The 81,354-nt window shown below is 69.8% G+C and carries 89 protein-coding genes, 1 rRNA gene and 3 pseudogenes; 41 read left to right on the forward strand and 52 right to left on the reverse strand.

From position 1 onward, the window contains the following. Nucleotides 1-87 (forward strand): 5S ribosomal RNA (gene rrf / locus ACWD2L_RS34995); the annotation flags it as partial. 102 nt (nucleotides 88-189) lie between these two features. Here the strand turns inward: rrf and ACWD2L_RS35000 are convergent. The 3 genes and pseudogenes from ACWD2L_RS35000 to ACWD2L_RS35010 form a co-directional block, all read right to left on the reverse strand. Beyond that, nucleotides 190-648, reverse strand: a pseudogene (locus tag ACWD2L_RS35000) (response regulator); the annotation flags it as partial. Continuing rightward, on the reverse strand, nucleotides 645-1,607 hold the full coding sequence (locus ACWD2L_RS35005) for a sensor histidine kinase (RefSeq protein WP_451193118.1): 963 nt from the start codon (nucleotides 1,605-1,607) through the stop codon (nucleotides 645-647). The pseudogene ACWD2L_RS35000 and the gene ACWD2L_RS35005, both read right to left, overlap by 4 nt. After that, nucleotides 1,607-2,452: an ATP-binding cassette domain-containing protein gene (locus tag ACWD2L_RS35010; protein ID WP_351343234.1), complete on the reverse strand. Its 846-nt coding sequence runs from the start codon at nucleotides 2,450-2,452 to the stop codon at nucleotides 1,607-1,609. The genes ACWD2L_RS35005 and ACWD2L_RS35010 overlap by 1 nt, the downstream gene beginning before the upstream one ends. Before the next feature lie 105 nt (nucleotides 2,453-2,557). Between ACWD2L_RS35010 and ACWD2L_RS35015 the strand changes: the two genes are divergently transcribed. Next, nucleotides 2,558-3,121: a GNAT family N-acetyltransferase gene (locus ACWD2L_RS35015; protein WP_351343232.1), complete on the forward strand. Its 564-nt coding sequence runs from the start codon at nucleotides 2,558-2,560 to the stop codon at nucleotides 3,119-3,121. On the opposite strand, the gene ACWD2L_RS35020 is transcribed toward ACWD2L_RS35015, so the two are convergent. Beyond that, nucleotides 3,118-3,723, reverse strand: a complete 606-nt coding sequence (locus ACWD2L_RS35020) for an NADPH-dependent FMN reductase (protein WP_351343230.1) — start codon at nucleotides 3,721-3,723, stop codon at nucleotides 3,118-3,120. The genes ACWD2L_RS35015 and ACWD2L_RS35020 overlap by 4 nt on opposite strands. 97 nt (nucleotides 3,724-3,820) lie before the next feature. Here ACWD2L_RS35020 and ACWD2L_RS35025 point away from each other — a divergent pair, with 97 nt between their 5' ends. Then, complete coding sequence (locus ACWD2L_RS35025; RefSeq protein WP_351343228.1) at nucleotides 3,821-4,468, forward strand: TetR/AcrR family transcriptional regulator; 648 nt, start codon at nucleotides 3,821-3,823, stop codon at nucleotides 4,466-4,468. 3 nt (nucleotides 4,469-4,471) lie between these two features. Here ACWD2L_RS35025 and ACWD2L_RS35030 read toward each other — a convergent pair whose 3' ends face one another. The 6 genes from ACWD2L_RS35030 to ACWD2L_RS35055 all read right to left on the reverse strand — a co-directional run bounded on the left by ACWD2L_RS35030 (nucleotide 4,472) and on the right by ACWD2L_RS35055 (nucleotide 11,675). Beyond that, nucleotides 4,472-6,004: a type IV secretory system conjugative DNA transfer family protein gene (locus ACWD2L_RS35030; RefSeq protein ID WP_351343235.1), complete on the reverse strand. Its 1,533-nt coding sequence runs from the start codon at nucleotides 6,002-6,004 to the stop codon at nucleotides 4,472-4,474. A gap of 41 nt (nucleotides 6,005-6,045) precedes the next feature. After that, on the reverse strand, nucleotides 6,046-7,464 hold the full coding sequence (locus tag ACWD2L_RS35035) for an ATP-binding protein (RefSeq protein ID WP_351343226.1): 1,419 nt from the start codon (nucleotides 7,462-7,464) through the stop codon (nucleotides 6,046-6,048). Nucleotides 7,465-7,530: 66 nt separating this feature from the next. Further along, the gene (locus ACWD2L_RS35040; protein WP_351343225.1) at nucleotides 7,531-9,090 is read right to left on the reverse strand and encodes an SCO6880 family protein; all 1,560 of its coding nucleotides are present in this window, start codon (nucleotides 9,088-9,090) and stop codon (nucleotides 7,531-7,533) included. After that, the gene (locus tag ACWD2L_RS35045; RefSeq protein WP_351343223.1) at nucleotides 9,087-10,448 is read right to left on the reverse strand and encodes a hypothetical protein; all 1,362 of its coding nucleotides are present in this window, start codon (nucleotides 10,446-10,448) and stop codon (nucleotides 9,087-9,089) included. The genes ACWD2L_RS35040 and ACWD2L_RS35045 overlap by 4 nt, the downstream gene beginning before the upstream one ends. Then, nucleotides 10,438-11,232 (reverse strand): hypothetical protein, encoded by a 795-nt coding sequence (locus ACWD2L_RS35050; protein ID WP_351343221.1) that lies wholly within the window; start codon nucleotides 11,230-11,232, stop codon nucleotides 10,438-10,440. The genes ACWD2L_RS35045 and ACWD2L_RS35050 overlap by 11 nt, the downstream gene beginning before the upstream one ends. Nucleotides 11,233-11,366: 134 nt before the next feature. Further along, nucleotides 11,367-11,675, reverse strand: coding sequence for a hypothetical protein (locus ACWD2L_RS35055; RefSeq protein ID WP_351343219.1), 309 nt, complete (start codon nucleotides 11,673-11,675; stop codon nucleotides 11,367-11,369). Nucleotides 11,676-11,980: 305 nt separating this feature from the next. On the opposite strand from ACWD2L_RS35055, the gene ACWD2L_RS35060 reads away from it, so the two are divergent. Together ACWD2L_RS35060 and ACWD2L_RS35065 are read left to right on the forward strand one after the other, a co-directional pair. Further along, on the forward strand, nucleotides 11,981-12,997 hold the full coding sequence (locus ACWD2L_RS35060) for a C40 family peptidase (protein WP_351343217.1): 1,017 nt from the start codon (nucleotides 11,981-11,983) through the stop codon (nucleotides 12,995-12,997). 198 nt (nucleotides 12,998-13,195) lie between these two features. Then, entirely contained in the window at nucleotides 13,196-13,921 is a 726-nt protein-coding gene (locus tag ACWD2L_RS35065; RefSeq protein ID WP_351343216.1) for a phosphatase PAP2 family protein, read from the forward strand. 288 nt (nucleotides 13,922-14,209) lie between these two features. On the opposite strand, the gene ACWD2L_RS35070 is transcribed toward ACWD2L_RS35065, so the two are convergent. After that, nucleotides 14,210-15,805: an FAD-binding oxidoreductase gene (locus ACWD2L_RS35070; RefSeq protein ID WP_351343215.1), complete on the reverse strand. Its 1,596-nt coding sequence runs from the start codon at nucleotides 15,803-15,805 to the stop codon at nucleotides 14,210-14,212. Between the two features lie 335 nt (nucleotides 15,806-16,140). Between ACWD2L_RS35070 and ACWD2L_RS35075 the strand changes: the two genes are divergently transcribed. Beyond that, a complete protein-coding gene (locus ACWD2L_RS35075) occupies nucleotides 16,141-17,007 on the forward strand; it encodes a hypothetical protein (RefSeq protein WP_351343213.1) in 867 nt (288 codons plus the stop codon). A 172-nt stretch (nucleotides 17,008-17,179) separates the two neighbouring features. Then, a complete protein-coding gene (locus ACWD2L_RS35080; RefSeq protein WP_351343211.1) occupies nucleotides 17,180-17,368 on the forward strand; it encodes a hypothetical protein in 189 nt (62 codons plus the stop codon). Nucleotides 17,369-17,462: 94 nt separating this feature from the next. Here ACWD2L_RS35080 and ACWD2L_RS35085 read toward each other — a convergent pair whose 3' ends face one another. Continuing rightward, a complete protein-coding gene (locus tag ACWD2L_RS35085; RefSeq protein WP_351343210.1) occupies nucleotides 17,463-17,822 on the reverse strand; it encodes a metal-sensitive transcriptional regulator in 360 nt (119 codons plus the stop codon). 209 nt (nucleotides 17,823-18,031) lie between these two features. On the opposite strand from ACWD2L_RS35085, the gene ACWD2L_RS35090 reads away from it, so the two are divergent. Further along, a complete protein-coding gene (locus ACWD2L_RS35090) occupies nucleotides 18,032-18,652 on the forward strand; it encodes a DUF47 domain-containing protein (protein ID WP_351343208.1) in 621 nt (206 codons plus the stop codon). Between the two features lie 7 nt (nucleotides 18,653-18,659). Further along, nucleotides 18,660-19,658, forward strand: coding sequence for an inorganic phosphate transporter (locus ACWD2L_RS35095; RefSeq protein ID WP_351343207.1), 999 nt, complete (start codon nucleotides 18,660-18,662; stop codon nucleotides 19,656-19,658). 195 nt (nucleotides 19,659-19,853) lie between these two features. Here ACWD2L_RS35095 and pstB read toward each other — a convergent pair whose 3' ends face one another. The 12 genes from pstB to mshD all read right to left on the reverse strand — a co-directional run bounded on the left by pstB (nucleotide 19,854) and on the right by mshD (nucleotide 32,691). Next, nucleotides 19,854-20,630: a phosphate ABC transporter ATP-binding protein PstB gene (gene pstB / locus ACWD2L_RS35100; protein ID WP_351337848.1), complete on the reverse strand. Its 777-nt coding sequence runs from the start codon at nucleotides 20,628-20,630 to the stop codon at nucleotides 19,854-19,856. Nucleotides 20,631-20,683: 53 nt separating this feature from the next. After that, a complete protein-coding gene (gene pstA, locus ACWD2L_RS35105) occupies nucleotides 20,684-21,766 on the reverse strand; it encodes a phosphate ABC transporter permease PstA (RefSeq protein WP_351337845.1) in 1,083 nt (360 codons plus the stop codon). Then, nucleotides 21,763-22,773, reverse strand: a complete 1,011-nt coding sequence (gene pstC / locus ACWD2L_RS35110; RefSeq protein ID WP_351337842.1) for a phosphate ABC transporter permease subunit PstC — start codon at nucleotides 22,771-22,773, stop codon at nucleotides 21,763-21,765. Before pstC ends, pstA begins: the two co-directional genes overlap by 4 nt. A 119-nt stretch (nucleotides 22,774-22,892) precedes the next feature. Beyond that, complete coding sequence (gene pstS, locus ACWD2L_RS35115; protein WP_351337839.1) at nucleotides 22,893-24,020, reverse strand: phosphate ABC transporter substrate-binding protein PstS; 1,128 nt, start codon at nucleotides 24,018-24,020, stop codon at nucleotides 22,893-22,895. A 228-nt stretch (nucleotides 24,021-24,248) separates the two neighbouring features. Then, entirely contained in the window at nucleotides 24,249-24,710 is a 462-nt protein-coding gene (locus ACWD2L_RS35120; RefSeq protein WP_351337836.1) for an NUDIX hydrolase, read from the reverse strand. After that, nucleotides 24,707-25,783: a CHAD domain-containing protein gene (locus tag ACWD2L_RS35125; RefSeq protein WP_351337834.1), complete on the reverse strand. Its 1,077-nt coding sequence runs from the start codon at nucleotides 25,781-25,783 to the stop codon at nucleotides 24,707-24,709. The genes ACWD2L_RS35120 and ACWD2L_RS35125 overlap by 4 nt, the downstream gene beginning before the upstream one ends. Then, a complete protein-coding gene (locus ACWD2L_RS35130) occupies nucleotides 25,764-28,181 on the reverse strand; it encodes an RNA degradosome polyphosphate kinase (RefSeq protein ID WP_351337832.1) in 2,418 nt (805 codons plus the stop codon). The genes ACWD2L_RS35125 and ACWD2L_RS35130 overlap by 20 nt, the downstream gene beginning before the upstream one ends. A gap of 212 nt (nucleotides 28,182-28,393) precedes the next feature. After that, nucleotides 28,394-29,332: an ABC transporter permease gene (locus tag ACWD2L_RS35135; protein ID WP_351337829.1), complete on the reverse strand. Its 939-nt coding sequence runs from the start codon at nucleotides 29,330-29,332 to the stop codon at nucleotides 28,394-28,396. Continuing rightward, nucleotides 29,329-30,345, reverse strand: a complete 1,017-nt coding sequence (locus tag ACWD2L_RS35140) for a hypothetical protein (RefSeq protein WP_351337827.1) — start codon at nucleotides 30,343-30,345, stop codon at nucleotides 29,329-29,331. The genes ACWD2L_RS35135 and ACWD2L_RS35140 overlap by 4 nt, the downstream gene beginning before the upstream one ends. Further along, nucleotides 30,342-31,238, reverse strand: a complete 897-nt coding sequence (locus ACWD2L_RS35145; RefSeq protein WP_351337824.1) for an ABC transporter ATP-binding protein — start codon at nucleotides 31,236-31,238, stop codon at nucleotides 30,342-30,344. The genes ACWD2L_RS35140 and ACWD2L_RS35145 overlap by 4 nt, the downstream gene beginning before the upstream one ends. After that, nucleotides 31,235-31,657, reverse strand: coding sequence for a GntR family transcriptional regulator (locus ACWD2L_RS35150; RefSeq protein WP_351337822.1), 423 nt, complete (start codon nucleotides 31,655-31,657; stop codon nucleotides 31,235-31,237). Before ACWD2L_RS35150 ends, ACWD2L_RS35145 begins: the two co-directional genes overlap by 4 nt. Before the next feature lie 107 nt (nucleotides 31,658-31,764). Further along, a complete protein-coding gene (gene mshD, locus ACWD2L_RS35155; protein ID WP_351337820.1) occupies nucleotides 31,765-32,691 on the reverse strand; it encodes a mycothiol synthase in 927 nt (308 codons plus the stop codon). A 217-nt stretch (nucleotides 32,692-32,908) separates the two neighbouring features. Here mshD and ACWD2L_RS35160 point away from each other — a divergent pair, with 217 nt between their 5' ends. Further along, nucleotides 32,909-34,729, forward strand: coding sequence for a bifunctional metallophosphatase/5'-nucleotidase (locus ACWD2L_RS35160; protein ID WP_351337818.1), 1,821 nt, complete (start codon nucleotides 32,909-32,911; stop codon nucleotides 34,727-34,729). A 106-nt stretch (nucleotides 34,730-34,835) separates the two neighbouring features. Further along, nucleotides 34,836-36,035, forward strand: coding sequence for an LmeA family phospholipid-binding protein (locus tag ACWD2L_RS35165; RefSeq protein WP_351337817.1), 1,200 nt, complete (start codon nucleotides 34,836-34,838; stop codon nucleotides 36,033-36,035). 29 nt (nucleotides 36,036-36,064) lie between these two features. Here the strand turns inward: ACWD2L_RS35165 and ACWD2L_RS35170 are convergent, their stop codons facing one another. The 5 genes from ACWD2L_RS35170 to ACWD2L_RS35190 all read right to left on the reverse strand — a co-directional run bounded on the left by ACWD2L_RS35170 (nucleotide 36,065) and on the right by ACWD2L_RS35190 (nucleotide 41,413). Next, nucleotides 36,065-37,486: a HAMP domain-containing sensor histidine kinase gene (locus tag ACWD2L_RS35170; RefSeq protein ID WP_351337815.1), complete on the reverse strand. Its 1,422-nt coding sequence runs from the start codon at nucleotides 37,484-37,486 to the stop codon at nucleotides 36,065-36,067. Continuing rightward, nucleotides 37,483-38,211 carry a response regulator transcription factor gene (locus ACWD2L_RS35175; RefSeq protein WP_351337812.1) on the reverse strand — a complete coding sequence of 243 codons (729 nt, stop codon included), beginning with the start codon at nucleotides 38,209-38,211 and terminating at the stop codon, nucleotides 37,483-37,485. Before ACWD2L_RS35175 ends, ACWD2L_RS35170 begins: the two co-directional genes overlap by 4 nt. 159 nt (nucleotides 38,212-38,370) lie before the next feature. Further along, on the reverse strand, nucleotides 38,371-39,387 hold the full coding sequence (locus ACWD2L_RS35180; protein ID WP_351337810.1) for a S1C family serine protease: 1,017 nt from the start codon (nucleotides 39,385-39,387) through the stop codon (nucleotides 38,371-38,373). 122 nt (nucleotides 39,388-39,509) lie between these two features. After that, nucleotides 39,510-40,532, reverse strand: coding sequence for a LacI family DNA-binding transcriptional regulator (locus ACWD2L_RS35185; protein WP_351337808.1), 1,023 nt, complete (start codon nucleotides 40,530-40,532; stop codon nucleotides 39,510-39,512). Between the two features lie 53 nt (nucleotides 40,533-40,585). Continuing rightward, entirely contained in the window at nucleotides 40,586-41,413 is an 828-nt protein-coding gene (locus ACWD2L_RS35190; protein ID WP_351337805.1) for a response regulator transcription factor, read from the reverse strand. Nucleotides 41,414-41,663: 250 nt separating this feature from the next. Between ACWD2L_RS35190 and ACWD2L_RS35195 the strand changes: the two genes are divergently transcribed. The 11 genes from ACWD2L_RS35195 (at nucleotide 41,664) to ygfZ (ending at nucleotide 48,790) form a co-directional block, all read left to right on the forward strand. Beyond that, entirely contained in the window at nucleotides 41,664-42,491 is an 828-nt protein-coding gene (locus tag ACWD2L_RS35195; RefSeq protein WP_351337802.1) for an alpha/beta hydrolase, read from the forward strand. Between the two features lie 57 nt (nucleotides 42,492-42,548). Next, a complete protein-coding gene (locus ACWD2L_RS35200; protein WP_351337800.1) occupies nucleotides 42,549-42,803 on the forward strand; it encodes a MoaD/ThiS family protein in 255 nt (84 codons plus the stop codon). Beyond that, nucleotides 42,739-43,704, forward strand: a complete 966-nt coding sequence (locus ACWD2L_RS35205) for a hypothetical protein (RefSeq protein WP_351337798.1) — start codon at nucleotides 42,739-42,741, stop codon at nucleotides 43,702-43,704. Before ACWD2L_RS35200 ends, ACWD2L_RS35205 begins: the two co-directional genes overlap by 65 nt. Before the next feature lie 75 nt (nucleotides 43,705-43,779). Continuing rightward, nucleotides 43,780-44,517: an LmeA family phospholipid-binding protein gene (locus tag ACWD2L_RS35210; RefSeq protein ID WP_351337795.1), complete on the forward strand. Its 738-nt coding sequence runs from the start codon at nucleotides 43,780-43,782 to the stop codon at nucleotides 44,515-44,517. A 212-nt stretch (nucleotides 44,518-44,729) separates the two neighbouring features. After that, entirely contained in the window at nucleotides 44,730-44,810 is an 81-nt protein-coding gene (locus ACWD2L_RS35215) for a putative leader peptide (protein WP_351337858.1), read from the forward strand. A 117-nt stretch (nucleotides 44,811-44,927) separates the two neighbouring features. Next, entirely contained in the window at nucleotides 44,928-45,773 is an 846-nt protein-coding gene (locus ACWD2L_RS35220) for a sulfurtransferase (protein WP_351337792.1), read from the forward strand. Nucleotides 45,774-45,805: 32 nt separating this feature from the next. After that, nucleotides 45,806-46,093 carry a DUF1416 domain-containing protein gene (locus tag ACWD2L_RS35225; protein ID WP_351337789.1) on the forward strand — a complete coding sequence of 96 codons (288 nt, stop codon included), beginning with the start codon at nucleotides 45,806-45,808 and terminating at the stop codon, nucleotides 46,091-46,093. Between the two features lie 122 nt (nucleotides 46,094-46,215). Further along, on the forward strand, nucleotides 46,216-46,476 hold the full coding sequence (locus tag ACWD2L_RS35230) for a DUF3099 domain-containing protein (RefSeq protein WP_351337787.1): 261 nt from the start codon (nucleotides 46,216-46,218) through the stop codon (nucleotides 46,474-46,476). A gap of 222 nt (nucleotides 46,477-46,698) precedes the next feature. Continuing rightward, nucleotides 46,699-47,292, forward strand: a complete 594-nt coding sequence (locus tag ACWD2L_RS35235) for an FABP family protein (RefSeq protein ID WP_351337784.1) — start codon at nucleotides 46,699-46,701, stop codon at nucleotides 47,290-47,292. Between the two features lie 16 nt (nucleotides 47,293-47,308). Further along, a complete protein-coding gene (locus ACWD2L_RS35240) occupies nucleotides 47,309-47,755 on the forward strand; it encodes a Fur family transcriptional regulator (RefSeq protein WP_351337781.1) in 447 nt (148 codons plus the stop codon). A 54-nt stretch (nucleotides 47,756-47,809) separates the two neighbouring features. Further along, nucleotides 47,810-48,790, forward strand: a complete 981-nt coding sequence (gene ygfZ / locus ACWD2L_RS35245; protein ID WP_351337779.1) for a CAF17-like 4Fe-4S cluster assembly/insertion protein YgfZ — start codon at nucleotides 47,810-47,812, stop codon at nucleotides 48,788-48,790. A gap of 19 nt (nucleotides 48,791-48,809) precedes the next feature. On the opposite strand, the gene dtd is transcribed toward ygfZ, so the two are convergent. Beyond that, a complete protein-coding gene (gene dtd / locus ACWD2L_RS35250) occupies nucleotides 48,810-49,235 on the reverse strand; it encodes a D-aminoacyl-tRNA deacylase (RefSeq protein ID WP_351337777.1) in 426 nt (141 codons plus the stop codon). A gap of 272 nt (nucleotides 49,236-49,507) precedes the next feature. Here dtd and ACWD2L_RS35255 point away from each other — a divergent pair. From ACWD2L_RS35255 to ACWD2L_RS35265, 3 genes and pseudogenes are all read left to right on the forward strand, one after another. After that, a pseudogene (locus ACWD2L_RS35255) lies at nucleotides 49,508-50,081 on the forward strand (IS200/IS605 family accessory protein TnpB-related protein); the annotation flags it as partial. A 161-nt stretch (nucleotides 50,082-50,242) separates the two neighbouring features. Further along, nucleotides 50,243-50,860, forward strand: coding sequence for an RsiG family protein (locus ACWD2L_RS35260; protein ID WP_451193136.1), 618 nt, complete (start codon nucleotides 50,243-50,245; stop codon nucleotides 50,858-50,860). A gap of 226 nt (nucleotides 50,861-51,086) precedes the next feature. Continuing rightward, nucleotides 51,087-52,379 carry a GNAT family N-acetyltransferase gene (locus ACWD2L_RS35265; protein WP_451193138.1) on the forward strand — a complete coding sequence of 431 codons (1,293 nt, stop codon included), beginning with the start codon at nucleotides 51,087-51,089 and terminating at the stop codon, nucleotides 52,377-52,379. Between the two features lie 85 nt (nucleotides 52,380-52,464). Here the strand turns inward: ACWD2L_RS35265 and ACWD2L_RS35270 are convergent, their stop codons facing one another. After that, nucleotides 52,465-52,650: a hypothetical protein gene (locus tag ACWD2L_RS35270; protein WP_351337772.1), complete on the reverse strand. Its 186-nt coding sequence runs from the start codon at nucleotides 52,648-52,650 to the stop codon at nucleotides 52,465-52,467. Between the two features lie 165 nt (nucleotides 52,651-52,815). Here ACWD2L_RS35270 and ACWD2L_RS35275 point away from each other — a divergent pair, with 165 nt between their 5' ends. After that, nucleotides 52,816-53,808 (forward strand): winged helix-turn-helix domain-containing protein, encoded by a 993-nt coding sequence (locus tag ACWD2L_RS35275; protein WP_351337769.1) that lies wholly within the window; start codon nucleotides 52,816-52,818, stop codon nucleotides 53,806-53,808. A gap of 35 nt (nucleotides 53,809-53,843) precedes the next feature. Here ACWD2L_RS35275 and ACWD2L_RS35280 read toward each other — a convergent pair whose 3' ends face one another. Next, a complete protein-coding gene (locus ACWD2L_RS35280) occupies nucleotides 53,844-54,035 on the reverse strand; it encodes a hypothetical protein (RefSeq protein WP_351337767.1) in 192 nt (63 codons plus the stop codon). A gap of 214 nt (nucleotides 54,036-54,249) precedes the next feature. On the opposite strand from ACWD2L_RS35280, the gene ACWD2L_RS35285 reads away from it, so the two are divergent. From ACWD2L_RS35285 to ACWD2L_RS35300, 4 genes are all read left to right on the forward strand, one after another. Next, nucleotides 54,250-55,137: a GntR family transcriptional regulator gene (locus tag ACWD2L_RS35285; protein ID WP_351337854.1), complete on the forward strand. Its 888-nt coding sequence runs from the start codon at nucleotides 54,250-54,252 to the stop codon at nucleotides 55,135-55,137. Between the two features lie 32 nt (nucleotides 55,138-55,169). Next, nucleotides 55,170-55,922 carry an HAD family hydrolase gene (locus tag ACWD2L_RS35290; RefSeq protein ID WP_351337764.1) on the forward strand — a complete coding sequence of 251 codons (753 nt, stop codon included), beginning with the start codon at nucleotides 55,170-55,172 and terminating at the stop codon, nucleotides 55,920-55,922. Nucleotides 55,923-56,020: 98 nt separating this feature from the next. Continuing rightward, nucleotides 56,021-56,920, forward strand: coding sequence for a winged helix-turn-helix domain-containing protein (locus ACWD2L_RS35295; protein ID WP_351337761.1), 900 nt, complete (start codon nucleotides 56,021-56,023; stop codon nucleotides 56,918-56,920). Nucleotides 56,921-56,952: 32 nt separating this feature from the next. Continuing rightward, nucleotides 56,953-57,834, forward strand: a complete 882-nt coding sequence (locus ACWD2L_RS35300; protein ID WP_351337758.1) for a GntR family transcriptional regulator — start codon at nucleotides 56,953-56,955, stop codon at nucleotides 57,832-57,834. Here the strand turns inward: ACWD2L_RS35300 and ACWD2L_RS35305 are convergent. Continuing rightward, nucleotides 57,779-58,543: an HAD family hydrolase gene (locus ACWD2L_RS35305; RefSeq protein ID WP_351337755.1), complete on the reverse strand. Its 765-nt coding sequence runs from the start codon at nucleotides 58,541-58,543 to the stop codon at nucleotides 57,779-57,781. The genes ACWD2L_RS35300 and ACWD2L_RS35305 overlap by 56 nt on opposite strands. Nucleotides 58,544-58,706: 163 nt before the next feature. Here ACWD2L_RS35305 and ACWD2L_RS35310 point away from each other — a divergent pair, with 163 nt between their 5' ends. The 6 genes from ACWD2L_RS35310 to ACWD2L_RS35335 all read left to right on the forward strand — a co-directional run bounded on the left by ACWD2L_RS35310 (nucleotide 58,707) and on the right by ACWD2L_RS35335 (nucleotide 63,031). Further along, a complete protein-coding gene (locus tag ACWD2L_RS35310; RefSeq protein WP_351337752.1) occupies nucleotides 58,707-59,786 on the forward strand; it encodes a phosphotransferase in 1,080 nt (359 codons plus the stop codon). A gap of 124 nt (nucleotides 59,787-59,910) precedes the next feature. Continuing rightward, on the forward strand, nucleotides 59,911-60,732 hold the full coding sequence (locus ACWD2L_RS35315) for a hypothetical protein (RefSeq protein ID WP_351337750.1): 822 nt from the start codon (nucleotides 59,911-59,913) through the stop codon (nucleotides 60,730-60,732). A gap of 36 nt (nucleotides 60,733-60,768) precedes the next feature. After that, nucleotides 60,769-61,395, forward strand: a complete 627-nt coding sequence (locus tag ACWD2L_RS35320; RefSeq protein WP_351337746.1) for a TetR/AcrR family transcriptional regulator — start codon at nucleotides 60,769-60,771, stop codon at nucleotides 61,393-61,395. Nucleotides 61,396-61,503: 108 nt separating this feature from the next. Further along, on the forward strand, nucleotides 61,504-61,929 hold the full coding sequence (locus ACWD2L_RS35325) for a helix-turn-helix domain-containing protein (protein WP_351337743.1): 426 nt from the start codon (nucleotides 61,504-61,506) through the stop codon (nucleotides 61,927-61,929). A gap of 22 nt (nucleotides 61,930-61,951) precedes the next feature. Further along, nucleotides 61,952-62,575: a hypothetical protein gene (locus ACWD2L_RS35330; RefSeq protein WP_351337740.1), complete on the forward strand. Its 624-nt coding sequence runs from the start codon at nucleotides 61,952-61,954 to the stop codon at nucleotides 62,573-62,575. Nucleotides 62,576-62,692: 117 nt separating this feature from the next. Further along, nucleotides 62,693-63,031 (forward strand): DUF2516 family protein, encoded by a 339-nt coding sequence (locus ACWD2L_RS35335; protein ID WP_351337737.1) that lies wholly within the window; start codon nucleotides 62,693-62,695, stop codon nucleotides 63,029-63,031. A 34-nt stretch (nucleotides 63,032-63,065) separates the two neighbouring features. Here ACWD2L_RS35335 and ACWD2L_RS35340 read toward each other — a convergent pair whose 3' ends face one another. The 3 genes from ACWD2L_RS35340 to ACWD2L_RS35350 form a co-directional block, all read right to left on the reverse strand. After that, nucleotides 63,066-64,517: a PP2C family protein-serine/threonine phosphatase gene (locus tag ACWD2L_RS35340; protein WP_351337735.1), complete on the reverse strand. Its 1,452-nt coding sequence runs from the start codon at nucleotides 64,515-64,517 to the stop codon at nucleotides 63,066-63,068. A 288-nt stretch (nucleotides 64,518-64,805) separates the two neighbouring features. Continuing rightward, the gene (locus ACWD2L_RS35345; RefSeq protein WP_351337732.1) at nucleotides 64,806-65,876 is read right to left on the reverse strand and encodes a C40 family peptidase; all 1,071 of its coding nucleotides are present in this window, start codon (nucleotides 65,874-65,876) and stop codon (nucleotides 64,806-64,808) included. A gap of 173 nt (nucleotides 65,877-66,049) precedes the next feature. Continuing rightward, complete coding sequence (locus ACWD2L_RS35350; RefSeq protein ID WP_451193144.1) at nucleotides 66,050-66,859, reverse strand: class I SAM-dependent methyltransferase; 810 nt, start codon at nucleotides 66,857-66,859, stop codon at nucleotides 66,050-66,052. A 169-nt stretch (nucleotides 66,860-67,028) separates the two neighbouring features. Between ACWD2L_RS35350 and mshA the strand changes: the two genes are divergently transcribed. Together mshA and ACWD2L_RS35360 are read left to right on the forward strand one after the other, a co-directional pair. After that, nucleotides 67,029-68,372 (forward strand): D-inositol-3-phosphate glycosyltransferase, encoded by a 1,344-nt coding sequence (gene mshA / locus ACWD2L_RS35355; RefSeq protein ID WP_351337726.1) that lies wholly within the window; start codon nucleotides 67,029-67,031, stop codon nucleotides 68,370-68,372. After that, the gene (locus tag ACWD2L_RS35360; protein ID WP_351337724.1) at nucleotides 68,365-68,874 is read left to right on the forward strand and encodes a type III secretion system chaperone family protein; all 510 of its coding nucleotides are present in this window, start codon (nucleotides 68,365-68,367) and stop codon (nucleotides 68,872-68,874) included. The genes mshA and ACWD2L_RS35360 overlap by 8 nt, the downstream gene beginning before the upstream one ends. 46 nt (nucleotides 68,875-68,920) lie before the next feature. Here ACWD2L_RS35360 and ACWD2L_RS35365 read toward each other — a convergent pair whose 3' ends face one another. From ACWD2L_RS35365 to ACWD2L_RS35375, 3 genes are all read right to left on the reverse strand, one after another. Then, entirely contained in the window at nucleotides 68,921-69,112 is a 192-nt protein-coding gene (locus ACWD2L_RS35365; RefSeq protein ID WP_351337851.1) for a hypothetical protein, read from the reverse strand. A 68-nt stretch (nucleotides 69,113-69,180) separates the two neighbouring features. Beyond that, nucleotides 69,181-69,459 carry a hypothetical protein gene (locus tag ACWD2L_RS35370; protein WP_351337721.1) on the reverse strand — a complete coding sequence of 93 codons (279 nt, stop codon included), beginning with the start codon at nucleotides 69,457-69,459 and terminating at the stop codon, nucleotides 69,181-69,183. Nucleotides 69,460-69,489: 30 nt separating this feature from the next. After that, on the reverse strand, nucleotides 69,490-70,764 hold the full coding sequence (locus ACWD2L_RS35375; protein WP_351337719.1) for an MDR family MFS transporter: 1,275 nt from the start codon (nucleotides 70,762-70,764) through the stop codon (nucleotides 69,490-69,492). 135 nt (nucleotides 70,765-70,899) lie between these two features. Between ACWD2L_RS35375 and ACWD2L_RS35380 the strand changes: the two genes are divergently transcribed. Continuing rightward, nucleotides 70,900-71,661: a phosphoglyceromutase gene (locus tag ACWD2L_RS35380; protein ID WP_351337716.1), complete on the forward strand. Its 762-nt coding sequence runs from the start codon at nucleotides 70,900-70,902 to the stop codon at nucleotides 71,659-71,661. Between the two features lie 94 nt (nucleotides 71,662-71,755). Here ACWD2L_RS35380 and ACWD2L_RS35385 read toward each other — a convergent pair whose 3' ends face one another. The 13 genes from ACWD2L_RS35385 to ACWD2L_RS35445 form a co-directional block, all read right to left on the reverse strand. Next, on the reverse strand, nucleotides 71,756-72,721 hold the full coding sequence (locus tag ACWD2L_RS35385) for a Fic family protein (protein WP_351337713.1): 966 nt from the start codon (nucleotides 72,719-72,721) through the stop codon (nucleotides 71,756-71,758). A gap of 291 nt (nucleotides 72,722-73,012) precedes the next feature. Then, nucleotides 73,013-74,263 carry a tyrosine-type recombinase/integrase gene (locus tag ACWD2L_RS35390; protein ID WP_351337710.1) on the reverse strand — a complete coding sequence of 417 codons (1,251 nt, stop codon included), beginning with the start codon at nucleotides 74,261-74,263 and terminating at the stop codon, nucleotides 73,013-73,015. After that, complete coding sequence (locus tag ACWD2L_RS35395) at nucleotides 74,263-74,457, reverse strand: helix-turn-helix transcriptional regulator (protein ID WP_266714660.1); 195 nt, start codon at nucleotides 74,455-74,457, stop codon at nucleotides 74,263-74,265. Before ACWD2L_RS35395 ends, ACWD2L_RS35390 begins: the two co-directional genes overlap by 1 nt. A 2-nt stretch (nucleotides 74,458-74,459) precedes the next feature. Further along, nucleotides 74,460-75,833 (reverse strand): replication initiator protein RepSA, encoded by a 1,374-nt coding sequence (gene repSA / locus ACWD2L_RS35400; RefSeq protein ID WP_351337706.1) that lies wholly within the window; start codon nucleotides 75,831-75,833, stop codon nucleotides 74,460-74,462. Continuing rightward, the gene (locus ACWD2L_RS35405) at nucleotides 75,826-76,017 is read right to left on the reverse strand and encodes a hypothetical protein (RefSeq protein WP_351337703.1); all 192 of its coding nucleotides are present in this window, start codon (nucleotides 76,015-76,017) and stop codon (nucleotides 75,826-75,828) included. The genes repSA and ACWD2L_RS35405 overlap by 8 nt, the downstream gene beginning before the upstream one ends. Before the next feature lie 87 nt (nucleotides 76,018-76,104). Beyond that, nucleotides 76,105-76,419 (reverse strand): SpdD-like protein, encoded by a 315-nt coding sequence (locus tag ACWD2L_RS35410; RefSeq protein WP_351337700.1) that lies wholly within the window; start codon nucleotides 76,417-76,419, stop codon nucleotides 76,105-76,107. Nucleotides 76,420-76,445: 26 nt separating this feature from the next. Further along, complete coding sequence (locus tag ACWD2L_RS35415) at nucleotides 76,446-76,601, reverse strand: hypothetical protein (RefSeq protein ID WP_328633431.1); 156 nt, start codon at nucleotides 76,599-76,601, stop codon at nucleotides 76,446-76,448. A gap of 10 nt (nucleotides 76,602-76,611) precedes the next feature. Beyond that, nucleotides 76,612-76,803, reverse strand: coding sequence for a mobile element transfer protein (locus ACWD2L_RS35420; RefSeq protein ID WP_266714668.1), 192 nt, complete (start codon nucleotides 76,801-76,803; stop codon nucleotides 76,612-76,614). A gap of 18 nt (nucleotides 76,804-76,821) precedes the next feature. Further along, on the reverse strand, nucleotides 76,822-77,517 hold the full coding sequence (locus ACWD2L_RS35425) for a DUF2637 domain-containing protein (RefSeq protein WP_351337697.1): 696 nt from the start codon (nucleotides 77,515-77,517) through the stop codon (nucleotides 76,822-76,824). A 3-nt stretch (nucleotides 77,518-77,520) separates the two neighbouring features. Beyond that, nucleotides 77,521-77,706 carry a hypothetical protein gene (locus ACWD2L_RS35430; RefSeq protein ID WP_351337695.1) on the reverse strand — a complete coding sequence of 62 codons (186 nt, stop codon included), beginning with the start codon at nucleotides 77,704-77,706 and terminating at the stop codon, nucleotides 77,521-77,523. An 80-nt stretch (nucleotides 77,707-77,786) separates the two neighbouring features. Continuing rightward, entirely contained in the window at nucleotides 77,787-79,157 is a 1,371-nt protein-coding gene (locus ACWD2L_RS35435; RefSeq protein WP_351337692.1) for an FtsK/SpoIIIE domain-containing protein, read from the reverse strand. A gap of 2 nt (nucleotides 79,158-79,159) precedes the next feature. Beyond that, nucleotides 79,160-79,516 (reverse strand): SCO3933 family regulatory protein, encoded by a 357-nt coding sequence (locus tag ACWD2L_RS35440; RefSeq protein ID WP_351337689.1) that lies wholly within the window; start codon nucleotides 79,514-79,516, stop codon nucleotides 79,160-79,162. 138 nt (nucleotides 79,517-79,654) lie between these two features. Next, on the reverse strand, nucleotides 79,655-80,434 hold the full coding sequence (locus tag ACWD2L_RS35445) for a GntR family transcriptional regulator (protein ID WP_351337686.1): 780 nt from the start codon (nucleotides 80,432-80,434) through the stop codon (nucleotides 79,655-79,657). Nucleotides 80,435-80,452: 18 nt separating this feature from the next. Here ACWD2L_RS35445 and ACWD2L_RS35450 point away from each other — a divergent pair, with 18 nt between their 5' ends. Continuing rightward, nucleotides 80,453-80,920 carry an NUDIX hydrolase gene (locus ACWD2L_RS35450; RefSeq protein WP_351337685.1) on the forward strand — a complete coding sequence of 156 codons (468 nt, stop codon included), beginning with the start codon at nucleotides 80,453-80,455 and terminating at the stop codon, nucleotides 80,918-80,920. 339 nt (nucleotides 80,921-81,259) lie between these two features. Then, nucleotides 81,260-81,354: pseudogene (locus ACWD2L_RS35455) on the forward strand (transcriptional regulator); the annotation flags it as partial.

The raw sequence follows: 81,354 nt of genomic DNA on the forward strand, positions 1-81,354 counted from the left end.
GGTTACATTCCGAACCCGGAAGCTAAGCCTCACAGCGCCGATGGTACTGCAGGGGGGACCCTGTGGGAGAGTAGGACGCCGCCGAACTAATTTTAAAAGGAAAGCCCGGGCCGGGATACGGTCCGGGCTTTTCTGCGTTTAGGGGCCCGCCCATGGCCCGACCATCCGGTCAAAGGCGGCCGGCGGAGTGCCCGCCGCGGCCGGGAGATGGTGGACGTACGCGTCGAGGAGGCGGCGAGTGAGGCTGGGGGCGACGATCGCGTCGCCGGCAGCCACCGCACGGATGCCCGCGAGGAGTTCCTCCGGGAGCGCGTCCTTGATGAGGAAGCCGAAGGCGCCCGCGCGCAGGCCCGCGTACGCGTACTCGTCCATGCCGAAGGTCGTGAGGATGAGGATGCGCGGTCCTTCCGGCGGGCCGTCGTTCCCCGGAGTCCGTGCGATGATGCGGCGCGTGGCCTCGATGCCGTCCATGCCGGGCATGCGGATGTCCATCAGGACGACGTCGGGGGCGAGTTCGGGCGCGAGGCGGACGGCCTCCGCGCCCGTGCCTGCCTCGCCCGCGACCCGAAGGTCGTCCTGGCTCTCCAGGAGCATGCGGAAGCCGAAGCGCTGCATGGGCTGGTCGTCGACGATGAGGACGGTCGTCACGGAGTGGGCCCTTCCGGGGTCGGGATGCGGAGGCGTACCCGCCAGCCGCCGGCCGGTCGTGGTCCGGCCTCAAGTGCGCCTCGGTAGAGGGCCGTTCGCTCCCGCATGCCTGCGAGGCCGCGGCCGGTCCCCCGGCTGTCGGTGAGGGTGCCGCGGTCGGTGTCGGTGATGGTGAGGGTCACCGTGTCGGCGGCGTAGGAGACGAGGAGCTCGGAGGTGGCCGAAGGGCCGCCGTGCTTCAGGGTGTTGGTGAGGGCCTCCTGGACCACTCGGTACACCGTGGGTTCCAGACCCGCGGGCAGCGGAGCCGGTTCGCCCTCGACCTTCCTGAGGACCGGGAGCCCTGCCGAACGTACGCCTTCGAGCAGGGAGTCGAGGTCGTCGAGCGCGGGTGCTGGGGTGAACTCCGCGGAGGGCGTGGGGGCTTCCTCACCCAGTACGTCGAGGAGTCGGCGGAGCTCCGTGAGGGCCTGGCGGCTGGTGGTGGCGATGGCGGTGAGGGCCTGGCCCGCCCGTTCGGGGCTGCGGGCGGCAGCGTAGGAGCCGCCGTCGGCGAGGCCGGTGATGACGGAGAGGTTGTGACCGATGATGTCGTGCATCTCGCGGGCGATACGGGCGCGTTCGTCGGCGGCCGCGAGGCGGGCCTGTTGGTCGCTCTCGACTTCGAGTTGGCGGGCCCGTTCGACGAGGGACCGGGTGTAGTCCTGGCGGGAGCGGACGGCGATGCCCGCGAGGGTGACCAGCGCCAGGGACCACAGCTGCGGCACGATCAGTTGGTCCCAACTGCCGTGCGGGAAGCGGACGAAGCTCACGAGCATGGGCAGTACGGTCAGGGCCGCCGCCCCGCCGAGCGACCTCAGGGGCAGCCGCAGGGCGATGTTGAACACCACGACGAACTGGGCGAACGCGATATGTAGCCAGGCGCCCGTCCAGTTGCTGACCAGTGCCGTCGCCACCATCACCGCGAGTACTTCACGGCGCTCTGGACGGCGTCGTTGCTGATCATCTGGAGTACCTCGGGCAGGATCATGACGGCCCCGACGAACGCGCCGATCGCGGCCGGTGCGGAGCGGCACAGCGCGCCGAGGCCGAAGGCGATGAGGCTGAGGAGCGTGATGCCGGCGGCGTTGCCCGCGAGGGCGCGCAGCACGCCGGAGTCCGTGAGGGACAGGGCCTTGTCGCTGTCGGAGAGCCAGATCTGGGCGAGCAGGAACGTGCCGAGGTTGGTGGCGAAGGTGACCGTGAAGGCGACGGCCGTGAAGACGCCGGCCTTGGCCCACAGGACAGGCAGCCGGCGCGGGACCGCGGCCATCGTGGCGCGGACCAGGCCCGTCGAGTACTCGTTCGCGGTGATGAGGATGCCGAGGAGCTCCGCCGCGATGCCGAGGCGCTGGCCCATGCCGAGGGAGAAGCCCTTCACCCGCTTGTCCGCCACGTCGGTGAGGCCCGCGAGGTCGAGGATGTGCTCGACGCGGGAGCGCGGGATGCCGTGCGTGAGGGCGAGCGCCGTGAGGTGGTGGAAGGCGGTGCGGCCGGGGTGGACGGCCTTCGCCTCCAGGAGCGCGCCGACCTCGGTGAGCGGGGCCGGGTGGGTGGCGTAGACGCGGCCGCCGATCGTGGCGCGGCCCGCGGTCGGGGTGTCCAGGCCGAGCTGCATGCGCATGGTCGTGGACTTGCCCGCGCCGTTGGGGCCGAGGAAGCCGGTGACCGTGCCGGGCTCGACGGTGAAGGTGAGGTCGTCGACGACTGTCTTGCCGTTCCTGCCGCCGTAGCGTTTGGTGAGGCCGAGGGCTCGGATTGTCATGGTTGTACGGTGCCGTGGGCGGGGCCTCGCGGGCGTCGGACCGGGGCATCGAGCTGCGGAAATGCCGTAGTACCGGGGTACTACGGGCCCTTAGGGTGCGGATGCATGGACTATGTGATCAGGCCCGTGCGGGCCGACGAGTGGCGGGCCACGAGAGACCTGCGGCTCGCGGCGCTGCGGGACCCGGCGGCGCCGCTCGCGTATCTGGAGACGTACGAGGACGCGGTGGCGCAGCCGGACGAGTTCTGGCGGGGGCGCGCGGAGCGGGCGGCGCACGGGACGACGGCCTTGCAGTTCGTCGCGGAGTCCGGTGGGGCCGGCGAGGGCGGACGCTGGGACGGCAGCGTGGTGGTGCTCGTCGAGGAGGCGGGCGCCGCGGACTTCTTCGGGCAGCGCGTCGAGGCCCGGCAGGCGCAGTTCGTCGCGGTGTTCGTGCGGCCGGAGGCGCGTGGGACGGGCCTTGCGGAAGCCCTGTTCTCGGCGGCCGTGGAGTGGGCGTTCGGCCTTGAGGGTGTGACGCGGGTGCGGCTGTACGTCCATGAGGACAATCGGCGGGCCGAGGGGTTCTACCGGAAGTTCGGCTTCGTCCGTACGGGAGGGGCCGTGCCGAATCCGGGCGACCCCTCGAAGGCGGAGTGCGAGATGGAGCTCAAGCGCCACACGCCCTAGCTGTACGGGTGTTCCGCTCGGGCCGTGCGCAGGGCGTGGGCCCACCAGGACAGCTGGTCGAGCATGACCTTGGCGGCGCCGGCCGCGCCCTGCTCGTCGTGGGCCGGTCCGTCCTCGGTGAAGAGGCCGCCGTGGGCCCGGTGGAAGCTGACGCCGTCGCGGATCGTGGCGCAGTGCAACTCGGCGAAGACCAGGCGGAGTTGCTCCACGGCGCGGAGACCGCCGCCCACGCCGCCGTACGAGACGAAGCCGACGGGCTTGGCCTTCCACTCGTCGCGGTGCAGGTCGATGAAGTGCTTCAGGTGGGCCGGGAAGCTGTGGTTGTACTCGGGGGTGATCACCACGAAGGCGTCCGCGGCGTCCACGCGGGCGGCCAACTCGGTCTGGGCCGCGGTGGGTTCGTGGCCCCAGCCGGGGTGGGCCTCGGGGAGGTCCAGGTCGGTCAGGTCGATGACGTCGTAGCGGGTTTCGGGGGTGTGGTGCTCGGCCTGGGCCGTGAACCAGGTGCTCACCGTGGGGGCGAGGCGGCCGTCTCGGGTGGATCCGACGACGATCGCGATGCGGAGGGGGCGGGTCGGCTCGGAGTGGGGTTCGGTTGCCATGCCGGTAAAGTACAACGATGGTTGTAAGAAGTGCAACGGTCGTTGTACCTAGGTCTCTGTGCCTAGGCTGGAACGGGACGGCGTAGGACGGAGCGGCATGACACGGGAGTCGCGGCACACCCCGCGCAAGGGCACGGTCGAGAAGCGGCAGGCGCTGTTGCGCGGGGCGCGCACGGTCTTCGGTCGTGAGGGGTACGCGCGCGCGGGCATCGACGAGATCGCCGCCGAGGCGGGGGTCTCCACGCGCACGCTCTACAACCACTTCGGCGGCAAGGAGAACCTCTTCCGTGAGGTGCTCATCGACAGCGCCGAGAACGTGACGGGCGCTCATGTCGTGCTGATCGAGCGGTACTTGGGCCGAGTGGCGGACGTGGAGAAGGACCTGCTCGCGTTCGCCCGGGAGTGGGTGGGTCGGCGCGGTGACCATGAGCCGCACATGCTTCTCGTACGGCACGTCATCTCGGAGGGCCCGCATCTGCCTGCCGACGTCATCGAGGAGTGGCAGCGGATCGGCCCGCGGGCGACGGCTGGGGCGGTGCGTGCGGCGCTGTTGCGGCTCGGCGAGCAGGGGCACCTGGCGGTCGATGAGGCCAACTCCGCTGAGGCGGGGCGGCACTTCATGCTGCTGATCCCCGGGTCCGTCACGGTGGATACGTTCTTCGGGGTGGTGCCGATGGCGGCAGACGAGGTCGACGCGCGGGTGCGCAGCGGGCTCGCGGTGTTTCTGAGGCTGTACGGCCGTTAGGGCCTAGGGCAGCGGGAGTTCGGCGTCCGGCCAGCGTGTGCGGGCCTGTTCCCTGGACCGGATCAGGGCCAGGGTGACCAGGCCCCGGTCCGCCCCGGCGGTCAGCAGCTCCGGCAGTTGGGGAAGCGGAGCCACCGCCGCGACGTCGTCCAGGACGAGCGTCATTGGTGGGTCGAGCCGGCCGGCAGGTGACCGTGCGGCCACGCGGCGGCCGTGCTCGACCACGCTCGAGGCGAGGGCCGTGAGCAGGGGCATCGCGCCTGGCTGCCCCTTCGGGTCCTCGATGGGTTCACCGACCACATAAAGCGTGCCCCCTTCGTTCATGAAGGAATCCAGGGTGAGCGCATCCGTTCGGTTGGGTGTGCAGGCCTCGCGGATGTGGATCGTGAAGAGGGAGGACAGGGCGCGGGCGGTCAACTCCTGTGCCATGTCGCGGCGTTCGGGGTGCGAGGTGAGGGCGGCCTCGAGTTCGCCCGCGGTGCCGGCGGCTGCCTTCGGGTTCGTGCGGAGGATGCGTACGGCGTCCTGGACCTGGGTGCCCTGGGACCAGCGGTGGACGTGGCGAAACGGTTTGCCGTCGACGGCGGCGGCGTGCAGGTAGCTGCGGAGGAGGGTTTCGGCGGTTTCGGCGAGGGCGGAGTCGAGTTTGGCGGTGGGTCTTGTCGGGGCGAGGAGGGCGGTGGCGCGTTGGGCCGCGGTGTCCTTGTCGGTGCAGCCGGAGGACGGGTTCCAGTGCATGCGGGCAGGGGTGTCGCAGAGGTGGGTGGGGTCGTAGAGGAGGACGGGGCCGAGTTTGGCGCGGGCGTCCTTGGTTTCTGACCAGACCTCCGGTGCCGACGTGATGACGAGGGCCGGGCCCTCGGCGTCCTGGATTGCCTCTATGGCCAGGGGGTGGCGGGTGGCCGGGGGGCCGAGGTGGAGCGGGCGGGTCGGTGTTGCGGGAGCCGGGGTTGCGGTTGCGGGGCTCTGCCCCGGACCCCGCGCCTCAATCGCCGGCGGGGCTTGATTTGGCGGCCCCGTCCGCTCGCCGGCGAGTGGGTTCATTTCCAGCCCCGCCGTTGGACGAGAGCCAGCGGGGTCCGGGGCGGAGCCCCGCGGCCGCAACTCCGGCTCCCGTGCCGAAGGGACCGGCTTCCGCTCCTCGCGGCGACCCGCCCGGACCCCACGCCAGCGCGTGAAGGTTCCCGCTATGAAGATGGTCAGGACGACGAGGATCATCAGTTGGCCGATGACCAGGCCCCAGACGAGGCCGTAGCCGGAGAGTTCCGCCGTGGGGGTGTTCGGCCAGGCGCCGGGGATGTCGTGGGGGTGCGTGATCAGGGAGCGCAGGGCCAGCGGGGTGTGGCCGAAGGTCACGGCCGTGGGCCACGCGCCCTTCGTGAACAGGCCGGCCAGGCCTGTCGCCGACCACACCAGCACCGTCATGCCCAGGAGGAACGCGAGGATGCCGATGAGCAGCCCGTCGGGCACGCCGCCGCCCCGGCCGCCACGTCCCTCCCGGTAACCCCGCTCGTCCCGGTCGTAACCCCGCTGCATCCGGCGCCCCCGCTCGTCCCGCGTTCCTGTCATGCCACCGCTCACGCCACCGTGGACTCGGAGCCGCCGAAGCGCTGCTCCACGAACGCGGCGGCCCGTTCCTCCGCCTCGCGCTCGGCCGCGTGCAGGGCGTCGTCCACGAACTGCTCGCGCTCGAAGGACGTTTCGGTCATGGCCCGGTCGGTGAAGACCAAGGGCCGTTCCGTCTCGGTGACCAGGTGTTTGACCACCTGTACGTTGCCGTTGACGTCCCAGACGGCGATGCCCGGGGAGAGCGTCGGGATGATCTCGACGGCCCAGCGGGGCAGCCCGAGCACCCGGCCCGTGGCTCTCGCCTCGTCGGCCTTCTGGGCGTAGATCGTTCTCGTGGAGGCCATTTTGAGGATCGCGGCCGCTTCCTTCGCTGCCGCGCCGTCGACCACGTCGCTCAGGTGGTGGACGACCGCCACGAAGGACAGGCCGAGGCGACGGCCGAACTTCAGCAGCCGCTGAAAGAGCTGGGCCACGAACGGGCTGTTGATGATGTGCCAGGCCTCTTCGACCAGGAAGATGCGCTTTTTGCGGTCCGGCCTGATCCATGTGTGTTCCAGCCACACGCCGACGATCGCCATCAGGATCGGCATCGCGATCGAGTTCCGGTCGATGTGGGACAGGTCGAAGACGATCAGGGGGGCATCGAGGTCGATGCCGACCGTCGTCGGGCCGTCGAACATGCCGCGCAGGTCACCGTCGACGAGCCGGTCGATGACGAGCGCCACGTCCAGGCCCCAGGCCCGGACGTCCTCGAGCGCCACGTTCATGGCCTCCGCCGACTCCGGCTCCGGGTGGCGGAGCTGCTCGACGATGTCCATCAGGACCGGCTGCCGCTCGACGATCGTCTCGTTCACGTAGGCGTGCGCGACCTTCAGCGCGAAGCCGGAGCGCTCGTCGAGACCGTGGCCGAGCGCGACCTCGATGATCGTGCGGAGCAGCGCGAGCTGGCCCGTCGTCGTGATCGCCGGGTCGAGGGGGTTGAGGCGGATTCCCATGTCCAGGGCGGCCGTCGGGTCGAGCCGGATGGGAGTTATGCCCAGCTCCTCGGCGATGAGGTTCCATTCGCCGACGCCGTCCTCGCCCTGCGCGTCGAGGACGACGACCTGGCGGTCCTTGAACCTCAACTGCCGCAGTACGTACGTCTTCTCGAGCGCCGACTTGCCGTTTCCGGACTCGCCGAGGACCAGCCAGTGGGGGGCCGGAAGTTGCTGACCGTAGAGCTGGAAGGGGTCGTAGATGTAGCCCTTGCCGGAGTACACCTCGCGGCCGATGATCACGCCGGAGTCGCCGAGGCCGGGCGCGGCCGTCGGCAGATAGACGGCCTGCGCCTGCCCCGTCGACGTACGCACCGGAAGCCGGGTCGTCTCCACCTTCCCGAACAGGAACGCGGTGAAGGTATCGGTGAGAGCGGTCAGCGGATCCCGCATAGTGCAGCGCCTACCTTCCGGCCGGGGACTTGGCGGCGGACATCGGGAACATCGGGATCGGCGGGGTCATCGGCGGATGCCGGTGGCGAACGGCAGCGTGTTCACGAACGCCCGGTGGTGCTCGCGGTCGCACCACTCCAGCTTCAGGTACGACTTGCCCGCGGAGGCGCGGATGGTGCGCTTGTCGCGGGCGAGCGAGTCGGGGTTGCGGGAGGAGACCGTGATGTAGCCGACGAGGTTGACGCCCGCCGCCCCGCTCGCCAGGTCCTCGCCGCGCTGGTCGAGGCGGCCGTGGGCGGCGATGTCGCGGGGGTCGACCGTCCGGTTCATCTTGGCGGCGCGGGACGCCTCCGCCTCGTCGTTGGTCTTCTCGGTCAGCATCCGCTCGATGGCGACCTCGGTGGGTTCGAGGTCCATCGTCACCGCGACGGTCCGGATGACATCCGGGGTGTGGACGAGGAGCGGAGCCAGGAAGTTCACGCCCACCGGCGTCATCGGCCACTCCTTCACCCACGCCGTGGCGTGGCACCACGGCGCGCGCGTCGCCGACTCGCGCGTCTTGGCCTGGAGGAACGTCGGCTCCATGGCGTCGAGCTCGGCCGGCCAGGCGTTCCGCTTCGACATCGCCTGGATGTGGTCGATGGAGTGGTCCGGGTCGTACATGGAGTGGATCAGGGACGCGAGCCTGCCCTGCCCGAGCGGCTGCCGCACGCGGATGTCCGCCTCCTGCAACCGCGAGCAGATGTCGGTGAGTTCGCGCGCCATGACGACGGCGAGCCCGGCGTCCCTGTCGACCTTCTTGCCGCCCTTCGGGCGGGTGGCGCGGGCCATCGCGTTGGCCTCGGCGGCCAGGTCGCGCGTGTAGTGCATGCAGGCCACGAGGTACGCGCGGTGCTGCTCGCTGCTCGTCGAGACCATGGACTGGAGCTGGTCGTACGACTTCTGCAGCCAGCCCAGCGAGCGGTCGTCGCCGCGCACGGCGACGTCCTTGTTGTGCGCGTCGGGGTCGGCGGGGAGGGTGCGGGCCAGCATTTGCAGCCGGCTCACGAACCCGTCCCCGTTGGCGACGTGCTTGAGCAGTGTGCCGAACCGGTCGACCAGCGCCTCCTGGTCCTCCGAGTCGCGCAGCCCGACGCCGGGGCCCTCGATCTCGATGGCGGCGGTGACGGTGCGCCGGTCGGCGTGGAGCAGGACCGCGATCTCGTCGGGCCCGAACGGCGCGGCCAGCCACGTGAGCCTGCCGATGCCGGGGGGCGGGCCGATCTCGACCTCACGCCCGTCGAGCCGGGTGCCGGCCTCCATGGTGCGCGAACGGTAGGCGGTGCCGCGCTTGAGGGAGCGCTTGTAACTGCGGTTGATTTCGAACCACTTGTAGAAGGTGCGGTTCTTGTACGGGACGTAGACCGCGGCCAGCGCGAGCATCGGGAAGCCGGTGAGCAGCACGATGCGCAGCGACAGCACGGGGACGAGCAGTCCGCACATCATGCCGAGGAACGCGCCCACGACGATCATCGCGATCTCGCCGGACTCACGATTCTTGCCGACAATCGCGTTCGGCCGGGCGCGACCGATCAGATATGTACGGCGGGGCGTGACCGGAGGGGACACGTGGGACTGGGTCGTCAACGCCCTGCACCTCCTTGCCAGTTGCCGTTCTTGCCGGTGTTACCGCTGTTGCTCCCGCGGTCGTTGCTCGCGTGCGGGGTCTTCGTCGGGTTCGTACGGGGCGGGGATGCGGCGGAGGGGACAGTTCCGCCGCCTCCCCCTGACGCGGCCGAGCGCGAGCTGTGCGCGGCCACACCGCCGGACGCCGGGTTGGCGGGACGGGCCTGGGAAGCTCCGCCACCGCCCGAACCCCCGCCGTCCTGGCGGCTGCTGTGGGTTTTGATTCCTTGCGAGACGAGCGCCGCGGGGGAACTGATCACGGCGGCGGCCTTGCCCTCGGCCCCTTGCATGAGCCGGTTCTTGCGTACGTTGGCCATCTCGTCGCCGAAGCCGGGTACGAAGCGGTAGATCATGCCGCTCGCGAAGATGGCGAGCAGCACGATGGCGAGGCCGGACACGACCGCGGCCAGGGAGCCGGGCCCCTTGTCGCTGCTGGACAGCGCCCCCGCGAGGCCGAGGACGATCACGATGACCGGCTTCACGAGAATGACGGCGATCATGACGCCGACCCAGCGGCGCACGTGCCCCCACAGGTTCTTGTCGACGAGCCCCGCGTAGACGACGACGCCGAGCAGCGCGCCCACGTAGAGCAGGACGGCGCGCAGGTACAGCTCCAGGTAGAGCACGCCCGCCGCGACGATCGACACGAGCGACACGACGATCAGCATGATCGGCCCGCCGCCGATGTCGTCGCCCTTCTTCAGGGCCTCGGAGAACGTCCCGAAGAACGCGTCCGTCTGGTTCCCGGTGGCTTTCGCGAGGACGTCGGAGACACCGTCCGCCGCCGACACCACCGTGTAGAGGATCAGCGGGGTGAAGGCCGACGCGAGCACGGTGAGCCAGAGGAAGCCCACGGCCTCCGAGATCGCGGTCATCAGCGGTACGCCGCGCACGGCACGCTTGGCCACGGCGAGCAGCCACAGCACGAGCGTGAGGATCGTCGACGCGGCGAACACGACGGCGTACTGCTGGAGGAACTTCTGGTTGGTGAAGTCGACGGTGGCCGTCTTCTGCACGGCGTTGCTGAGCTGGTCGACGGTCCACGAGGCCGCCTCCGCGCAGCCCTTGGCGAGGCTGGAGAGGGGGTCGAGGGGGTTGGATACGTCGGGCGTCCCGCCGTCACCGGTGTTCTTGCCGGTGGCGTCGTTGCCGCGTTCGCAGTACTTCCTGGCGGCGCCGCGGATGAGGTCGCAGGGGTTGTCGGACGGGTCGGGCTCCGGGGCGGCCCACGCCCGGGAGGCCAGGAGGACCGCAGTGGCCTGCACGCCGGTGATCACGGCTGTGAGGGAGAGGGCGCGGCGTCGCCGGTTAGCGGGCATAGCTGAACCCTCCGTACTCCTGCACGGCCTTCGCCATGTCGTCGGCCGTGGAGGCCCGCTGGTCGCGGCCGACCGGGACGGGGCCGTCCTTCTGCGAGAAGTCCTCCACCTTCCAGTCACCGTCCACCCAGCGCAGCTTGTAGCTGTTCGTGTACCAGCTCTCGGACACCGGGTTCTGCGTGCCCTCGCCGGCGAGGCCGAACAGCGACGAGTACCAGATCGACACGGTCGCCGCGCCGTCCTTGTAGGCAGTCGCCTTGGTGCCGACCGGGATGACCCGGGAGACGAACGTGCTGCCCTTCGGCGCGGAGCCGCTCTTGTCGAGGCCGATGCCCGTCAGGAAGCTCTCGCTGGAGTACACCTTGTCGAGATCGCCCCGCCGGGCGTCGGCGGCCGACGGCGTATAGACGTCGTCGACGATGCCGTCTCGTTTCGCCTTGTCGAACATGTCGGCCGAACCGAGCTGAACCGCATAGTTGGCGGCAGCCGATTGCGCTCCCTGTTCGTCGTGGGCGAATCCGGAGGACACCGGTTTCGAGCCGGTCGGGGCCGTGGGGGCCGCCGCCGGCTTCGTACCGGGGGAGTCGCCACCGACGGAGGCGTCGTCGCCGCGGTTCGCGAAGGCGATCGCCGCGATGAGGAGCACCACCACGCCGACCACGGTCACCAGGGACCGGGACGGTGAACGTCCCGGTCTGCGGGCGCCGGGGTCCTCCGGGAGCCGCGTCCGGGTCTGCCCGGAGCCCCCGTAGAGCTCGTCGTCCTGCGGACCGTCGGAACTCATCGCGCGCACGCCCCCTCAACCTTTCGCCGAACCACCGCGTACGACGGTAGCCGTGCTGGTTTCCGCGCGGGCGCGGTGTGGTGACTCGACATCAGGGAGACGCAACCTCAGCGGAGAGCTAGATCAGCGGGGAGCTAGACGGCCATGCCGTACACGATGGTGAACAGCGTGCCGAGTGAGCCGATGATGAACACCCCGGTCAGGCCCGCGATGATCAGACCCTTGCCCTGCTCGGCGCTGAAGGTGTCGCGCAGGGCGGTCGCCCCGATCCGTTGCTTGGCCGCGCCCCAGATCGCGATGCCGAGGCACAGCAGGATGGCGACGGCCATCACCACCTCGACCATCACGCGTGCCTCGTTGCCCAGGGTCCCGAACGGGCCCCAGTCCGGGGCGATCCCGCCGATGATGGTGGAGATGTCGCCCTTTTCGGCTGCCAGCAGCATGTGTAACTCACCGCCCCACGTGGGTAGTTCTGTCGCCTCTGCCGCAGCGCAGAGGTCAGACCCATTCTTGCCCAGATTGGCTCCGATGCCTGCACACTTGGCGCCATTCCTTGGCCGAGTTCCTACGGTCCCATGCCTGGGGACCGCCCCGGAGGGGCGGTTCCGGATGCGAAGGAACGTACGGTTACTCTGTGTATCATGCCTGGTCACGCCGGGCAATGAAGGCTGGTCGAGGACAGTTCGGGGCAGTCTCCGACGGCGTAGCGGTCCCGCCCGTAAACTGACTCCCCCGTGGCGAAGGGTGGTTGACGGTGCGTAAGGCGTGGATGCTCGCGGGCTCGGCCGTCGCCGGGGGGACCGGGTTCATGGCGTTGCTCGTGTTCGGGACGTACATGGCGGCGGGGAGTCTGAGCAGCGGGGTCGGCCAGGGGGCCGTGGGGCTGGCGAAGGGCGCGGTGCCTGCCGCGTATCAGCCACTCGTACAGAAGTGGGGCAATCTCTGCCCCGCCATCAATCCGGCGCTGCTGGCCGCGCAGCTCTACCAGGAGAGCGGGTTCAACCCGAAGGCGTCGTCGCCGGCCAAAGCGTACGGCATCGCGCAGTTCATCAGCGGCACCTGGGCCGCGCACGGGGTGGACGGGGACGGGGACGGGGACCGCGACATCTGGGACCCCAACGACGCGATCCCGTCCGCCGCTTCGTACGACTGCAAGCTCGCCTCGTACGTGAAGGACGCGCCCGGCGACAAGACGAAGAACATGCTCGCCGCGTACAACGCGGGTTCCTACGCGGTCATCAAGTACGGGGGAGTGCCGCCGTACCGCGAGACGCAGAACTACGTGAAGGTCATCACGACGCTCGAGGAGTCCTTCGCGAAGCCCGTCGGGCGCGTGCAGCCCTCGCAGCAGGCCGCGGCCGCGATCTATTTCGCGCAGAAGAAGCTCGGCACCCCTTACCTGTGGGGCGGCAACGGCACGGCGGACCAAGATGGCCGATTCGATTGCTCGGGGCTGACCAAGGCCGCGTACGAGTCGGTGGACATCGAGCTGCCGCGCGTGGCCAACGACCAGTACAACGCCGGGCCGCATCCGAAGCGGGACGAGCTGCTTCCCGGGGACCTCGTGTTCTTCTCCCACGACCTCCAGAACAGCCGGGCCATTCACCACGTGGGCCTTTACGTGGGTGGCGGGTACATGATCGACGCGCCGCGGACCGGTGCGGTCATCCGCTTCGACCCCATCGACACCGCTGACTACTTCGGCGCGACCCGCGTCACGGAGGACGGCGCGAGGGCGCTGCCGAGCGGCTCGCCGGAGGTCTGAGTCGGCCGACGCGGAGTGTGGGTTGGCTGGAACTCTCTGTGAGAGGCGTGGCCCTGAGCTGCGGGTTTGTGTCTCTCTTCGATAACGTCTGGGTGATCGTTCGGTGGAGTGTGGAACGTAGAGGGTGAGATCGTGCGTTCCTCTTGCTGAATCGAAAACAACCACGGGGGTGGCTGAAGACGAAGGGGCCGCTGAACTATGGCTGGACTCGTGGCACTCGACGCGCCCGCGACATCCGGATCCAACCCCGACGTCACGCTGCTCTACGACATCAACGGCCTGGCCGATGACGCTCCCCGCTGGTTCGACCGGGCCATGGAGTTCGTCGGGGAGTACGGGATCCTGCTCGCGCTCGTGCTCGTCGTGCTGTGGTGCTGGTGGGGTGCGAGGAAGCGTGGGTCGCTCGACGACGCCGCGTCCTCCGTGGCCGCCGTGGTGTGGGCGCCGCTCGCGGCCGGTGTCGCCCTCCTCGTGAACGTGCCGATCCGGTCCTTCGTCGAGCGGCCGCGGCCGTTCGTGGACCACGACGGGCTCGAGATTCTGGTCAAGGGGAAGACGGACTTCTCGTTCGTCAGCGATCACGCGACGTTGGCGATGGCCATCGGGGCGGGTCTCTTCATCGCCCACCGCAAGCTTGGGCTCGCCGCCATAGGGCTGGCCGTGCTCGAGGGGTTCTGCCGGGTCTTCATGGGTGTGCACTATCCGACGGACGTCGTCGGCGGGTTCGCGCTCGGGACGGCTGTCGCGCTGCTGCTTTCGCCGCTGGCCTCGGCGTTGCTCACTCCGTTGGTGCGGGCTGTCGGGCGGTCGGCCGGGTGGGTTTCGCGGCTTGTGTGGGCGCCTGGTTCGGTGCCGGAGGCGGTGGATTTCGCCGAGTCGAGCGATTCGGCTGAGCCGGCGGAGGAGCGGGACCTGGCGGCGTAGCTGCGGTCGACCGTCCCCACGCCTCGGGGCTCCGCCCCGGACCCCGCGCCTCAAACGCCGGCGGGGCTGAAAAGACCGCCTCAATCGCCGGCGGGGCTGGAGATGCCTCCATCGCCGACAGGGCTGGAAAGGCCTGCTCAATCGCCGCAGGGGCTTGGTGGATCAAGCCCCGCCGAGCTGAACTATCCAGCCCCACCGGCGATTGAGGCGATCCAGCCCCGCCGGCGATCGACCTATCCAGCCCCGCCGGCGATTGAGGCGCGGGGTCCGGGGCGGAGCCCCCAAGTGTTACAGGGACTGTGGGAAGTCGAAGAAGCCCGACGGGTCGTATGCGTGCTTGATCTTGGTCAGGCGGGGTGTCGCGTCGCCGTAGTAGGACCGCTTCCAGTTCTTCAGGGACGCATCCGCGTAGTTCTGGTAGGCCGAGCCCGAGGCGTACGGGCGCATCGCCGCGTGGGCCGAGGACAGCCAACTACGGGCGGCACCGCCGGAGGCATTCGGCTGCCACGACACGATGTACTGCGCGAGCATCCGTGAGCGGCGGTGGACGAAGGCCGTGGCCGTCGGGTCGACGCGGTTGATCGCGCCGCCGAGCGCCGTGAGCGCCACCGAGCCGGCGCCGGACGTGATGTTCTCCAGCTGCTTCAGGAGCGTGCGCACGCCCGCGTCCGAGAGGTCCCGGTCGAAGAAGTCGGAGGCGGCCGCGTACGTTTCGCGCTGGAGCGCGCCCGCCGAGTCGCGGCCGGGCGTGGCGCCGGGGAGGTGGCACTGCTCGTCGTTCGCGAAGGCCGAGCAGCCCGCGTACACCTCCATCGACTCCTCGTACGAGCGGCGCTTGAGGGAGACCGAGGTGGCCGGGCCCGGACCGCCGGGGCCGTCGGCGAGGCGGTCGACCGCGTTCTGCAGCTCCGTGTACGTACCGAGGGAGAACGCGGCGACCGAGACCGTCGGGTTGCCGCCGGGCGCGCCCGCGATGTGCAGAGAGGACCAGATCTCGTCGGCCTGGTCGGGGCCCCACTTCTGCCACGCCTTGAGCACCTTCGCCGCCTTCGACCAGGGCCAGCTCATGTACGCGGACACGCCCTGCGGCGCGGGGTGGGTCTTGAAGCGGAGCTCCGTCACCACACCGAACTGGCCGTTCCCGGCGCCGCGCAGTGCCCAGAAGAGGTCCTTCTCGGAGGTCTTGTTCGCGGTCAGCTCCCTGCCGTCGGCCGTGATGACTGTGGCCTGCGTCAGGCTGTCGCAGGTGAGGCCGTAGGCCCGCGACACGACGCCGTGGCCGCCGCCGAGCGTGAGGCCCGAGACGCCGACCGTGGGGCAGGATCCCGCCGGTATCGTGACGCCCTTCGCCGTCAGCGCCCGGTAGACGTCGATGAGCTTCGCGCCCGCGCCGACCACCGCCTCGGATCCGGACGAGCGGACGGACTTCATCCGGGAGACGTCGAGTATCAGGTGGCCGTCGCCGGAGGACCAACCCGCGTACGAGTGGCCCCCGTTGCGTATGGAGAGCGGGACCTTGTGCGCGCGGGCGTACGCGAGGGTCGTGCGGATGTCGTCGGGCCCCTCGACGTACGCGACGGCGCGCGGCTTCAACGCATCGAAGCGGGTGTTGTAGAGCTGGCGGGCCGCCGCCCAGGAGGACTCACCGGGGCGGACGAGGGAGCCGTCGAGATCCTTGGCGAGCCCGGCGAGGTTCGTCGCGGCCCGCACCGTGCTGGAGGCGCTCGCGCTGGTGGAGCGGATCGGGGTGGAAGAACCGGCCGCGGTCCCGCCCGTTGAGCCGGAGCCCGAGCCGGAACCGGCACCCGAGCCGGAGCAGGCGGTCACCGCGCCGCCCACGGTGAGTGCCGCGGCCGATGCCGTGATGAAGGTGCGGCGTTCCATGTGGTTGTCTCCCTCGGCCACCCGTTCGCTTCCCGAGGTACGAGACGTCATCCGGGAGCCGTGGGTTCCGTCAGGCGTCCGGGCCCGCCGAGCCGAGATGGTCGTCCGCGTCCGAACGGGCCTTGCTCCGCGCCCTCCTGGCAGGGCCCCGCCAGCCGCAGCTGCACCGGGCCAGGCAGAAACGTCCCTGTTCCACGACGGTGGTCGTATGCGAATGCTGCTGTTGTGCCACGCGGCCACGGTAGCGACTCCATGTAAAGCCCCCGTTCGCGTGACGGTCGACCCTACTCGTCGTTAACCCCGACGACGAGGTGGCCGCACACGCACGGACAGGCATGGGGGTCGGACCAGCGATGGTGGTGCAGCAGCACGGGAGCGCGGCCGCTTCGGCACGGGCGGCGGTGGCGGCTGTCGCGGTGGCGTCGGTGGTGGTGGGCGTCGGCGGGTGCGGTGGCGGCGCCGCGGGCGGGGAGCGGAACGCGGACCCGACGCAGACCGTGCGCAAGGCGGCCGACCGGCTGGTCCGCGAGGGCAGTTCACACGCGCGTACGTCGATGGAGATGGCCAGCGGCGGGACCCGCGTCACCATCCACGGCGAGGGCGTCTACGACTACCGCAAGGGCATCGGCGAGCTGCGGGTGCGGCTTCCGCAGGACGCGGCGGGCGACGAGGAGCACCGGCCGATCACCGAACTGCTCGCGCCCGGCGCCCTTTACATGAAGAACCGGGGCGCCGGCGTCCCCGCCGACAAGTGGGTGCGCGTCGACATCACGGCGTTGACGGACGGGAACCTGGTCACCGGCGGCGCCACCGACCCGCTCGCCGCGGCCGAACTGCTGCGCGGCGCACGGAATGTGACGGAGCAGGGCGAGAAGGACATCGCGGGCGTGCCCACCCGGCACTACAAGGGGGACGTGGAGCTGGGCGTCGCGGCGAAGGCCGCTTCCGCGACGCAGAGGACGGCGCTCGCGGCGGCGGCGAAAGGGTTCCGCGAGGGGCGGGTGCCGTTCGACGTCTACGTCGACGACGAGGGCCTCGTCCGTAAGGTCGTGCACCGGTTCAGCTTCGCCAACGGGCAGCCGGGGAAGGACGTGGCCGTGACGTCGACGACCCTGTACCGGGGGTTCGGGAAGCCGGTGAAGGTGCGGCTTCCGGCCAAGGGGGACATCTTCGCGGGGAAGGTCGCCGAGCCGGGACCGTAGGGCCGCCGCTTGTCCTGTCGCCCGTCCCGTCGCCCGTTTCGGCACCCGGCCGTAGGCCTGTCGGGGGCCGGAAATGGTTCTTCCGTGCCATGCGCGGGGCGTGAGCCGGTCCCTACTCTAGGAAGTCGGCCATTGCGGCCATCGGCTGTTGGTCACGCGGCAGGAAGAGGTGATGAACGTGGCTCCCGTGGGTGGTACGGCGGTTCAGGACCACGTCGCCCTCGCCGAGATCGAGCTGTGCGGTGAGTTGATCATCGCGGCGTCCGCCGTCTCCGAGGGGCGGCTCAGCGTGGGCCGGATCGACGAGGTGCTGCGGGTCGCCGAGGTATTGCCCGGCGGACCGGAGGGCGACCGGAACTGAGCGGAAAGAACGAGAAGAGCAAGAAGGTGGGGACGCCGAGTGCGGCGTCCCCACCTTCTCGTAGGAGTACGGGTGTGACGGGTACGGCGGGTGCTCAGGTGCGCAGCAGGCGTGCGATCGCCTTGGTGGCCTCTTCGACCTTCTCGTCGATCTCGGTCCCGCCCTTGAGCGCGGCGTCGGCGACGCAGTGCCGCAGGTGCTCCTCCAGGAGCTGGAGCGCGAAGGACTGCAGTCCCTTCGTGGAGGCCGACACCTGCGTGAGTATGTCGATGCAGTAGACGTCCTCTTCCACCATCCGCTGCAGGCCGCGGATCTGACCCTCGATCCGGCGCAGCCGCTTGAGGTGTTGGTCCTTCTGGTGGTGGTACCCGTGGATGCCGCGGTCGTGGTCGGTCACGATCTCGGCATCGTCCGGCACAGTCTGCTGTTCCGTCTGCGTCGCGTCGGTCGTCATCGCTTCCGTCCTCCCGTGGTTCTCCCATACCCCCTGTGGGTATATGGTACCGGATTTTCCAAGGATCGTGCCGGTTCGTCCCGGCTCGACCGGGCCCAGTGCTGATCACTGTGCCTGATGGGCGACACTGGGGAGACGCCGGTTAGCCGTGGCCGGATGATGCGCCTAGCATCAGCCTGACCGAATCCAAAGCACCCCGAGGACCCCACGTGCGCTTTCGTCTGACCCCCAGGGAGACGAGCTTCTACGACATGTTCGCCGCGTCCGCGGACAACATCGTCACGGGCTCGAAGCTCCTGATGGAACTGCTCGGGGCGGATTCCTCCGCCCGGGCCGAGATCGCGGAGCGGATGCGGGCAGCCGAACACGCCGGTGACGACGCCACCCACGCGATCTTCCACCAACTCAACTCCTCGTTCATCACGCCGTTCGACCGCGAGGACATCTACAACCTCGCGTCGTCCCTCGACGACATCATGGACTTCATGGAGGAGGCCGTCGACCTGGTCGTCCTGTACCAGGTCGAGGAGCTTCCCAAGGGTGTGGAGCAGCAGGTCGAGGTCCTGGCCCGGGCGGCCGAGCTGACCGCGGAGGCCATGCCGAACCTGCGCACCATGGACAACCTCACCGAGTACTGGATCGAGGTCAACCGCCTGGAGAACCAGGCCGACCAGATCCACCGCAAGCTGCTGGCTCAGCTCTTCAACGGCAAGTACGACGCCATGGAAGTTCTGAAGCTCAAGCAGATCGTCGATGTGCTGGAAGAGGCGGCCGACGCCTTCGAGCACGTGGCCAACACGGTGGAGACCATCGCCGTGAAGGAGTCCTGACCGGCTCATGGACACCTTCTCCCTGATCGTGACGATCGGCGTCGCGCTTGGATTCACGTATACGAACGGTTTCCACGACTCCGCCAACGCCATCGCCACTTCTGTCTCCACGCGCGCGCTGACGCCGCGTGCGGCGCTCGCCATGGCCGCTGTGATGAACCTCGCCGGTGCCTTCCTCGGCAGCGGTGTCGCCAAGACGGTGAGCGAGGGGATCATCGCGACCCCCGTCGGCGACAAGGGGATGGGGATTCTCTTCGCGGCGCTCGCGGGCGCGATCGTGTGGAACCTCGTCACCTGGTACTTCGGTCTTCCTTCTTCGTCTTCGCACGCCCTGTTCGGTGGCATGGTGGGCGCCGCCCTCGCGGGCGGGACCACGGTCTACTGGTCGGGGGTGTGGGAGAAGATCGTCGTCCCGATGTTCACCTCGCCCGTGATCGGGCTCGTCGTCGGTTACCTCGTGATGACGCTCATCATGTGGCTCTTCCGGCGCTCCAACCCGCACAAGGCCAAGCGCGGATTCCGTATCGCGCAGACCGTCTCGGCGGCGGGCATGGCGCTCGGCCACGGTCTCCAGGACGCGCAGAAGACCATGGGCATCGTGGTCATGGCGCTCGTCATCGGCGGCCACGAGAGCTTCGAGGACCCGATTCCGGTCTGGGTCAAGATCGTGTGCGCCCTGATGCTGTCGCTCGGTACGTACGCGGGTGGCTGGCGGATCATGCGGACGCTCGGGCGCAAGATCATCGAGCTGGATCCGCCGCAGGGGTTCGCGGCGGAGACGACGGGGGCGTCGATCATGTTCGGGTCGGCGTTCCTGTTCCACGCGCCGATCTCCACGACGCATGTGATCACTTCGGCGATCATGGGTGTGGGGGCCACGAAGCGGGTGAACGCCGTGCGGTGGGGTGTTGCGAAGAACATCATCCTGGGGTGGTTCATTACGATGCCGGCCGCCGCGCTTGTCGCTGCCGCGTCGTATGGGGTTATTTGGCTGGCCTTCGGCTAGGCGGTCGGCCGTGGTCGAGGCCGCGGGGCTCTGCCCCGGACCCCGCGCCTCAAACGCCGGCGGGGCTGGAAATGCCTGCTCAATCGCCGCAGGGGCTTGAATTGTGAAAAGGCCCGCCCCCTCTCGGGGGGCGGGCCTTTTCTGGGCCCCGGGGTGGCACCGCCATGCAGCACCGCGGGGGGTCGGGGAGGTGGGTCAGCCGAAGCGGCCGGAGATGTAGTCCTCCGTGGCCTGGACGGACGGGTTGGAGAAGATGCGTTCCGTCTCGTCGATCTCGACGAGCTTGCCGGGCTGGCCGACCGCCGAGAGGTTGAAGAACGCGGTGCGGTCCGAGACGCGGGCCGCCTGCTGCATGTTGTGCGTCACGATGACGATCGTGAAGCGCTCCTTCAACTCCCCGATCAGGTCCTCGATCGCGAGGGTGGAGATCGGGTCGAGCGCCGAGCAGGGCTCGTCCATGAGGAGGACCTGGGGCTCGACCGCGATGGCGCGGGCGATGCAGAGGCGCTGCTGCTGGCCGCCGGAGAGGCCCGAGCCGGGCTTGTTCAGGCGGTCCTTGACCTCGTTCCAGAGGTTGGCGCCCTTCAGGGACTTCTCGACGACGTCGGCGAGCTCCGACTTCTTGTAGCTGCCATTGAGCCGCAGGCCCGCCGCCACGTTGTCGAAGATCGACATGGTGGGGAAGGGGTTGGGGCGCTGGAAGACCATGCCGACGGTGCGGCGCACGGCGACCGGGTCGATGTGGGAGCCGTACAGGTCCTCGTCGTCCAGGAGCACCTTGCCCTCGACGCGGCCGCCGGGGGTGACCTCGTGCATCCGGTTGAGGGTGCGCAGGAACGTCGACTTGCCGCAGCCGGACGGGCCGATGAAGGCCGTCACCGAGCGGGGCTCGACGGTCATCGAGATGTCTTCGATCGCCTTGTGGGCGCTGTAGTAGGCGGTGAGTCCGCTTACGTCGATTCGCTTGGCCATGGGTTCAGTTCACTTCCGATTGCTTGCGTCGCTACGTCGCTGAGGTGGCCGCGTCAGCGACCGGCGCTCGGGGCCTTCCAGCGGGCTACGCCGCGGGCCGCGAGGTTGAGGATCATGATGAAGGCGATGAGCACCAGGGCCGCCGCCCAGGCGCGGTCGTACGCCGCCTGGCTGCCGCCGCTGCTCGCGTACTGCTGGTAGATGTACAGCGGCAGCGAGGCCTGCGGGCCTTCGAACGGGTTGCCGTTGATCAGCGGGTTGCCGAAGACCAGCAGCAGCACCGGGGCGGTCTCGCCGGCGATGCGGGCGACGGCCAGCATGACGCCGGTCGTGATGCCGCCGATCGACGTCGGCAGGACGACCTTGAGGATCGTGCGCCACTTCGGGACGCCGAGGGCCAGGGAGGCCTCGCGCAGCTCGTTCGGGACGAGCTTGAGCATCTCCTCGGTGGAGCGGACCACGACCGGGATCATCAGGATGGCCAGCGCCATCGAGCCGGCGAAGCCGGAGAAGCCGAAGCCGAGGATCAGGATCCAGAAGGACAGGATGAACAGGCCGGCCACGATGGAGGGGATGCCCGTCATGACGTCCACGAAGAACGTGACCGCCTTCGCCAGCTTCCCGCGGCCGTACTCGACCAGGTAGATCGCCGTGAGCAGACCGATCGGCACCGAGATCACGGTGGCGATGCCGACCTGTTCCAGCGTGCCGAGGATGGCGTGGTAGATGCCGCCGCCCTCCTGGTACGAGGTGACGAAGCCCATCGAGTGGCTCAGGAAGTACGGGTCGAGGACCTTGATGCCGCGCGCGATCGTCTCGTAGACGAGGGACGCGAGGGGGACCACGGCGAGGATGAAGGCGACCCAGACGACGCTGGTCGCGAGGCGGTCCTTGGCCTGGCGGCGGCCCTCGACCTTGGCGGCGAGGGCGTACGAGACGAGGACGAACAGGAGGGCCGCGATCAGGCCCCACTGGATGCGGCTGGAGAGCCCGGCACCGAGGCCGATGGCGCAGCCCGCGGCGATCGAGCCGACGGCGATGGCCCAGGGGGCCCAGCGGGGCAGGCGCGCGGCGCTCAGTGTGCTCGGCGTGCGCGGCGTGTCCGGCGTCCGGGTCGGAACGGCTGCGTTGCTCATGCGTTGGCCCCCGAGTACTCCTTGCGGCGGGCGATGATCAGGCGGGCCGCGCCGTTGACCAACAGGGTGATGACGAAGAGGACAAGGCCGGAGGCGATGAGGGCGTCGCGGCCCTGGTCGTTGGCCTCGGAGAACTTCGCGGCGATGTTCTGCGCGAAGGTGCCGCCGCCCGGGTCGAGCAGGCTGGTGTGGATCAGGAAGTCGGGGGAGAGGACCGTGGCGACGGCCATCGTCTCGCCGAGCGCGCGGCCGAGGCCGAGCATCGAGGCGGAGATGACGCCGGAGCGGCCGAAGGGGATCACCGACATCCGGATGACCTCCCAGCGGGTCGCGCCGAGCGCGAGCGCCGCCTCCTGGTGCATCTGGGGCGCCTGCCGGAAGACCTCGCGGGAGACGTTGGTGATGATCGGCAGGATCATGATCGCGAGCAGGATGCCGACGGTGAGCAGGGTGCGCGGGGCGCCGCCCTGGTACTCGAAGATGCCGGTCCAGCCGAAGTAGTCGTCGAGCCAGTGGAAGACGCCGGTCATGTGCGGCACGAGGAACAGTGCGCCCCACAGGCCGTACACGATGGACGGCACGGCGGCCAGCAGGTCGATGACGTAGGCGATGATCCCGCTCAGCTTCTTCGGCGCGTAGTGCGTCAGGAAGAGCGCGATGCCGACGGCGACGGGCACCGCGATCACCATGGCGATGATCGAGGTGACGATCGTGCCGAAGACGAGGACGGCGATGCCGAAGACGGGCGGGCTCGCGGTCGCGTTCCACTCGAAGGTCGTGAGGAAGTTGCCCTCGTTCTTCGAGAGGACCAGCGAGGCGCGGTAGGTCAGGAAGACCGCGATCGCGGCCATGATCACCAGGAGCAGGATGCCCGAGCCGCGCGAGAGGCCGAGGAAGACCCGGTCTCCGGGGCGGGTGGCGCCGCGGGCGGCGCGCTTCTGCTCGGCGGGTGAGGGGCGATCGGTGGGCGCCGGTGGCGGCGCCGGGGCTTGCGTGGTTATGTCCATGAGGGTTCTCCGGTCTGCGAAGTCCCGTCCCGGTTAAGGGGGTTGAGGGCTACGGGGCTTCTGGCGGCGGTGCACCGGACGGTGCGGGCCGCCTCCGGGAGGCGGCCCGCACTCTTGGGTCAGCTGATGCTCGCGACGGTCTCGCGGACCTTCTTGTTGATCTCGGTGGGAATCGGGGCGTAGCCCAGGTCGGCGAGGGCCGCCTGGCCGTCCTCGGACGAGGTGTAGTTCAGGAAGGACTTGGTGGCGGGCAGGGTCTCCGCCTTGTTGCCCTTGTCGCAGACGATCTCGTACGTGACCAGGGTGATCGGGTACGCGCCCGCCGCCTTGGTCGCGTAGTTCAGCTCCAGGGCGAGGTCCTTGCCGGTGCCCACGACCTTGGCGTCGGCGATCGCCTTCGAGGCGTTCTCCGTGGTGGCCTTGACGGGCTGGTCGGCGCCGGTGTCGATGTCGACGGTCTTGACGCCGTCCTTGGCGTAGGACAGCTCGACGTACGTGATGGCGCCGTCGGTCTGCTTCACCTGCTGGGCGAGGCCGGAGGAGCCCTGCGCGGACTGGCCGCCCTTGGCCTGCCAGGCCTTGCCGCCCTCGTACTTCCAGTCGCCCGGGGCGGCGGACTTGAGGTACTTGGTGAAGTTGTCCGTGGTGCCGGACTCGTCGGAGCGGTGGAACGCCTGGATCTTGGTGGACGGCAGCTTGGCGTCCGGGTTCAACTTCTTGATCGCCGGGTCGTTCCACTTGGTGATCTTCGAGTCGAAGATCTGGGCGAGGGTCTTGGCATCCAGCGTCAGGTTGTCGACGCCCGCGACGTTGAACGCGACGGCGATCGGGCCGCCGACCATCGGCAGGTCGATGCCCTGGCCGCCCTTGCAGACCTTCTTCGAGGCGGCGACCTCTTCGGGCTTGAGCGCCGAGTCGGATCCGGCGAAGGCGACCTGGCCCTGGTTGAAGGCGGTGACGCCGGCGCCCGAACCGTCGGGCTTGTAGTTGAGCTGCACGTCGGAGCAGGCCTGGGAGTAGGCCTGGCGCCAGGCGTCTATGGCGTTGGCCTGGGCGGACGAACCGATGCCGAGGAGCTGGCCCTTGGCGTCGTCGCACTTGATGTTGCCCGCCTTGGCCGAGGCGCTGGTGCCGCCCGAGCCGCCGCTGGTGTCGTCGGAGCCGCACGCCGTGAGGGCCAGGGCGCCGGAGACGGCGAGAGCGCCGAAGGAGAGGGCGCGGAGCCGGTTCTTGCGCTGAAGCTTCACTTTCGGATGTTCCTTCCAGGAGCCGCCGGGCTTCTCTGTCTCTGTGGCGGCGTGCGATCTGCGGTTGGTTTCCAGTCGAGCGGCGGACCGTTCCCGGGGGCCGGGGACGCACCGCGTAAGGCTGAAATTAGGCAGATCAGGTGAAGCGGCCGATGGGCATGAGTGAACGCAGGGTGAACCTAAGCGGGCGGGGTGGTTAGGTCACGGTGCGGCTACGGAACGTGATCTTCAGGTGGTGTGGAGGGCGTCCAGCAGGGCGTCGACGAGGGCGCGGTCCCTGGGCTGGGTGAGGCGGGCGCGCGCCTCGGGGGGTGTGAGCCAGCTGATGCGGTCGACTTCGCGGTTCGGCGTGAACGTGCCGGAGGTCGCTTCCGCGGCCCAGTAACTCGCCTGCTTGGGACGGCCGTTCGCGAGGTAGCGGATCGTGGGGAGCGTGGCGCCGGGGGCGCAGTCGTGGCCGGTTTCCTCGCGTACCTCGCGCAGGGCCCCGGTGAGAGCGTCCTCGCCGCGCTTGAGCTTCCCTTTGGGGTGCGACCAGTCGTCGTACTTGGGTCGGTGGACCAGGCAGATCTCAATTCCCCGGCCATCGTGAGGAGTTGACGTCGGAGTTGGTGCCCGGCGCCACAGGACGCAGCCTGCCGCGAGGATCGTGCGGGGGCCGTCGTGGCGGTCGTCCTGATGCACGGTCATGGGGTGCCCACCGTCTGTCGTTGCCATGCCTGTCCGAACGCGAGCCTGGCGGCCGCGACCTCGTGGCGCTGGTCGGCGTGGAGTACGCCGAGGGCGTACGCGGTCGTGGGCGCGATGCGGGGGGTGCGGGCCCCGTGGGCCGCGGCGGCGGCGGCCTCGGCGGCGTCCCTGTGGGTGTTCAGGGCGTCGGCCGCTTCGAGGAGTCGTACGTCCCTGGGGGCGTCCGGGAGCACTTCGCGGGCGTAGCGGTGCAGGCGGAGCAGGAGGCGTACGTGGTGCCAGGAGGCGTCGGCGTCCGCGTTGTACGGGTGGCTGGTGTGGTGGAGGGCGGTGGTGGCCTCGGTGAGGCGGGATTCGGCCTCCGCGGCGAGCTTCTCCAGCTCGGTGCGGGTGGCGGTGGTGGCCAGGGGGACGTCGCTGGCCAGTACGGCCACGTTGTCCGCGACCGCGTGGAAGCGGGCGGAGCCGAGGGACTGGAGGGCGGTGCTGTGGGCCCGGGTGCGGGCGAGGGTGAGCTGGCGGTCGAGCAGGGCGGATGCCTTGGCGGCGCCGAGGGTGAGGGTGTCCCGGGGCTCGGGCGTGGGCGCCGGGGCGGGGGCCGTCGTATCGGTGCGCGGCGCCGGGGGACGCCTTGCTTCCCCCGCCCCGCCCCTTCCCGAAAGTCCTGCCGGACGGGCCTGCTCAATCGCCGCAGGGGCTATAAACAGCCCCGCCGGCGATGGGGCGGAGCCCCGTGACGTCAAGGTGTGGAGGGCCGAGGTCAGCCGGTCCAGGCGGGACGCGTACGCGTGCTCGCGGGCCAACGTGCCCGACAACCACGCCAGTTCGGGCCGCAACGCATCCGACCACTCCGTGTCGAGGAGGGGCCGGAACGTGTGCAAGGTTCCACTGATCCGCCGCGCCGCACGGCGCAACGCGCGCGCCGCCTCCGCCGTCTCCCCCGTCGCCCCACTCTCGCGATGCTGCCGCAACGACCGCAGGAACTCGGTGGCCCGGGAGCGGAGATAACACCCCAGGGCATCGACATCGTTCCCGTTCAGCGGCTCGCTGGACTCAAGGTGTCGCTGTGCCACGCCGGCGCCTCCGGGCGTCTATGAGCATCTCCTGTACGTTGCGCAGGGGTTGGCCGTCCGCGTCCAGCGCGTGCCGGGTCCAGTTGCCGTCCGCGCCCAGGTGCCAGGAGGCGGTGGCGTCGGACATCCCCGTTTCGAGCAGTCGGCCGAGCGCCGCGCGATGGGCCGGGTCCTCCACGCGGACCAGGGCCTCGATACGGCGGTCGAGGTTGCGGTGCATCATGTCGGCGCTGCCGATCCAGACCTCCGGTTCGCCGCCGTTGCCGAAGGCGAAGACGCGGGAGTGCTCCAGGAAGCGGCCGAGGACCGAGCGGACCCGGACGTTCTCCGACAGACCCGCGACACCGGGGCGGACGGCGCAGATGCCGCGTACCCAGATGTCGACGGGGACACCCGCCTGCGAGGCCCGGTAGAGCGCGTCGATGACGGCCTCGTCGACCATCGAGTTGACCTTGATGCGGACGTGCGCGGGGCGGCCCGCACGGTGGTGCTGGACCTCCTTCTCGATCCGCGTGATCAGGCCCGTACGAAGGGACTTGGGGGCGACGAGGAGGCGGCGGTAGGTCTCGCGGCGCGAGTATCCCGACAGCCGGTTGAAGAGGTCGGAGAGGTCGGCGCCGACCTCTTGATTGGCCGTCAGCAGACCCAGGTCCTCATACAGACGAGCGGTCTTGGGGTGGTAGTTGCCCGTGCCGACGTGCGAGTACCGGACGAGCTGGTCGCCCTCCTGGCGTACGACGAGCGACAGCTTGCAGTGCGTCTTCAGGCCGACGAGACCGTAGACGACATGGCAGCCCGACTCCTCCAGCTTGCGGGCCCACTTGATGTTGGCCTGCTCGTCGAAGCGCGCCTTGATCTCGACCAGGACGAGCACCTGCTTGCCGGCCTCGGCGGCCTCTATCAGCGCGTCCACGATCGGTGAGTCGCCCGAGGTCCGGTACAGCGTCTGCTTGATGGCGAGCACGTCCGGGTCCGCCGCGGCCTGCTCCAGGAAGGCCTGTACGGAGGTGGAGAACGAGTCGTACGGGTGGTGCAGCAGCACGTCGTGGCCGCGCAGCGCGGCGAAGATGTCGGGGGCCGAGGAGGACTCCACCTCGGCGAGGTCGCGGTGGGTGCCGGCGACGAATTTGGGGTACTTCAGCTCGGGGCGGTCGATGCCCGCGATGGAGAAGAGTCCCGTGAGGTCCAGGGGGCCCGGCAGCGGGTACACCTCGGCCTCGCTGATCTTCAGCTCCTTCACGAGGAGGCTGAGTATGTCCGAGTCGATGGTCTCCTCGACCTCGAGGCGCACCGGCGGCCCGAAGCGGCGCCGCATCAGCTCCTTCTCCAGGGCCTGGAGCAGGTTCTCGGCGTCGTCCTCCTCCACCTCCAGGTCCTCGTTCCGGGTCAGCCGGAACATGTGGTGCTCCTCGACCTTCATGCCGGGGAACAGCTCGCCGAGGTGCCTGGGAGCGGCGATGACGTCCTCGATGGGGACGTAGCGCTGCGGCGAGGCCTCGAGGAAGCGGGAGAGCAGCGGCGGAACCTTCACCCGGGCGAAGTGACGATGGCCCGACACGGGGTTCGAGACGACGACGGCGAGGTTGAGGGAGAGCCCCGAGATGTACGGGAAGGGGTGCGCGGGATCGACGGCCAGCGGCGTGAGCACCGGGAAGATCTGCTGCATGAACAGCGTGTAGAGCCGGGCCTGCTCCTTGTCCGTGAGCTCGTTCCAGCGCACGACGTGGATGCCCTCGTCGGCGAGGGACGGGGCGATCTCGTCCTGGTAGCAGGCGGCGTGCCGGGCCATGAGTTCGCGGGAGCGGTTCCAGATCAGGTCCAGGACCTCGCGGGGCTGCAGGCCCGAGGCCGAGCGGGTGGCGACGCCGGTCGCGATGCGGCGCTTCAGGCCCGCCACCCGGACCATGAAGAACTCGTCCAGGTTCGAGGCGAAGATCGCCAGGAAGTTCGCCCGTTCCAGGAGGGGGGTGCTCGGGTCCTCGGCGAGCTCCAGGACCCGCTCGTTGAACGCGAGCCAGCTGCGCTCGCGGTCCAGGAAGCGGCCCTGCGGGAGCTCCGCGCCCTCTTGGCCCGCGTAGCTCTCCTCGTAGTCGTCCGGGTCCGCGTCGATATCGGCGACGATGCCGGCGAGCTTCGCTGCGGCCAGGTCGTACTCGCCGCCGGCCACGGGGTGCGGCCGGTGCGCGGCGAGCGACCCCACGGACGGCTGGGGCTGCGCGGCCGAGGGGGCCGGAGCAGCGTCGGTCGTCTGGTCCTGTGCGGCGTTCGGCTGGCTCATGGCCCCATTCTTCCGCGTGGACGGCGTCCGGGGCGCGTCGACGGCGTCGGAGTACGCGGGCGCGAGCGCGAGGGTGCCGCGGTGGGCGGGGCCGTCGGGCTCGGGGGCGGGGGGCTGCATTCCGTGAGCGTCGCAAGCCCGTCTGAATCGACGGTTACGGCGACATGACGTACGGGCTATGGGCGTGCGGCCCGCGGGGGGTTTGTCTCCCCGCCCCGCCCCTTCCCGAAAGTCCTGCCGGACGGGCCTGCTCAATCTCCCCCAGCTAACGCTGGGAGGTGCCCCCTGCAGGGGCTATCAATAGCCCCGCCGGCGTTTGAGGCGCGGCACTCTTACCGTGCTCGGCGGCGGAGGAGCCAGAAGGCCGTGGCTGTGGCTGCCCCCGTGAGGGCGAGGATCAGGCCCGTCTCGACGAGCTGGAGGGGCCAGAAGTGGGACGGCGGGTGGCCCTCACGGTAGTAGCCCGTGATGTCGTGCGAGGCCAGGCAGGCGCGGTCGTCGACACACAGGGGGTCGGCGACGCGCGCGCCGGAGCCGGTCAGCGCGCCCTCGGTGGTCACGGAACCTGCGAAGGAGGGGTAGCCCCCGCGCAGGTCGCCGGTCACCGTGACCGTGGGCCACAGCCGGTCGCGGACCGCGCCGAGCACGCCCATCACGACGGCCATGGCGATCAGGGAGAAGGGGGCCGCGGACAGGGTCCGGCGCATAAGGAGTGCCACGACCGCGCCGATGGCCAGGCCGAGCAGCGGCAGGGTCACGGCCGTCGTGCCGAGGGCGCTGTTCGCCGCCGAATCGTGCCAGCGGTTGTCCGAGAGGCCGGGGGCCGCCGAGGCGACGAGCCGGCGCAGGAGGACCAGGACGGTCGTGCCGAGGACCAGGAACATCGCGGGCACGGCCAGCTTCGTGGCGAGCCAGCGGGCCGGGGACACGGACTGCGTCCACGCCAACTCGGCCGTCCCCGTGCCCAGTTCGCGCCCGATGAGCACGCTGCCCGCGAACACCGAGGCCGCCACCGGCAGCAGCGTGATCAGCGTGTCCGCGAGGGTGAGGACGTAGTGGTACGTGTCCCCGCTGGCGCCCTTCGCCGTGCAGCCGTTCGCCACCGCCGGGTCGCAGTGTCCCGTGATGTCGAGCGCGGCCGTACCGGGGCCCCACAGCCACAGCAGCGCGGCGCCCGTCACGACGACGAAGGCGATCCACAGCCAGGCGGCGACGCGGTGCACTCGCAGGACCGTCCGGGGCAGGCCCAGGGAAATCGTGGCGGCGCTCATGCGGTGGTCTCCTTCGTGAGCGGGGTTGCCGACGGCTCCGGCTGGAACCGGCGCAGCACCAGGAAAGCGGCCACGACGGCCAGGGCGGTGAGCCCGAGCAGGATGCCGGTCTCGGCGAGCTGGCGCGGCCAGAAGTCGGGGGAGGGGAGGTAGTGGCGGGTGAAGCCGGTGATGTCGTGCTGGTCCAGGCAGTGCTGCGTATTGCAGCCGGGGTCGCGGATCTCCGCGCCCGTCGACGTGACCGCCTTGCTGTGCACGGGGATCTCCGGCTGCAGGTATTTGCCCTGGAGCGGCCAGGAGTTGGAGCGGAACGCGCCCACCAGGTACGTCACGACCCCGGCGAGGGCGGCTGCCGGCAGCGTCCGGCGCAGCACCAGCGCGGCCAACACCCCGATGGCCAGGCCGAACAGGGCGTTCGCCACCGTCGCGGGACCCACGGAGAAGTCGAAGTCGCGCGGGCCGATGCCGGCGACGAGCAGATGGTTCCGGCCGTCCCACACCAGGCGGTAGAGGATCACGACGAGCGTGGTGCCGACGGTGATGAGCGCGGCGGGCACGTACAGCTTCGCGGCCAGCCAGCGGGCCGGGGAGACGGACTGGGTCCACGCCAACTGGGCGGTGCCCTGCTCCAGTTCGCGGGCGATCAGCGGGCCCGCGGCGAAGACGGCGATGACACACGCGCCGATCCGGGCCATGGTCAGCGGATCGTAGAAGAGGGTGTCGAAGGAGTGGTCGAAGAACCGCAGGAACGGGGAGAACGAGCCCTGCCACGCGTTGTTTTGCGCTCCGCTGTAGCCCATCTTGTCGAAGGCGGACTGGGCCCCCGACGAGCCGGGGCCCCACAGCCACAGGAGCAGGCCGAGGCTGACCGCCACGTAGCCGGTCCACACCCACATCGCCGGGCGGTGCAGCCGCAGGACCGTCCACACCAGGCCGTCGGGTCCGGGCTTCGTGCGGCGCACGCCGGAGGGCTTGGCGGACTTGGCGGGCTTGTCGAGGGACGGGGCACTCATGCCGGCACCGCCGTCCGGCGCGGGCCCGCCGTGGTGCCCGGCGTGATCAGGGGTGGGGCGTCGGGCGAGCGGAGGTGGGCCAGGAGCAGCTCCTCCAGGGAGGGCTCCTGGACCTGCCAGCCCTCGCCGATCGGCCCGTCCCTGCGGATCAGGGCGGTGACGCCGCGGCCCGAGGCGCGTGACTCGACCACCGTGTGCGGGGCGAGGTCGCCGCGGCCCGTGACCAGGCTGTGCGCGCCGATCAGATCGTCGATGCCGCCGCCGAGCCGGATCCGGCCGCCGCCGAGCAGCAGCAGGTGGTCGCAGGCGTCGGCCAGTTCGGTCACGATGTGCGAGGACATCAGGACCGTCGTGCCGTGCTCGGCCGCGTCCGCCATCAGCGTGCCCATCAACTCGTGCCGCGCCAGCGGGTCGAGGTCGGCCATCGGCTCGTCGAGCAGCATCAGCTCGGGGCGCTTGCCGAGGGCCAGGGCGAGCGCGACGCGGGTGCGCTGGCCGCCGGAGAGCGAGCGGATCTTCGCCTTCGGGTCGAGCTGGCCCTGCTCGACGATCTTCGACGCGTACGCGGCATCCCAGCGCTCCGGGTTGAGGTCGGCGCCCGTCCGCAGGGTGTCCGCGACCGACAGCTGGGGGTACAGGGGCTTGCCCTGGGAGAGGTAGGACACCTTCGCGCGGTGCGCGCCAGGGGCGGCGCCGAGCACGGAGATGCTCCCCGAGGTGGGGCGCGACAGGCCGGCCGCGATGGTCAGCAGCGTCGACTTGCCCGCTCCGTTGGGCCCGACGAGCGCGCTGATCCGGCCCGCGGGCAGCCGGAACGAGCAGTCGTCCAGGGCCGCCGCAGCGCGCCGTCCGTAGCGCTTGACGAGGCCGTTCGCCTCGATGGCCGTGCTCATGAAGTCCCCTTGGATGTGGTGCCGAAGTGCGCCTCCAGGACGCTGCCGAACAGGGCCTCGACGTCCTCCCGGTCGAGGCCCGCCTCCTTCGCCCTGGCCGTCCAGTCCCCGAGCTCCGCCCTCAGCGGGGAGTCGGCGGAGCCGGAGCCGAGCGTCGCGCGGACGAACGTGCCGAGCCCGCGCCGGGCCTCGACGAGTCCGGAGCGCTCCAGCTCTCGGTATGCCTTCAGCACGGTGTTCGGATTGATCGCCGTCGCCTCCACTACCTCGCGGGCCGTAGGCAGCTTGTCGCCGGGTTCGAGCAGTCCGAGCCGCAGTGCGTGCTCGGTCTGGTGAACGATCTGGAGGTAGGTGGAAACGCCTGTGTGGCGGTCGATGCGGAACTCTATGACCGGTTCCGGTGCGGACCCTTGTGCCACGGCGTACCCCCTTTCACTAATCAAGTAGTGAAAGGGTGATGCAAGAGAGGGGGCGGCGTCAAGCGACGCCGCCCCCTCAACGTGGGTCGTACCGGTAAAACCCCAGGTCAGGACTCGGTTCGGTACATCAAATCCGTTTCGTACGTGGTGAAACCGAGCCGCTCGTACACGCTCACCGCCGCCTTGTTGTCGGCGTCGACGTAGAGCATCGCGGTCGGAAGTCCGGCCGCCGCCAGGTGCCGCAGGCCCGTCGCCGTCAGCGCCTTGCCGAGGCCGCCGCCCTGGCCCGCGGGCGCCACCCCGACGACGTACACCTCGCCGAGTCGCTCCTGCGCGTGCACCTTCGTCCAGTGGAAGCCGACCAGCTCGTCACCGCGGAACGCGAGGAAGAAGCCCGCCGGGTCGAACCAGGATTCGGCCTTGCGGTCGTCCAGGTCGCGCTGGGTGAGCGTGCCCTGCTCGGGGTGGTGGGCGAACGCCGCCTTGTTCACCGCGAGCCATGCCGTGTCGTCCTGGCCGGGCACGAACGTACGGATCCGGACGCCCTCGGGCAGGGCCGGCTCCGCGAGGTCCAGGTTCTCCAACGGCCGCCGCATCTGCCGCAGTTCGCGGAACAGGGTCAGCCCGAGAACCTGCGCGAGGTGGCGTGCCGCGCTGTGTCCGCCGTGTGCCCACACCCGCAGCCGCTTGCCGGAGGCGGCGAGCAGTGCGCTGCCGAGGGCCCGTCCGTGACCGTGGCCCCGGTGTGCCGGGTGCACGACCAGTTCGGCGGCAGGGGCCTCTACGGGGTCGGTGTCCTCCAGCTGCGCGTAGCCGACCAGGTCGTCGCCGACGCTGAGCAGCAGGTGCCGGATGCCTTCCCGCTCGCCTCCCCGCAGTTGCAGCCGGCCCTGCTCGGAGACGGCTTGCTGGCCGTCCGTGTGGGCGGCTTCGCCGAGCAGGGCGAGAACGGTGGTGGATTGCTCGGCAGTCAGGGTGGGCAGGGTGTCGATCCGGCGGCCGGGATCGTTGGTGGGGGCGGGGTCCGTGGTCATGGATACGAGGGTACGACTGGGCTCCGCCCGGGACGGGTGCCTGGTGCGGCACCGGTCCTACGCCGCGGGGCTCCGCCCCGGACCCTGCGCCTCAAACGCCGGCGGGGCTGGATGTGCTCAATCGCCGCACGGGCTGGATTTTGCTTACGTACTACGCGCGTTGACTCTAGGCTGCCCCCACATTCACGGTCGTCGCACCGCACCCCGAGGGGGCCCCATGCACGTACGGAACAAGAGACCTGTCGCGCTTGTCGTCACCGTCACCGTCGTCGCCGTTGGCGCGCTGGTGGCCGCGTTGCCTGCCGGGGCCAGTGCCGAGAAGGTGGGGCAGGGGCGCTACCAGGACGTACAGCTGCTGTCCTTCAATGACCTGCACGGGAACCTGGAGCCGCCGGCCGGGTCCTCCGGGCAGGTCACCGAGGACCAGGCCGACGGCACCACGAAGAAGATCGATGCGGGTGGCGTCGAGTACCTGGCGAGTTCGCTGCGCAAGGCCCGGCAGGGACATCCGTACAGCGTCACGGCCGCCGCGGGTGACCTGATCGGTGCCAGTCCGCTGCTGTCCGGGCTGTTCCACGACGAGCCGACCGTCGAGGCCATGAACAAGCTGGACCTGGACGTGACCTCGGTCGGGAATCATGAATTCGATGAGGGCTCGGGGGAGTTGAAGCGGCTGCAAGAGGGCGGTTGCCATCCGAAGGACGGGTGTTATGAGGATGGGCGCGCCTTCGAAGGTGCCGACTATCCCTACCTGGCCGCGAACGTCACCGACGAGAAGACCGGCAAGCCGATCCTCGCCCCCTACTGGGTGTGGAAGCACAAGGGTGTGAAGGTCGGGTTCATCGGCGTCACGCTCGAGGGGACGCCGGACATCGTGTCGGCGGAGGGCGTCAAGGGGCTGAAGTTCCACGACGAGATCGAGACCGTCGACAAGTACGCGAAGATCCTCGACAAGCAGGGCGTGAAGTCGATCGTCGCGCTGGTCCACGAGGGCGGCGCCCCGGCCTCGGCCTCGTACAACTACGACTGTGACGCGCCGAGCGGCGGCAGTGGTGTGTCCGGGCCGATCGTCGACATCGCCAAGGGGATCACATCGAAGGTGGATGCCCTGGTGACCGGGCATACGCACAACGCGTACGCGTGCACGATCCCGGACCCGGCAGGCAAGCCGCGGATGGTCACGTCCGCGTCCTCGTACGGGAAGCTCTACACGGACACGACGCTGACGTATGACCGTGCCACCAAGGACGTCGTCCGTACGTCGGTGAAGTCGCCCACCTCCAAGAACCCCGCCTCAAAGAACCCCATCTCCGCCAATCACGTCGTCACGCGGACGCAGCCGAAGGCCGCCGACATGACGGCGCTGATCGGGCAGTGGAACAAGCTGGCAGCGCCGGTCGCGAACCAGCCCGTCGGCTACATCTCCGCCGATGTCCCCGGCCGGGGCGCGGCGACGCCCGAGGCCCCGCTCGGCGATCTCATCGCGGACGCGCAGCTCGAACACGCCAAGTCCCTTGACCCGGAGGCCGATCTGGCGCTGATGAACCCGGGCGGGGTCCGCTCCGACCTGGTGTTCAAGGCGAGCGGCGGCGAGGGCGACGGCGTGGTGACGTACGGGGAGGGCTTCGCCGTGCAGCCGTTCAGCAACACCGTGAATCTGGCCGACCTGACCGGCGAGCAGCTCGTCACCGCGCTCCAGCAGCAGGTCAGCGGAGCGAACACGGCCTCGCCGAAGATCCTTCAGCCCTCGGCGGGACTCACGTACACGCTCGACATGACCAAGGCGGGGGCCGACCGGGTCGTCGTCGATTCGATCAGGTTGAACGGCGCCGCCATCGATCCCGCCGCCACCTACCGCGTCGCGATGAACTCCTTCCTCGCGGGCGGCGGCGACGGCTTCGCGGCGCTCGGGGCGGGGAAGAACCCGCTGGTGGGAAGCGATGGCCTCAAGGCGCTCAACGACTATCTGACGGCCAACTCCTCGGCCTCGAACCCGATCGCGCCGCCGAAGGCGGACCGGATCACGATCGTCAAATAGCTGAAACAGAGCTTGCATTGGGGTGGCCTACGGTTGAACAGTGGGCCACCCTTCGCATGTGAAGGATGTTTGTGCAATTGGTGGGGTTGTGTGATGGAATCACCCGATGCGTACCCCCCACCGCATAGCCGACGACCCCCTGGCCGACGACAGCACGACGTTCGACGGCCACACGACGTTCGATGACGACACGACGTTCGACGATTGGTTTGATGGCGGTGCGGAGGATTTGGTTCCGCCCAGCCACAGGCGAGCCGGACGACGCAGGCGCCGAAGCCGCCTCGCCGGGCTCTCCTTCGCACTGAAGGGCCTGATCGCGGTCCTTGTCCTGTGCGGCTTCCTCGGCCTCGCCGACCGCTGGGCGGTGCTCTACGCCGAGAACAAGGCGGCACAACAGATCAAGAAACAAATGAAGTTGACGGCCGCCCCCGAGGTGGAGATCGCCGGCTTCCCGTTTCTCACCCAGCTCGCCGACCGCCGCATCGGCGAACTGAAGGTGACCGTCCCCGACGTCGCCGCCGACCGCGTCACCCTCGCCAAGGTCTCCGCGACCGCGCACAACGTACGCATCAAGGGCTCGGGCCTCACCGAGATCAGCGGCGCCCAGGCCGACGCGATGCACGGCGAGGTGCTGCTCAGCTTCGCCGACATGAACAGGGAGCTGGGCGCGTCCCAGGTCACGTTCAGCGGGCACGGGAAGAACAAGGTGCTGGCGCGCGGCACCCTGCCCGTCGCCGGGCACGACGTGAAGGTGCGGGCGGACGCGAACATCCAGCGGCTCGGCGCGTCCGGGATCTCCACCGACATCGACAACATGAGCCTGGCCGTCGGGGACCTCGCCACCTACCGCCCCGGCACCCGCGCCTCCGAGGGCCTGCACCTCACGCGCGCCTCCGTGGCCAAGCTCACCAAGCAGGTCGACAAGGCGCGGCAGCTGCTCGCCGTCCCCGCGGTCGTCAAGCGTCTCGGGGTGCCGGACAGCGCGGTGCAGCAGGCGCTGCACAGCGACGCGAAGCTGCGCGAGCTGACCGGGACGCCGCGCTTCGTCAAGCAGTTGATGGGCACGAACCTGATCGACATCGCGCTCGCCCACCCCGAGTTCCTCAAGCGGATCGGGCTCGACCCGGCGCTGCTCGACGGCCTCACCCGGCTCACCAAGCCCGAGCTCGCCGACCGCCTCTCCCTCGCCTTCCGGCTGCCGAAGCTGCCCGGCGACGACGGCTATGTGCGGCTCCAGGACGTGACCGTGGAGAAGGAGGGGATCCGGGTGAACCTGTCGGGCGGCGGGCTCTCGATCGGCAAGTGACCGACAGGGCCTGATCCGGACGACAGGCCCTACGGGATCTCCGGCGGCGCTGTCGGCGCGCCCGGGAGGATCAGCGTGGCGATCGTGCCGCCGCCGTCCGCCGTCGAGAGCGCGACCTGGCCGCCGCTGGCCTCGACGGTGCGGGCCACGATCGACAGGCCGAGGCCCGAACCCGGCAGGGCGCGCGCGGTCGGCGAGCGCCAGAACCGGTCGAAGACGTACGGCAGTTCATCGTCCGGGATACCGGGCCCGTGGTCCCGCACCGTGAGCGTGCCGCGCATCAGCCGGACCTCGACGCGGCCCTTCTCCGGGCTGAACTTCACGGCGTTGTCCAGCAGGTTCACGACCGCCCGCTCGAGCGCCGCCGGCTCGGACCGTACGTACCAGGGGGCCAGCTCCGCGTCGAAGGTCAGCTCGGGGCCGCGCAGCCGGGCGCGCTCGATGGCGCTGCGCACGGTGTCGTGCAGCGAGACCACCTTCAGCGGCCCTTCCGCCCCGGTCAGTCCCGTACGCGACAGTTCCTGAAGGTCGCCGATGAGCGCGGCCAACTCCGTCATCTGGGCCTTCACCGACGCCATCAGCGCCTTGCGGTCCTCCGGGGGGATGGAGCGGCCGGTCTCCTCGATCCGCGTGAGCAGTTCGATGTTGGTACGCATCGAGGTCAGCGGCGTCCGCAGCTCATGACCCGCGTCCGCGATGAGCTGTTGTTGGAGCTCGCGGGAGGAGGCGAGCGAGGCGGTCATCGAGTTGAACGACTCCGAAAGGCGCGCGATCTCGTCGTCGCCCTCGACCGGGATGCGGACCGTGAGGTCCTCGGTCCTCGCCACGTGTTCGACGGTCTCGGTAAGCTGGTCGACGGGGCGCAGTGCGGCGCGGGCGATCCACAGACCGGCGGCCGTGGAGCCGAGGACGCCGATGCCGCCCACGGCGAGGAGCAGCCAGGCCAGGGTGGTCAGCGGCGTCGTGATCTCGTCGAGGGGCGTGGCGACGGAGGCGGCGACGCCGGGGAGCCGGGTGTCGTCCTGCTTGATCGGGACGGTGAGGACCCGCATCGCCTGGCCCTTGGCGTCGTCCGTGGTGTGCACCGAGTGGTCCGAGGTGCCCGCCGCGACGGCGGTGTCCGCGGGCTGGACGGGAATCCTGGGATCGCCCTGCGAGGTGCACGCGGTGCCGTTGGACTCGATGATCTGGATCGTCGGGCCCGGGAAGTTGTGCTGGGCCGAGGAGTCGCCGGACTGGCAGCCCGCGAGGACGTACTCCATCTGTTCGCGCTTGACCGAGTGCGCCTGCTGCACCAGATCGTTGTCCAGCTGCGCGTACAGCTGCTTCGCCGTGACGAACCAGCAGGTCACCGCGACGGCGGCGACGGCGGCGGCCACCGCGACCGCCACCAGGAGCGCGATCCGCGACCTCAGCGGCAGCGTCCGCAGCCGCCGGACGAGCTTGCTCACTCGGACGTCCCGTCGGACCGCAGCACGTAACCCACACCCCGCACGGTGTGCACGAGGCGCGGTTCGCCGCCCGCTTCGGTCTTGCGTCGCAGGTACATCACGTAGACGTCCAGGGAGTTGGAGGACGGCTCGAAGTCGAAGCCCCAGACCGCCTTGAGGATCTGCTCGCGCGTGAGGACCTGGCGGGGGTGCGCGAGGAACATCTCCAGGAGCGTGTACTCGGTGCGGGTCAGCTCGACCGCGCGCCCGCCACGTGTGACCTCCCGGGTCGTCAGGTCCATCCGCAGGTCGGCGAAGGAGAGGGCGTCGTTGTCGTCGGCTTCGTCGCCGGTGGCGCCGTAGGAGCTGCGCCGCAGCAGGGCCCGCACCCGGGCGAACAGTTCGTCGAGCTCGAACGGCTTGACCAGGTAGTCGTCCGCGCCCGCGTCGAGTCCTGTGACACGGTCGCCGACCGTGTCGCGGGCGGTGAGCATGAGGATCGGGGTGGTGGAGCCGGTGGCGCGCATCCGGCGGGCGGCGGTCAGGCCGTCCATGCGGGGCATCTGTACGTCGAGGACGACCAGGTCGGGGCGGTACGAGGCGACCTTCTCCAGGGCGTCGGCGCCGTCGACCGCGACCTCGGTGCCGTAGCCCTCGAAGGCGAGGGAGCGCTGGAGTGCCTCCAGTACCGCGGGCTCGTCGTCGACGATGAGGATGCGCTGCGGTTCGCCTTCGGCGGGGCTCATGCGGTGTGCTTCCTGTCGGTCGGTACGGGTGGGTGGTCGGCGCCTCTCAGCCTCGCACGGCCACCCGGTGTGTGCGTGGAGCTACCCGGCCCCTCCGGTCGCGGGGCTCCGCCCCGGACCCCGCTGGCTCTCGTCCGAACGGCGGGGCTTGAGATGGGCTCAGCTGTCGGAGCCGCCCGCGCGCAGTGTGTCGAGGTCGGCCTTGACCGTGTTGATCGGGATCGCGAAGCCGAGGCCTACGCTGCCGTTGCTGGAGGCCTCCCCGGAACCGGAGGAGTCCGAAGCGGACGAGTACATCGCCGAGTTGATGCCGATGATGTTGCCGTTCATGTCGATGAGGGCGCCGCCGGAGTTGCCGGGGTTGAGGGACGCGTCGGTCTGGATCGCCTTGTACGTCGTCTTGGACGAGCCGGTGTTGCCGTTGAACTCCTGGCCGCCGAACTCGAACGGCCACTCGCCGCTGCCGCCCTGCTGTTGCTGCTGCTGCTCCTCGTCGGTGGAGACGGTGACATCGCGCTGGAGCGCGGAGACGATGCCGCTGGTCACGGTGCCGGTCAGGCCCTCGGGTGAGCCGATCGCGACGACGTCGTCGCCGACCTTGACGCCCCCGGAGTCGCCGAGCGTCGCCGCCTTCAGGCCGGAGGCGCTCTTCAGCTTGATGAGCGCGAGGTCCTTCTTCGCGTCGGTGCCGACGACGTCAGCCGTGTACGTCTTGCCGTCGCTCGTCGAGACCTTGACGGAGGTGGCGCCGGACACGACGTGGTTGTTGGTGACGATCTCGCCGTCGCTCGTGACGATCACGCCGGAACCGGTCGAGGACCCGGAGGAGAGCGTCGAGTTGACCTCGACGATCGACGGGCTGACCGCCTCCGCGACGCCGGACACGGTGCCCTTCTTGCTGCTGGGCACGACCGTGGTGCTGGTGGAGGACGAGGCCGTGGCGCTGCCGGCGCCGGTGAACTCCTGGATGGCGTACGCGGTGCCGCCGCCGACCGCCGCCGCCGCGATCGCCACCGCCGTGATCAGCCCGGCAGGACCGCGCAGCCGCTTCTTCTTCGGGGTGCCGTGCTGCGGGTGCTCGTGGGTCTGTTCGGAGAGTTCCACGCCCGGCAGGTACGGGGGCTGCGGGGGATAGGGCTGGGGGTCGTCGCCGCTTCGGCGGTAGGTCTCGGTCATGGCACCAAGCCTGTGGCGCGTACATGAGAGCTGCCTGAGTGGTCCCTGAGAGTCCCAACAGAACCCTGTTTGCCCGAAATAAAGGTCGACCTCGACCCATAATCCGGCGACCCGCGGAGCGGCTACGCGCAGCCGCAGGACTGCCGGACGACCAGCCGCGAGGGGAACTGCTTCAGCCGCTCGCGCCGCGACCCGGCCACCCGCAGCGAGTCGTCCAGGACGAGGTCCACGGCGGCCCGCGCCATCGCGGGACGATCCGACGCGACGGTGGTCAGGGTCGGATCGGTGAGCCCCGCCTCCTTCACGTCGTCGAACCCGGCCACCGCGAGACCGCCCGGCACGTCGATGCGCAGCTCGCGCGCGGCCCGCAGCACACCGATGGCCTGGTCGTCCGTCGAGCAGAACACCGCGGGCGGCCGGTCCGGCCCGGACAGCAGGCCGAGCGCCATCTTGTAGGCGTCGTAACGGTTGTACGGCGCCTCGAAGAGCCGTCCCTCGATGGAGCGCCCCGCCTCCTTCATGGCGCGGCGCCAGCCCTCGACGTGGTCGGAGACCGGGTCGCCGACGGAGGGGGTGTCGGCGGTGCCGCCCACACAGGCGACGTAGTCGTGGCCGTGCTCCAGGAGGTGGCGGGTGGCGAGCTGGGCGCCGCCCACGTCGTCGGTCACGACCGCGACGTCGTCGATCGCCTCGGGTCGCTCGTGCAGCAGGACGACGCGGGCGTCCCAGGCCTCGATCTCGTTCGCCGCAAGGTCGTTGAAACCGTGCGAGACGAGGATCAGCCCGGAGACCCGCATGCCGAGGAAGGCGCGCACATAGTGGACCTCACGGTCCGGCACGTAGTCGGAGTTGCCGACCAGGACCATTTTCCCGCGCTCCGACGCCGCCTGTTCGACGGCGTGCGTCAGCTCCGCGAAGAACGGCTGGCGCGCGTCCGGCACGATCATGCCTATGAGGTCGGTCCGCCGCGAGGCCATGGCCTGGGCGACCCGGTCGGGCCGGTACCCCAGCTCCTTGATCGCGGCGAGCACCCGCTCGCGCGTGGCCGGGGCGACCGGCCGGGGTCCGTTGTTGATCACGTAGGACACGACGGCGGTCGAGGTACCCGCCAGCCGCGCCACATCGTCCCGAGTCACCTTGGCCACGCGCGGAGTCTACGCGGATGGACCACCCTCTGGGCAGGGCAAGACCCGCACCGCTAACGGCGCATGGAGGCCGGGCGGCCCACCCCGTCCACGGGGGACGGGATCTTGTCCGGGTTGGCTGCGTTATCCGCCTTGTTCGCGGCGGCGGCCTCTTCCTCGGCCTTCTTCTCGGCCCGCGCCTCGGCGTTCTTCTCCGCCTTCTTCTCCGGCTTCTCCGGGGTGACGAAGCGGTAGCCCACGTTGCGCACGGTGCCGATGAGCGACTCGTGCTCGGGCCCGAGCTTGGCGCGCAGCCTTCGCACGTGCACGTCCACGGTCCGGGTGCCGCCGAAGTAGTCGTAGCCCCAGACCTCCTGGAGCAGCTGGGCGCGCGTGAACACGCGGCCGGGGTGCTGCGCCAGGTACTTGATGAGCTCGAACTCCTTGAAGGTCAGGTCGAGGACCCGTCCCTTGAGCTTCGCGCTGTACGTCGCCTCGTCCACCGAAAGATCGCCGTTGCGGATCTCCATGGGGGAGTCGTCGGTGACGATCTGCTGCCGGCCCATGGCGAGCCGGAGGCGTGCCTCGACCTCCGCGGGTCCCGCGGTGTCCAGGAGTACATCGTCGATGCCCCAGTCGGCGGTGACGGCGGCGAGGCCGCCCTCCGTCACGACGAGCACCAGCGGACAGCCGGGCCCCGTGGAGCGGAGCAGCTGACAGAGGCTGCGGACCTGAGGGAGGTCCCGGCGCCCGTCGATGAGGATGACATCGGCACCGGGGGTGTCGACGAGTGCGGGGCCCTCCGCCGGGGCCACTCGCACGTTGTGCAGGAGCAGGCCGAGAGCGGGGAGCACCTCCGTCGACGGCTGGAGGGCATTGGTGAGGAGCAGAAGAGAGCTCATCGGTCCCCACCTGCCCTGGTGGTCGTCATACGTTCGTGCACGGTTCGCTCGCCCATAACGTCTGGTTCCTCCTCGGTCCCATCGAGGACGTTTGCGGCACTGCTTCGTACAAAGGCCAAAACCCCGCGCCCGCGGGTCCTGACCTGCGATTTTTCCTGTGTCTCCGGGGGGCCGTATACAACGCCCCTGAATGCACAAAAGGACCCGGGGGCTGCATTGCCCGAGTCCTCTTCCCAGCAGAATAGCCCACATGACTTGGGGTCCGGCAGGTGACGAGCGTGGATCTTCTGTGTGGCCGATCACGGAACGGGGACGGCGCGTGCTGCTCCGGACACGCGACGGAGTCGCCATCGACGCCGCCTACGAGCCCGGTCCCGGCGGTCCCGAGGACCCGGCGATCGTGCTCGCGCACGGCTTCACCGGCGACCTGGAGCGGCCCCGCCTGCGCCGCGCTGCGGCGGTGCTCGCACAGCGTGCGGCCGTGGTCACGTTCTCGTTCCGGGGCCACGGGCGCTCCGGCGGACGGTCCACGGTCGGCGACAAGGAGGTGCTCGACCTCGCGGCGGCGGTCGAGTGGGCGCGCTCGCTCGGCCACGCGCGCGTGGTGACGGTCGGCTTCTCCATGGGCGGATCCGTGGTGCTGCGGCAGGCCGCGCTGCACAGGGGGCGCACGGAAGCGCGTGTTGACGGGGTCGTCGCGGTGAGCGCCCCCGCCCGGTGGTTCTACCGCGGCACGCCTTCGATGCGGCGGGTGAACTGGGCGGTGACCCGGCCCGTCGGACGCCTGGTCAGCCGCTTCGGGCTGCGCACCCGGATCCACCCGTACGGCTGGGACCCGGTCCCGCTCTCCCCGGTGGAGTCGGTCCCGCTGCTCGCGCCGACCCCGCTGCTCGTGGTGCACGGCGACCGCGACCCGTACTTTCCGGTCGACCACCCCCGGATGCTGATCGGTGCGGCGGCCGACGGAGACGCTGAGTTGTGGCTCGAACCGGGGATGGGCCACGCCGAGAACGCGGCGAGCGACGAGCTGATCGAGCGGATCGGGGCGTGGATCGCGGCGACGCTTGCCGCACAATAGAACGCCGCACCAGCCGCACCAGCCGCACTAGAGAGCGGGTACCGAGAGGAGTCGGGAATGGCGCAGGGCACGATCCGCTTCTGGGCCGCGGCCAAGGCCGCCGCCGGCGTCGCCGAGGAGCCGTACGAGGCCGAGACCCTGGCCGTGGCGCTGGAAGCGGTGCGTACGGGGCACCCGGGCGATCTCGTCCGCGTGCTCCAGCGTTCCTCGTTCCTGGTCGACGGGGACCCGGTCGGGACCCGTGACCATGAGACGGTACGGCTTGCCGAGGGCGGCACGGTCGAGGTGCTCCCGCCGTTCGCAGGAGGATGACACCCCGATGAGCAACAACCAGCAGTATCCGTACCAGTACGACGCGTATGGGCAGGTGCAGCCGGCCCCGGCGGCGGTGCCGCAGCAGCAGTGGTCGTACGAGGCCGGGCCCTCGTCGGCGCCGGAGGGGCTTGAAAGGCCTGCTCAAACGCCGCAGGGGCTTGGTAGGCGGGCGCGTCGTTCTCCCATCATCGAGCCGGGGTTGCAGCCCGCCGCGCTCACCGCCGTGCTCGCCCTGCTGCTCGCGGGGGGCGCCGCCATCGGGTCGTACGCGCTGCTCGTTCCGCTGGTGCTGCTGCAGGCGGTCACGGCCGCGGGCTGGTTCCGGCTCAACGGGATGTGGCCCGCGCGCCAGGGCATCGCGCTCGCCTTCATGGGCGGCGTCGTCGCCGATGTCGCGCTGCTCGTGGCGGGCCGGGACAACGGTCCCGCCGCGATCCTCGGCACACTCGGCGTCTGGGTGCTGCTCACCCTGGTCCTCCAGCTCCGCTCGCACGCCGAACCGGACGAGCGGATGTACGGCCTGATGGCCACGGTGGCCTCCGCGGCGCTCGCGATCATCGCGGCCGGACATCTGGCGGCCGGGCCCGAAGCGGTGACGGTCGGCGGGGTGGCCGTGGCGGTCGCGATCCTGGCCCGTGCGCTGCCGCTGCCGACGGTCGTGTCCGTGATCGTGTCGCTGCTCGCGGCGACCGGTGCGGGGGTCGCGGCCGGCCGTATCACCGACTTCGGCACGGGGGGCGCGCTCCTCGGCCTCGGCGCGGGCGCCTGCGCCGTCATCGGCCACCGCGTCGCGTCCTACGACTTCCCGTCCCGCTTCGTCCACATGACGGCAGGCGTGGCCCTCCCCTTGGCCGCGGCCGCCCCGGCGGTCTGGCTGCTGGGCCGCGCGCTCGGCTAGCCACATCAAGCCCCGGCGGCCCACATCAATCGCCGCAGGGGCTTGATCTGCCGACGTTCGCGTACCCTCCGGCCCATGCGCGCACTGCGAATACTGCTGATATTTGTCGTCGTCATCGGCGCCCTCTTCGTCGCGGCGGACCGCATCGCGGTCCACTTCGCCGAAAGCAAGGCCGCCGACAAGATCCGCACGAGCGAGGGGCTCGGCCAGACCCCCGACGTGTCGATCAACGGCTTCCCGTTCCTGACCCAGGTCGCGGACGGCACCCTCGACGACGTCGAACTCGGCATCCAGGACTTCGAGGCGAAGAGCGGCAAGAGCGACGACGCCGGCATCCGCATCGCCGACCTCAAGGCGGAGATGCACGGCGTGAAGTTCGACAGCAGCTACAGCTCCGCCACCGCCGCCTCGGCCACCGGCACCGCCCGTATCGACTACGCCGAGCTCCTCAAGGCCATCAAGAAGCAGGGCCCCGCGCAGGTCGCCCCCGGCGTGAGCGCGTGGATCGACGACCTCGCGTACGCCGGTGACCACAAGGTCAAGCTGACGATCGCGGTCAAGACCCCGCTCGGCACGGTGCGGCCCACGGTGCGCAGCACGGTCGACGTCAGCGGCGGCAAGGTCTCCGCGCACGCCGACAGCCTGCCGGACCTCCCCGCGTTCGACCTGGCGAAGGACCGGATCCGGGGCGTCACCGACTTCCAGCAGGCGCTCGACGACCTGCCGGCCGGCATCGAGCTCGACCGGGTGCGGGCCGTCGGTCAGGGCATCGAGATCACGGTGAAGGGTTCGGACCTCGACCTGGTCGGGTAGGCCGGGGGAGGCGTCGAAACAGGCCACGAACACTGTTGGTCCGAACTGCGAGACAACGGCGTCCGCAGAGTAGATGTCGAGAGGCACCCGACGGTGCGGCGGCGGGACGAGAGTCACCCCGGATCGCGATCGTTCCCACATTCCGGACGATCTCGTCTCACCATTCGACATGCCGGTGACACGGCCGCCGGTACGTCCTTACGATCGGACCCATGAGGCGACAGGCGGATCTCACGAAGCGGCGGGCAGTAGACCTGTGCCGCGTCGCCGCCATGCTCTGTCGCACCGCCTAGCGGGACGGATCAACTCCCGCTCTCCCCGGACCCCTTGAGGCTCCTGCCTCGGGGTCCCCGTGCAGCTACGCACACCCCCCTTTCGCATACCCCCGCAACTGCCCCGGAGGAATCAGCATGAGCCGCAGCGACGTCCTGGTAGACGCCGACTGGGTCGAGGGAAACCTCGACAACGACAACGTGGCGATCGTGGAGGTCGACGAGGACACGTCCGCGTACGACAAGAACCACATCAAGAACGCCATCCGCATCGACTGGACCAAGGACCTCCAGGACCCGGTCCGCCGTGACTTCATCGACCAGGCCGGCTTCGAGGAGCTGCTGTCGAAGAAGGGCATCGGCAACGACACGACCGTCGTCCTCTACGGCGGCAACAACAACTGGTTCGCGTCCTACGCGTTCTGGTACTTCAAGCTCTACGGCCACCAGGACGTGAAGCTCCTCGACGGCGGCCGCAAGAAGTGGGAGCTCGACTCCCGCGACCTGGTCGACGGCTCGCAGGTCCCGAACCGTCCGGCCACGCAGTACAAGGCCAAGCCGCAGGACACGTCGATCCGCGCCTTCCGCGACGACGTCGTCGACGCGATCGGCACCAAGAACCTCGTCGACGTGCGTTCGCCCGACGAGTTCTCCGGCAAGCTGCTCGCCCCGGCCCACCTCCCGCAGGAGCAGTCGCAGCGTCCGGGCCACGTCCCGTCCGCGCGCAACATCCCGTGGTCGAAGAACGCCAACGACGACGGCACCTTCAAGTCCGACGAAGAGCTCAAGGCCCTCTACGAGGACGAGCAGGTCGACCTGGCCAAGGACACCGTCGCGTACTGCCGCATCGGTGAGCGCTCCGCGCTCACCTGGTTCGTCCTGCACGAGCTGCTCGGCCAGGAGAACGTCAAGAACTACGACGGCTCCTGGACCGAGTACGGCTCCCTCGTCGGCGTGCCGATCGAGCTCGGCGCCAACAAGTAACCCAGCGACCTTTCACTTCCTAGGAGAGCAACATGTGCGGAGCGAAGGCCGGCGGCCCCGACGCCTCGACGATCAAGCCCGGTGAGACCACGATCCAGGGCCAGGTGACCCGCGGCGGCGAGCCGGTGACGGGCTACGTCCGGCTCCTGGACTCGACCGGCGAGTTCACCGCCGAGGTCCCCACCTCGGCCACGGGCCAGTTCCGCTTCTACGCGGCCGAGGGCACGTGGACCCTGCGCGCCCTGGTCCCCGGCGGCCAGGCCGACCGTACGGTCGTCGCCCAGACCGGCGGCCTCGCGGAGGTCGCGATCGCCGTCTGAGCGGTCACACACGACGGCTGAAGGGCCGCACCCCGCCTGGGTTGGACGCCACTGGCACGGGTGCGGCCCTTCGGCATGCCCGGCCCGGAGCCGGGCGGCCCGCACGGGCTTACGCTGAAGTCATGTACGCGCGGCGAAAGCACCTCTACTTCGCCATGATGGGCGTCTGCATCGGCCTGTTCGTGCTGGCCTGGGGCGTCGTACGGCTCTGGTCCGTGCCGGCCGCCGTCGCCATGTGCGTCGTCGCCATGGTCATCCCGCCGGTCGCCGCCATCGTCGGCAACCGGCGCGGGCCCGACGACCGCTGGTGGGACGATCCCTCGGGCGACGAGAAGTCCGACGAGTGGTGGGACGAACTGGACGGCAAGAAGCGCCCCCGATGACCGACCTCGCTGAGAGGGCTTTGGCCCGGACGACTACAGTGGGGTCCGGCTCTGTTATCCGCATACGTTCCGCTCACCGAGGAGCAATCCCGTGCTTGAGGCCTTCTTCTCCACCCTTCTCGTCCTGGTCTGCGTCGGCGTCGTCGCCTTCGCGGGGCTGACCGTGAAGAAGCTGTACCAGGGCCAGCGCTGACCCCCCACTGAGAGACGTCTGAACCGCTCATGATCCAGATCCCGTCCGACCTGAACCCCGACCTCGTCCCCCTCGCCTTCCTCCTGGGCGACTGGGCGGGCGCCGGCGTCACCGACTTCCCGGGCGCCGAGAAGGCCAACTTCGGCCAGGAGGTCTCCTTCACCCACGACGGGCGGGACTTCCTGGAGTACCGCTCGTACACCTGGATCCTGGACGCCGAGGGCAACAAGGTGAAGCCCCTGGAGTCCGAGTCGGGCTTCTGGCGGATCTCCGCCGCCGAAGGTGACAAGCGCGCCAGCAAGGTCGAGGTCGTCATGGTCCGTGACGACGGCGTCGTCGAGGTCTGGTACGGCGAGCTCGCCGACAAGAAGCCGCAGATCGAGATCGCCACGGACGCGGTGGCCCGCACGGCCGCCTCCGGCCCGTACAGCGGCGGCAAGCGCCTCTACGGCTACGTCAAGAGCGACCTGATGTGGGTCGGCGAGAAGCAGACCCCCGAGGTCCCGCTGCGCCCGTACATGTCGGCCCAGCTCAAGAAGGTCGTCTCGCCCGAGGACGTCGCAGAGATGGCGCGCAACCTTCCGGACGACGCCCCGGACGACGGCATCGCGTTCTTCAAGTAGTTCTACACTCGTCGGTGTGGTGAGCACCGAAGGTATCGACTGGAAGAGCGATCTGCGGCAGCGCGGCTACCGGCTGACGCCGCAGCGCCAGCTTGTCCTCGAAGCCGTGGACACCCTTGAGCACGCGACCCCCGACGACATCTTGTGCGAAGTGCGCAAGACGGCGTCGGGGGTCAACATTTCGACGGTCTACCGGACCCTTGAGCTCCTGGAGGAGCTCGGGCTCGTCTCGCACGCCCATCTCGGGCACGGCTCGCCCACGTACCACCTCGCCGACCGGCACCACCACATCCACATGGTGTGCCGCGACTGTACGAACGTGATCGAGGCGGATGTGGACGTGGCGGCGGAGTTCACCGCCAAGCTGCGCGAGGAGTTCGGCTTCGACACCGACCTCAAACACTTCGCGATCTTCGGACGCTGCGAGAACTGTGCGAAGGACAAAGGGCGGACGCAGGAATAGCTAAGGCTCCGCAGGAATAAGCGCGTCCGCCCACTCGTCGTAGTGTGTGTGAACATGCAGCGACTTTCACCGAGCAGCCCCCTGCTGACCCTGCCCGGCGCCGTCCCCGCCGAGGGCGTGGACGAAGGCGTCGCCGCGCACTACGGCGACCTGTTCCGCGAGCAGCGCTCCCTCGCCGACGGGGCGGGCGTCGTCGACCTGTCGCACCGGGGCGTGATCACCGTCACCGGCGCGGACCGACTGAGCTGGCTGCACCTGCTGCTCACCCAGCATGTGGAGCAGCTGCCGCCCGGGCAGGCCACCGAGGCGCTGATCCTCTCCGCCAACGGACACATCGAGCACGCCCTGTACCTCGTCGACGACGGTACGACGATGTGGGCGCACGTCGAGCCGGGCACGCAGGAGGCACTCCTCGCGTACCTGGAGTCCATGAAGTTCTTCTACCGGGTCGAGACAGCCGACCGGACGGACGAGTTCGCCCTCGTGCATCTGCCGGCCGGGTCGATCGCGCCGGTGCCGGACGGGGTGGCCGTACGCGAGACACCGCACGGCCGCGATCTGTTCCTGCCGCGCGCCGACCTGGAGTCGTACGTGAGTGAGAACGGCCCAGCGGTCGGTCTGCTGGCCTACGAGGCACTGCGCGTCGAGCAGCACCGCCCGCGCTTCGGCTTCGAGACGGACCACCGCACGATCCCGCACGAGCTGGGCTGGATCGGCTCGGCCGTGCATCTGCAGAAGGGCTGCTATCGGGGGCAGGAGACCGTCGCCCGCGTGCACAACCTGGGGAAGCCGCCGCGGCGGCTCGTCTTTCTGCACCTGGACGGCAGCGAGGTGCACCTGCCGCCGCACGGCGCCGAGGTGCGGCTCGCGGCGGACGGCCCCGAGGGCCGGAAGATCGGTGTCGTGACGACCGCCGTACGCCACCACGAGCTCGGCCCGATCGCGCTCGCGGTCATCAAGCGGAACGTGCCGGCCGACGCGGAGCTCCTCGCGGAGGCCACGGCGGCGGCGCAGGAAATCGTCGTCGAGCCGTAGCCACTCCGTATGAGAGGGGCTACATCTCCAACAGCACCGTGAACGGGCCGTCGTTCGTCAGGGACACCCGCATCTTCGCTCCGAACCGGCCCGTCGCCACGATCGCGCCGAGCGCCCGCAGCTGCGCCACGACCTCGTCGACCAGAGGCTCGGCGACGGGTCCCGGCGCGGCGGCGTTCCAGGTGGGGCGGCGGCCCTTGCGGGCGTCTCCGTAGAGGGTGAACTGACTGATCACGAGCAGCGGCGCGTCGATGTCGCTGCACGACTTCTCGTCGCCCAGCATCCGTACCGACCAGAGTTTGCGGGCCAGTTGGGCCGCCTTCTCCTTGGTGTCCTCGTGCGTGACCCCGACGAGGACGCACAGCCCCTCCCCCTTGATCTCGCCGACGACCTCGTCCTCGACGACGACGCTCGCGCCGTCCACCCTCTGCACCACTGCTCGCATACGGCCATCATGCCGTGCGCCGATTTTCGTGCCGCGCAAGGGGTTTGCGCTCTTGGTCGAACGTGGGTTTGTGGGTCGAATGGGTGACCTTGTGGGTGGTGGGTCGTTGGGTGGGGTGTCGGGTCGTCTGAAGGTGGATTGGGGGTGAAGTGGTGGGCGGGTTGCGGGAGTTGGTGGCGCCGTTCGTGGTGTCGGGTCCGTCGGGGGTGGCGGTGCGGACCCGGCTGAAGGGGCTGTCCGCGCGGGACGTGGCGGTACTGGAGCGGGTGGGGGCGCTGACCCGGGTGCTGACCTGGGCGAAGGCCTGCGGCGTGACGGCGATCGCCATCGAGGACCTCGACTTCGCAGCGGAGAAGAACCGGGAGAAGCACGGCCGCAGGAAACGGTTCCGTCAGCTCATCTCCGGCGTGCCCACCGGCAGGCTGCGGGGCCCGGCTGACGTCGATGGCCGAGGCCACCGGCATCGCGATCATCGCCGTGGATGCGGCCTACACCAGCCGCTGGGGCACCCAGCACTGGAAGAAGCCAATCACCACGACCACCCGCAAGACGACCGGTCACGATGCGGCGAGCATCGCGATCGGTAGACGCGCCCAGGGACACCCGATCCGGCGACGGACGGCACCGCCCCGCGACGACCAGAGCGATCGTCGCGGGCATCGGACCGCCCAGGCCCCACCGGAGGTTCCCGGGCGTGAGGGACTCCGCCCCCGCATCCCCGGACCACGGACACGATCCGTGCCACCGGACGCGGCGCGTACGCGGGCGACCAGGACACCCAACGCCGTTCGGGATGTCCGCAGCGGCCAGGAATGGGTCCAACACTCACTCCTGCTCACTGAATAGGAACGGTTTGACATACTCCCCAACCCCCCATCCGGGGCGGATCTGGGGCACTCGGGCCCGAATTGGCCACTGGGAGTGGCACGATGCTGACACGCGGTGCGTCGGTGGCGTGCGGCGCGGTCCGGTCGAGGGGACGGTAAGCAACCATGGATACCCATGCCATGAGCCACACAACGAGTACGGGGCTGCCAGGGCAGCCCGTATCGCTGACGCACAGGGAACGGGTGGCCCCGCTGACCCGTCCGCCGGCCCAGCGGACCGACAGCCCGGAGCTGCCCGCCGCGCCGGCCGTCGACCTGTCGGCCCTGCGGCTGCCGGAGCTGCGCACGCTGCGCCGCGGCTCGCAGCAGAACGAGGCGGACCTGAGTTACGTACGACGCCTGCTCCAGGGCCGCATCGACATCCTGCGGGCCGAGCTGGACCGGCGGAAGGACCCCGAGGCGCCGGTCGTGGACCGGCTGTCGGAGATCCTGCGGGACCAGCCGACGAGCCACCGGTCCTCCGCCCGGCACGTCACACTCGGCACGCCGCTCAGTGACGAGTCCCGGCGCCTCGCGCAGGAGATGCTCGCCGAGGTCGAGCTCTCCGACCTGGTCGCCCGCACGGACGACGAGCTGCTCGCGGCGATGGGCCGCCTCGTCCGCTACGAGCAGCAGGTCTCACGCCGCCGCCACCAGCTGCAGCGCACGGCGGACAACTGCAGCGCGGAAATCGCTCGCCGCTACCGAGCCGGTGAGGCCCAGGTCGACGACCTGCTCACGAACTCGACAGGCGAGTGATCATCTAGCCCGCTTCTCGTACGGGAGGCGGCGGGGTGCGGGCAGGTCAAGCCCCGCCGGCGGGTGGGCATTTCAAGCCCCTGCGGCGTTTGAGCAGCGGGGTCCGGGGCGGAGCCCCGATCTTTTCCAGCCCCGCCGGCGATTGAGGCGCGGGGGCCGGGGCGGAGCCCCGTGGCGGGGGGTTAATGCGGCGACACGTGCTTCGGGTCCGGCTTAGCGTGAGCGTATGAGCAACCGTGACGCCACCCCCGACGACCGCGAAGCGACAACCGTTCGGGCCATCACCGAGGACGAGTTGCCCGACTGGTCCCGCGCCCTCAACACCGGTTTCCTGCGCCCCCCGACCACCTCCCCGCAGACGGTCGCGAAGCGGCGCGCACACTTCGACCTCACCCGCACCCGCGCCGCCTTCGCCCCCGCCGGAGGCCCCGGCACCCGGCAGGTCGCCACGTTCCGCTCCTTCGCGCAGGAGCTCACCGTGCCGGGCGGCGCCACCGTCCCCACGGACGCGATCACCAACGTCACCGTCAGCCCCACGCACCGCCGCCGCGGACTGCTCAGCCGCATGATGGCGGCCGACCTCGCCGAGGCGAAGGAACGCGGCGACGTCGCGGCGACGCTGATCGCGGCGGAGTACCCGATCTACGGACGCTTCGGATTCGGCCCCGCGGCCACCGCCACCGTGTGGGAGGTGGACGTACCGCGGGCCGGCCTCGACCCCCGCTGGGCGGGCCCGGACGACGGCGGCCGCGTGGACCTGGCGGACCCGGAGGAGGTGCGCAAGGTCGGCCCGGAGCTGCACGCGCGGCTGCGCACCCGCGTCGCCGGCGTGGTGTCGCGGGACGAGCACTGGTGGCAGTACAACACCGGCCTGTGGCCGGCCCCGGAAGACCCGTGGACGGAGCCGTACTACGCGGTGTACCGCAACGCGCGCGGCGAGGTGGAAGGGCTGGTCGACTACCATGCCGACGACCGCTGGGGCGATGCCAAGCAGCCGCTGAACACGGCGCGGGTACGGCAGTTGATCGCCACCACCCCGGCCGCCGAGCGCGCCCTGTGGACGTATGTCTGCTCCGTCGACTGGATCGCCACCGTGCGGTCCGGGCTGCGCGCCCCCGACGACTTGCTGCCGCACCTGCTGCCGGACCCGCGCGCCGCCCGCATCGTGACGCAGGCGGACTTCATGTGGGTGCGGATCCTGGACGTCGCGGCGGCCATGGAAGCGCGCTCGTACGACACCAGTGGGGAGGTCTCGTTCGAGGTGCTCGATCCCGCGGGGCTCGCGGGTGGACGGTTCACGTTGACGGCGGCGCCCGGCGGGGCGGTCTGTTCGCCGGGCGCCGCCTCCCCTCAACTCACTGTCGGCGTAAGTGAGTTGGGGACACTGTGGCTGGGTGACGAGTCAGCGGTGCGGCTCGCCGCCCTGGGACGGCTTGTGGAGCACGAGGAGGGCGCCGCCGCCGGGCTCGGCGCCCTGCTGCGGACCCCGCGGCGGCCGTGGTGCCCCGATGTGTTCTGAGCCGCTGTGTTCTGAGCCGCGACCCCGTTCACGTACGACGTACTGACCGACCGGGCTCCCGGCTCCCCTCCGGAAGGGAGCCCGGTCAGCCGCTCTGGGCGAGCAGCATCACGAGGATGACGGCCCCGATGCCGCTGAGCGCGGTGTTCTTGGCCTTGAGGCCGATGGAGAGAACGATGAAGGCGATGATGCCCATCGGCCCGTACTTCCACTGGATGAGCTGCTCGAACCCGATGGCGAGTGCGGCGACGACGATGGCGAAGAGCGGCATTGTCCTACCTCCTTCAGGACCTGTGGTCCTCGTGGTGACCAACTTCAGGTCCCCCGACCATGTCCGGGAAGTTGGTCACCAACTCAAAGGTAGTTATCTCCATTGAAGAGCGGCTCATAACCACCTTCACGTCAACTCCCCAAAGATGGCGGGAAGTTGTAGGGTTTGGCTGTGAGTGGGGAGCATGCCGCCGTCAACGGACGGCCCAGGTCACAGCGGGCGCGAAACACGTACCGCGAAGTGGCCGACGCGCTGCGCGACCGGATCACGTCCGGTCGCCTGGGTCCCGGCCAACGGATGCCTACGCAGGCACAGTTGGCGGGCGAATTCGGTGTGGAGCGCTCCGCCGTACGCCAGGCGCTGCGCATTCTGCAGTCCGAGAACCTGTTGGTGAACGCCTCGAAGGGCAGCCCTGCCACGGTCGCGCGGCACCCGCGGCCCGCGCTGCACGGCCCCGAGGTGCCGCCGCAGCCGACCATGGTGACGCTCGCTCCGCGGATCGCCGAGGCCTTCGAGCGGGCCGACGTGGAGATCGACGCCCTGTGCCTGACGGCGGTCTCGCTGACGCTCGCGATGGGCGAACCGCTGCGCCTCATCCACGAGGGCCGTACGAAACCGGCCAGGGTGCGGGTCCGCGTGCTGCTGCCGAGCCGGGACATCGACCTCGCGTTTCCCGCGCCCGCGCCCGCGCCCGCGCCTGCGCCGCCGGCCGCCGAGCCCGTGTCACGGGCGGCGGAGGCCTCAAGGGTGGCCGGGGCCTCGCGGGCGGAGGCGGCGATGGGCGGCAGGCTGCGGCGCGACTGGCTGGCGCAGCGCAACGCGCAGGGGCAGGTGCTGCGCCACAATCTGCTGGCGCTGCGGGCCACGCACAACATGGACGTCACGGTGGAGTTCCGCGCGCTGCCGTTCACGCCCCCGGTCAAGCTCTACCTGCTCAACAGCGACGAGGCGCTCTTCGCGTACTACACGCTGGCGAGACGCGGCGAGCAGATCGACCACGAGCGGGTGGACGTGTACGACGCGCAGGGCGTGCGGCAGATGCTCTTCGCGTTCGAGCACGGTGCGGGGCTGCGCGACACGACCTTCGTGGAGCAGTCCCACCTGTGGTTCAACGGACTGTGGAACACGATCAGCCAGGACCTGACGCTGAGCTCGTGACGTGGTCCCGCGGCAGGCCCTCGCTCTCGCCGCGGTCAGTGCAGCGCGGGCCCGGCCACCGTGAGCGCGAGCAGTACGCCGCCCAGCGAACTACAGGTGGCGTTTCGGGCCTTGGCGCCGACGGCGAGCAGCAGCAGGCCCGCGAGGCCGGCCGGGCCGTAGTGCCACTGTGCGAGCTGTTCGAAGGTGATCACGAACACCGCGGAGAGGAGGCTGAGAATGGACATGGTGGTTCCCCCGGCTTCGGCGTTGCTTCGCTGATGGGCCTTACTTGGTCTCCTTCGCTGCCACCATTGGCCACCTTCTTCCAAGTTGGCGACCAACTGCACTGGAGTTGTCCCCACTTGGTCGTGGTATATAAACGAGAGGTCGACAACTCTCACCAAATCAAGGTGAGTTGTGCCGTTTGGTCGGGACCCAGGGGAGCAGGGCGTGGCGGACATGGCAGACGCGACACTGAACGGCAGGAGAAGGCTCACGGCCCCGGAGATAGCCGACCAACTCCGCGAGCGCATCAGGGCGGGCAGCCTGAAGCCGGGCGACCAACTGCCCACGCAGGCCACGCTCGCCGACGAGTTCGGCGTCGAGCGCGGCACGGTCCGTCAGGCGCTCCAGCTCCTGGAGACGGACGGGCTGCTGAGCAAGCGCAGCAAGGGCAGCCCGCCGCGCATCGCACCGGGGACCGCCGCGCGCGACGAGCCGCAGCCCTCCATGGTCGCCCTCGCCCCCCGCCTGGTGGAGGCCTTCCACGCCCCACATGTGCGTATCGACGCGGTCTGCATGACCTCGGAGACCCTGATGCTGGCGCTCGGCGAGCCGCTGCGCCACATCCACGAGGGCCGCATCCGCCCCGACTCCCTCGACGTACGCATCCTACTGCCCAGCCGCGACATCGACCTCGCCTTCCCGGTCCCGGTCCCGGGCGCCGGCGAGGGCGTCGACCACGACGAGTCGGTCGCAGTGCACGACCGTTGGCTCGCCACGCGCAACGCGCAGGGCCAGGTGCTGCGCCACAACCTGCGCTCCCTGCGCTCCTCGCACGACATCGACGTGCGGGTGACCTTCCGCGCCCTGCCCTTCACCCCGCCGGTCAAGCTCTATCTGCTGAACCAGTCCGAGGCCCTGCTCTCGTACTACATGGTCACGCGGCGCGAGGAGGAGATCGACAACGACACCAAGTTGGAGATGTTCTCGGCCACCGGCACGCAGGCCCTGCTCTTCTCCTTCGAGGAGGGGGCGGGCCACCGCGACCGGACCTTCGTGGAGGAGTCGCAGAAGTGGTTCGACGCCCTCTGGGAAACCATCACCTCCGACCTGACACTCTCCTAGTGACTTCAGAGACGACGAAGCAGACTGTTCCGGTGGCAGAAGAGACCGATTCAAGCCGGGAAACGACCGAACAGGGCGATGTACGCGAGGCGGGCACCCTGGCCGAGCTGATCACGGGCGCCCGCCATGTCCTCTTCGACTTCGACGGGCCGATCTGCCGGCTGTTCGCGGGCCGCCCGGCGGCGGGGATCGCGCGGCAGCAGGTGGACTGGCTGGACGCGCAGGGCCTGGGCGACGTGCTGACGGCCGAGGAACGGGTCGATGTGGATCCGCACGCCGCCCTGCGCCGCCTGGGCAGCGCGCGGCCCGACAGCGATCTGGTCCTGGAGATGGAGAGCCGACTCACCGAACAGGAGCTGCGCGCGGTCGGCTCGGCCTGGCCCACGGAACACGTGGACCCACTGATCCGCACCTGGACGGCGGCCGGCGCCCGCCTCGCCATCACCACCAACAACTCCGCCGAAGCGGCCCGCCGCTACATCGCGAGCCGCGGCCTGTCCGGCTGCTTCGAACCGCACATCTATGGCCGCACCCGGAACCTGGCCCTCCTCAAACCGGACCCGTACTGCCTGACCCGCGCCATGTCGGCGATGGGCGCGGCGCCCGGGACGACCCTGATGATCGGCGACGCGGCGACGGACCTGACCGCCGCACGTCAGGCCGGTGTCGCATTTCTCGGCTACGCGCGACATTCCCGCAAGGAGCACGTCCTGCGGGATGCGGGGGCCCGGCAGGTGACCGCGACCCTGGAGCCGATCATCGACATCCTGCGGGGCCACGGCTGACCTGCGATTCCCCCAACCCCTGCGGCAAACCGGGTGGAGTTGGCAGCCAACTGCCGTAGAGTTGTGAGGACTTGGTCGGGGGGTGAGGGGAGATCGCCGTGGCGAACGCGAATACAGAGCCCGCCCCCGGACTCGCTCCCAGACCCGCCGCCGAAGAGATCGCCGACACGCTGCGCAAGCGCATCTACGACGGCGAACTCACCTCGGGCGCCCGTCTGCCAACACAGGCCGCGCTCGCCCGTGAGTTCGATGTGGAGCGGGGAACGGTCCGCAACGCGCTGCAACTGCTCCGCTCGGACGGCCTCTTGACGAACACGGGCAAGGGCAGCCCGCCCACGGTGTCCCGCCCCGAGCGCGCGCTCCTGCCCGGCGCGCAGACCGCCCGCAGCATCCTGGGCCCACGCCTGGTGGCTGCCTTCGAGGCCCCGCACGTCTACGTGGACGTGGCCAGCCTCACCGGAGAAACCCTGGTGACAGCCCTCGGAGAGCCGCTGCGGAAGGTCTACGAAGGGGCACTGCGACCGAAGTCCGTACGGGTCCGGATGGTGGTGCCGAGACTGGGTGAGGACGTCGACTACCCCGCGCCCGCGGCCGGCTGGGGCCACGACGACAAACTCGACGAGGCGGTCAGGCGCCGCGGCCGCGTCCAGTGGACCTCGCAGCGCATGGTGCTGGACAAGGCCTTCATGGGCCTGCGCGACCTCGACATCGACGCGAGCTTCGAGTACCGCTTCGTCTCCGGCGTCCCGACCCGGAAGGTCTACCTCCTCAACCGGCAGGAGGTACTGGTCGGACACTACGTCCCGGCCCGGTTCGAGCGGGAGATCGACGACTACGAGGGGGCGGACACGGTGGAGCTCGTGGACGTGGCGGGCTTCGAAACCGGCATGCTCGCTTTCGGCCGCGCGAACGGCCCGGACCAGGCCGCCTTCGTGGACGGCGAACAGGCGATGTTCGACGGGCTCTGGGAGCACGTGGCGAGGCGTCGTCAGACCTGAGTGTGCCGCCCGGCCGACGGAGGTAACTACCCATGGTGACCGGTAGCCATATCGGGGCGAGCGGTGGAAAAGAGGTCTTCCGTGTCGTGGAGGAGCTGCGAACCCGCATGGCCGGAGGCTTCTATCCGCTCGGTTCCCCGTTGCCGCCCCAGAGGGCGCTGGCCGAGGAGTTCGAGGTCGCGCGGGACACGGTGCAGCGCGCCCTCGGCCAGTTGCGCGAAGAGGGCTGGATCGAGTCGAAGCAGGGCAGCGGCACCCGTGTCGTACGCGCTCAGAAGGCCCAGTCGTACACGGCGCGGGAGGCAATAGAGGGCCGGGTGACGCTGCGCGGGTTCTTCGACGAGGCGTTCGCGAACCCCGAGGTCGTGCTCGACGTGTGCACGCTGACGTCGGAGTCCCTCGACATGCAGGTGAAGGGTCAGATCGAGCGGATCAGGCTCGGGGAAGTGGGGCCCCGGAGCATCGCCATCCGAATGCTGCTGCCCGACGAGTCACTCGATCTGCCGTATCCGCGAGCCTTGGACGATCCTGACGGGCAGCTGACCGCCGCGTTGAAGGAACGGCTGCTGGGGATCACGCGCCGGCACAGCTCGTCGATACAGGTGGAGCTGCGGCAGTTGGAGGCCGAGGGGCTCGTGGAGTCCGCGAGCATCGAGATCCGGCATGTGATGCTCACGCCGACGTCGAAGCTGTACCTGGTCGGTGGCGAGCAGGCGCTGCACGGCCCGTACGAGGTCATCGAGCGGCCGATCGTCCTCGACGACGAGGTGACGGTCCAGGCCCTCGACGTGTTCGGCCTCGGCGCCCAGCTCACGCACTACGTCAAGAATGAAAACCTGGACTCGCGCGGGTCGGTCTTCATGAAGAGCTGGGAGTCGTGGTTCGACTCGGTGTGGGAACGCTTGGCGTACTGAAGTCGTCGCTGGTCACGGCAGCGAGCACCGGTTCCAGCGAAGTGAACACCAGGCGGGCCCCCTGCGTAGTCATCTGCTTGAGTTCCTCACGGTCCTCGGTGCACCCGACGAACGTCATGCAAGCCGCTTGAGCAGCCTGAAAGTCCGATGCCTTGTCGCCTACGAGAAGGCACCGCGAAGCGGGCAGGCCGAGTTTCTGTGCCGCATCCAGGAGAGTGTCGGGAGCGGGTTTCATCTTGCTGATGTCGAGGGGGTCCCGGCCGCACACGGCCGTGCCAAAGGCGGCTCTCATCCCGTGTTCTCCGAGAAACTCGAGAATCGGCTCTCTGGCGTTGTTGCTGGCGATAGCCAAGTTCTTGTCCGCTGCGACCAGATGGGCAACCAAAGCGCCGATATGTGGCGTCGCCGACGCGGAGCCGACCGCTTCCGTCTCGAACTTGGTGACCATGTCGGTCACCCGTCTGACGACATCAGATGACGCGCCACGCAGTTCCTTCAGGAGGTCGTGCGTGTCGGTGACCTTCGCGAGCGGTGGTGGCAGTCGGTCGGTATCCCCCCAGACAGCCGCTTTGATGGCTGCGGTCTGCGGGGCAGTGCCCTGCGGGAAGAGCCGGCACACGGGGCCGTCGAAGTCGAAAATCACGCCATCGGCCCGCCGTAGCGCCGTGCGCAGTGCGTCCCTCTCGGAAACGCCACTTGCATCGCTCATCTGGCAAGTGTGGACCAGACGGCATACGTCGGCCAGCACATCAGTGACCCGAGTGGCTGCGGGGCGTTGACGATGAGGAGTAATTTGCTGCCTGCCCGAGCGGCCGGATCACAGCCCTGCGGAGAGAGTGCGAACGATGGTACGAACTGCGCCCACGCGGGGCATGCGGAAGGCTCTGGAACTGAGCTCTGATGAGCAGGCGATCGAGGGACCGCTCAAGGGTTTCCATCATGAGACGTATGTGTTGCCGCTGAACCGCCCTCCCGCCGGCGAGGGGCAGGGAAGGTGGAAATGCAGGGAGCCGCGGGAAGGCCTCTTCTGGTTCGACCGGCGGTGTTTCATGTCCGAAGAGGAACTCATCGAGGCGCTGGCGTCGCGTGTCACGCGAATCCCGGGCCTCATCAAGGTCGATGACATCCGGCTGCAGCGTTTTGTCGAAGGAAGAACGCTGGGAAATCTGTATGCGGCCGGGACGGCTGTGCCTCATCGTTTGGTCGCGGACCTCATGGTCCTTTTCCAGGAGCTGTCGGCCATCCGGCCGCAGGACCTGCCCATCGAGCGCAGATGCGACGGGGATAAGGGTGTCGTGGACGGTGACACGGAGGTCTTCCTTCAGCGCCTTGTTCGCTTCGTGCAGGAGGACGTCTACGCATCTCATCAGGACGCGTTCGGCGACCTGTTCGAGGCTCTGGGGGTGGGTGAGGAGTCGTTCGACTCGTTGCACAAGCTGGTGCAGGGCACGCAGGAACGCCCCTTCTCCCTGCTGCACGCGGACCTGCACCGGGAGAACCTCATTGTCGACAGCCTCGGCAAACTCTGGTTCATCGACTGGGAGTTGGCGATGTTCGGTGATCCGATCTATGACCTGGCCACCCATCTGTACTTGATGCGCTATCCGGCGAAGCAGGAGCGTGAGGTCATCACATGGTGGCGGTCGAGTGTGGAGCGAGTCCGTCCCCACAGCTCCAGAGGGCTCGAGGAAGATCTGCCCAAGCTGCTGGGATACAAGAGGGCCCAGTCCGTCTTCACTGACGTCATCCGTGCGGGCCTTCGCCTCGATGCCGTGCCGCACGGGCACGCCATGGGTTCGGAAACGCTGGCCAGGTCCGCGCGCAAGGTGAGCGCCGTTCTGGGGGCTGCCGCGGAACCTCTGGGGCTCACCGACGTTCCTTCGGCCCAGAAGGTTGCGGGAGTGCTCGCGGGCTGGCTGTCCGGATCGAAGGGGCAGCGCAACTACCTCTAGAGGAAGCGGGGTTGAAGGTACTGGCAGCCGGGATGACCATCGCTGTATGACTCGAGGCGGGGGCGGTTCAAGCAGGAGTTCCGGAACAGGGGAACAGAGATCCTTCACGGCGAGGTTTCGTCCAGTGGTCGTGCGTGCCGCGCTGGTGGCCGTCTTCCTCACCGGACTTGCGGCGAGTTTCGTCAAGCCGTTCGCGGATTTCTTGGAAGGGCGGGCGCTTCTGGGTGGTTCGCTGCTCAGCGTGGTCGCTCTTCTACTGTATGAGGCGATCGTGGACCTGAGAGAGGCGGTCGATCGGCGCCCCGTTCCACGTATCACGGTGTCGTCGGACGAACTCAAGGTGCGAGTCGACGCCGCCTTCTCGGCGCGTGAGGTGGAGATCCGGTTCCTCGGTTACACGGGGGAGACCCTCGTGAGGGGTATCGACCAAGGCTTGCGTCGCCTGCTGGACGGCGGCCATGCCGTGGAGAGCATCAGCATCCGGCTTCTGATACCGGATTTCAGCAGGCCCATGGTGGTCCCCTCACTCGTCGGCGAGGCCCGCAGGCCGGTCGACGATGAGCGGTACCGGCGAAGGCTCGTCGACAAGGCGAGTGATTTCGAGGCGATGCTCAACTGCGCGGTGGACAGTTTGCGCTTGCGAGGGCGCCTGCCAGAAAGCGCTCTGTCCTGCGAATACCGCGTGTTTCAAGGCTTCCCCCGCGACAAACTCGTGATCCTCAACGGCGAGACGGTCCTGCACGGTCTCTGTGACGTGCGAACGACCCGGCCCATGGGAGGCAAGGACTATTACGATCCGGAGGGAGCGAACACCTCATTGGTGGAGGTGGCTCGACGACGGGACGGGTCGGCGGCGGGGCACGGGGTCGACACTTGGGCCGCGCACTTCGACGGGCTGTGGGAGCTTGCGGCGCCCCCGCCATGGAGTGAAGCGAACCGGTCGTGACTCCTCGGCCCGACGGCGGTGCGTACCCTCCTCCCCATGACCGCCCGCACCCCCGGCCTCCGCGAACGCAAGAAGCAGCGCACCCGGCAGACCCTCTCCGAGACCGCCGTTCGACTCTTCATGGAGAAGGGGTACGACAACGTGTCCGTGGCCGAGGTCGCGGCCGCGGCCGAGGTGTCGAAGCCGACGTTGTTCCGGTACTTCGCGTCCAAAGAGGACCTGGTGCTGCACCAGTTCGCGGACCACGAGGACGAGGCGGCGAGAGTGGTCGCGGGGCGGGGCGAGGGGGAGTCGCCGCTGGCCGCGCTGCGGTGGCATTTCCTGGAGGGGCTGCGGCGCCGCGACCCGGTCACCGGCCTGTGCGATCACCCGGCGGTGCTCGCGTATCAGCGACTGCTGTACGGGACACCGCAGTTGGTGGCGCGACTGTACGGGTACCAGGAGCGGTCCGAGCGGGCACTCGCACAGGCGCTCGGCGGGACGGCGGTGCAGGCGCGGATCGCGGCCGGGCAGATCGTCGCCACGCAGCGGATCCTCGCCGAGGGGAACGCACGGCGGATCGTGGCCGGTGAGTCCGCCGACGAGCTGGAGGCGACAGCCGTGAGCACCGCCGAGCTGGGCTTCCGGCAGCTGGGGGAGGGGATCGGGCGGTATTTCGGGTGACCGGTGGGGGCGCCGTCGCACTGATTTCGTGGCGGGTCCGGTGTTGGGTGGGACACTTTTGCAAGCGGGTGCTTGCAAAAGTTAGCGTGGGTGCGGCACCATCGGGGTATGGCATCGCTCAACGTCGGAAGTCTCGGCGAATATCTGCGCGAGCAGCGTCGCAACGCGCAGTTGTCGCTCCGTCAGCTCGCCGACGCCGCCGGGGTGTCCAACCCGTACCTGAGTCAGATCGAGCGCGGGTTGCGAAAGCCGAGCGCGGAGGTTCTGCAGCAGGTCGCCAAGGCGCTGCGGATCTCCGCGGAGACGTTGTACGTGCACGCCGGCATTCTCGACGCCGAGCGGGAGCGGACCGAGGTGGAGACGCGCGCCGTCATCCTCGCCGACCCCTCGCTCAACGAGCGTCAGAAGCAGGTGCTGTTGCAGATCTACGACGCCTTCCGGCACGAGAACGGAAGCGGCGCGGACGGCGAACACGGCGAGCAAGGCGACGACGAGCACGAGCAGGGCGATGCCGAGCCCTCAAGCAGCAGTTGATGTGATCCGGGAGGACCACGCCATGGCCATCAAGGACGACCTGCGCAAGACCCTCACCGACCCGACCCCGCTCTACTTCGCCGCCGGCACCGCCGAGCTGGCGTACCAGCAGGCCAAGAAGGTGCCGGGGATCGTCGAGCAGCTGCGGAGCGAGGCGCCCGCCCGCTTCGAATCCGTGCGGCAGACCGACCCGAAGGATGTGCAGGAGAAGGCGACCACCCGCGCCAAGGAGGCGCAGGCCACCCTCACGGCGAAGGTGAACGAGCTGGTCGCGGGCCTCGACACCGATCTGAAGAAGTTCGGCGAGAGCGCCCAGGAGTTCGCGCTGCGCGGCGTCGGCTACGCGGCCGAGGCCGCCGTCAAGGCGCGCGAGACGTACGAGAAGGTCGCCGAGCACGGCGAGGAGGCCGTGAAGACGTGGCGCGGTGAGGCTGCCGACGAGATCGTCGAGCTCGCCGAGGCCGTCGAGCCCGAGCCCGAGCCGGAGGCGAAGGAGGCCGCCGACGTCAAGGACGCCTCGGCCGCCGACGCGGACAAGCCGGGTACCGCCAAGAAGACCACCGCGGCCAAGAAGACCACCGCGCCGAAGAAGACGGCCCCCGCGGCCAAGAAGACCGGCTCCGGCACCACGCCGCCTGCCAAGTAGCGGCCACGCCGACGGGCCGGGCACTTGTGGAGTGTCCGGCCCGTTGTGCGGGTACCGTGGCGGTCAGGTCCTTCAAGAACTGTTCAAGAAGACGATTCTGGTGGTGGCGTTGTGCTGATGCAGGGGTTCGCCAGTGTGATGTGGCTGCTGAGCACGGCGCTGATCATCTTCAGCGGCTTCGCGTTCATCGACGCCGCAGTGCGGCGCGAGGACGCCTACCGTGCGGCGGACAAGAAGACCAAGCCGTTCTGGCTGATCATCCTCGGGATCGCGTTCGTCGTGAACCTGCTGTTCCCGATCCTGTCGTTCCTGCCGATCATCGGGCTCGTCGCGACCATCGTGTACATGGTGGACGTGCGGCCCGCCGTCAAGCAGATCGGCGGTGGTGGCGGGGGCAGCAAGCGCCGCGGCTCCAGCAGCGACGGACCGTACGGCCCGTACAACGGCGGCCGCTGAGCCCGGACCTCACGGCGGCCGCTGAGCCCGGACCTCACCGGTCGAGCAGCAGTACCGCCACGTCGTCCGTCAGATCGCCCCCGTTGAGGTCGCGCACCTCGTTCATCGCGGCCTCGAGCAGCGCCTCGCCGGTCAGGCCCTGCGCGCGCTGACGGCGGATCATCTCCACCATGCCCTCCTGGCCGAGTCGCTGCCTGCCCTGGCCGATCCGGCCCTCGATCAGGCCGTCCGTGTAGAGCATCAGGCTCCACGAAGGCCCCAACTCGACCTGCATGCGCGGCCACCGCGCCTTCGGCAGCAGCCCGAGGGCCGGCCCGTTGTTCTCGTACGGGAGCAGGCCCGCGGGGCGGCCGGGGGTCGCTATCAGCGGTGCCGGGTGGCCCGCCAGGCACAGGCCCGCGCGCCGGCTGTCCGGCGAGATGTCGACCGTGCACAGCGTCGCGAAGATCTCGTCGTCCGCGCGCTCGTGCTCCAGGACCTGCTGGAGGGTGGAGAGGAGCTCGTCGCCGCACAGGCCCGCGAACGTCAACGTCCGCCAGGCGATCCGCAGTTCGACGCCGAGCGCCGCCTCGTCGGGGCCGTGCCCGCAGACGTCGCCGATCATCGCATGGACCGTGCCGTCGGGCGTGCGCACCGTGTCGTAGAAGTCGCCGCCGAGCAGCGCGCGCGAGCGGCCCGGACGGTAGCGGGCGGCGAAGCGCAGCGGTGAACCGTCGAGCAGCGGCTTCGGCAGCAGGCCGCGCTCCAGGCGGGCGTTCTCCTGCGCGCGGAGCCGGGACTCGGTGAGCCCCTGCTGCGCGATGTCGGCGCGCTTGCGCTCGACCGCGTACCGGATGGCCCGGCCGAGCAGCCGGGAGTCCAGCTCGTCGCGCATCAGGTAGTCCTGCGCGCCCACCCGGACCGCCTCCGCGCCGCGCTCGGCGTCGCCCGACGTGGTCAGGGCGAGCACGGCCCGGCGCGGGGCGAGGCGCAGCAGGTGTCGCAGCGTGCCCAGCTCGTCGTGGTGTTCCGGCGCAGTCCCGTCCGGCTTCGCCTTGTCAGGCGTCGTCCTGTCCGCCTTCGCGCCGGGCAGCGCGAGGTCCAGCAGGACGCAGCTGACGTCGTCGGTGAGCAGCCGCTCGGCCTCGGTGAGGTTGCGCGCGGTGCGCACGCGGATCGGCTTGCCCACGGCGTCGGGCATCTCGGGGATGCTGAGGGAGCCCGCCGGGTCGTCCTCTATGACCAGGATCGTCAGACCGGTGGCGTCACGCTCGGCGGGTGCCGACTCGTGAGCGGGGTCCTCGGCCGGTGCCTCCCGGCCGCGCTCGGCGCTCTGCGGGTCGTTCTGTATGTCGTTGGCATCGAGCTGTACGTCGTTGGCGGCGGGGCGGTGGGTGATCGGCCGCTCGCCTCGCAGGTCGTACGTGTCGGTCGTGGTGTGCGCGTCCTGAGCCTGACCACTTTCCACGGCCGGGATGGCTCTCTGCCGCGGTACGGGTACGGGCATCGCTTCGGTTCCTTCCCTCCCCCCGAGGGCACGGTGGGACGAAGGTCCTCGCACCACCGACGGGGACCTTAGCGGTAGCCGACGCCCGAACGGAATGGTGAGCGGCAAGGGGCCGGCGTCATATGCCGCTCCCCGCACCGGAATTGGGTGGGTTCCGTCCCTGGTCGGACGGGCCGAGGATGACGAACGTCACGCCGGTGGGCCGCAACCGCGGCGCTCCGCGTGCCATGGGTCACGTGGGGCACATCACCCGTCGGGGCCCATGTCCGGCATCCGGTCACCCGGGCCTCAGGCGTCGGGCCTGACCACCCCGAGCATCGCCATGGAGCCCGCGCCCGCGACCGTCACGTTCCGCCCCGGGCGGGGTGCGTGGATGATCGCGCCCTTGCCTATGTACATCCCGACATGGCTGGCGTCGTCGTGGTAAATGATCAGGTCGCCGGGTCGCATGTCCTTGATGGCGATGTGCTTCAGCTGCTTCCACTGCTCTTGCGACGTGCGCGGAATCGGCCGCTTCGCCGACGCCCACGCCTGCGAGGTCAGGCCCGAGCAGTCGAACGACTTCGGGCCCTCGGCGCCCCACACGTACGGTTTGCCCAGCTGCTCCGAGGCGTAGCGCACGGCCTTCTTGCCGGGGGCCGACGCCTTGCCGTCGATCTCCTTCAGGACGCCCGAGGAGAGCCATTCCGTCTGCGCCTTCTGCTCGGCCGCCTCCTCCAGCTGCCGCAGCTGCTCGCGCTCCTTCTTGGCGAGCTTGTCCTCGATCTTCTGCGCCGCCTTGATCTGCTTCTCGATCCGCTCCTTCGCGGCGGCCTTCTTCTTGCGCCCCTCGTCCAGCGCCTTCCACTTGGCGGAGGCTTCGTCCGCGTACGCCTGCAGGGTGTCCTGGGCCTTGGTGAGGCGGGACATCAGGTTCCGCGTGGCCTGCTGCCCCTGGTAGGCGCGGCCCGCGTTGTCGAGGAAGCGGCTCGGGTCGCCGGCGAGCATGAACTGCGTCTCCTGGGAGATCCCGCCGGTGCGGTACTGCTCCCGGGCCGCCGCGCCCGCCCGGCCCTTGAGGCCGTCGAGCTTCTGCTGGCCCGCGGCGATCTTCCGGGCCAGCTTCACGATCTGGTCGGACTGGTCGGCCGCCTTCTCCTCCGCCGCGTTGTACTCGTCGGTGGCGACCGCGGCCTGGTGGTACAGCTTGTCGATCTTCTTGCGGACCGACTCAAGGTCCTTGACCCCGGGGGAACTTGACGGCGATGGGGAGGATGGAGAGGGGGACGGCTCCGCGTACGCCAGTCCCGTCGGCGCCAGTACGGTCACGGCGCACACCAGCGCCAGAGCCGCCACCGTCGTCGTGCTCCGCTTGCTCATCCGCTTCCGCCCCCACAGCCGAGACAAACCTGATGGACCGTCAGTAAGTCGAGCGCTCCGGGGATGGTGCCATGCGCGCCTCGAAACCGACAGACCCCGGCGCGGTGCGGCAACTGCCCCGCACGGTTCGACGAACGAGGTCCCGAGATCGTTCCCTCGACTTCCGCCGCGTCTCAGCCGCCCGTCGAAACCCGCCGCGGCGCCAACGCCCCCCACGCCACGGTCACTTCACCCTGCCGCCAGCGCCCCGCCCTGTCCACCACCGGCCAGTCCGCCGACAGCTCCCGCACCGCCCGGATCCAGCGCTGCCGCGCACCGTACGAGGCATAGGGCGCGGCCGAGGCCCACGCCCGGTCGAAATCGCGCAGGAAGGCGTGCACCGGCTCACCGGGGACATTGCGGTGGATCAGCGCCTTGGGTAGACGTTCGGCCAGGTCGGACGGGGTGTCCAAGGAACCGATCCGGGTCGCGAACGTCACGGTCCGCGGGCCCTCGGGGCCGAGCGCCACCCACACGTGCCGGCGCCCGATCTCGTCGCACGTGCCCTCCACGAGAAGGCCGTCCGGCGCGAGCCGCCCGCACAGCCGCTGCCACACCGCGGCGACCTGCTCCTCGTCGTACTGGCGCAGCACGTTCGCGGCGCGGATCAGGACCGGGGGAGTACTCAGTGGCAGCTCGAAGCCGCCGTGCCGGAACGTGAGCCCGTCGCGCTCGTACGGCTTCGCGGCGGCGACCCGCGCCGGTTCGATCTCGATGCCCACCACGCGCGCGTGCGGCGCCGCCCCGCGCAGCCGGGTCAGGAGTTCCACCGCGGTCCAGGGCGCCGCGCCGTAGCCGAGGTCGACCGCCACCGGGTCGTCGGCGCGGCGCAGCGCGGCGCCGTGCACGGCCGCGATCCAGCGGTCCATGCGGCGGAGTCGATTGGGGTTGGTGGTGCCTCGCGTCACGGTTCCCACGGGGCGGGAGGAGGGGCGCGGGCTCATGCTCAAGAGGGTATGTGCTGCGCCCGGCGCGGCTTTGGTTGAGACCCGTACGGTAATGATTCGGCAAAGTGGAAATGGAGCAGCCGACTCCGGCGTTGCCGCCTTGGAAGAGGGCCTGTGCCCTCCGGTCGTCGTGCCCGCAGTCCGCCCACCAAGGAGGGCCCGCCACGTGAGCCAGTACGTGACCAGGTTCCGCCGCTCCGGGGCTGCTCCGGCCCTGCTGCGGTTCCCCGGTGCGCATCGCCGCCCCCGCCGCGTCGCGATGCTCAGCGTGCACACCTCGCCCCTCCACCAGCCCGGAACGGGCGACGCGGGCGGCATGAACGTCTACATAGTCGAGCTCGCCAAGCGGCTCGCGGCGATCAACATCGAGGTCGAGATCTTCACCCGCGCCACCTCCGGGGGCCTGCCGCCGGAGGTCGAGCTCGCGCCGGGCGTCCTCGTACGACATGTGGACGCGGGCCCCTACGAAGGCCTCGCCAAGGAGGACCTGCCCGCCCAGCTCTGTGCCTTCACCCACGGAGTCATGCAGGCGTGGGCGGGTCACCGCCCCGGCTATTACGACCTCGTCCACTCGCACTACTGGCTGTCCGGGCAGGTCGGCTGGCTGGCCGCCGAGCGCTGGGGCGCGCCCCTCGTGCACGCCATGCACACCATGGCCAAGGTCAAGAACGCGTCGCTCGCCGAGGGCGACACCCCCGAGCCGGCCGCCCGCGTCATCGGCGAGACCCAGATCGTGCGCGCCGCCGACCGCCTCATCGCGAACACGGCGGAGGAGGCCGACGAGCTGGTCCGCTACTACGAGGCGGACCCCGGGAGCGTCGCGGTGGTGCACCCCGGCGTGAACCTGGACCGCTTCCGCCCCGCCGACGGCAGGGCCGCCGCTCGCGCCCGCCTCGGCCTGCCGCAGGACGCCCTGATCCCCCTCTTCGCGGGCCGCATCCAGCCCCTGAAGGCGCCCGACATCCTCCTGAAGGCGGTCGCCGTCCTCCTCGACGAGCGCCCGGAACTCCGCTCCCGCATGGTCGTCCCGGTGGTCGGAGGCCCCAGCGGCAGCGGCCTCGCCAAGCCGGCGGCGCTCCAGAAGCTCGCCGCGAAGCTCGGCGTCGCGGACGTCGTCCGCTTCCAGCCGCCGGTTGGCCAGGAGGCGCTCGCGGACTGGTTCCGCGCCGCGTCCGTCCTCGTCATGCCCTCCTACAACGAGTCCTTCGGACTCGTCGCCATAGAGGCCCAGGCCGCCGGTACGCCGGTGATCGCCGCGTCCGTGGGCGGCCTCCCCGTAGCCGTGCGCGACGAAAAGACCGGCTTCCTTGTCGACGGCCACGAACCGGCCCACTACGCGCGCGTGCTCCGCGACTTCGCCGACCACCCCCACCTGGTCGACACCATGGGCAACGCGGCCGCCCGCCACGCCCTCTCCTTCGGCTGGGACACGGCGGCCTCCGCCACGGCGGACGTCTACACGGCGGCGATGCAGGCGCGGCGCCATCACATACCCTCGCACCATGGCTGACGAAGGACACCAGCGACCGGCACACGACGTCATCGAGTCCACGTTGAAGGACGCCGAGCTGGAGTGGGAGAGCCCGGAGCCGGGCTCGTACGTCGTGAAGCTGCCCGGCACCCGCAAGCTCTCGACGACGCTGTCCCTGCGCGCCGGCCGGCACAGCCTCTCGCTCAACGCCTTCGTGATCCGCCACCCGGACGAGAACGAGGCCGGGGTGCACCGGTGGCTCCTGGAGCGCAATCTGCGCCTGTACGGCGTGAGTTACGCGGTCGACCAGCTCGGCGACATCTACCTCACCGGGAAGCTACCGCTCGCCGCCGTCACCCCCGACGAACTGGACCGGCTCCTCGGCTCGGTGCTGGAAGCGGCGGACGGCTCCTTCAACACGCTCCTCGAACTGGGCTTCGCGAGCGCGATCCGCAAGGAGTACGAGTGGCGGGTGTCGCGCGGCGAGTCGACGCGCAACCTGGACGCGTTCACGCATCTGACCCAGCGACCCGCCAAGTAGTCCACCTGGTGGGCCAGCTGCTTGCTGGTTGAGCGCTGGTTGCGCGCTAGTTGAGCGCCACCATCCGCACCACCGTCACGGTCAGCACCGACCCGGAGACGTAATAGAGGACTATCGCCCCGCCGACCGTCGCCTCGCGGCGGTCGCGCTCTCCGGAGACCGTGGTGGAACCGTGGCCGTAGGGGTCGTGGGAGAGCGTGCGGGCCATCTCGTCGCGGAAGGCGTCCGGGTTGGCCATCTTGGCGAGCGTGTCGTCGGCGGGCGGTGCGTAGGCGACGCGGCAGGCGGCGCGCCTGCGTCTGCGGCTCACGCCGGGCCCCGCCTCTCCGCCTCGTCGTGGGCGAGCCTGGCCAGGATCGCGTCGGCCTCCGGGTCCGGAACCGCCTCCAGCATCCAGTGCCGCATGACGGCGTGGATCTCGCCGACGCCCGCCGCGTTGATCGCCTTGTCGAACTCGTGCCGACGGTTCGGTTCGAGCGCGGCGCGAATCGCCGGGATGCTGTTGGGGACGTCGACCTCGACGCCGCCCACCAGCGTTCTGGGCGGTTCGTCAGTTCTGGAGGAGGTCCTAGGGGGTTCGGCCATGTACGGTCACGTACCCGCCGAACTGCCCGGTCAAGCCGGGCTGTTCCCGGCCTCGACGGGAGCCGCCACGGGAGCCGCGGCGACGGGCACCGAAGGCTCCGTGTCCGACAGCTCGCGCATCAACACCCAGTAGCCGATCGCCGTCACCGTGCCGAGGGCCGCGCATCCCGCCCACAGCCACCCGGCGCCCGCCGAGTCGATCACCCAGCCGCCCGCGAGCGGGGCCACGAGGGCCGCCGCCGACCACGACATGGTGTAGACGCCCTGGTAGCGGCCGCGCCCCTCGGCGGGGGAGAGCCGGGCCACGAGCCCCGACTGCGTAGGCGCGTTGATCATCTCGCCGAGCGTCCACACCACGACCGTGAGCGCGTACGCGGCGAGCGATCCGGCGATGGCGGTGAGCGCGAAGCCGTAGCCGATCAGGAGCGAGGAGACGGTCAACAGGCGGCCGGGGTCGCGGCGTTCGATGAACCGGGTCAGCGGGATCTGCAGCGCGACGATCACGAGCCCGTTCACGCCGGCGACGAGCCCGACGTCCGAACTGCTGAGCCCGTTCTCGCCCATGACGATCGGCAGCCCGACCGAACTCTGCGTGAACACGACCGCGACCAGAAACGAAAGACCCACCATCAGCATGAAGCGGCCGTCGCGCAGCACGGTCCCCATGGTGACCACCGGGCTGGACGGCGCGCCGGGCACCACCGTGCTCGTCGGCCGCGACTCCTTCACCTTCACGAAGACGACGCAGGCGCAGGCGAGCGTCATGGCCGCCTCGACGAGAAACCCGAGCGTGTAGCTCTGCGCGACGAGGAAGCCGGCGTACACCGACGAGACGGCGAACCCCAGGTTGATCGCCCAGTAGTTGAGCGAGAACGCCCGCACCCGGTCCTCGGGGCGCACGATGTCGGCCATCATCGCCTGGATCGCGGGCCGCGAGGCGTTCGACGCGAGACCGAGGGCGAAGCCGGTGACCGCGATCCACGCCGGGTCGCGCACGAAGGCGAGCGCGGCGACCGTCGCCGAGGTGGCGAGCTGCGCGCCGAGCAGCGTCGGCCGCCGCCCGAGCCGGTCGGCGAGCACCCCGCCGAGTACGGACGCGATGACCCCGCCGAGCCCGATCAGCGAGGCGACGAGCCCGGCGTACGCGGCCGAGAACCCGCGCGAGGCGGTCAGGTACAGCGCGAGGAACGTAAGAACGAAGTTCCCGAGCCGGTTGACGAGGGTGCTGGTCCACAGCCACCAGAATTCGCGCGGCAGCCCGGAGACGGACTCCTGGGCGGCACGTCTGAGCGAGGCGACTGACATGGGTGCATCCCCCGGGGCGTAAGTAAGCAGTGCAGCAGGTTTACGTAACTTACGTGCCGGGTATTCGTACGGGCCACTCAATTGACGGGGACCGTCAATCGGCGGGCGCCGGACGGGTCGATTAGGCTCGCCCCCATGGCCGACGCACCGTACAAGCTGATCCTCCTCCGCCACGGCGAGAGCGAGTGGAACGCGAAGAACCTGTTCACCGGATGGGTGGACGTCAACCTGAACGAGAAGGGCGAGAAGGAGGCGGTCCGCGGCGGTGAGCTGCTCAAGGACGCCGGCCTGCTCCCCGACGTCGTCCACACGTCGCTCCAGAAGCGCGCGATCCGCACGGCCCAGCTGTCGCTGGAGTCCGCGGACCGCCACTGGATCCCGGTCCACCGCAGCTGGCGCCTGAACGAGCGCCACTACGGCGCCCTCCAGGGCAAGGACAAGGCGCAGACCCTCGCCGAGTTCGGCGAGGAGCAGTTCATGCTGTGGCGCCGCTCGTACGACACCCCGCCGCCGCCCCTGGACCGCGACGCCGAGTACTCCCAGTTCGAGGACCCCCGCTACGCGACGCTCCCGCCGGAGCTGCGCCCGCAGACGGAGTGCCTCAAGGACGTCGTCACGCGCATGCTGCCGTACTGGTTCGACGGCATCGTCCCGGACCTGCTCACCGGGAAGACGGTCCTGGTCGCGGCCCACGGGAACAGCCTCCGCGCCCTGGTCAAGCACCTCGACGGCATCTCCGACGCCGACATCGCGGGCCTGAACATCCCGACCGGCATCCCGCTCGCCTACGAGCTGGACGCGGACTTCAAGCCGGTCAAGGCCGGCGGCACCTACCTGGACCCCGACGCGGCCAGGGCGGCCATCGAGGCGGTCAAGAACCAGGGCAAGAAGAAGTAAGAGCCTACGAAGAAGCCCCCTACCTGCGGTTTTCCCGCTGGTAGGGGGTCTTTGTTGTGCCCTTGGGCCGTCTATGGGCCGTGGGTAGCTAGCTCTACCCTTTATCGGCGCGTTGGTACTTGGACTCCTCGTACTGCTCAAGCCATTTGCGGCTGCTGCGCCAAGAGCCATCCTCGGCCTTGACCGCTCGCAGTCTTCCGCGGCTTGCCGCCACGCGGAGAGCGTTCTCAGAGATGCCTTCTGTTGCCAAAGCTGCCAACGGGACGAGCTTCACGGGTCCTGCTACAGCTGGCAGGACGAAGCGGTACAGGTTGGTCGTCACACTTCGTGCGATCAGCTCGGCGAGGGGGCCATACTCCCCTCGGTCGCCGCGGCGCATCGCCTTGAGGTATTTGTCCCGATCGCGCTTGTAGATGATCGCGGGCGGGTAGCCCAGGCGGCCAAGGAGCAAGTTAAGTACGAGACGGCCAGTTCTGCCGTTCCCGTCTAGGAACGGGTGGATCTGCTCGAACCGGTTGTGCAGCTGCGCCACCTTTTCCGGGAGGGAGGCGCTCTCGTTCGTGGCCCGCAGTTTGTCGGCATCGGCGACCCAGTCCCGCATCAGATGGTCTACGTCAGTCCATGAGGGCGGCTTCATGCCCTCGCTGAAGGCCGCGATCTCGTGTTGCCTGAAGCTGCCGGGACCTTCGAAGTCGGAAGCGTCGGGGTGAGGCTCTACAGTCCAGACTGGCGTCATCAGGACGTGGTGGATGTTGCGCACCTCTTGCAAGGTGATGATGCAACCGTCGGTCCAGTCGCCGGGTTCTAGGGCTTGGCCGTAGACCCACTTGGCTGCGTCGCCGTAGCCCCGTACCTCCATGTAGTCACGGAGTGGTTTGGCGCCGACCGCCTTCCCGTCCTCGAGGAGCTGTGCCACCTCGCGACGGACAAGCGTGTTGCCCTCCAGGGCGGTGCTGTTGTGCGCTTCCTCGTGCCAAAGATCGGACCAGATGTCCTCGGCTTCGGTGGGGGTGGGGAGGCCGCCGAACCGGTCCTGAAGCTCGCGGATCGCCTCGTCCATGCCCTGGTAGACGCTAGCGCGTGACGGTCGGCCCACGATCAACCTCGATTTTGTTCGGTGTGAAGTTGAGAAACCGTACCGAACAAAATTTGAATCTGTTCGCTCGATGCCCAAGAAACCGAACCGAACAACTCTGAAAGTTGTTCGGTCGCAGGCTGAGAAACCGTTCCGTACAAAAGATGTCTGTGGGTGCTGGTTGTGCAGCCTTGCGACTTGCCGAGCTAGGCTCTCCAAAAATTGAATGTCGATGAGCCTAGCACGGCAACCAAACAAACTGTATATTTTGCCTGGTCAGGATGTGTGTGGGCGGTGGCGGTAGGTGCTGCTGAAGATGGAGGAGACCGCTTTACGGGTCCTCTCCTGACTGGAGGGCATCAGGTGCGCGTACACGCGGAGCGTGAGTCCGGGGTCTGAGTGCCCGAGGTACTCGGCGACGGCCTTGATGCTCTCTCCGGCGTCCAGGAGGACCGAGGCGTAGAAGTGCCGCAGGGCGTGCATGCCGTTCTCGCGTGACTCCGCGTAGGGCTCGCCCCGCTTGGGTGTGGGGATCACTCCGGCAGCGGCCAGCGCCGGTTTCCACGCCTCTTCGTTGAGCGAGGTACGCCAGACGTGCCCGCCGCGCGGAGCGGTGAAGATCAGCCGCTTGGTCACGGGCGGCCCGTCGGCGACCTTCCAGGGCAGCGTGATCTCGACCGGCGGGAACTCCTTCATGTGGGCACGCAGCGCGTCGGCGACGGGGCCGGGGAGCGGCGTGTCCCGGAGCTTGCCGCCTTTGGGAGGGGCGAATACGGGCTTGCTGCGGCTGAGCTTGAGCTGCTGGACGACGTGCAGGGTCTCCGACTCGAAGTCGATCGCGTCGACGGCGACGCCGAGGATCTCGCCTTGTCGAAGTCCGCAGCCACCGCCGAGGTCGACCATCGACTGGTATCGCTCGGGCATGGCGGCCTGGACGGCGAAGACGCGCTCAGGGGTCCACGGGATGACGCGCTTGGCGTCGACCGTTGGCGGCCGGACCGAGCGAGCGGCGCACGGGTTCCGGGGGAGGTGCCCGTCATCGACAGCGGCGGACAGGGCGGCGCGCACGTTGGAGTAGATGGTCCGGGCGTACGAACCTCGGACGCCGTTCTCCTGGAGCTTCCGCACCCAGTCACGGATGTGGGCCGGTTGGAACGAGCCGAGAGGGCGCGCGCCCAGGTGAGGGAAGGCGTGCAGCCGGAGCTGCGACTCCATCGACGCCTGGGTGTTCGGGTCGGCTCCCTGTGTGGCCACCCAGCGCTCCGCGTACTGCTGGAAGGTGATCCGCGCAGCTCGCGGGTCGATGTACTGACCGCGTGCCATGTCGGCTTCGGTGTGCGCCAGCCACTGGTCAGCGAGCCGCTTCTGTCGGTCCGGGAAGCTCTTGGACTTCTCCGTACCGTCCGGGCCGATGTAGCGGGCTCGGTAGCGCATGCCCGATCCATAACGGTCGGACTTGACCTTGCGGGTCTTGCCGTCCGGGCCGATCTCGCTCCGGTACCAACGGTCTTGGACGTGCCCAGCCATCAGGCAGCCACCGCCATCTGCGACTCGACCCAGGCGCGTACGTCGGCGGGGTCGAAGCGAAGGTGCCGGCCGACGCGGAACCCCTTCGGGCCGGTGCGCTTGCGGCGCCACTGGTAGACGGTCTCGACCGGGACGGCCAGGAGCTCGGCGACGTCGACCGGTGTCAGGTAGCGCTCGGGCAAGGCGTGCTGCATGGTCACCACTCCTTCTCGTGCGTCAGGTCGGCCAGGGCTTCGCGGGCTGTCTCGCGGTTGAGTTGGAGGCCGCGGGCGATGGTGGCGGCCAGGGCGGATTCGCCGGGGGTGTGGCCGTGGCCCGCGTACTGCCAGTCGGCCAGGACCAGGACGGTGTCCGGCTCGTAGTCGGGATTGCCGAGGGCTTCGCGTTCCTGGGCGGCGCGGAAGTCGGCGCGGGCCTGGCGGAGTTCGCCGAGCGTCGTCGAGTAGCGGCGGGACTTGGAGGAGAAGTGGCCCCGGAAGCCGAGCATGTGAGCCCAGGCCCAGAGGCGGCGGTCCGGGTACAGCGGGTCCAGGTGCTTGCACGCCTCGATCAGGCGGCGGGTGTGGTCGGGGACCTGGTGGCGGTCGAGTTCGGAGAGTTCGCCGATGCGGCGGTCGAGGGTTCCGGTGGTCTCGGCGGCCTTGGTGGCGTATTTGGCGACGTAGGCGGCGACGGCCTGTTCGGTGATGTCGGAGCCGTCGCCGAAAGCCTTGACCGGGCGGACGTCGAGCTGGGTGCCCCAGCGGAAGGTGCGGGCCGGTTCGTCCTCGGAGGCCGGGACCGACACCGACGTGTAGCTGTGCGCGGCGGCGGCCTGGATCGCGTCGGCGAGGAGCGTGACCGTGGCCCAGGATGGCGGCGGGGTCTCCGGGCCTTCGGGGCCGTCGATGCGGATCACCGCGTGGAAGTGCAGGGCGCCGCGCTTCTGGAACTCGGCGACCTTGCCGTACGAGAGGCGGGCGGACTCCTTGAGTTCGCGCTGGGTGACTCCGGCGCGGGCGGCGATCTCGCGGCGCAGGCGGGTTGTGAAGCGCATCCACAGGTCGCCCGCGTGGTTGTTGAAGAGGACGGCGGCGGCGTAGTCGTACGTAGTCGGGTCCAGGGCCGTGCCGAGGGCGGGGTCGTCGGTGGCGTGGCGGGTGCCGCAGCGGCAGGTGCCGGAGTCCGGGCGGTTGTGGACCGGGCCGAAGGACGGGGCGGTGAGAGTGGCGAAGACGCGGGGGTGGTCGCGGACCGTGGAGGGGATGTCGCGGCGGTCGTCTCCGGCCAGGCCCGCGCGGATCAGGTGGTACGTGTCGCCCGCGTACGTGAAGGCGCAGGACGGGCAGCGGGAGGCGCGGCGGTTGCCGCAGGCGAGGCGGAGTCGGCCGCCCGGCTCGGTCTCGGTGGAGTAGTGGTGCAGGGTCTCGCCGGTGGTCTTGTCCTTGGTGAGGGTCCAGCCGGTGAGGTGGATGGGGTCGGAGCAGCCGCCGGTGCGCTGGATCTGGTCCTGCCAGCGGTCGAAGTCGGCGGCCGAAGCCACCCTCAGCAGGTCGCCGAGGGTGGTCGGGTCGAGGAGCGTGTCAGGCACGGGCGCCCTCCCGCGCGATGCGGGTGCGGAGGACGACGAAGCCGGTGCCGTCGCAGGGCGCGCAGTCGGCGGTGATGGTGCGCAGGTGGCCGTGCCGGTCGCGGCCGCCGAGGGTGATGGCGACGGAGGCGAAGCCGTCGCAGGCGGCGCAGATGCGGGACGGGCGGCGGGTGCGGTGCGTCATGCTGGGGGTTCCTTCCGGTTCTTGGATCGGTTGGGTACGGCTCCCGGGCGGTGGAGACTTGGCGGTTTCAGGCCGCCCGGGGGCCGGTCAGCGGCGCTTGTGCTCGGAGTTCATGAGCGAGCGGATGACGAGCGCGGTGATGGCGGTCGATCCGGCGGTGATGGCGACGGCCAGGAGCAGCGAGACCAGGACGGTGCCGAGGACCAGGACGACGCCCGTGCCGCCGACGACGAGGGTGATCAGGGCGCCGGGCGTGAGTTGGATCGTGGGGCGGGTCGAGGCCGGAGGCTGGGGCGCCACCGGGGCGGGCTGAGACTGCGTGATCGCCGTGGGCTCGACGACGGCGGGCGGGGTGACCTGGCCAGTCGGGACGGGCATGGACGGGACCTTGGGGCGCAGCATCGGGACGTACTCCCTTCCGTGGGCGGTTACTTGACGGCGGTGTCGATGACCGGGGCGAGGACGCTGTCGGCGAGGAGGTAGCCGCCCAGGAGCAGGAGGGCGACGAGCCACCAGGGCGGGCGCATGAGCTTGATGCCGACCAGGCCGACGCAGGCGACGAAGAACCAGAGCGGGACGTCCATGGCGGTCTCCTCAGCGGACGCGGCAGCGGTGGGTGCGGGCGGCGAGCTGGGCGGCGGACTGGCTGGAGTAGTCCGAGGACCAGCCACAGCGGTCGGCGGTGCAGACGGCGGCGTGCTTGGTGCGGCCGTGGCGGTCGCGGTGGGTGCCGACCTGGACGGGGCCGATCTGCATCACCGAGTGGAAGTGGTCGCGGGCGGGCATGGTGGTTCTCCTTTCGGATCAGGTGAGTTGGGCGGCGATGGCGTCGGCCAGCTGGGGCGGGACGCCGAGGCGGGAGCGCAGGGTGTCGGGGTCGATGGCGACGCCGGTACGGGTCCGGTGGTCGTCGGCGACCTTGCGGGCGTGGGCGACGAGGGCGGCCGGGACGGCGGGGGCCGGGTCGGCGGGCGGTGGGGCCGCGGGCTCGGTGGCGGTGGCCGGGAGCGCCGGGGCTTCCTCGACGGCCGGAGGCTCTACGGGCTCCGGGGCCGGGGGCGTCGGCCGCTCGATTTCCGGCTCGGGCTCGGGTGCCGGCCGAACCGCTTCCTGCTCGTCCTCGGCGGGCGCGGCCGTGGCCGTGTGGGCGAGGAGCGTGCCTCCGAGGAAGGCGATCGCGGGCCATCCGGCGACGCCGATGCGGAGCCAGGCGGGCGGGTGGTCGACGTCGAGGAGTCCGGCGGTGGCGACGTTGGCGCCGAGCGAGGCGAACAGGGCGACGGCGAACCAGGTCCAGGCCAGCCGGGAGCGCCGGTCGGCCCGGAGTCGACGCCAGGCGGCGACCAGGAGCAGGTCGACGCTGACCGGGTAGGCCCAGGCCTTCCAGCCGTCTTGTCCGGCAGCGGCGGCCAGGTCGTGGAGGTGGGCGAAGGAGAGGGCTCCGGCGATGACGGCCTGGACCAGGACGGCGTCCGGTCGGAGCGTGGGGCGGGCCGTCACCGGTCAGCCCTCCGCCGGGTCGTCGTTGCCGTCGTACGGCATGGGCGGCAGGACCCCGATCGGGAGCGACAGGGCCAGTGCCGGGGCGATGACCTCGACGAACGCGGCGTCGGTCTCGTAGCGGCGCTCGTACAGGTCGAGTGCGCCGAGGAGGGCGGCGGTGCGGGCGAAGTCCTCGTTGGCGTCCATGAGTTGGCCTCCTGTTTTCGGCATGGGCGGGGTAGGGGCGTGGCGCGGGGCGGTCGCGCCGACCGTGGAGCGAGGGAGAGTCAGGCCGTGACTGTGGCGGCCTTGGTGAGCGACACGGGCGCCGGGGCGGGCGCGGGCACGGCGGGCCGGAAGGCGGCGAGCGCGGGCAGGTCCGGCGTGCGGTCGGCGTGGGCGTTGCAGAGGTTCACGGCGTCGCGCAGCGAGGTGTGCGGGGCGCGGATGCGGGCCCAGCCGCCGGTCGAATCACCGGCCACGGCGATGCCGGGGGTGTCGGGCGAGATCTGGATGGCGGCGATCACGGCGTCCGGGGAGATGTCGCCGAAGGCCATGTTGGCGCTGGTCTCGTCGTTGACGCGGTGGGCGGTGCGGCCGGTGAGCTGGGCGCGGAGCATGGTGATGCCCTTGCCGAGTTCGGAGCCGAAGCGTTGGCCGCAGATCTCCAGGTAGATGCCGGCCGCGCGGCCGAGCTGGGCGAGGCGGACGAGCGCGGTGACGATGCGGTCGCGGCGCTTCTCCTCGTCCTTGGAGGCGTACAGGGCGAGTTCGGCGACCTCGTCGACCAGGACGACGACCGGGGTCGGGCGCAGGTCGGCGGGCAGGTCCCAGATGTCGGCGGCGATCTCCGCGTCCGGGACGCCGACGCTGATGCGCTGTTCGGCGCGGATGAGTTGGTAGACCTCCTGCATGTGGTCGACGAGCGCGTCGAGGAGTTCGAGCGCGGTGTTCGGGTCGTCGGCGAGCGCGGAGAACCGGCGGGCGAGCGGGAAGAGTTCGACGCCTTGTTTGCAGTCGATGCCGACCAGGGCGACGTCGAGCGGGGCGAGGCCGCACACGAGATTGCGCTGGTAGACGGACTTGCCGGACTCGGTGGCGCCGAGGGTCAGGCCGTGCGGGACGGCCCGGTAGTCGCGGTAATGCACCGAGCCGTCCTCGCGCAGCGCGACCGGGACACGTAGCGGCGACGCATCGGCGGCAGTGCTGGCGGCATTCGGCATCTGCACCCGCTTGAGCACGTCGTAGCCGGTCATCCTCAACTCGACGACACCGGAGCGAAGTTCACGGGAGCTGACACCGCACATCCCGAAGGAGTGGCGGAGCCGATCCGTGGCGGCGGAGAAGTCGAAGGCGTCCTGTCCGGGGCGGAGCTTGAGGCGCAGGACGAGGCCGGTCCGGGTGGGTCGCAGCCGCAGGATGCGCGGGGAGCGGGACTCGGGCAGAGGCCGGTTGGCCAGGCGGGCGAGTGTGAGGCGCCAGCGTGACGGCGGGACCGTCAGCCCGCAGGCCTCCATCACGGAGGCGTAGCGGACCAGGAGCCGCAGCGACGCGAGCACGGCGCCGAAGCAGACCCAGTACCAGGCGGGGCGCCGCCACCGCAGAAGACCTGCGACGGCGGCCGCCACCAGGAGCACGATGACGAGGAACTCGCCCATGATCAGGCCGCCTTGGCCGTGGCCGCAGAAGCGGCGAGCGAGGTGACGGCGATGGCGCGGAAGGCGATGCCGTGCCGCTTCTGCCCGTTGAACTCGTTCTCCCACGGGCGGGCGATCAGGCCGGTGAGCGCGACGGGCGTACCCATCGTCAGCTCCTCGGAGACGCCGGTCTCGGGGACGGTGACGGACAGGATCTCCACCTGGTCGTTGGCCGCGAACATCACGTCCACGGTCATCAGCTTGCCGCCGGTCTCGACGTCCAGGGCGACCTCACCGGTCTTACGGTCCTTGACCTTGATCTGCGGGGTCTTGGCGACCATGACGGTGGCGGCGGAGGTGTCGACGGGGATCTGACGCACAGAGATCACTCCTATAGAGATGCTGGACTCCGTCACTCATGTACATGAGTGACATGAAGAAGAGTGCAACACTCCTATACATGAGTCAACCCGCCGCGACAGAAAAGTCACGACGGGCTGCGGATCAGCGAGGGTGCGTCAGTCGGCGGCGGGGATCCGGTACTCGAAAACGAACTGGTCAGCGGCCATGAGGGTGTCGCACACCTCGACCACGCGACCCTCGGTCGTCCGGGCCTCACGAATCAGATGAACCACCGGGTCACCGGGGCTCAGCGCCAGCTCGGACGCCTCCGCCTTGGAGGCCGGACGCGCCTGCAAGGTCTCGACGAACTCCGCGAACTCGTGCCCGTGGTCTTCGAGTCGGGCATAGATGCCGCCACCGCCGGGGTTCTCGGCGAACAGCTCGGGGATGTCCTTCACGACATCCCACGGGAGGTACGAGGAAGCCGTCTCGACCGGGGTGCCGTTGCGGAAGTAGAGGCGTCGACGGGCCAGGACCTGAGTGCCGGCCGAAACGCCGAGCCGTTCGGCAGCATCCTCCGGGGCCTCCATGGGCCCGATGTAGAGCACGCTCACCTTCGCCGTGGCGCCGGACTGCGCGGATTCGGCGAGGTAGGCGGCCTTGCCGCCCTGGCGGTGCGAACGCCGGAAGCGGTCGGAGGAGCGGTGCCGTACCGGCGGCCGGTCCTTCACGATGGAGCCCTTGCCGTGCCGGGTCTCCACGAGCCCACTGGCCCGGACCTCGACCATGGCCTTACGGATCGTGCCGCCCGAGACGCCGTAGCGCTCGACCAGCTCCGATTCGCTCGGCACCAGCTCACCAGGCTTGAGGACACCAGCCCTGATCTGCTGAACAAGATCCTCAGCGATCCGCACGTACTGAGGGACGGACCTCCCCTCTCCTGCTGCAGTTCCCATAGTCCTTTTCTTCCTCCTATGCTCCTGTACATGAGTAACAGCGCCAAGGAAGGCCAGTCAACGCCACTGCACTCCGTGTCCGTAGCCGGAGTGGTGGTCCGCGATGACGGCCGACTCCTGGCGATCCGCCGAGCGGACAACGGCACGTGGGAGCTCCCCGGCGGCGTACTCGAGTTGGAGGAGTCCCCGGAGGCGGGCGTACGGCGGGAGGTCTGGGAAGAGACCGGCATCCACGTCGAGGTGGACGAGCTGACCGGCGTCTACAAGAACACCACCCGAGGCGTCGTCGCTTTGGTGTTCCGCTGCAAGCCCGCGGGCGGCGAGGAGCGCACGTCGGACGAGTCCACGGCCGTGGAGTGGCTGACGCCCGACGAGGTCAGCGAATATATGTCCGAGGTCTACTCGATCCGGCTCCTCGATGCCCTCGACGGGGCAGGTCCTCACGTCCGAAGCCATGACGGCAAGCGGCTGACACCAGCGCGATAGAACTTTCCCTACTTCATCAAGACCGGCTGCGCTCCGCTCCGCCGGGCGCGCTTCCCGGCTCCGCTGCCCTTCGCGCTCATGCCTTCGGCCCGCGCTACGGGCGCTGCGCCGACGCGCGCCCACAAGGGGTCAGGCCGGGAACATGAGTCGAGCACCCGACACATGCCGGCCACGGTCAAAGACGATGCCTCCGGCGGGGGCGCTCCGGCACCGGGGGCCGGGGGTAGCGCTGTCGGGTGCGGGTCCGCGGGTGGTTGCGAGAAGGGCTCCCATCCCGTCCACCGTCGACCCAGGCAAAGCCGAGCAGACGTGGTTCATGGCGTCCAGGTCGTTCGTACAGCCCACCCGTGGGAGTTCGTCCGGGGGCTCATCCACTCCGACGGATGCCGAATCACGAATTGGACGACCCGGCTCGTCGGCGGTGAGCGGAAGCG

The organism is Streptomyces sp. NPDC002754 (assembly GCF_053592315.1).

Excerpts from the sequence above, each read along its gene's own strand:
- ACWD2L_RS35005 (WP_451193118.1), bottom strand. The coding sequence starts at position 1,607 with ATGGTGGCGACGGCACTGGTCAGCAACTGGACGGGCGCCTGGCTACAT.
- ACWD2L_RS35010 (WP_351343234.1), bottom strand. The coding sequence starts at position 2,452 with ATGACAATCCGAGCCCTCGGCCTCACCAAACGCTACGGCGGCAGGAAC.
- ACWD2L_RS35015 (WP_351343232.1), top strand. The coding sequence starts at position 2,558 with ATGGACTATGTGATCAGGCCCGTGCGGGCCGACGAGTGGCGGGCCACG.
- ACWD2L_RS35020 (WP_351343230.1), bottom strand. The coding sequence starts at position 3,723 with ATGGCAACCGAACCCCACTCCGAGCCGACCCGCCCCCTCCGCATCGCG.
- ACWD2L_RS35025 (WP_351343228.1), top strand. The coding sequence starts at position 3,821 with ATGACACGGGAGTCGCGGCACACCCCGCGCAAGGGCACGGTCGAGAAG.
- ACWD2L_RS35030 (WP_351343235.1), bottom strand. The coding sequence starts at position 6,004 with ATGCAGCGGGGTTACGACCGGGACGAGCGGGGTTACCGGGAGGGACGT.
- ACWD2L_RS35035 (WP_351343226.1), bottom strand. The coding sequence starts at position 7,464 with ATGCGGGATCCGCTGACCGCTCTCACCGATACCTTCACCGCGTTCCTG.
- ACWD2L_RS35045 (WP_351343223.1), bottom strand. The coding sequence starts at position 10,448 with ATGCCCGCTAACCGGCGACGCCGCGCCCTCTCCCTCACAGCCGTGATC.
- ACWD2L_RS35050 (WP_351343221.1), bottom strand. The coding sequence starts at position 11,232 with ATGAGTTCCGACGGTCCGCAGGACGACGAGCTCTACGGGGGCTCCGGG.
- ACWD2L_RS35055 (WP_351343219.1), bottom strand. The coding sequence starts at position 11,675 with ATGCTGCTGGCAGCCGAAAAGGGCGACATCTCCACCATCATCGGCGGG.
- ACWD2L_RS35065 (WP_351343216.1), top strand. The coding sequence starts at position 13,196 with ATGGCTGGACTCGTGGCACTCGACGCGCCCGCGACATCCGGATCCAAC.
- ACWD2L_RS35070 (WP_351343215.1), bottom strand. The coding sequence starts at position 15,805 with ATGGAACGCCGCACCTTCATCACGGCATCGGCCGCGGCACTCACCGTG.
- ACWD2L_RS35075 (WP_351343213.1), top strand. The coding sequence starts at position 16,141 with ATGGGGGTCGGACCAGCGATGGTGGTGCAGCAGCACGGGAGCGCGGCC.
- ACWD2L_RS35080 (WP_351343211.1), top strand. The coding sequence starts at position 17,180 with ATGAACGTGGCTCCCGTGGGTGGTACGGCGGTTCAGGACCACGTCGCC.
- ACWD2L_RS35085 (WP_351343210.1), bottom strand. The coding sequence starts at position 17,822 with ATGACGACCGACGCGACGCAGACGGAACAGCAGACTGTGCCGGACGAT.
- ACWD2L_RS35095 (WP_351343207.1), top strand. The coding sequence starts at position 18,660 with ATGGACACCTTCTCCCTGATCGTGACGATCGGCGTCGCGCTTGGATTC.
- pstB (WP_351337848.1), bottom strand. The coding sequence starts at position 20,630 with ATGGCCAAGCGAATCGACGTAAGCGGACTCACCGCCTACTACAGCGCC.
- pstA (WP_351337845.1), bottom strand. The coding sequence starts at position 21,766 with ATGAGCAACGCAGCCGTTCCGACCCGGACGCCGGACACGCCGCGCACG.
- pstC (WP_351337842.1), bottom strand. The coding sequence starts at position 22,773 with ATGGACATAACCACGCAAGCCCCGGCGCCGCCACCGGCGCCCACCGAT.
- ACWD2L_RS35120 (WP_351337836.1), bottom strand. The coding sequence starts at position 24,710 with ATGACCGTGCATCAGGACGACCGCCACGACGGCCCCCGCACGATCCTC.
- ACWD2L_RS35130 (WP_351337832.1), bottom strand. The coding sequence starts at position 28,181 with ATGCAGCCCCCCGCCCCCGAGCCCGACGGCCCCGCCCACCGCGGCACC.
- ACWD2L_RS35135 (WP_351337829.1), bottom strand. The coding sequence starts at position 29,332 with ATGAGCGCCGCCACGATTTCCCTGGGCCTGCCCCGGACGGTCCTGCGA.
- ACWD2L_RS35140 (WP_351337827.1), bottom strand. The coding sequence starts at position 30,345 with ATGAGTGCCCCGTCCCTCGACAAGCCCGCCAAGTCCGCCAAGCCCTCC.
- ACWD2L_RS35145 (WP_351337824.1), bottom strand. The coding sequence starts at position 31,238 with ATGAGCACGGCCATCGAGGCGAACGGCCTCGTCAAGCGCTACGGACGG.
- mshD (WP_351337820.1), bottom strand. The coding sequence starts at position 32,691 with ATGACCACGGACCCCGCCCCCACCAACGATCCCGGCCGCCGGATCGAC.
- ACWD2L_RS35160 (WP_351337818.1), top strand. The coding sequence starts at position 32,909 with ATGCACGTACGGAACAAGAGACCTGTCGCGCTTGTCGTCACCGTCACC.
- ACWD2L_RS35165 (WP_351337817.1), top strand. The coding sequence starts at position 34,836 with ATGCGTACCCCCCACCGCATAGCCGACGACCCCCTGGCCGACGACAGC.
- ACWD2L_RS35175 (WP_351337812.1), bottom strand. The coding sequence starts at position 38,211 with ATGAGCCCCGCCGAAGGCGAACCGCAGCGCATCCTCATCGTCGACGAC.
- ACWD2L_RS35180 (WP_351337810.1), bottom strand. The coding sequence starts at position 39,387 with ATGACCGAGACCTACCGCCGAAGCGGCGACGACCCCCAGCCCTATCCC.
- ACWD2L_RS35190 (WP_351337805.1), bottom strand. The coding sequence starts at position 41,413 with ATGAGCTCTCTTCTGCTCCTCACCAATGCCCTCCAGCCGTCGACGGAG.
- ACWD2L_RS35195 (WP_351337802.1), top strand. The coding sequence starts at position 41,664 with ATGACTTGGGGTCCGGCAGGTGACGAGCGTGGATCTTCTGTGTGGCCG.
- ACWD2L_RS35200 (WP_351337800.1), top strand. The coding sequence starts at position 42,549 with ATGGCGCAGGGCACGATCCGCTTCTGGGCCGCGGCCAAGGCCGCCGCC.
- ACWD2L_RS35205 (WP_351337798.1), top strand. The coding sequence starts at position 42,739 with ATGAGACGGTACGGCTTGCCGAGGGCGGCACGGTCGAGGTGCTCCCGC.
- ACWD2L_RS35210 (WP_351337795.1), top strand. The coding sequence starts at position 43,780 with ATGCGCGCACTGCGAATACTGCTGATATTTGTCGTCGTCATCGGCGCC.
- ACWD2L_RS35215 (WP_351337858.1), top strand. The coding sequence starts at position 44,730 with ATGAGGCGACAGGCGGATCTCACGAAGCGGCGGGCAGTAGACCTGTGC.
- ACWD2L_RS35220 (WP_351337792.1), top strand. The coding sequence starts at position 44,928 with ATGAGCCGCAGCGACGTCCTGGTAGACGCCGACTGGGTCGAGGGAAAC.
- ACWD2L_RS35225 (WP_351337789.1), top strand. The coding sequence starts at position 45,806 with ATGTGCGGAGCGAAGGCCGGCGGCCCCGACGCCTCGACGATCAAGCCC.
- ACWD2L_RS35230 (WP_351337787.1), top strand. The coding sequence starts at position 46,216 with ATGTACGCGCGGCGAAAGCACCTCTACTTCGCCATGATGGGCGTCTGC.
- ACWD2L_RS35235 (WP_351337784.1), top strand. The coding sequence starts at position 46,699 with ATGATCCAGATCCCGTCCGACCTGAACCCCGACCTCGTCCCCCTCGCC.
- ygfZ (WP_351337779.1), top strand. The coding sequence starts at position 47,810 with ATGCAGCGACTTTCACCGAGCAGCCCCCTGCTGACCCTGCCCGGCGCC.
- dtd (WP_351337777.1), bottom strand. The coding sequence starts at position 49,235 with ATGCGAGCAGTGGTGCAGAGGGTGGACGGCGCGAGCGTCGTCGTCGAG.
- ACWD2L_RS35260 (WP_451193136.1), top strand. The coding sequence starts at position 50,243 with ATGAGCCACACAACGAGTACGGGGCTGCCAGGGCAGCCCGTATCGCTG.
- ACWD2L_RS35265 (WP_451193138.1), top strand. The coding sequence starts at position 51,087 with ATGAGCAACCGTGACGCCACCCCCGACGACCGCGAAGCGACAACCGTT.
- ACWD2L_RS35270 (WP_351337772.1), bottom strand. The coding sequence starts at position 52,650 with ATGCCGCTCTTCGCCATCGTCGTCGCCGCACTCGCCATCGGGTTCGAG.
- ACWD2L_RS35280 (WP_351337767.1), bottom strand. The coding sequence starts at position 54,035 with ATGTCCATTCTCAGCCTCCTCTCCGCGGTGTTCGTGATCACCTTCGAA.
- ACWD2L_RS35285 (WP_351337854.1), top strand. The coding sequence starts at position 54,250 with ATGGCAGACGCGACACTGAACGGCAGGAGAAGGCTCACGGCCCCGGAG.
- ACWD2L_RS35300 (WP_351337758.1), top strand. The coding sequence starts at position 56,953 with ATGGTGACCGGTAGCCATATCGGGGCGAGCGGTGGAAAAGAGGTCTTC.
- ACWD2L_RS35305 (WP_351337755.1), bottom strand. The coding sequence starts at position 58,543 with ATGAGCGATGCAAGTGGCGTTTCCGAGAGGGACGCACTGCGCACGGCG.
- ACWD2L_RS35310 (WP_351337752.1), top strand. The coding sequence starts at position 58,707 with ATGCGGAAGGCTCTGGAACTGAGCTCTGATGAGCAGGCGATCGAGGGA.
- ACWD2L_RS35320 (WP_351337746.1), top strand. The coding sequence starts at position 60,769 with ATGACCGCCCGCACCCCCGGCCTCCGCGAACGCAAGAAGCAGCGCACC.
- ACWD2L_RS35325 (WP_351337743.1), top strand. The coding sequence starts at position 61,504 with ATGGCATCGCTCAACGTCGGAAGTCTCGGCGAATATCTGCGCGAGCAG.
- ACWD2L_RS35330 (WP_351337740.1), top strand. The coding sequence starts at position 61,952 with ATGGCCATCAAGGACGACCTGCGCAAGACCCTCACCGACCCGACCCCG.
- ACWD2L_RS35335 (WP_351337737.1), top strand. The coding sequence starts at position 62,693 with ATGCAGGGGTTCGCCAGTGTGATGTGGCTGCTGAGCACGGCGCTGATC.
- ACWD2L_RS35340 (WP_351337735.1), bottom strand. The coding sequence starts at position 64,517 with ATGCCCGTACCCGTACCGCGGCAGAGAGCCATCCCGGCCGTGGAAAGT.
- ACWD2L_RS35345 (WP_351337732.1), bottom strand. The coding sequence starts at position 65,876 with ATGAGCAAGCGGAGCACGACGACGGTGGCGGCTCTGGCGCTGGTGTGC.
- ACWD2L_RS35350 (WP_451193144.1), bottom strand. The coding sequence starts at position 66,859 with ATGAGCCCGCGCCCCTCCTCCCGCCCCGTGGGAACCGTGACGCGAGGC.
- ACWD2L_RS35360 (WP_351337724.1), top strand. The coding sequence starts at position 68,365 with ATGGCTGACGAAGGACACCAGCGACCGGCACACGACGTCATCGAGTCC.
- ACWD2L_RS35365 (WP_351337851.1), bottom strand. The coding sequence starts at position 69,112 with ATGGCCAACCCGGACGCCTTCCGCGACGAGATGGCCCGCACGCTCTCC.
- ACWD2L_RS35370 (WP_351337721.1), bottom strand. The coding sequence starts at position 69,459 with ATGGCCGAACCCCCTAGGACCTCCTCCAGAACTGACGAACCGCCCAGA.
- ACWD2L_RS35375 (WP_351337719.1), bottom strand. The coding sequence starts at position 70,764 with ATGTCAGTCGCCTCGCTCAGACGTGCCGCCCAGGAGTCCGTCTCCGGG.
- ACWD2L_RS35380 (WP_351337716.1), top strand. The coding sequence starts at position 70,900 with ATGGCCGACGCACCGTACAAGCTGATCCTCCTCCGCCACGGCGAGAGC.
- ACWD2L_RS35385 (WP_351337713.1), bottom strand. The coding sequence starts at position 72,721 with ATGGACGAGGCGATCCGCGAGCTTCAGGACCGGTTCGGCGGCCTCCCC.
- ACWD2L_RS35390 (WP_351337710.1), bottom strand. The coding sequence starts at position 74,263 with ATGGCTGGGCACGTCCAAGACCGTTGGTACCGGAGCGAGATCGGCCCG.
- ACWD2L_RS35395 (WP_266714660.1), bottom strand. The coding sequence starts at position 74,457 with ATGCAGCACGCCTTGCCCGAGCGCTACCTGACACCGGTCGACGTCGCC.
- ACWD2L_RS35405 (WP_351337703.1), bottom strand. The coding sequence starts at position 76,017 with ATGACGCACCGCACCCGCCGCCCGTCCCGCATCTGCGCCGCCTGCGAC.
- ACWD2L_RS35410 (WP_351337700.1), bottom strand. The coding sequence starts at position 76,419 with ATGCTGCGCCCCAAGGTCCCGTCCATGCCCGTCCCGACTGGCCAGGTC.
- ACWD2L_RS35415 (WP_328633431.1), bottom strand. The coding sequence starts at position 76,601 with ATGGACGTCCCGCTCTGGTTCTTCGTCGCCTGCGTCGGCCTGGTCGGC.
- ACWD2L_RS35420 (WP_266714668.1), bottom strand. The coding sequence starts at position 76,803 with ATGCCCGCCCGCGACCACTTCCACTCGGTGATGCAGATCGGCCCCGTC.
- ACWD2L_RS35430 (WP_351337695.1), bottom strand. The coding sequence starts at position 77,706 with ATGGACGCCAACGAGGACTTCGCCCGCACCGCCGCCCTCCTCGGCGCA.
- ACWD2L_RS35435 (WP_351337692.1), bottom strand. The coding sequence starts at position 79,157 with ATGGGCGAGTTCCTCGTCATCGTGCTCCTGGTGGCGGCCGCCGTCGCA.
- ACWD2L_RS35445 (WP_351337686.1), bottom strand. The coding sequence starts at position 80,434 with ATGGGAACTGCAGCAGGAGAGGGGAGGTCCGTCCCTCAGTACGTGCGG.
- ACWD2L_RS35450 (WP_351337685.1), top strand. The coding sequence starts at position 80,453 with ATGCTCCTGTACATGAGTAACAGCGCCAAGGAAGGCCAGTCAACGCCA.